Source organism: Virgibacillus senegalensis, assembly GCF_000821245.2.
Lineage (GTDB): Bacteria > Bacillota > Bacilli > Bacillales > Amphibacillaceae > Sediminibacillus > Sediminibacillus senegalensis.
In genome coordinates this window covers 1567234-1682576 of sequence record NZ_LN611425.1, presented here as the reverse complement: position 1 = coordinate 1682576, position 115343 = coordinate 1567234, and the positions used below count along the sequence as shown (strand labels likewise).

Genomic DNA, 115343 nt, shown 5'->3' with positions numbered 1-115343 from the left:
CTGAAACTGTTGGATCAAGGAAAACCCAAAGATGAAATACTTAAAGAAACTGGCAATACAGTTGGCGTAAACCGGGCATCCTTTGAGGTGGAAGCCGGAGAGATTTTTGTAATCATGGGCTTGTCGGGTAGTGGTAAGTCGACACTTGTCCGTCTAATCAATCGACTGATCGAACCGACTGAAGGCAGTGTTTATATCGACGGAGAAGATTTGGCGAAAATGGATAAAAAGAACCTTCGCCGTGTGCGCCGTGAAAAACTGAGCATGGTATTCCAGAAATTTGCGTTGTTTCCACACCGTACAATTTTGGAAAACGCTGAATACGGTTTGGAGATTCAAGGTGTAGAGAAAGAAGAACGCAGTAAAAGAGCAAAGGAAGCATTGGAAATGGTCGGCTTGGCTGGCTATATCCACCAGTATCCGGCTCAGCTTTCCGGCGGTATGCAGCAGCGTGTCGGACTGGCACGGGCGCTTGCGAACGATCCGGAAGTCCTGTTGATGGACGAAGCATTCTCTGCATTGGATCCTCTGATCCGAAAAGAGATGCAGGATGAATTGCTTGATTTACAGGAAACAATGAAAAAAACCATCTTATTCATTACTCATGATTTGGACGAAGCATTGCGGATAGGAGATAGAATTGCTTTGATGAAAGACGGATCGATTGTCCAAATCGGTACGCCGGAAGAAATTCTGGTCCATCCTGCCAATGACTATGTAGAGAAATTTGTAGAGGACGTTGACCGCTCGAAGGTGTTGACAGCACAACACATTATGAAACGACCGGAAACAATCAATATCGAAAAGCACGGTCCTAGGGTGGCGCTGGAACGTATGAGAGAAGAAGGACTTTCCAGTATATATGTAACCGATAGAAAGCGGAATATTAAAGGCTATGTAACAGCTGATGATGCTTCGGATGCAAGAAAGCGAGAAATCACTGATTTGAATGAAATTTTAAGGACGGATGTTCCACAAGTGGGAATGGAGACGTCCATGCACGATATCTTTGAGATCATTCATGATTCTCCTGTACCTGTTGCTGTTGTCGAAGACGGCAAACTAAAGGGCATTATCGTCAGAGGTGCAGTGATATCCGCTTTGGCCGGGGAAACAGAGGTGATCAGTGAAGATGCTTAATTTTATGGAGAATGTCAATCAAGTACCAGTTGCTGAATGGGTATCCAACTTTACTGATTGGCTGACAGATACTTTTTCCTTTTTATTCAACCCAATAAAGAATGACTTTGGCACATTCATGGAATGGCTGGCTGACTTACTGGCTGCGATTCCACCAGTTATCGTTATATTGGTCGTAGTGGTTCTGGCGTTTTTTGCCAGCGGCAAGCGCTTCGGACTGGCTGCCTTTTCCTTAATCGGTCTGCTGCTAATTTGGAATCAGGGATTATGGGAAGAATTAATGTTCACTTTTACACTCGTCTTAGTCGCCAGTATTCTATCGATCATTATCGGTGTCCCGTTTGGAATCCTGATGTCGAAAAGTAAAACGGCAGAGGCGATTATTACCCCAATTCTCGACTTTATGCAGACGATGCCGGCATTTGTTTATTTGATTCCGGCGGTAGCCTTCTTCAGTATCGGGATGGTCCCAGGTATTTTTGCTTCATTGATTTTTGCAACACCACCGACCGTTCGATTCACTAACCTTGGAATCAGGCAGGTTTCCAGTGAATTGGTGGAGGCATCGGAGGCTTTCGGAAGCACCGGTTCCCAAAAACTTTTCAAAGTTGAACTACCGATGGCGAAAAAGACGATTATGGCAGGTATCAACCAAACCGTTATGCTGGCCTTGTCAATGGTCGTTATCGCCTCAATGATTGGTGCGCCAGGGTTAGGCCGTGAAGTGCTGTCATCCTTGCAGCGTGCTCAGGTAGGAACAGGATTTGTAGCAGGCTTGGGAATAGTTATCCTGGCTATCATCATTGATCGTTTCACTCAAAGTTTGAATTCCCAAAAAGGGGATGCGTAAAACACGTGAACTGTTGGCAACTTTTCTTTTTGAAAAGTTAACCATATAAATAAAAATAAGGGGAGATTTATTAGTTATGTTTAAACTTAATCTAAAGCATCTCGGCCTTGCAGCCGGACTATCGTTTACACTTGTAGCTGCCGGCTGTGGATCTGATGACGGTTCTGATTCAGACAATGCGGGCAGCGACAATGGCGGCGAAGCAAATTATAGTGAAGAGGTGGATTACACAATCACTGGTATTGAACCAGGTGCAGGTGTTGTCCAAGCAGCCGAAAATGCAACAGAATCTTACGAAAGCCTAGCGGGATGGGAAGTGGAAACTTCTTCAAGTGGTGCGATGGCAACAGCATTGGGAGAAGCCTATGACAATGAAGAGCCAATTGTTGTTACTGGTTGGACACCACACTGGAAGTTCGCAAAATATGATCTTAAATATTTAGAAGATCCTGAGGGTGTCTTTGGGGAAGCAGAAGAAATCAAAACAATGGTTCGCCAAGGCTTGGAAAATGAAAAGCCAAACGCATACAAAATCCTTGACCAGTTCAACTGGGAACCTGCTGATATGGAAGAAGTAATGTTGGAAATCAGTAATGGAACCACTCCAGAAGACGCTGCTGCTACGTGGGTGGAAGACAACGCTGAAAAAGTAGCAGAGTGGACAGAAGGAACGGAAGAAGTTGACGGAGAGTCAATCGAACTTGCATACGTGGAATGGGATTCTGAAGTTGCTTCCACGAATGTGATGAAGAAAGTATTGGAAGACCAAGGATTCGATGTAACTATTACACCGCTTGATAATGCTGTCATGTGGCAAGCAGTAGCAAATGGCGATGCGGACGGAATGGTTGCTGCATGGCTGCCAGCTACTCATGGTGCACAGTTTGAAGAGTATGGCGACCAAGTAGAGGATCTGGGAGCTAACCTGGAAGGCGCCAAAATCGGCCTGGTTGTACCAGAATACATGGACGTTGACTCTATTGAAGATCTTCAGCCAGCTGAATAATAAATGCTAGGTAAACGGTCTGCCGACAACATATCGGCAGACCGTTTTTATTAACCTAAGAAAATGATTAAGACAAGTAGAAGCATGCTTGTTTTTCCTGATTAAAATAAAAAAGCTGCCCCCCAACATCATTGTTTGTGATGTTGGCGGCAGCCTCTTTTAAGCTTGGTTTGACTTTTGTTTTTGCGTTTTTTCTTCAAGCTCTTTTAAACTTTCTTCGATTTGAGCCAAATACGTCTGAATGTTTTTTTGGTGCGGTTCAATGGTATTTTTCCAGGATTCGATGGAAGTTTTCATATCGGCAGATAAGTCCTTGATCATCGTCGCTCCTTCTTTCGATGTCTGGGAAATCTGCTCCTTCAATTGGAAGCCTTCCTGTTTCAATTTTTTAAATGTGTCCATTAAATCGTCTCTTCGTGCATTCATTTGTCCACGGAGCTCCTTGCCTGAAGACGGTGTGCTAAGCAAGGCAGCAGCGGCGCTTATTGCCCCGCCAATTACAAAGCCTAATAAAACCGATTTGCTGTCAGCCATGACATACACCCCTTTCCTTCTTATTATACTTATTTTCTCGTAAAAATCCGAGTTGAAACTACCTATTTGTGATATTTGACTTTTCCTTATACCTAAAAGGTCTGTTTTTATAGATAATTGCCGATCGTACCTGCGATTTGCTGCAAATCATCCTGGGAATAGGCGTTGGCATTCGTTTTCCAAATGGCATCAAAGCCGTCCCCTTTTCCGTAACGGGGAATCAAATGGATATGTAGGTGAAAAACGGATTGTCCTGCAGGTTCCTCATTATTGTTAAGTAGATTAAGGCCGACCGGCTGAAAAGCTTCCTTGATGGCATTTGCCACCTTTGGAACTTTCTTGAACAGTTCCTGGGCAACCTCCGGCGGCGTTTCATAAATGTTCTTTGCGTGTGTTTTCGGAATGATCAAAGTATGTCCCTTTGTCACTTGGCTTAAGTCCAGAAAGGCATACACATGCTCATCTTCATACACTTTGGCAGAAGGAATTTCTCCTGCTGCTATTTTACAGAAAATACAATCCTCCGTGTGGCTCATACAATCGCTCCTTTTATGTACTTATTATATTTCATTGTATAAAGGATCAGAGGTGGATGTAAAGCAACTTTGTCTGTAAAGAAACAAACGGGCCGTCCTGGCAGGAAAAGTCATCCGGTTGGACTTACCTGCGCTGGAACGGCCCGCTGCCGAAGAAGAAGGATATTTTCAGCATCTGTAGAATAACTTGTAGTAATTAATGAGAATCATGTGATTCAGTTCATTACCGTTGAAAACCTTTTGTCAACACCCCATTTGACTGAAGTAGTTGTTTCCTGAAGGAAAAGGTTTAATAAGTTTTCACTAGATGGTCGATCACCAACACCTCATTCCGGGTAGTGGAGATGTATCCTGTCTTCTTCCTTTACAGTTTGTGTTACAGGTTGCCTTCGTATTCATTCTTTTTTTGGTAAATCCCGTCATGAAGTGATAAAATTTGATTGATTAAGGACGTACGATCAGTAAATAATGCTGATGGAAACGGAGGTAGGGAATTGGAACCTTTATTACATATTGAAAACATGTCCGGCGGATACACACATAAAAATGTTTTGCAAGATGTATCGTTCGATGTATTTCCTAATGAAATTGTAGGATTGATCGGCTTAAACGGTGCTGGTAAAAGTACCACAATCAAGCACATTATTGGGCTGATGCAGCCGAAGCAAGGGAAAGTTGCCATTGAAGGGAAAACTTTTCAAGAGGCACCTGAAGCATATCGCAGTAAATTCACCTATATACCCGAAATGCCTGTTTTGTACGATGAATTGACGCTGGAGGAGCATTTGCGTTTGACAGCTATGGCATACGGTATTGATGAGCAAACCTTTCAGCAGCGTTTGACACCCCTTCTAAAAGAGTTTCGGCTTGAGAAGAAAATGAAGTGGTTCCCTGTCCATTTTTCCAAGGGAATGCGGCAAAAGGTAATGATCATGTGCTCCTTTCTAGTAGACCCACCATTGTATGTCGTGGACGAGCCGTTTGTCGGCCTCGATCCTTTAGGAATCCAGTCTTACTTACAACTGATGAATGAAGTTAAGGAAAAGGGCGGCGGTGTGCTGATGTCTACTCATATCCTCGCCACGGCCGAACGTTACTGCGACCGGTTTGTCATTCTTCATGATGGGAAAATACGCGCCCAAGGGACTTTGCGGGATTTGAGGAATCAATTTGGCATGGAACAAGCCACGCTTGATGACTTGTATGTGGAATTGACAAAGGAAGATAGCCATGTTTGAGGCCAATCAATTTTTCAAGGACAGGTTCACTTCCCATATGAAAGAAATCAGTCGTTATTTAAGGTACATTTTCACAGGACACCTGGTGATCGCTATGCTGTTTATCGTTTCAGCGCTCGCCTATTATTATCAGCGCTGGCTTGCGAATATACCAGAGAACTTCCCGGCAGCTCTTGTGATCGGTATCGTGTTTGGTGCCATTGCTGCCTACAGCCCGGTACGGACGTTACTAAAGGAAGCAGACCTTGTGTTTTTGCTGCCTGCAGAGATGAAAATGAAGCCTTATTTCCGGAATGCGATTATTTATAGTTTTGTGATCCAGATATATTTGCTTGCCCTTACTGCAGCGGCATTGGCCCCTTTATATCATGCCGCATATGCGGGGATGGAAGGCCCTGCGTATTCCTTGATCCTGCTTTTATTTGTTTTGTTCAAGGCATGGAATCTAGCTGCTTCCTGGTGGATATTGAGAGTGCGTGATGCCAATATCCGGATGGTTGATTTCATCGTCAGGAGCATCCTTAATGTTACGGTCTTTTATTTATTTGTAAGCGGGGAAAATCTGCTTGCAGGAATTACGACTTTGCTATTGGCAGGCATTTTTGCTTACGACTATTTTTTGGCTCGAAAAAACGGAGGACTTGTTTGGGACGTACTTGTCGAGAAGGATCGTGCCAGAATGCGTTCTTTTTACCGGCTTGCCAATATGTTTACCGATGTACCGCACCTGAAAAACCAGGTGAAAAAGCGACATTGGCTTGTAGCACTTCTGGTGAAGCGCATCCCATTCCGCCAAGATCAAGCTTTCGCTTATCTGTACCGGATCACAGCTGCTAGAAGCAGTGATTACTTGGGGATGTACGTTCGATTACTCGTTATCGGCGGTCTGGCAGCGTTTTTTGTTCCGAACATATGGATGAAAATAATCTTTTGTCTGCTATTCCTTTATTTAAGCGGCTTTCAAATGACGAGCTTGTGGAAGCATCACCGCACAGTTGTCTGGCTGGATTTATATCCTGTGAAGAAGGAGTGGCGAAGCAGTGCCCTGCTCCGTTGGCTGCTGCAGTTGATGCTTATCCAGACTTTCCTTTTTGGCTTGTTGTTCCTGTTTATGCAGCTTTTCATGGGGCTTTTGATCGTATGGGCGGCCGGAGCTGTTTTCAGTTATTGGTTCGTTAACGGCTATGTAAGAAAACGACTTGTGTAAGGAGTGCTTCTCATGGCGGATGTAGGGAAATATGAACAAAAGGCGCTTTCTGAAGCGCGCCGGTTTGTTCAATCGGCCGGAAGAAAATCATCGATGATTCAACGCAGTTCCAAGCATATCCAAAATAAGATAAACCAAAAGATTCCCGATCAGGCTCATCAGCTGGTAACTGAAAGCATCCGGTCCATGATTGAGCTGACACTGACCTCTTCGCGTTATATACTTCCTGTAGAAGATGCGGGTATTGTTACGCTGGAGGCAAAAGAAAAAGCTGTCGAACGCCGGCTTAAACAGTATAAACGGACAGCAATGATTGAAGGAGCAGGAACGGGTGCCGGTGGGATCTTGCTCGGAATGGCTGATTTTCCGATGCTGCTCGGTATCAAAATGAAATTTTTGTTCGATGTTGGCCAACTGTATGGTTTTGATGTTAGGAAGCATGAGGAAAGAGTGTTTTTGCTCCACGTGTTCCTGCTTGCTTTTTCGAGTGAAAAGAAAAGACAGGAGGTCTTGGATATACTTGTGAATTGGCAGGAAGCGAAAGAATGGGTGCGTCAAGTCGATTGGCGAACCTTGCAGCAGGAGTATCGGGATACCATCGATCTAGCGAAAATGCTGCAATTGGTCCCCGGCTTTGGCGCACTGGTGGGAGCCGTCGCAAACGGCCGATTTTTGGATAAATTAGGGGAGACAGCCATGAATATGTACCGTCTCCGTTTGTTAACTTGATTTTATTTTTCTTGATAAGCCTTGTACGTTTGGGCCAGCGTTTTCGCTGCGATGGGAAGCGCACGTTCATCAATATCAAACATCGGATGATGGTGCGGATAATAATGGTCTTCTTTTTTTGCTCCAGTAAAAAAGAATGCGCCCGGTTTTTCCAAAATGTAATAAGAGAAATCTTCTCCTACCATCCCTGGAACAACCTCCTGGGAATGTTCCACGCCCGGTACTTGCTCTGCAGCCTTTAAAACGAGAGCTGCTTCTTCCGGATGGTTGATAACTGGCGGATACCCTTTTTCATAATGAAATTCATAATTGGCATCATTACCGGTGCAGACACCTTTAATTATTTTTTCCATCTCTTCGATGATCAAGTTTTGAATCTCCGGGTCAAATGTCCGGACAGTGCCGGTTATTTTCGCAGTATCAGCGATGATATTGAAGGTACTGCCCGATTGGAAGGTGCCAATTGTCAAGACGGCCGTGCCGAGCGGGTCGATCCTGCGGCTCACGATATTCTGTAACGTCGTGACCAATTGAGAACCGATCACAATCGCATCTTTTGTCTGATGTGGCTGGGCTCCATGTCCGCCTTTGCCTTTGATGTTGATTTCAAAGCGATCTGCTCCTGCCATAAACTCCTTCAATGATGTCTCCACCGTACCGACTGGAGTATTGGACCACAGATGGGTGCCGAATACGGCGTCCACGTCATCGAGTATTCCCGATTCAACAATCGGTTTTGCACCGCCTGGAGCCAGCTCCTCTGCATGCTGGTGGACAAATACTACGGTGCCCGGAAGTTCTTCCTTGAATTCATGCAGAACTTTGGCAAGGACAAGCAATGTTGCCGTGTGGCCATCATGACCACATGCATGCATGACACCATCCACTTTTGATTTATAAGGTACATCTTTTTCATCCTGAATCGGAAGCGCATCAAAATCAGCGCGCAATGCAACTTTTTTCCCCGGCTTGCCGCCTTCCAAGGTTGCGACTACTCCGTTACCGCCGACTTTTGTCTGATAAGGAATCCCTAGTTTTTCATATGTATCGGCAATATACTGGGACGTTTTTTCTTCTTGGAAAGACAACTCTGGATATTGGTGCAAATACCGGCGGATATCCACCATTTCCTGATAGTAATCATCCAACCGAGTCATGATTTCATTCCACAAAACAATTCCCCCTTTACCTTTCTCACCAGTATACCACAGCAATGATGGAAGAAAAGTGAAAGCAACCGGCGGACAGTCTGCCGAAAAATGGCTCTTACTAATGGGATGTCAGTGCAAGAAAAAGTGTTGACGGAAGTCTCTTCTGGAGGGGTAAGTATCAATAATACGGTGACGCATTTGGCAAATCCTGAACTGCCTTTTGGCGGGGTGGGTGACTCCGGATAGAAGCCTACCACGGTCATTATAGCTTTACTACTTTTTCACACGAAAAGAGCATTCTAAAGACAGGTACTAACATTAATGTGCGGCTTTTGTTTCCGCCTTACAATGAGAAAAATTTGAAACTGGTTCGTCGCTTTTTGAAATAAAATTATTTTAGGTAACCATGACACGAGATGGATAGTTCATCCTCCGTTTCATTGAGATCGATTCAGACACAACTAAAAAAGACTGCCTGCTTAACAAAGCGATGGAGGCAGTCTTCTATGTGTAAAAGTGTGGGATTGTGTATTGTTTTTAGGCTAGTCGCGAGTCGGACAGCAGGCGGTCGATTTCTTCCTTATGGCCGGTTTCATCTGCTATCATATCTTCCAGCTTGACGACTAACTCGGTAAAGCCTAATGCTTCTGCTTGTTTTTTGCGTTGTTCATAACGTTCGATTGTATCCTGTTCAGCCTGTCGTGCTTCTTCCAGCATCGCCTTCACTTCGGTCAGCTGCTTTACTTCAGCTGGTTTTGTCGTCGGTGTTCCACCCAAGATAGCTATTTTATCGGATAAATATAAGGCATGTCCGATTTCATCGTTGATTTCATCTTCGAAGAAAGGTTTTAGTGCGGAACGGTATAGTCCGGAAACGACAGCCGCATTGTATGTGTACATAATCGTTGCTGCATATTCATTAGCGAGATCCTCATTCAATCCATCGATTAGTTCTTGTAATTGAGCATTGTCAGCCATCTTAATCATCCTTTCACACAGTTAATTCGTTTGCTACAAGTACAATTCCCTGGCAGTTTTTTTATAAACATTTAGGGAATGTATTATCAGACAGATAATAACAATAGTAGTAGCATGTCTAAAAGGAGAAGCTTATGAAAAAACGAACTTATTTTTTTGTTTCTTTTTTATTGTTGGCGATTTTGTCTGGTGTTTTTATCACCTTGGAAGTTACATTCAACGAGGAACCGATTTTGGATCGATGGACGGGACCTGCTGTTCAAGGGCTTGACCAAACCTTTTTGTTCTTTGTATTCCGTTGGTTGACCGAATTAGGTTCAGGAACGTTTCTCACGCCTTTTACTATTGTTGCAGCCTTGTTTTTGCTGCTTTATACGCGTGATTGGCTAGCGGCACTTATGCTCGCATCAGGCACCCTGATAGGCTACAGGGTCAATCATTGGATCAAGCTAGCGGTGGAAAGAGACCGTCCGCGCTTGTTTTCAGCAGCTGAAGGAGTGGGCTACAGTTTTCCTTCGGGTCACGCGATGGTTTCTTTAATAGCCTACGGCTTGCTTATCTATTTTCTTTTAAAATATGTTAAATCGCAAAAGGCAGCGTTGTTTATCAATGTTTTTGGTATTTGTCTTATCTTGTTGATTGGTTTGAGCCGATATGTAATCCGTGTCCATTATTTAACCGATGTCCTTGGGGGATATGCGTTCGGTTTTATTTTTATCTCCATTTGGATTGGTTTTTATCACGCTTTACAGCACTTTGTCAAACCTAAATACCGACGTCTCCGTCTCTAGACGGAGACAATCCCCTTCCGCCGGTCGTTCAAGCCCGGCGGGATTTTTTTTATAATGTAGAAAAGGCAACAAGACGGCAGTAAGTTTTGTTTCGATTATAAAAGATGAAGCAGGGATTTGACTGTTCGGCCCGAATATAATGTGGATGAGGAGAGAATTGACATGAAAAACAACCAAATTATGCGAAGTGTTGCAGCGATTGGCATCATATTTTTCGGGACCGCACTCGTGTTAGCGAATATTGGCATCATCTCCTGGGATATAAAGGAAGCTTGGTTATATTTTTATCCTGCTTTTTTTGTCGTACTTGGAATAAAATGGACATGGGACGGTATCAAATATAAGAGCGGTATTACTTTAGGCTCCTTCCTGGTGATATTTGGCGGACTGCTTCTGCTTGACCGTTTTGGGGTACTATTTTTTTCCTTCACAGACGTTTATAAATTGTGGCCGCTGCTTCTTGTGTACTTAGGGTTCAGTATTTTTGGAAATTCGACCAAAAGAAAACGAAGGCGCAAATTTCAGTTTATCTTTGACACCGATGATCTTAGGGGAAATAGGAAATTTCCCAAAAAACAGCGGCTTGCCGTTGGAGAGCATAACTTCAGCGAACCGAACTGGCGGGTGGAACCGATGGATTTGTGGAATGCAGTCGGGGATTACCATATTGACTTTACGAAAGCGTTCATCCCGGACGAGGAAATTCCCATCAGTATCCAGGGATGGGCAGGCGACATCCGTGTGTTAATGCCGGAAAATGTCGAGTTGTCGATTGAAGCTCAGGTAAAAGCAGGTGAAATCAATGTGTTCGGCATGAATGCGGAAGGAATGAATCGGGAGATTTTCTATGAAACGCCTAATTATAAACAGGCAACGAGAAAGCTTGATATATTTTTGAGCATGAAGGCAGGATCTATCCGGGTTGACAGGGTTTAGGGGGGACAGGATATGTTAAAGCACTTGAATACCATCCGTTACACGTATATCCGTTCACTGTTATATGGTCTGTTTTTAACGACGATCACCCTGCTGGCCATCCTGTTATCGATATTGGTACTATTCCAGCCGGAATGGCTTCATGTCACCAGCATTTTCATTACTATTTTGCTATACATAACATTGGGTGTGTTCATCTCTATTTATGTCGGGTTTAGGTCAAGCGGCGATATGAAGGATCGGATGGATTATTTGTCGGTTTTGATCGCCCAATTATCACGCGGCAACTATACTTCTCGTGTCTATTTCAGTGAAGAGGACGAGATTGCACGCATCGGAGAGGAATTGAATGAACTCGGTGAAAAACTGCAAAATCAAGTGAAATCGCTGAAAAGGATGGCCGATGAACGGTCAGAGTATGCCAAATCCGCTCATAAGGCTGCCACTATTGAAGAACGTCAGCGCTTGGCACGTGATTTGCATGATGCCGTCAGCCAACAGCTGTTCGCTTTGACCATGATGTCCCAGGCTTCTTTACGGCTGTTCGACCGTGATCCGGCACAGGCGAAGGTACAATTGGAAGAAATATCGGAGACAGCGCTGAAAGCCCAAACAGAAATGCGGGCTTTATTGCTCCATTTAAGGCCGGTGGATTTGTCTGGTCAGCCATTGAAAAAAGGGGTTCAGGAGCTGGTAGCAGAATTAAGGCAAAAATGCCAAATCAACTTTCAGCTTAAAGTGGAGGAAGTCGAAGCCCTGTCGGCTACTGCTGAAGAGCATTTGTTCCGTATTGTACAGGAATCGTTGTCAAACACATTACGGCATGCCGATGCAACAGAAGTAACGCTCGAAATCGTCGAGAGACATAACGAGTTATTTTTACATATAGCTGACAATGGGAACGGGTTTGACGTCACAACGGATAAGCGTAAAAAAACTTCGTACGGATTGAAAACAATGAAAGAACGCTGTGAGGAAATTGGCGGAACGTTTTCGATCCGTTCGCAAGTCGGTACGGGAACACATATTGATATTAGAATACCGTTATGAGTGAAACAGAGGGAAAGGGAGCGGCAAGCATGATTAAAGTTGTTGTGGTAGATGACCATGAAATTGTCCGAAAAGGCGTAATCGCCTATTTAAAAACAGAGCCGGGACTTGAAATAGTCGGGGAAGCATCTAATGGCATGCAGGGTGCAAAAGTTGTGCGGGAAACGGATCCGGATGTGGTGCTTATGGACCTGATTATGGAGAACGGCACCGGAATCGAAGCAACCCGGGAAATCATGGGTTCCAATCCAAGTTGTAAAGTGATCATCCTTACAAGCTATTATGACGATGAACAAGTATTTCCGGCATTGGAGGCAGGGGCATACAGCTATATGCTCAAAACGTCCAGTGCAGATGAGATAGCAGCTGCCATCAAGAAAGCTGCAGATGGGGAACCTGTGATAGAGCCGAAGGTAGCCAGCAAAATGATGACCAGCTTCCGCCCTTCCGAAGCAAAGCCCCATGAGCAATTGACCGAGCGGGAACTGGAAGTTTTAATGTGTATTGGCGACGGTCTGACCAATCAGGAAATAAGCGAACAACTCTATATTGGAATTAAGACGGTGAAAACACATGTCAGCAATATTTTAAGTAAGCTTGAAGTCCACGATCGGACTCAGGCTGCTGTCTATGCACATAAAAACGGTCTTTTCCAAAAGTAATCGAAAAGTCCCTTCCATGTCGGAAAGGGACTTTTGGTTGGATGATAGTATCCAGATGAAATCAGAGAGGGGTAGGTCTCAGCGTTTTCTAAATGTTTCCCCTTTGTTTTTATGTATTTCGCTAGTATAATGTTTTTGTATGCGTTTGGAAGAGGTGTTTTTAATGGCAGTCAATCAACAAACAAAGGAAAACATTCTGTTGATCATATGGGGACAAGCTTTAGCTGCAATGCTTGGAAGTCTGTTTTTTTCCGAATTCATGGGATACGAACCCTGTGAGTTATGTTGGTATCAACGAATTTTAATGTATCCACTTGTCGTTATTTATGGCTATGCAGCTGTAAAAAAAGACATTCGACTTGGCTTGCCGGGCTTGATTTTGAGTGGAATCGGCATTTGTGTTTCGACTTACCATTACTTAATCCAAAAACTCCCGTCACTTCATGAAGCAGGAGAAGCTTGCGGATTAGTTCCATGTAATGGCCAGTATGTAAATTACTTTGGTTTTATTACCATTCCGTTTTTAGCCTTGACGGCCTTCATCGTCATTTTTGTTTTACATATTACTTTGCTTTTGCAACAAAGGAGAGGTAACGATTGAATAAAAAAATGTGGATTATCCTAGGGGTTATTGTAATACTCATCGGTGCATTGATTTTTATTGTCAGCTATCAAAACAACCAAAAAATGGCAGACAATCCTTATGGAAAAAAGGATCTTCGCCAGTCGACCATAGACCAGCTGGATGATGATTTATACCAGAATCAGATCCTTCCTGATGAACTGGAAGAAAAGCTGGATAACGAGGAAGACGTCACTGTTTATTTTTACAGTCCGGAATGTGTCCACTGTCAGAATACCACCCCGGTGATTGTTCCGATGACAAAGGAATATGGAATCGATTTGAAAAAGTTGAATATTTTAGAGTTTCAGCAACCATGGAAAACTTATAATATTGAAGGAACTCCGACGGTAATTCACTTTGAAAACGGAGAAGAAACAGCACGAATCAGCGGGGAGCAATCTGTGACAACATGGGATTCCTTTTTTCAGGATAACGTTTTAGATGGGGAAGAACAGGAACAATGAAAAACAGGCTGTCGATTCAATCGACAGCCTGTTTTTTTTATGTCATCAAAAAAGAAAAGGGGAATCCTCGAGCGATTTCCCTTTTGGCAAGTCTTCTATAACTCCCCGCTAATTATTCAGGTTCAATTATGTTTGCTTCTGTCGTATAGGAGGGACCGGCATGATAAGGCGGTCGCTTTTTCGTCTTGGAGGAGGAATGCGCAGCCTTGAAGGCATCAGAATCTTTCCAGTTTCGATAGCTTTGCATGGAATCCCATTGAACCAACACTACATATTTGTTTCCCTGTAGCGGCCGCAAGACACGTAACGCCTGAAATCCCGGAATTTCATTCATAGACCCTGCGCGTCTTTTAAACTGGTCTTCGAAGATCGGTTTTCCTTCATAAGTGACGGGAATATTGTTCATAACGACAAAACCGTGTTGCTGTAGTTCTCCATCAGCAACAAAACTTTCATAGTTTCTTGCTTGTTCGAACACATCAGTTTTTTTGCCTTCGTAATAAGCCAGGGTCGTATCGTCAGCCTGCATGAGGTATATGGAAATGTCAGGATGATCTGCTTGGATTTTTTTAAGAAAATCATAGGTTCCGTTCGTAATATACGCTTTCATTTTCCTCGCCTGCCTTTTGCAAATGATTGGTATTCTTTTATATACCCATTTAAGGTTTGTCACATGCCTATTATACACTTCCAGCTTAGCAAAGGAGCTTCAATCCGTGCAACTTTCTATCAATAATCCCGCCAAATGAAAGCCTTATGTTTTTAGAACGGTTGAATCGGATGATTCGCCCTTGAGAACAATTAAAGCTCTCACATGGCTTTTGGACACCTTGCCGGAGTCTATGAAACTGGCTGTACAAACATTCCTATTTATTGAGGCATCCTTCTGTCGTATAATGAGAGGAATGGCTTTTCTTAGAAATACCCAAAAGATACAGGGACAAAAGATAAAGGTGGCAAAGATGAATATAGATACTATTTTGCAATGGATTAAACGGTTGAAATGGCCGCTGCTTATTGTGGGGGCGGTCTTTTTACTGGGCCTGATCGGTTATTTGACCATTTTGTTCGGTGGCAGGTTTGTTGTCGATGATGAAGATTTGGTTCTGCCGGCAGCAACGATTGTGGAAACAAAAGAAGGAGAAAGAATCGGTGAAATTTATGAGGAGTATCGCCGTCCGGTCACGATTAAACAAATTCCCGACCATGTGGAGAACGCGTTTCTTGCTATAGAAGACAACCGGTTTTATGACCATGCCGGAGTAGATTTCAAGTCTGTGACCCGAGCGGTCTTTCGCGATATCATTACCATGGAAAAAGCAGAAGGCGGCAGTACCATTACACAGCAGCTGGCGAAGAACTTGTTCTTGCATAATGAGAAGACATGGATGCGAAAAACCAAAGAGGTCATGGCTGCCATTTATTTGGAACGCAATTTCAGCAAAAAGAAAATACTTGAATATTATTTGAATGAAATCTATTTTGCCCATGGAATATATGGGATAGAGACGGCAGCGGAATTTTATTTCAGTAAACAGGTGGGTGAACTGACGGTGACGGAAGGTGCGATGCTTGCGGCACTGTCGAAGGCACCTAATACCTATTCCCCCCTTGTAGATGAAGAAAAAGCAAAGGAACGCCGCGATTTGGTGTTACAGCAAATGAATCAGCTGGATATGCTGGAAACCGAAGAAATGCTTCAGTTGCAGGGAAAAACATTGGGGATAAACCAGAAGCAAGAGGAGGATACCCCTTGGAATGACTCCTACATGGATTTGGCAATCAAAGAGGCGGCAGAAAAGTACCAGCTTACACTGCCGGAATTGAAGCGTGGTGGATACCGTCTTGTCGTCAATATTGACGAGTATGCCCAGCGCACTGCTTACGAGCATTTTCAAGATGATCAGTATTTTTCCGGATCAGCATCCGGTGTAGACGGTTCCTTTGTATTATTAGATCATCAATCCGGGGAAATTGCTGCGGCAATCGGAGGACGTGATTATCAAATTGGCGGTCTGAATCGTGCGATGGTGAATAAACAACCAGGATCTACGATGAAACCTCTCGCTGTATATGGCCCAGCCATGATGCAGGACGACTATGATCCTTATTCCCTGCTGAATGACGAAGAACGGAGTTATGGGGAGTATACTGCCCGAAATTATGACGGGAATTATCAGGGTGAAGTAACCATGTATGAAGCATTACAGCAGTCGAAAAATGCGCCCGCAGTCTGGTTACTGAACGAGATCGGTGTATCCTATGCAAAAGAATATTTAAATAAGATGAAGATTTCTTTACCTGATAATGGCCTGGCCATTGCACTTGGAGGACTTGAGCAAGGCGTTACGCCATTGCAGCTAGCCCAAGCGTATGGCAGCTTTCCAAATGGCGGAAAAATGGCTACAGCGTCGGCAATCAGCCAGATATATGATCGCAATGGGAAGCAACTGGAACGACCGGAAGCGGAAAACATAGAAGTGTTTTCGCGTCAAACAGCATGGAGCATGGTGCGGATGCTAGAAGCTGTCGTAGAGGGTGGAACGGGAAAAGCCGGCGCTTATAAGGGCGCTTTGGCGGGAAAAACCGGTTCCACCCAGCATCCATCTGTTGAAGGAAAAAACAAGGATACTTGGTTTGCCGGCTTCACGCCTGAATATACCAGTGCACTATGGATTGGTTACGATCAAGCGGATAAAGATCATTATTTGACGACCGGAAGTGAAGTCCCGACAAGGTTAACAAAAGCTATTCTGACTGACCTCGATAAGCAGTATAAATTGGCAGAGGCGTTTGAAAAACCAGAGAATGTCAAAGATGTTGAGGAACCCGTCAAATTGCCGGAGGTTGCAGATTTATCGGCTAACTACAAGCTTGGCGGCTTGTCTTTGATACGCGGCAAACTGACTTGGACGGCTGCTGATGATAATCGAGTCATCTATTATATCTATCGAGTCAAAGAAGGCAAGGAACAAAAAATTGGGGAAGTGGAAGGAAATGGCTCCTATCAAATTAACCGTATTAGTTTATTTGATAGTGCTTCTTATTACGTCAGACCTGTTGACCCGTTAACGGGACAGAAAGGAAAACCGTCCAACAAGGCGCAATTTAAACTTGATTTTTAATGGAGAATCTGTTGGTATTTTGTTACTATTTTCCTTGGTTTGATGTAACAATTCCGCATCATTGGGGGGGAGACCTGGCGGAGGTGGAGCTCATTAGAAAACTCCCTAACTCCCCGCACAAAACGGAGGTATTCCAGTAACCTGTTAGCATCGCCAATTTGCATAGAAAGGGTAGGAAAGTGCACGAAAAGGATAGTCGTCTTTCCTATCTTTTGAGTAATAGAACCGAGCTCAATCGACCAATTGTGCAACAACGCACAAATTGGTGACAAATAAGGCCAATTGCTATACATCAATTTTATTAATCGGTATAGTGATTATGGAATGGATTAGAGATAAAGGGTGAAACGGATGGCAAGAAAAATCAACGATACAATACTGAAAGCATTCAGGGGGGAACCGACCAATTATACACCTGTATGGTACATGCGTCAGGCGGGTCGGTCTCAAAAAGAATACAGGAAGCTAAAGGAAAAATACTCCTTGTTCGAGATTACACACCAGCCGGAGCTCTGTGCTTATGTGACAAGGCTTCCTGTTGAGCATTATGGAGTCGACGCTGCGATTCTATACAAAGATATTATGTCGCCGCTGCCGGCTATTGGGGTGGATGTGGAAATCAAATCCGGAATCGGGCCGGTCATCGACAAGCCGATCCGATCTAAGAGTGATGTCGAAAAACTGGGTACGATTGACCCTGTTTCAGATGTTCCCTATGTACTGGAAACGATTCGTCTTCTTGCAGAAGAACAGCTGGACGTACCTTTGATCGGATTCAGCGGTGCACCATTTACGCTGGCAAGTTACATGATTGAAGGCGGACCATCCAAGAATTATCATAAAACGAAAGCAATGATGTACAGTGATCCGGCAGCCTGGTTTGCGTTGATGGATAAGCTGGCGGACATGACAATCACGTATGCTAAGGCGCAAATCCAGGCAGGAGCAAAAGCGTTTCAGATTTTTGACTCATGGGTGGGTGCCTTGCATGCGGCTGATTATCGGGAGTACATCAAGCCTGTGATGCAGCGGATTTTTTCCGAGTTGCGCGGAGAAGGTGTACCACTGATTCTGTTTGGAGTCGGCGCACGCCATTTGATTTTGGAATGGAATGACCTGCCTGTTGATGTTCTTGGTCTGGATTGGCGGACATCGATAACGGAAGCACGTGAAATGGGAATCACCAAAACGTTGCAAGGAAACCTTGATCCTGCCTTGCTTGTTTCGGGTTGGAAGGCTACGGAATTGAGAGCCCAGGCGATTTTGGATGAAGCAGAAGGACAGCCAGGCTTTGTGTTTAATCTAGGTCATGGTGTAACACCAGAAATCGAACCGGCTACTTTGAAAAGATTGACAGATTTCATCCACGACTATTCGCGCCGCAAGTGACGTCAGATAAGAGGAAGAAATAAGAGATAAAAGCAAAGAGGTGTTGGAAAGTGGCGAAGAAAAAAATCGGTTTACTCGTTATGGCATACGGTACGCCATACAAGGAAGAAGATATTGAACGCTATTACACGGATATCCGGCACGGCAGAAAGCCAACTCCGGAAATGCTTGAGGATTTAACAGAAAGATATCGTGCAATTGGGGGTATTTCTCCGCTAGCGGAAATTACCAAGCAGCAGGCACAGGGCATTGAGGATCGTCTTAATGAGATGCAGGATGAGGTAGAATTTGTCCATTATCTTGGATTGAAGCATATTGAACCGTTTATTGAGGATGCTGTTGCGCAAATGGCAGAAGACGGTATTGAAGAAGCGGTCTCGTTGGTGCTAGCTCCTCATTATTCCACCTTCAGTGTGAAGTCATATAATGACCGTGCCCAAAAAGAAGCAGATAAACATGGCAGACCGCAGATTACATCTGTCGAGAGTTGGTATGACGAGCCTGGTTTTATTGATTACTGGGTAAAAGCGATATCGAAAGTATACGGTCAAATGAGTGAACAGGAAAAAGAAAAAGCGGTTTTGGTTGTTTCCGCGCATAGTCTCCCAGAGAAGATTTTGGAACACGGCGATCCATATCCAGATCAACTGAAGCGTACAGCCGAATTGATTTCGGAAGCTACTGGTATTACGCAGTATGAACTTGGATGGCAAAGTGAAGGAAATACGCCTGACCCTTGGCTGGGACCCGACGTACAGGACTTGACCAGGGACCTTTACCATGAAAAAGGATATCGTTCTTTTGTGTATGCACCGGTTGGATTTGTCGTCAATCATTTAGAAGTGCTTTATGATAATGACTATGAATGTAAAGTTGTGTGTGACGAATTGGGTGCCAACTACTATCGCCCGGAAATGCCGAACGCTAAGCCGGAATTTCTCCATACTTTGGCAGAAGTAGTGCTCCGTAAGTATCGCCAAAGTAATGATTCCAATGAGTGATCAGAAAGAAATCGTAGTCATTGGCGGAGGAATTACTGGGTTGACAGCTGCTTATTACTTGCAGAAAAAAATAAAAGAAGAGCAGCTGCCCTATAAGGTGAAACTGTTGGAAGCAAGCAGTCGCCTGGGCGGGAAAATCATGTCGGTCAAACGCGATGGCTATACATTCGAACGCGGTCCTGATTCTTTTTTGATCAGAAAGCCTTCGGCAACACGTTTAGTCAAAGAAGTTGGATTAGAGGACGAATTGATAAAAAACGGTACAGGCCAATCGTATATTTTGGTAGACAAAAAGCTGCATAAAATGCCGAGCGGTTCATTTATGGGCATTCCTACTCAAGTGCGCCCGTTTCTGTTTTCCAGCATCTTTTCCGCAAAGGGAAAACTACGGGCAGGGCTTGATTTTATCAAGCCTAAAGGAAAGCAGGCGGCCGATCAGTCTCTCGGGTTGTTTTTTCGCCGACGCTTTGGCGATGAATTGGTCGAAAATCTTGTCGAGCCGTTGCTTTCCGGCATATATGCCGGGGATATTGATGAACTTAGCCTGATGGCAACGTTCCCTAATTTTTATGAGTTGGAGCAGGAACATCGCAGCCTTGTTAAAGGGCTGCGAAAAACCGTACCAAAGAAGAAGAACAACAAAGGTAAGAAACCGAGTATGTTTTATTCGCTCCAAAATGGTCTGGAATCCCTTGTAGAAGGGGTTGAAGCCAATCTTGATCCCGGGACAGTCCTAAAAGGAACGGGAGTCGATCATATTGAGCGGAAGAATGATCACTATCATCTGCTGCTCAGCGACGGGCAAGCAATCGAGGCAGACTCCGTTGTTCTGGCAGCCCCGCATTTTGCTGCAAGACGGATGCTCAGCCAATATGAGTTCATGGATGCATTCAAAGAGATGCCGGCGACTTCTGTGGCAAACGTAGTCCTGGCTTTTGATCAATCCGCCATCAAAAAGGATATAGACGGAACCGGATTTGTCGTGTCACGGAATAGTGACTATCGCATCACTGCGTGCACATGGACACACAAAAAATGGCCGCAATCGACTCCGGACGGAAAAGTGTTGCTCCGTTGCTACGTAGGACGTCCTGGTGATGAACAAGTGGTTGATTTAACCGATCAGGAAATTGTCGATATTGTCCTGCATGATTTAAAGAGAATCATGAAAATCGACAAGGAACCTGAATTTTCAATGGTTAGCCGTTGGAAAAACGCCATGCCGCAATATTCTGTCGGGCATAAAGAACGCTTGAAATTTGTCCGGGATAAGATGCAAGCAGAGCTTCCAGGTGTATTTTTGGCTGGAAGTTCCTATGAAGGAATCGGAATTCCTGATTGCATCGATCAGGGAGAAGCGGCAGTTGATCAGGTGCTGTCTTATTTAAATTCGCAAATATAGCAAAAAAACAAGCAAAGGATGTACATCCTTTGCTTGTTTTATAGGGTTGTTTTTTTAAGAACTAATATTACTTCGAGAAGAAAGAAAACGAATAGCGGCTTATAAAACAATGATAGTAGAGAATGATTTTATCTTGCAGGATGATCACATTGGTCACATAAATTACCATAACAATCAGCTTTTTCGAGTATTTCTTTCCCGCAACTGTGACATTTTTTTCGTGGCAGGTTTTTAAAAAACTCTACAATGCTTAGCAAAAGAAAATCCCCTCCAGATGTTAGTGTAATTTTATTGTATTACAACAGAGGTTAAAATTCAACCATCTGTTTCATAACAATTTTAAAGAGGTGAGTATTTTGAAATGGACAGTAGTTGGTTATTGGGGAGCCTACCCAGAGAAAGGAGAAGCGACCTCTGCTTACCTTCTTGAACAAGATGGGTTCCGGTGTTTGATTGATTGTGGAAGCGGTGTTCTTTCCCGCCTGCAGACGTTTATAGATGTAACCGAGCTGGATGCCGTTGTGTTATCCCATTACCATCAGGACCATATTGCTGATATTGGTGTGTTACAGTACAGCTGGCTCGTTCAGAATAGTTTGCACAACAGAAATCGCAAGCTGCCGGTTTACGGACATGTCGAAGACAAAACAGGTTTTCTGGCTCTCACGCATCAATTCACAGAGGGAATTGCCTATCACCCGGATGAAGCATTGCAGGTTGGTCCTTTCCAGTTCACCTTTATACAGACAAACCATCCTGTTCCTTGCTATGCGATGCGGATTACGAATGGTGACCAGGTTATCGTTTATACGGCGGACACCAGTTTCAAGCAGGACCTGATTCCTTTCAGCAGAGAAGCAGACTTATTGGTGAGTGAATGCAGCTTCTATCATGGACAGGAAGCTGCTAAAGCGGGACATCTGACAAGCAGCCAATGCGGTGAGCTTGCGGCAAAAGCAGGGGTGAAACAGCTGCTGCTCACTCACTTACCGCACTTTGGAAATCGAGCGGTTCTGCAAGAGGAGGCTGGCAGAAAATTTTCCGGAATCATTCAGCTGGCCCATGAAGGATGGACTTGGCAAGGGTAGAAAAGTCCCATGAATTGCCCTAAACTGAGACTTTAGGTAAAATGAAAATACAAGCTCTAAGGAGGGGTATCCATGTTATTTATCGATAATGAGGGAATCACAGATCCCCATATTAACCTGGCAATCGAAGAATATATTCTGAAAAACTTCGGTGCGGATGATACATATTTGCTATTCTACATCAATGAGCCTTCGATCATAATTGGAAAAAACCAAAATACTATCGAAGAAATCAATACCAATTATGTGGATTCCAACGGTATTCATGTTGTCCGCAGGCTTTCTGGCGGGGGAGCGGTCTACCATGATGAAGGGAACCTGAACTTCAGTTTCATTACCAAAGATGATGGCAACAGTTTTCATGACTTCGCAAAATTTACTGAGCCGGTAACCGATGCACTGAAAAAATTAGGGGTCAATGCCGAACTTCAGGGACGAAATGATATACTGGTTGACGGAAGAAAAATTTCGGGTAATGCCCAGTTTTCCACGAGAGGCCGGATGTTTAGTCACGGTACCCTTATGTTTGACTCCGAAATTGAAAACGTGGTCTCCGCTTTAAATGTTAAGATGGAGAAAATCAAATCCAAGGGTATCAAATCCATCCGCAGTCGCGTAGCCAATATTTCTGAATTTCTCGACGAGAAAATTACGATGGAAGAATTTAAAGCATTGATCCTCCGCTACATTTTCGATGTGGAGGATGTAAAAGACGTACCGCAATACAAGTTGACAGAGGAAGATTGGAAGAACATCCATCAGCTTTCAGAAGAACGTTATCAGCGTTGGGACTGGAATTATGGTCGCTCTCCGGCTTTTAATATTCAACAGTCACACAAATTCCCGGCAGGTTCTGTCGATGCCCGGCTTGATGTCAAAAAAGGCACGATTGAAAATATAAAAATTTATGGCGATTTCTTTGGCGTTGGGGATATAGAAGATGTAGAGAATAGACTCACGGGAATTCGTTATAACAGGCAGGCAATCGAAGAAGCCTTGAGTGACCTTGATATCAGCCACTATCTCGGTAAAATTTCTAGGGAAGAGTTTGTTGATTTAATCTATTAAGGATAAGAGGAAATCCCATTTATTACAATTGAATGGGATTTCTTTCTTTTCAATGGGCTAAACAAGTATCCTTTGGTCTGGCGTACCAGAAGAACGCCACTCCGAGTCTTTTCTTAAGCTTGTCGGAGGCCCGCACGATGCGGGTCATGCAGTCGTTGCCACAGGACGTGGCGGATTTAGCCTGTACTCCTTTAAACACGGACGCCTGCGCTTTTCTATGTCCAGCTCCGGCGCCTACCCCCTCGAGGTCTTAAGTCAATCCTCGGTGTGGCAGAAGAACGCCACTCCGAGTCTTTTCTTAAGCTTGTCGGGGGTAAGCAAGGCGCCTGCGCTTTTCTATGTGCCTCCAGTTTTTTCTAATACTATCTTGCTAGGGGATAAGCTTTGGCTTATAATGAAAGATAAGGGCATAATGAATGACTATTCATTCAGGGAGGGATACGATGAATATAAGTGAGCAGATATCTATCACTGCCAAACAACATCCCGAGAAACCGGCATACATATTTGATGGCAAAGAAACGACTTATTTGGAATTGGAAGGCATTATCAACAAATTTGCCGACAGCCTGGTGAGTCTCGGTTACCAAAAGGGTGACCATCTCGCTCTGGTAGTTGGAAACAGTCCGCATTTTATTATTGGTTTGTATGGGGCCTTGCGTGCAGGAGTCATTGTCATCCCGATCAATCCGATTTATACGTCGGATGAAATCTCTTATATTTTGCAAAATGGAGATGTGAAAGGAATTGTGACACTGGATATGCTATCCGGAAAGTTCGTGCAAATCGCGGATGTCCTGGAGGAGGTAGAGCATATCATCATCGCTGAGACCGGGGCGGGTACCGAGATCGCCGATACCGTTCTGTCAGCAAAAATGAAATCGTTTTCAAAAATGGTGGGGGAAGGAAATGCCCGTTTTGACCGTCCGGAACTGCAGGAAGAAGACGTTGCCCTTGTACTCTATACTTCCGGTACAACGGGGAAACCGAAGGGCGCGATGTTGACGCATCGCAATCTTTATTCCAATGCCAAGGATACGGCAGATTACCTCCAGATGGATGGAAGGGAAAAAGTAATCGCAGCACTTCCAATGTTCCACGTTTTTTGTTTGACAGTTGCGCTAAATGCCCCGTTAATGAACGGTGGAACCGTACTGATTGTACCCAAGTTTTCTCCTGAAGCGGTTTTTAAGCTTGCCAAAGAGCAGCAGGCGACCGTCTTTGCAGGGGTGCCGACCATGTATAATTATTTACTGCAAACAGCTGGCGGTCATGAGGAGGATTTTCAGAGCATCCGTCTTTGTATTTCCGGAGGGGCTGCGATGCCAGTCGCCTTGTTGAAAAATTTTGAACGGAAATTCGGTGTGATGGTGTCTGAAGGTTATGGGTTGTCGGAAGCATCACCGGTTACTTGCTTTAATCCGCTCGATCGGGAACGGAAACCTGGATCTATTGGCACCAATATCAAAAACGTCGAAAATAAGATAGTCGACGAAATGGGGAACGAGCTTCCTCCAGGCGAAGTAGGAGAGTTGGTTGTCCGCGGTCCTAATGTCATGGCTGGATACTATAAGCTGCCTGAAGAGACAGAGGCAGTATTACGGGATGGCTGGCTGTACACTGGAGATATGGCAAGGATGGATGAAGAAGGGTATTTCTATATTGTCGACAGGCGCAAAGATATGATACTTGTCGGTGGCTATAATGTATATCCACGGGAAGTCGAAGAGGTATTATATGAGCATCCCGATATCGAGGAAGTAGCAGTTGTCGGCATGCCCGATCCTGAGCAAGGAGAGGCTGTTGTCTGCTTTGTCGTCACGGAAAATGAGGGATTACGTACATCCGATGTCATCGGTTTCTGCAGGGAGCAGCTTGCCAAATATAAGGTGCCTTCGGTTGTAGAGTTTTTGGACGAACTGCCGAAAAATACGACCGGAAAAATTCTGCGCAAGCAGCTGCGTGAGAAAGTAGCACAGTTTTGAGCTTTTAGTATGGATAAAAGAATATGGTAAAATTTAAGAATCTCCTGTCGGGCGGCGGGGGATTTGTTTTCTGAAATTGCTACTTTCGGGCAGGAGGAAATCAAAATGAAAAAGTTACTGGCAGCTTATTTGGGTTTTCTTATCATGATTTGGGGATATTTCCTATTCTTTTATCCATTGGAAACGTATGGTGATTCTCGTTATGCAGCTATGGCACATGCCATGTACTTCTCCAAATTACCGCTGGAATGGCTGCTGTTGTATACCATTTTCAAAAAAGGCTGGTCCATCGTCTGGGTCGATTGGATGGAGCGATTTACTGGCAAGCTTTGGCTGAAAACGCTGCTCTTTTCCTTGTTGTTGACCATCGCTTATCAGGTTATCCGTCTCCCGTTTAACCTCCTTTGGCTAGTTATAAGCCGGAAGGAAGGGACGAGCAATCAAACGGTCGGTAACTGGTTTTATGAGCTTGGGCTGGACAGTCTGTTTTTCTGGTTCGTTTTAGCAGCTGGTATTTATCTGTCCCTGGTGCTGATGGCCAGATTTAAAAACTGGTGGTTTGGTTTATGGCTGATCGCTCTTCCAGCAGCGCTGTTTGTGGTATATATTCAGCCAGTCTGGATTGATCCGCTGTATGAGGATTTCGCTGTCATGGAGCCGGGATCGCTCCGTACAGCTATCGAGGATTTGACGGAAAAATCAGGCTTAGAAGATGCGACCATTCTTCAGGTCTATATGAGTGAGAAGACGACTACCTTCAATGCTTATGTTACCGGGATTATGGGTAATGCCCGGATTGTCCTTTGGGATACTGCGTTGAACGGCATGCCGCAGGATGAAGTGCTGTTTATTCTCAGCCATGAAATTGGTCATTATGTGAAGCACCATGTGTTTTTCGGAGTGGCTGGTTACCTGTTGTTGAGTTTGTTCCTGCTTGTTGCCGGCGCTTTACTTTACCGCATTGTTTGCAGAAATGTTTTAGATAACCAGTCCTATCTAAAAAAGAATGACTTGCGTGCAGTGCCGTTATTGTTGTTGATTTTTTCTTTGCTGTTAACTGCTGCCCAACCGGTATCTTTGGTAGTTTCGCGCCAGATTGAGTCCTCTGCAGATCGCTATGCAGTCGAACAAAGTGATAATGATCAGCTTCGGGCAGGTATGTCCAGTTTTCGGCGGATGGCTGAGCAGTCGAAGAGTGATGTGTCCCCTGTTTTTTGGGTCAAGTGGCTGCGGTTCGGCCATCCTCCAATCCAGGAGCGGATCGACCGAATTGAAAAAGAGCTGTCCGAACGTGAAACTAATCCCGGTACTTCTTCGTAACAATAAGAGAAGGGATGGGATGAAAGCCAATGGAGAATTTTCAAAATCAACTGATGATAGAAAAGGAAAAATTCCGGGAGAAGCAAAACTTGAATAACCAGCTTTCCGCTATGACTGCCGAATTGGAAAAGTTACAGGAAATAGAGACAAGGATGAAGCAAAGGCTGGAAAAGGAAAAGGTCGATGTGGAAAAACTGGAGGGTGTCAGCCTGAAAGGGATATTCATGTCCCTAGCAGGAAAAAAAGAAGAGGTGCTGGATAAGGAGCGACAGGAGGTACTTGAAGCTCAGCTGAAATGGAAGGAAGCAAGTTCCGCCAGGGAAGAGCTGGAAAAGGAACACAGCATCCTCGCAGATAGAATCCAGTCGCTAGGCTATCCGGAAGAACAATACCAACAGCTGTTGGAGCGGAAAGAGCAGTATTTGCTAAATCAAAACCATCAAGCTGGAGGGCAACTGCTTGATTTGTCAGAAGCTATCGGCGAGTTGCGGGCAGATGCCCGGGAAATTAAGGAAGCGCTCGCTGCCGGCCGAGAGGCTTCCGATGCTCTTGCTGATGCAAAAAAATCGCTTCACAGTGCCGAAAATTGGGGAACGCTCGATATGTTCGGCGGAGGAATGATTACGACAGCGATCAAACATGGTCGTATCGATGATGCAAGCAAAGAAGTACACGAAGCACAGCGTCTGTTGCGCAAATTTTCACGCGAACTGGATGATATCGGAAATTCGTTTTCATTCGGCGTGTCCATATCCGGCGGCTGGACCGTAGCTGACTATTTTTTTGATGGCCTGATAACAGACTGGTTTGTCCAGGGACAAATTAAGGATTCACTTGAACAGGTGGAAACCGTTAAAAGGGAGACAGACCGGACGCTAGCCAGGCTTGAGGAACTATTTTTTGACGTGGAACGGAAAATAAACGAACTGGAGACGGATAAGCAACGGCTGCTTGAAACCCCGCTTTAAGACTGGCGGTGGGTGATCATATCTTCATCGTCGGTGATGAAGAAAGGACGTTCCGGACGCCGGGATAATAATCCGAGCTTTTCTAATTTTAAGTAACTGACCTTCCTGTAAGGATCTCCTTCTATGATCGGAAGGTTACCTGTTTGGTCACGGTAATGGTCAACAGCTTGCTGAACCTTATCCAGGTCTTCGGCGAGCTGTTTATCTTTTTCTTCAAAAATTTCATAGGTTTCACGGGACATGTAGTAAGTCTGTTCCGGTTCTGCTTCTAAATAGGGAGCGAGTAGCTGGTAATCAATTGTCCGGTCTTCCTTTATAATGACTTGGAGCGGTATTTCCGATGCGAGCTCGGCGCTGTATCGCCGGATGGCATCTTTTACCTCTGAAATGCTCACCGGCCTAACGGGGAGTTGTTTCTGCTGAGAATCAATTTTTGGTTTTTTGTTCTTTTTCCACATCGCGTTTCCTCCTTTATAGAAAGGAATGGTATCTTATTGATATAAAGATTATAGCAAACCTGCACTCCTGTGTTAAAGCGTTTTCGTTTTGAAGAAGTGGGCGTGACAAATTTCAGTATTATTTTGCTAAGCAGATTTCCGTGATTCCGAAAAGTCTTTTTAATACCTGGTTAGAAATGTTATTTTATCACCCAATTTCCTTGAGAATATTTCTTTAAAGAAACTGACAATAAAGATGTATAAAGGTTTTCTACATGGCAATTGCTCCTTTTTTACACGTAGTAAAAAACCTGGCAGGGTGTTCTGTGCCCGCCATTACTTCTTGCTTCTAGGTAGAGTATAGCAAACCTGACGGCTTGATTGGAAACGCTTTAATTTACAGATGACATGCATGACAAATAGCAGGAATTTTTTACAAAAAATTCAATTATTTCTACCAATTTATGCAATTTTCTGGTAAATTAGGAGTAGGCCTTTCACCTGCCTAACTATTCAATGAAGGGATGGACTCTATGATATATCAAACGGATTATGAAGTTACCCCACTTACACTAGCTGTCATTGGAGGGGACACAGGCAACAGGTTTTCTTCGAGAGTTTTAGAAGAAGAGGAAATTATCCATGTGAAACAGCCGGCAAGCAAAATCATCGATCTTGCCTGTAAGTTCTTTGGGAGCAGCCTGCGAGGCAGGCAGGAAGGGACCAAGGATATCTGCAATATTACACACAAAGTTCCTGTTTCCATTGACCCTTCGAGCGGTATGTATTTTTTCCCCACAGCTTCCCCAAATAGCCCTCATTGCTCATGGATTGCCCACTCACATGTCGACAGAATCAGCAAGGCTGCCAATCATTCCACTGAAATTGCCTTCAAGAATGGCGCTTCCATTACACTCCAAGTTTCCCACGGTATTATATTGAATCAAATCCAACGGACTGCACAATTTCGCTACTTACTGGATCACCGGATTAAGTATTTGTGGAAGAATAGTGCTGATATTGTTGCTGAGCCTTTTGTATAAGCTCCCGCAGAATGTTTTCCACCTTTTTTCGAATGGCTGGATTAAAATAGTTTCTTTTCTCTTCTCGCCCTTGGCAGATAAATAAAAAGGAGGAAAAGGAATCGTTTTTGTTTAAAGAAACGACCTGTAGCTTTTCCTTCGCCATACGGCTTCGAAGCTGTCTGCGTTCTGCTACAGCTTCCTGCTCCATTTTTTCGAGCAGGTCGGTGAAGGGTTCTTTGATTTTGAAGCTGCCTGTTTGAATGTTTTGCAGGTCTTTTTGAATGACTACAATGGCCATTGAAAGAAATAGAAAACGGGAAGCAACAGAAAGTTGTTCTTCGCTGAGATAACGCACAATTACTCCTCCTTACGAACGTATGTTCTATTATACCCTAAACCGATCGATTCTAAAACCGAACTTGTGAAAGTAAATACTGGTAGCAAAAATGAGGCGGTGAAAGGCCGGAAAAAATCCACAGGTGAACGTTTGTAGGCATGGGCTGTTATTTTCCGGTATTTCGGATACCCTATGACTGGGTGATGAAAATGAAAGCAACCGAATTGGAAAGCAAGCGTTTTGACAAAGCGCTTGATGAAATTCTCGACCTATTCAACAACCTGGAAAGTGATGCACCGATCATCGATTTTGGGCAGGATGTCCTCGATAATATTGCACGAGCCAAAAAGAAGTATGGAGATAAAATGGTAGACGAAAAAATAAATACAGTGGTAAGAGAAATGTTGTCCTGGCTCGACCTGGATGATGTGCAGCTTGATCCGGAGGAAGAGGAGAGTGATCAGGAGGGATCCTGATAGACGAAATGCTCCTGATTTGCTTCTTTCCTCCGACTGGGTTCATTCGATCAATTCCACATCGGTGATGGCTTCAAAAGGAAGAAATTCAATCCCATCACGGTTTTCAACCTCAAGTTTTCCCATTCCTGCTCCTTTTATGAAACCTTCCATCCTCTCTATCCGTTGTGCTTCATAGAAGAAGAGCGAGACCTTTTGTTTGTATTCAATTGCTTGCGTGATCGTCCGCTGCATTTCCTCTAATTTGTCACTACTGAGAAGCGGCTTTTCTACATCTTTTTCTGCTTCATACCACTGGTTGAGCATTTCCACATGCTCGGGCAGCATGAGGGAAGTCCATTTGATGGTTCCCCGATCTTGATGTTTGTCATGCACGGTTAAGCCCCCTTGCGTTGAAATTTTTTAACCGGGTGAATGGCTAAAATATTTTCCAGGCGAAAAGTCCTGACTTGCCTGCGGGAATAGCAATAAGCAACGATTTGTTCTTCCTTGATCTGAAGAATTCGGACTATGCGCTGTGATAGCCGTCCGTTTTTTGCCATATAAATCATTTCCACCATTTTTTTGTTCTCCATTGCTCGTTGAAGGGTTGTTTCCATTGGTTTCACTCCTCGAAAGGGAACGTTTGTTCTTATTATATGCAAAACGCGGAAATTTTACAACCAAATAAAGTCTGGTAATTAATACCTAGTCTCTTGCCAATGACAACAGTTCATTCATTCATGCTGCTTAGATTCCATCATGAACGGCTCATTCAAAAGGTGAAGATCAAAAAAACCGAACGAGTTCGAAGGTTAGGATTTCGAATCATCGTCCGGTTTTTGGATTTGATTAAAACGGAAAATAGATAAATATTAGAAACAAGGCAATAGCGATGAGAAAGGTTGCTCCATAAATAACAATCAGCAAAGGCACATTTTCCTTCATCGAGCTTTTTTCATAGTCAATGGAACGATGGAGCTCTTGCTCATGCCGATTTTCGGCTTTTTCGTAGGCCTTGGCTTTGTCTGATTCCGATTTTCCTAATAGCAATGTTATAATCAAGGCAACAATACATACGATAAAGGCTGAAATTATTAAAAAGACATACATTGTTTTTCCTCCAGGTAAAATGTCTGTTTCTATTATCTGATTATTTTATAAGAAAAACAACAAGAAAGTGAACAACAGAACAACGGAGGAGAAAAAAAGACAGCGCACTGGGCAATTTTCCTTGTTTACATTACAATTAAAATAGGGAAACTGGTTAATAAGCAGTAGATATACTGCAAGTGTGGGTGCGAGGAGAATGGGACTTGTACATATTTAACATAGATCTCAATGAATTAAGAGAACTGATAGAAAGTAATAGATTCGATGACTTACTGCTGCAGCTATTGAAAAGCTATGAGGCCCTCGGACCGCTTCCTGGCATTTTACTGCCTTTCATTGAGGCATTTTTGCCGTTTTTGCCGTTGGTTGTCTTCGTGCTTGCCAATGCTGCGGCATACGGGTTGCTCGAAGGCTTTTTGTTTTCGTGGATTGGTGCCAGCGCGGGGGCAATATGTGTATTTATGCTAGTCCGCAAGCTTGGGAATAAGCGCTTATTTATTTGGCTGCGTAAAAACAAGCAAGTTGAAAGGGTAACGGGATGGCTGGAGCGGCACGGGTTCGGCCCATTGTTTTTGCTGATGTGCTTTCCGTTTTCTCCGTCTTCTGTCATCAATATTGTCGCAGGGCTGTCCAAAATAAGCTTGCAGCAATTTGTCCTTGCTGTGCTGCTCGGGAAGACAGTGATGATATTTACAATTGCCTATGTGGGAGACAGTATCGTTTCTTTCGCTCAAAATCCGATAAAGACAATCGTGGTTGGAATTTGTATCCTGTTGTTTTGGATATTCGGCAAATTCATGGAGCAGCGTCTGCATAGAAAGACCCGAGAACGGGGGTAGCCTCCAAATAGGGGATTAATATTTTTTCTGAAGGGTAAAATATGGATAGAACAGCACCTGGAGGAAAAGTCAATGAAAAAAATAAATTATTGGAAAGTATTACGGACGGTAGTGATTGCAGGAATCCTGGCAGTACTTTTCCGTTCGTATTTATTTGCTAGTTATGTTGTGGATGGAAAATCGATGGAGCCCACGTTATTTGATGAAAATCTGATCATGGTGAACAAAATGGCCTATGACTTGCATGGTATCAATCGATTCGATGTCATCGTGTTCCATGCGAATGAGAAAGAAGATTACGTGAAACGTGTTATCGGCACTCCGGGAGACACGATTGAATATAAGAACGATCGTCTATATCTGAATGGAGAGCCGGTTGAGGAAGAGTATTTAGAGCCGTTTAAAACGGATGACGGGAAACCATTGACAGAAGACTTTTCATTGAATGAAGTAACCGGCCGGACGGTAGTGCCGGAGGGGAAACTGTTTGTCATGGGAGATAACCGACGCGAAAGCCTGGACAGCAGGTATTTCGGATTTGTTTCCCAAGAAGAAGTCGTCGGGAAAGTTGATGTGCGATACTGGCCGCTTTCCCAATTAGGTGTAAGCTTTTAAAAAGAACTTCTCGCTTCCTTTGCCTCTGATTAGATTGGAAACGACTGCTTGGTTCTTCTCATCAGAGGATATGAAAATGCAGGCCATCGTATAAATCGATAAAAAGTAACAAAAAACAGGGACAGTCCTTTCAGCAGAGGATTTGTCCCTGTTTGTATGAGATCAAATGATTAGCAGCAGCAGCGTGTAGCCGGCAACGCCGACCAGAAAAGCGCCAAAGCTGCTTTGCCTTTCTTCCGGAAGTTCTTCCTTCAAGATATTCAAAATCACTCCGCCAGCAAGAAAAGCCGTTAAAAAGGAAACGATGAACGGCTTGACTTCATATAAACTTCCTATGGCCCAGCCGATAAGAACCGCCACGCTCAACAGCCAACGGCCGTATTTGTCATAAATCGTTTCGTGCCGTTCACGAAGACTGAAATCGTTAATGATAAAATGGACGGCCAGCGCCAAAAAGTAAAAAATCATTCCCGTAACATTGGCAAACTCCTCTGTAATCAATAGATAGCCAATAATCGCATTATAAAAAAAGAAGGAACCGATATGAATCCAAAATATCCCCGCAGTGGCCTTCCTTGTATTGTTTTTCCGTTTTGACACTTTCACCATTCGTTCCAGACCATAAAACAGTGTCAGTCCCGCCAAGGCAATCAGGTAAATATGAGATTCAAGAAAAGAGAGACTCTCCTTGGACAATGCTTCTTCGACCGCCTCCTGGTGTTCATTTAAATCAGGCAATAAATGAATGAATACATATGCAACAGCAATGCCGCCTGCAATAGACAGAAACCGGCTCCTCGGCACATTATTTAAAAATAGCAATTTTTTAGAGAACAGGTGGATCAGAACAAAGCACACAGCAAACAAAAAACTTAGCCAAAACATGTAAAAACTGCCTCCTTTCCAGACTCCCTTCGTTATACCCTGATTGAGAGGGAACTATTCAGTTAGCAAGGCTTGTCTGGCTGTCAGGCAATAGGATTGAAAGAAGAGAACACATGTTCTATAATAATTGTATAATTAGGAAGGGAGCTGCATTTAATCAGGCAGCACCCTTGCGAACAGTGTAAGTGCGACGAAGAGCAGCGGGATTAACATCAATACGAACGAGAACTCGACGGATGGGGCTAAAGCCGATCCGGTTGTGGCACCTGAAAGAAGCGTAAACGAATAAATTGCAATAGCGCTTGTTCCGGCGGACGCATGTCTTCCCACCAGGAGAACGACCATCGGAATGGTCAACGATGTCGAGACGATGAGAAAAAAAGAAGCCATAGCAATGGTCGCCACATTCAAATGAATGGCTGCTGGAAGAAACCCAGCTGCCATTACTGCCAAATGCAACCGTAATACACGTTTTGCTCCGAATTTTTCCAACACCACGCTTGTGAAAAAGGAAGGGATGATCCCAATCAAGCTGATGGCACGAAACAGCTGCAGCGGAATCGGAAATTCGGGCCAGCTGGTATAAAGATAGATTTCAAAGGCTCCATAGAACAGCATGATCGGAAATAGAAGGAAAAAGGCAATTAGGTAAAGGCTGCGTACGATTCGGTTGCGCAGACATGATAAAATAGAACCAGTGAGTTTTTTTAATGCAATACCGTTTGCTTTTGCTGACGGCTGTAAGGTAAACAATAAAAATATAAAACAGGAAAAATAAAACACACTGAATGAGATGAACACACTGGAAATAGAGAAAGCATTCGCGAATGCCGCGGATATTATTTGACCGAAAACACCGGCAAAAAGGAATCCGGTATTGATGAGAGCGATGGCCAATCCTTGCAGACGAGGCCCGAAGCTGCGAAAACAATATCCGAACGCCAATGGTGCGAAACTGGCAGCAAGCAGCCCCTGTATCACACGCAAAAACAAAATAGACTTGATGGAATCAATCAGCGCAAGAACCACGGTTACGATTGTTAATAGAGCCATACCGGTCAACATGATCCGGCTTAAAGGAAGTTGATCGGCTAAAAAACCAAAAAATAAAAGTCCGATGGCGTAGGCCAGGATAAAGAAAGAGCTGGTTAGAGAGGCGTTGCCGATCGATACATGGTAGGTTTCCGACAGCAGCGTATGCAAAGGAATCATTACATATAAGCTGCTTGCGACAAAAACAGCACAATAAATCAGGGCGGCCGCGCTGATGTTTTGCTTGGCCATTCTGCCGCCTCCTTTTCATTAGACTAGTGTACTATATGTTGCAGGGGAAATTTTGTGATAAAGGGAGAGAGTGACGATGGGTGTCCGGTTTTTATTAGGGAAAGCGGGTTCTGGAAAAAGCAATCAGTGCCTGCAGGAAATAGAAGAAAAACTGAATGAGGAACCAAAAGGGCCGCCGCTTTTATATATTGTGCCGGACCAGATGACATTTCAACAGGAGTATGCCCTGCTGAAGAGAGAGTCGATCGATGGCAGTATCCGTGGACAGGTTTTCAGCTTTTCCCGGTTAGCCTGGCGGGTTTTTCAGGAGACCGGAGGAGGTACCAGAAAGTTTATTAGTTCTACGGGTGTCCAAATGATGCTTCGAAAAATAACCGAGGAAAGGAAATCGGACTGGAACGTATTCCAAAAGGCAATCGAAAAGCAAGGCTTTATGGAACAATTGGAACAAATGATTACCGAGTTCAAACGTTACCGGATTTCCCCGGAAGCCCTCGCCGAGCAAATCATCAATATGGACCGCTTCACCCATAAATATCCCGGGGAAACAGCGTTACGCAATAAGCTGGAAGACCTGAGTTATATTTATGACAGGCTGGTCGATGCGTTGAAAGATCAATATATTGATAGCGAAGACCAGCTGCAGCTGCTGGCGGAAAAAATAGAGGAAGCGTCCTTCCTCGAGGGCGCGGAAGTATATATCGACGGGTTTCATCATTTCACCCCACAGGAACTTCAGGTAGTCGAAGCATTGATGAAAAAGACGGAACAGGTAACCATCACCCTGGCCACTGAGGGCCCGGCAGGTAACGAGGCATCTGAGCTTGATTTGTTCTGTCTGCCTACCGAAACCTATCATGCTGTCCAAGCTGTAGCACAGGAGAACGGTGTGTCGATTGATGAAACCAAGCGTCTTAATCAGAAAGAAGGACGGTTTGCCAACCGGCCGTATTTTTCCCATTTGGAGAAATATTTTGATCAGCGACCTGCGCCTGCATATCCGGGATATGTGCCGATCCAGGTTGCCCAGGCAGTCCATCCACGCGCGGAAGTGGAGGGAGCTGCCCAGGAAATTCTGCGTCTCGTTCGTGAAGAGGGCTACCGTTATAAAGATGTCGCCGTTTTAATCCGGCAGACCGATGTCTATCATGATTTGATTGATACCGTTTTTGAAGATTACGGGATTCCGGTATTCATTGATGAAAAGCGCACCATGATGAATCATCCGCTGCTCGAGCTGATTCGTTCGGCGTTGGACGTCGTAGAAGGGAACTGGCGCTATGATGCAGTGTTCCGTCTGCTGAAAACGGGATTTATCCCTGTCTCCGACAGCGAGTATCCGTTAACCGAAGATGCAATCGATGAATTGGAGAATTACGTTTTGGAATATGGAATCCGCGGCAGAGATCGCTGGTACGGTGATCAGGAATGGAAGTTTCAGCGTTTCAGAGGCTTTGATCAGGCGTCGCAAACGGATAAAGAACGGGCAATCCAGACGAGAATCAACCGCTATCGTCACCAGGTCGTCCGGGCTCTTCAGCCATTTGATGAGCAAATCCGAAAAGAGGCAACTGTCATGGACAGGGCCCGTATCATTTTTGAATGGCTGGAAAAGCTCCAGGTGCCACGTCGGCTGGAAGCCTTCCGTACCGAGTTGGACGAACAGGGGAGAAATGAGCAGGGACGCGAACAGGAACAGGTGTGGGATGGAGTAATACAGCTTCTGGATGAGATGGTGGAAATAATCGGTGACGAACGCATGTCTTTACAGCTATTCCGTACGACCCTGGATTCCGGCTTGGAATCCCTTAAGTTTGCCCATGTGCCTCCAAGTATGGACCATGTCGTCACCGGGACAATCGACCGGTCGAGAATCAGCGGTATCAAGTGTGCCTTTTTGCTTGGGGTCAATGAAGGCGTTTGGCCAATGAAGCCTGCACCAGACGGGATGATATCGGAAGAGGAACGGGAATTGCTTGCTGAACAAGGCATTAGGCTGGCTGATGGAAGCAAGCGCCAGCTGCTTGACGATTGGTTTTATGTGTACCTTGCCTTTACCTGTGCCAAGGATAAACTTTGGATAAGCTATCCACTCAGCGACGAGGAAGGGAAATCCAAGGTGCCGTCCCAATTGATTAATCGTATCGAGGATTTGTTCCCGTCCTGCTGTGATCAACTGCTGCTTCAGGACCCGGAAGAACTAATGGAAGCAGACAGATTCATCTCGACCCCCATAAAGACGAGATCGGCATTGACAGCACAGCTGGCCCGGAATTTACGCGGTTATCCGATTCATGATATCTGGTGGAATGTACTAAACTGGTACATCGAGCATGAGCCGAAGGATGGCACGGCTTATACCATTTTGCAAAGTCTGTTTTATAAAAATACACCGGCAAACATAAAAGAGGAAACGGCTAAACAGTTGTATCCGCGAGAAGTGAAAGCAAGTGTTTCCCGGCTTGAAATGTACTATCGCTGTTCTTATCAGCATTTCGCTAAGTACAGTCTTGGCTTGGAAGAACGTCGTACTTATAAATTGGATGCTCCGGATATCGGACAGCTGTTTCATGAAGCTTTGAAGCAGATTACCGAGTGGATTCAACAGGAAGGGCGGGATTTTTCCGACATACAACGGGAAGAAACCAGCCATTATGCCAGCAGGGCAGTAAAAAGTCTGGCGCCTGTCCTGCAGCATCAAATCCTGCACAGTTCGAACAGGTATCAGTACATCCAGCAAAAGCTTCAGGAGATTATAGCAAGAGCAGCTTTCGTATTAAGTGAACAAGCAAGGCAGAGTCAGTTTTCTCCGGTTGGACTAGAACTTGGTTTCGGCCCTAATCAAGAGCTGCCGCCTATAACAATCGACCTGCCAAACGGTTTTGAGTTGATGTTAAGAGGACGGATCGACAGAGTCGACAAAGCGCTGGGACAGGACAATTTGCTTTTGCGAATTATCGATTATAAATCGAGCTCCAAAGGGCTGAATCTTGTCGAAGTTTATTACGGTCTTGCCTTGCAAATGCTGTCTTATCTCGATGTGATTTTGTCCCATTCAGAACAGTGGCTCGGCGAGAAAGCGAGCCCTGCCGGAGTACTGTACTTTCATGTTCACAACCCGATGATTTCAGGAAATAAACAGCTCGACGACCTGGATATTGAACAGGAAATTTTCAAGAAGTTTAAAATGCAAGGTCTGCTGCTGGAAGATGAGCATATCGTGAAAATGATGGATACCGGACTGGACAGCGGGATGAGTCGAATTGTCCCGGCTGGGTTGAAGAAAAGCGGCGGATTCCGCAAAGGTTCCTACACTGCCGGACAGGAAGCTTTTGACCAGTTGCGCCATTATATCCGGGAGTTGATGGTACAGGCTGGCACGGACATTACCAACGGTGGCGTCCACCTCAACCCGTATCAGCAAAAGCAGCAGGTGGCTTGTACTTATTGTCCGTTTAAATCAGTCTGCCAATTTGACCCGACGCTTCATGAAAATAATTACCGGCGGCTTAAGGATATGAAGGACGAGGAAGTACTTGATTTGATTGCCCGGAAGGAGGAAGACTGATGCCGCAATGGACAAAAGAACAGGAAGAAGCAATTTACGCAGCGGGAAGCGATATTCTGGTCGCAGCTGCAGCCGGCTCTGGTAAAACGGCAGTGCTTGTGGAAAGAATCATTCAAAAGCTTTTAAATAAGGAAAACCCGGTAGATATCGATTCCCTTCTGGTCGTAACCTTTACCAATGCAGCTGCCCAGGAGATGCGAAACCGGGTTGGAGCTGCGCTGGAAGCCGCTTTACAGGAAAATCCGGGGTCCCTCCATTTGAAAAAGCAGCTGTCCTTGCTGCAACGGGCATCCATATCCACCCTTCATTCTTTCTGTATGGAAGTAGTCAGGCAGCACGCCTATATGCTGGATATCGATCCCGGCTTTCGTATCGCCGATGATATTGAAGGAGATATGATCAGACAGGAAGTACTGGAGGAAATGTTTGAGGAATGGTACGGAAAACAAGGAGAGGAACAGGCAGCGTTTTTTGATGTCGTCGACCGCTTTTCCAATGACCGCAGTGATTTGGAAGTGGAAGAACTGATCCTTAAACTATATGATTTTGCAACGCAAAATCCGTGGCCTGATACGTGGCTGGATCAAATGGCAGCAATGTACGATGTGGAGGAGGCTGAGGAAGAATCTTTGCCCTGGCTTTCTATCCTGAAACGTGAAGTCAACAGCCAGCTTGACGCGATGCTGCATGAGGCTCAGTCCGCGCTTGAGGTGACGAGAGAGAATGATGGGCCCTATCATTATGCAGAAGCAATAGAGGCTGATTTGGAAATGTTCCAAAAAGCAAAGGCATTATTACAGCTATCATGGGAGAAGGCACAGCAGTTTTTCCAACAAAGCAAATTCCAGACGTTATCCAGGAAGAAAGCAGATTGTTCAGAGGATAAAAAGGATAAGGTTAAGGATCTGCGCACCAGCTATAAAAAACGTTGGAATGATCTTGCAGAAGATTGGTTTTCCCGCAGTATGGAAGCTTATTTGGCAGACATGAAAAGTCTTCATCCGACTATTGTCCAGCTGACTTTGCTCGTAAAGGAATTCAAACAGCGTTACACGCAGTTGAAAAAGGAAAAGGCAATTGTCGATTTTTCCGACTTGGAACATTACTGCCTGCAGATATTACTCGATGAAAGCTCGACTCCGGAACAACCTGTCCCTTCCAGCGTCGCCGGCAATCTCCGTAATCATTTCACGGAGATAATGGTCGATGAATACCAAGATACTAACCTGGTGCAGGAGACGTTGCTTTCCCTGATAACCGATCAAGAAGGTGCGGGGAATATGTTCATGGTTGGGGACGTCAAGCAAAGCATCTATCGTTTCCGGCATGCTGAACCTTCTTTGTTTCTGAATAAATACAAGCGATATGCCCAAGAAGCAAACCCGGGGAAACGAATTGATTTGGCTCGAAATTTCCGCAGCCGGGAACAGGTATTATCCGCTGCAAACTATATATTCCGGCAGCTTCTAAGCGAGGATGTCGGCGAGATGGAGTACGAACAAGAAGCAGAGCTGATTTATGCCAATCGTATTTATGACGAGTTGCAGCTGGGTGACACGGACACCGAATTGCATATTATTGACCGGGAAAACCAGGAAGAGCGCCAGCAGGACGATACAGGGGAAGAAGATTTTCAGGATTTAGAAAAAGCGCAGCTGGAAGCACGCGCTTATGCAGGAATGATTAAAAAATGGATCGGTGATGAGCAAAATCCTCCGATGCAGGTAGTCGATAAAGCAACGGGCAGCCAGCGTGACATTCAATACCGGGACATCGTAATTCTGATGCGTTCGATGACATGGGCGCCGACTATTACCGAGGAGTTAAAACAGCAGGGTATCCCTGTCTATGCCGAACTATCAACAGGTTACCTGGAAGCGATCGAAATTAAAATCATGATTAGCTTGCTGAAAGTCATTGATAACCCAAGGCAGGATATTCCGCTTGCTTCAGTACTCCGTTCCCCGATTGTCGGGCTGGATGAGGAAGATTTGGCGGAAATCCGATTGGCTCAAAAACAGGCTGCCTATTATGATGCTTTGCAGTCATTTATCGTTTCTTCATCTGATAACCGGAAAACGGCGAAAGTCCAATCGTTTATCAATAAATTGAAGGACTGGAGACTTCGGGCCAGGCAAGGGGCGCTGTCTGAATTGATTTGGCAGATTTATCGGGAATCAGGGTATTACGATTTTGTCGGCGGGATACCAGGTGGCAGACAGCGCCAGGCTAATTTGCGCGCATTATATGACCGGGCCCGTACTTATGAAAATACGTCATTCCGGGGATTGTTCCGCTTTTTACGGTTTATTGAGAGAATGGAAGAACGCGGTGACGATCTAGGTGCAGCGAGAGCGCTCGGTGAGCAGGAAGATGTTGTCCGCCTAATGACCATCCATAAAAGTAAGGGATTGGAGTTTCCGGTTGTTATCCTCGGTGCTATGGATAAACAGTTCAACCAGCAGGATTTAAGACAAAAATACTTGCTTCACAAGGACTTGGGCTTCGGCAGTAAATATATCGATCCGGAAAAACGGATCATGTATCCGACACTTGCTTATCATGCCTTGAAAAAAGAGAAGCAGCGGGAAATGCTGGCGGAAGAAATGCGCGTGTTGTATGTGGCTTTGACACGGGCTAAAGAGAAGCTGGTCATGGTCGGCAATGTTGCTTCCTTTGAAAAGAAGCAGGAGAAGTGGCAGCAAATTATTGAGCATAAAGACTGGGTACTCCCATCTCATTTCCGGCTGGAAACACAAAGCTATCTTGATTGGGTCGGTCCTGCTCTGATGAGACATGAATCCAATCAACCGCTCCGCAATGTAGAAGTGAGCCTTGAAGTTCCGGAGGCTATCCGACGTGACGCCTCTGCTTGGCAGGTTCAACTGCTCCATGGCAGTGAACTCGCCAATTTGGCCGTTATGGAAGCAGAAGAACAGGAAAAAATAAAAACAGCTGTTCAAGAATGGAAGCTGCTGCAAGGTACAAGGCCGGAACTGGATAATAAGGTAGCCAGCCGTTTATCCTATGTTTACCCTTACAAGAATGCTTCCTTCTACCGTGCAAAGCAAACCGTAACGGAATTGAAGCGGCAGCGGGAAATAAAAGATGAATACAGCAGTGATCAGCTTGTCCAGCGTTATCGAGCTCCTATTATCCGACGTCCACGTTTCATGCAGCAGGAAAAACAGTTGACTGCCGCCGAAAGAGGAAGTGCCATGCATGCAGTAATGCAGCACCTCCCATTCAATCGAACGTGGCAAAAAAACGCACTGGCTGAATTTGTCCAGGGCTTGGTAACCAAAGAGATACTGACCCAGGAAGAAGCAGATGTGATAGACATTGATGCGATAGAACGGTTCTTTACCACAGAAATTGGCAGACGGGCGATCGAAGCAAGTGAAGTAACTCGGGAAGTTCCGTTTAGCATCTCGATCAATGCGAAAGAAGTATATGCTGATTGGCAGGAAGAGACAGATGAGCAAGTACTTGTCCAAGGGGTGATTGATTGTATCATCCCGGATGGAGATGGATGGATCATCCTGGATTATAAAACAGATAGTATCGACGGAGAGGTTACGGCAGAGATGCAGCAAAGATTGAAGTCACGCTATCAGGTACAGCTCGATTTATATGCCCGGGCGCTTGAGCAAATTTGGAAGCAACCGATCTCGAATAAATACTTGTATTTCTTTGATGGTCCATTATTGATAGAAGTTTAGCAAAACCGGTGCGCCCAAAATAGGCGCACCGGTTTCTTTGCGGCATTACTTCATTTTAGCTGTAACGAACCAATATCTCCAAAATGTCCGCTGCCCGTTGTAATAGAGGCGTCTCTCCTTATGTGTTGGCGGTAACGTTTTGATCTGCAACATCAGGGTCAGCCGTATTTGTGGCACTCAGGCCGCTGTTCGTATTGATGAAGTCGCCGGTATTAAAAGAGCCAGAGCCTGAACTTACCTTGGAGGTGCTTTTTGGGGAGAGATAAAAGCTGTCGCCAAAGTTGATAACTCCGCCATCTATAGAGTTGATTTTTATTGGTCCGACTATCGACGGCATTAAAGGACACCTTCTTTATTTGCATTTATTACATTGTATTGGAGGAACTGTCATTCTGTTCCTCTCTGATAATCCGGATATGCTTTAATCGTGCCTCAGAATCCAAAACGTTTAAGCTTCCAACCTGAACAGTTGAAGAAGCTGCTACCCCAAGGACACGGATATTTCCGACACCAATTCCCGGGCAGTGATGAATCGTTGTTTGGCTCACCGGCGGAGCGGAAGGCAATGAGGCAGGCGGTTTGCTGAACACAGGAAAATCAGAAAATTCTACCTGCACTTCTCCCGTTTCGGCGATGCCTTCTTGTTGTACGGCGAGTACCATTGATTCTGGACGAAGGCTGTTAACATCGCCAACTTCCAATATCGAACTTCGGGATACTGCATTGACGTAAACAGTATCGACATAGGAAGTGCGTTTCATCATTAAGGACCTTCCTCTGCTTGACGCCCCAATGGAACGAGCGATCCGACTATATAAGACTCTGGTGGCGTATCAAAAAACGAACGCAAATTAATCTGTTCACAATCCCCGACCAATAAGGTGGATGAGCTAGAGACAGCTGTCATTTCTATATCGCCTACATTTAAATCCCAATTATGCACGGTGAAATTCATTCCGGGAATTCTCCTTTTTGAAAAAATTCATGGAGGGAATGGTTGATTTCCTGCCAAATGCGATCATGTATGTGCTCAGCATCCGGAGAATCTCCATCCCTGTTCTCTAAATAGTATGCAGCCCGCTCTGGCAACTGCTGTTTAATATCCTTTATGAGCATATCCTTCTGCTTGGGGGACAGTGGGCGCTGGTACTGTCTGGACAGCTCATTCAAAAGCTTTGGTGCTTCCGAGGTAATGAAACGATCCAGACCCGAAATGATTTGCTGTCCTGGTGCACTTGAATAGGGCTGCAGTCCATTTTTTTGCTGTTGATTGACTGCAAAATCTTCGATGGAATCCAAGCCTTCCGGACTGACACCGATATGCAAGGTTCCATCGAGACGTTCGATTTTCAACTGGTCAAAATGGTAATCAATTCTTTCGACATTCGTATGGTTGGTCTTTTGGCTTTTTTCCAGGTCAGCCACCCTTGCTTCCAGGTCCTGCAGCCGTTGATCCTGGTTTTGAATGTATTGCTGCAGCTGTTGAAAATATGTTTGCCAGTATGGTGGTGGATGCATCGCCGGATAAACTCCTTTCTGGGCTAAGACCTATAAAATAAGGTATGCCGGAAAAAGAGAATTGGTGCAAATCACTGCGGTGACAGCGGGACGAGTGTTTGCTGTACAGAAATCGACTCGGCTTCTTCTGCAGGCTGGGTAAATCCCCCGGTATTGTAAAGTTCCGCATTGGAACGTATCGCACCAGCGCTGCCTATTTGTAAAATAGACGCGTTGGAAACACTGTTTACTTTCAACATATGAATGCATATCGATTGATGAACGGTCAAATGCACAACCATCCCCCCTTAGCTTCCGATATTCGGCTGGTCGATTACGTCATCATCCTGAAAGTTCGTAACAGGATTCTGGAGTTGAATGTGAATGCCATTCCCCGTATTGAATGAGCCTCCGCCGGCAAAGGTTTTCGAATTCGTATAAGGGTTGATTGCGTAGACATCTCCGATATTGAATATGCTGGATTCAGAGATCGAATTGACTTTTACCGCTCCGACTACAGCAGGCATAGCACGATTCCTCCTTTGTATCACTTTATGATGCCATGACAAAACTGTTCAACTGCCCGGAAAAATTTCTTGGTATGTGACAAAGGAATTAGATAAAATGGCAGTAGACAGAAAACTATCTGGAAGAAACAGGGGGACTAGAATGAATCAATCAGGATTTCCACTCCATGATAAAGACCGACTTGCGTGGATAGATGCTGCGAGGGGCTTCGCTATTCTCGGCATTTTCATGGTCAATGTGCCGGCTTTCAATGCGCCGTTTTTTCTGTATGGCGGTGCGGAAGAATACTGGGACAATGAAGTGGATCACATCGTGCAAACCGGAATCGAGATCCTTTTCCAAGCTAGCTTCTATACGCTATTTTCATTCCTGTTCGGATTCGGTATGCAAACAATGTACGAACGCTTGCAGGCAAAAAAATTTAATCCCGTCCATGTATTGGTTCGCCGGTTGGTGGTACTGATCTGTTTCGGCTTGGTTCATGCCTTCCTAATTTGGCATGGCGATATTCTATTGTCGTACGGAATTATTGGATTTTTGCTGTTTGCTTTTTACCGACGAAAGAACCAAACGTTGTTGAGGTGGAGCTTGGGTCTTCTTTTCATTCCGACTGGGTTCCTAACGATGATTTCATTTATGGCGAGAAAATTTTTATCTGAGGTTTCGACGGGGGATGGCCAGCGTATTACAGCGGCCATGGCCAATTACGGGGAAGGCTCTCTCATGGACATTTGGCGGCAAAATGCAGTGGACTGGCTGTATACAAATGGAGGGATAGCCTATTTGTTTTTGACATGCAGCTTGCTGCCAATGTTTTTACTAGGCATGTATATTGCCCGTAAACGATGGCTTCATGACATCGAACGATATCGACCGGTGCTGGTACGGCTTTGGATACTCACCGGTGTTGTTTTTGTCCTCCTGAAAGCAGGTCCCTATGTGTTCGGCAATCCACTATGGCTTAGCGAGGCGAAACGAACAATCGGCGGGAGTGCCTCCGCATTGTTTTATGTATTGTCGGTCACACTGGCATTCCGCTATAAATCTGGCCGAAAGTTGTTTTCCCCGCTTACCTTGGTAGGGAGGATGTCGCTCACGAATTATTTGACACAGTCGCTGATTTGTTTCTTTCTGTTTTACAATACGGGGATAGGATTGTATGGATCAGTGCGCCCAATCTATTCGGTTGTATTCGTTCTCGTGATCTTCATTCTCCAGATATTGTTCAGCAACTGGTGGTTCAAGCGGTTTCGTTTTGGACCTGCCGAGTGGGTATGGCGCAGTTTAACGTATGAGGAAAAACAGCCGTTAAAGAAACGTTCCAAGTCTGTTGGTTAGCGTTGAATTATCTTTTAGGGCAATGGGACAGGAAAAATCCGAACAGTAGTCTGCGTACACATACCGCGTTTCAGCAGCTTTTCATTGCACGAATCAGACTGTTCGGATTCTTGTTCTTCCTATTTGGTTATGTCCTGTATCTATTATTCGTTAATTATGATTCTAGTACTTGCTTGATTTGGTCGATTGCCCACTCCAAATCTGATTTCTTGACGGTTAGCGGAGGAGCAAAGCGAATGACATTTTCGTGTGTTTCTTTGCAAAGCAATCCTTTTTCTTTCAGTTTTTCACAATAAGGCCGGGCGGATTCCGTTAGTTCGACGCCGATAAACAGTCCTTTTCCGCGGACCTCTTTTATGACGGGGTTTTTGATTTTAACCAGTTCTCCCATCATGTAATTTCCGAGTTCTAGCGAGCGATCTGCCAGCTTTTCCTCTTCGATGACGTCAAGTGCGGCGAGCGATACAGCACAAGCAAGTGGATTTCCTCCAAATGTCGAACCGTGTGAACCAGGGTTGAATACACCCAGTATATCTTTATTGGCCACCACACAGGAAATCGGGAATACGCCCCCACCAAGCGCTTTACCCAGTATCAATACGTCTGGGGATACTTGTTCCCAGTCAGAGGCGAACATTTTTCCGCTTCTTCCTAGACCAGCCTGGATTTCATCGGCGACGAACAGTACATCGTTTTGCTTGCACAAGTCGTAAGCTTGTTTTAAATACCCCTCCGGCGGGATGATAATGCCTGCTTCGCCTTGTATTGGTTCGACCAGGAAGCCCGCTGTGTTTTCGTTGACAGCCTCTTTAAGCGCTTCGATATCACCGTATGGAATCAACTTAATTCCCGGAAGCATAGGACCGAATCCGCGCTTGTATTCATCCTCTGAGGACAAGGAAACGGCCGTCATCGTTCTGCCGTGGAAGTTCCCGGTGCAGGCGATGATTTCTGCCTGGCCATCGTTGATGCCTTTTACGTCATAGCCCCAGCGCCGGACTGCTTTTATCGCCGTTTCCACTGCCTCGGCTCCGGTATTCATCGGCAGTGCCATCTCTTTATTGGTAAGTTTGCAAACTTTTTCGTACCATGGACCTAATTGGTCGTTATGAAACGCTCGTGATGTCAGGGTTACACGGTCTGCCTGCTGCTTTAACGCATCAATGATGCGGGGATGCCGGTGTCCTTGATTGACTGCAGAATATGCACTAAGCATATCCATATAGCGGTTACCTTCGGGATCCTCTACCCAAACCCCTTCAGCCTTGGCAACCACTATGGGCAGCGGATGATAGTTCTTAGCTCCATATTCCTGTGTTTGATCAATGATTTCCTGACTAGATCGTACCATGGTATCCCTCCGTTTCAAAGTTAAGCATACGCTTTCAATTATAACAGTTTTTTCTTATATAGGAAGTTCAAAAAATTCGGTAAAATGATTTCGATATTCCTCGTTAGCTTGCCAGTGCGTTATAGAAAGGCAGAAAGAAGTCACAATTTTTTCAAATGAAAAGTTCAGGAAAAAATGATATGATAGCCTTGATTGAATAAAAAGGAGGTACGTCATGACGACGCATCTACATATTACGTCTTGGGTATTAGCGTTTATTTTGTTTGGACTTGCTATGATGTTTTATAAGCAAGGGAAAAACAAGCCGGCAAAAATCCTACAAATGATTTTGAGACTCGATTATCTGTTGATTTTGTATTCTGGCGGAGATTTGATTATGTACTATTTCCAGCAAAGCTATATGCTCGGAGAGGTCATCGTCAAAGGATTGGCAGGAATTTGGGTGATTGCAGCGATGGAAATGATTGCTGTAAAATACAGTAAAGGAAAGCCGGTAATGGGGTTATGGGTTCAGTTTGCTATTGCCGTACTGATTGTTTTGGTTTTAGGTTTCGGCAGACTTCCATTCGGCCTTCACTTCATGTCTTAAGTCCGTAAAACACCGTCTCCTCGGATATTCCGGGGGGCGGTGTTTTTTGGTGGATTTGTTTCCATAGTAATTTCCAACTGAAAAAATAGGGAATGGCTGACTGAATAGTAGAGCCATACCTTTAGACACACTCTGGGCGTTTTTATCATAAGCATGTAGGAGGGCTAAAAGAAAGGGTGTGTTTTTGTATATGTGTGGAATCACAGGCTGGGTAGATTTTAAGCGTGACCTATCTGGAGAAATCACCACCATTCGCAAAATGGCTGGTTCCATCCAGCACCGGGGACCCGATGAGTACAATGAATGGTTTTCCAAGCATGCTGCGTTTGGCCACCAACGATTGATCGTTGTCGACCCTGAAGGGGGAAAGCAGCCGATGGAGTGCCGGCTTGGAGAAACAAACTTCATCATGGTTTACAATGGGGAACTTTATAATACGGAAGATTTGCGTTTGGAACTGCTTGAAAAAGGCTGGAGCTTTGCTTCTCATTCTGATACAGAGGTGTTATTGAAGAGTTACATGCAGTGGAGAGAAGCTTGCGTCGAAAAATTAAACGGGATTTTTGCTTTTGCCATTTGGGATTCGGAAAAGCAGCAGTTGTTTATGGCAAGAGACCGCCTTGGAGTAAAGCCTTTATTTTTTAAACAGCACGGAGAAGGGCTTTTGTTCGCTTCCGAGATTAAAGCATTACTTGCCCATCAGGAAGTAGAACCGGTGCTGGATCAGGAAGGATTGAGCGAAGTGCTTGCCCTTGGTCCTTCCCGGACTCCTGGACACGGGGTGTTCAAGGGAATCAACGAAATCCCCGCTGCCCATATCGGTGTTTTTAACCAGGATGGTTTTCAAACACATCGTTATTGGAACGTTGTCAGCAGGCAGCATGAAGACGATGTGGAAACAACGGCAGAGAAAATCAGATCCTTGTTGATTGATGCGGTCGAACGACAGCTGGTATCGGATGTATCGCTTGGTACGTTTTTGTCAGGCGGAGTAGATTCGAGTGCGATAACAGCTATTGCTGCCAACTATTTGAAGTCTAATGGGAAAGGGCCTCTCTCGACCTTTTCGATTGATTATCAGGACAATGATAAATATTTTAAACAAAGCTCTTTCCAGCCGAATAGCGATAAGAACTTTATCGGAAAGATGAGCACGTTTAGTTCTACGAATCATCATACATTTGTGATGGATAACGAGATATTGGCTGCTATGCTAAAGGAAGCGGTGGAACTGCGTGATTTACCCGGCATGGCTGATGTCGATTCATCGCTTTTGTGGTTTTGCCGGCAGACAAAGCAGGAAGTGACGGTTGCATTGTCCGGAGAATGTGCGGACGAAATTTTCGGTGGGTATCCATGGTTTTACCGTGAAGATGATTTAGCGCGTGAAGGGTTTCCGTGGATTCGTTCATCTGAAGTGCGCCGCTCTTTACTTACAACGGAATGGAAACAAAAACTGGACTTACAGGATTACATGTTGAAACGGTACCAGGAAACGATAGATGGCACTCCGCAGTTTGATGGGGACAGTCCCCTGGAAAAACAGCGCAGGCAAATGTTTTATCTGAACATGCATTGGTTCATGCCGACGCTGCTGGATAGAAAAGATCGGATGAGTATGGGGGCAAGCTTCGAAGCAAGAGTACCGTTCAGTGATCATCGTTTAGTAGAATATGTTTGGAATATCCCATGGGATATCAAGACATATAACGGAAGGGAGAAAGGGATTTTAAGAAAAGCATTAGAGGGATTGTTGCCGGAGGAAATCCTCTATCGGAAAAAGAGTCCTTATCCTAAAACCCATCATCCCGTCTACACGAAAGCAGTGGTTTCCTGGCTTGAGGAAATAAGCAGGGATTCGGATGCAAGGTTGTTCGAACTGTTTGATCGCAAAGCAATTGAAAAATTGATTCAAACAGAAGGAAAGCAAATAGAGGCGCCGTGGTTTGGTCAGCTAATGACCGGTCCGCAGCTACTGGCTCATCTTGGACAAATCGATCACTGGCTGCGTACTTATCAAATAACAATAGAATCCTAAACACAAAGAGCGCCTAAAGGGGGCGCTTTTTTGATGCAAATCGCGATGTAACTGCTTGAGCTGCGATGGCAAATGCGGAGAAGTCATGTAAGAGGGTTAACGCAGTTACCATCACCTTTTATATCGCTCTCTTCATTGAAAAATATTCCTCAATATGTTTTTAATATTAGAAGAGATCCTTAAGCTTACTTTACTTCATCGAAGGAGAAGACCATTATAGATTTTCAAGGATTACGTTTGTTTTGGCAAAATATATGGCCGCTTTATTGATTTTATTTGTCATACTAATGATACGTTGGGCGCACCATCATGAGAACGATCGAGAACGAACATATAATCATGCCCAACTCCTTATAAACCGCTCCTTTACCGATCCCCGTCTTCGTTTGTCGATTCCATTGGGTGGTCTATGGGACGGATGTTCATTTAGTAAAGAGAATCCTGGAAGAAGTGGCAAAAGAAGTGGAAATTGATTCGGAGTTTGTTTTAAACGAACCAGAGCCGTTCGTTAATTTTATCGGTTTCAGTGATTCTTCCCTTGATTTCGAATTATATGTTTGGATATCGAACCCTGAAACGAAAAGTGACTTGAACTTTCGCATTTATGATCAATTGAAAGAACAGGAGATTGAAATACCCTTTCCACAAAGAGATTTGCTTGTTCGCAGTATAGACGCTGATGTGGTAAGCAGAATCCGGGAATAGTCACAAAAATGTCGGTTGTCTCTATAAGCTGTCACGTTTACACTAAACAGTACTGGCGCCAATGAATTTGTTTTCTAAGACAGTTTGCGCCAGGCAGCTTTATTATCATCGAAATTAGCAGGGGCATCCAGGAAGAGCCCGTTAAAACAATAAGATATTGGAGGAACGGAACCGTGAAGAAGTTAATGGCAGCTGTAGCTGTATTGCCGTTTCTTCTTTTCTACTCACAATCAGTAACCGCTGTAGAACAAGAAGATGCACTGGCAGAAGAATCGATTTATTACATTATGGTAGACCGCTTTGTGAATGTGGATTTTGATAATGATGATAACATCAACATTGACGACCCGAACGCCCTACATGGAGGCGATGTGCAAGGAATTATTTCCAAGCTGGATGATTTAAAAGAGAAAGGATTTACTGCCATTAATATCAGTCCGCTGATGGAGAACCAAGATGAGGGGTATCATGGTTATTGGGTAACAGATTTTCAAGCGATGGAACAGCACGCGGGTAACTTGGAAACTGCTGTTGAACTGGTGGAGGAAGCACATCGGCGTGAAATGAAAGTGTTTATGGATTTCCCGGTAAATCATACCGCTTCCTCCCATCCTTGGCTTGATCAGAAGGAAAAGCAAGAGTGGTACATAGAGAGAGTGGATGGGCAGACGGAACAAGCAGAGGAGCTTCAAACCCCCTGGATTGATGGTTTGCCACAGCTGAATTTGCAGAATGAAGCAGTTATCCAGGCTTTGACGGAGGCAGGAAGATTTTGGTTGAATGAAACAGGGATGGACGGGTTTCGAATTGGGATTGAACCGGATACTCCTGCTGCATTTGTCGCAGAATTTTCGGAAGCGATGCGGGCGGAACGAGAGGGATTTTCGCTTTTGGCAGATTGGAAGAATGCCGATGATGAAGGGATAGAGCAATATCGGCAAGCAGGAGTGGATTTATTAATCGATTATCAGCAAGCTCAGAAACTTGGTCAAATTTTCCAAGCCCCGGGGAATGACCTGACAGCCCTGTCGGACGTGGAAGACACTGCAGCAAATGGCATGGTGCTTGACAGTCAACTGACGGCCCGCTTTACCAGAATGGCAGTGAATCAAGATCAAAATCCGGTAACCAGGTGGAAATTGGGATTGACTTATCTATACTTGGGACCGGGAACTCCTATTGTGTATCAAGGGTCAGAAGTAGCCATGGACAACGGAGTGAATAGACCTGACCACCGAACGGCCCAATTAAACAGCGGTGATGAGGAATTGAGCCAATATATTGAGCGTTTGTCAGCACTTCGTCAACAGTTTGTTCCATTTACCAAAGGGGACATGGAATTGGTCGGAAGCAACGGGGCAATGAGTTTGTTTAAACGCAGTTACGAAGGAGAAACGGTCTACTTTGCCATAAACAATGATACGAGCACAAAAGCAGTGACAATAGATGAGGTGGAACAAGGTAAACAACTGCGTGGCCTGCTTCATGATGAGACAGTGCGTGCAGATGCTGATAGCAAGTACAAAATCGGACTCGACCGAGAAACAGCTGAAGTTTATATCATCGAGGATGACAAGGGGATCAATTGGTTGTTTGTTTCCTTTATCTTGGTAGTGCTTGGCGGATTTGTATTAATGGTTATTTTGCTTAAAAAGAAACAAAAGACAAAGGCAGAATAGTTGAAATAAGGAAGCTGCTACGGTCTTATGACGGAGCAGCTTCCTTCCTATTAACCGCGAAGTTCTTGGAGGGGACTGACCCCGCTTTAAAAAAAGGTATCCAAAAAACGACACGCTTCGAGAAGGAAGCGTGCCGCCCTTTGATAGAACAATTATTGATAGTCATCGTTTAGGAAAAACAAGGCAAGGGTTCCCGGACCGGAATGGGCTCCGATTGCCGAACCGACCATTTCAATATGGATTTCTTCTGTATGGAAACGATCTTTTATCATTTCAGCCAGCTGCTCGGCACTTGCGAGGTCATCACCATGGCTAATGCCAATTGGTTGGTTTTGCAAATTCGTGCCGCGTTCTTCCATTACGTCGACCATTCGTTTCAATACCCGTTTAGAACCACGGATTTTCTCCAATGGTATTAGTTTGCCGTCTTCGACATGCAAAAGTGGTTTGATTTTTAATAGTGAACCGACAAATGCTGCCGTTTTACTAACCCGGCCGCCACGATATAAATACTCCAGATCATCTACTGTAAAGATGTGCTCCATGTGATTGGCGTGATACGTGGCTACTTCTATAACCTCAGAAAGGTTTGCCCCCTCCTGTGCGAGCTGTGCGGCACGCAGGACAACCAATCCGTGGCCGAGCGACGCACAATGGGTATCGATTGCCTCTACTTCCCAATCAGGATAATCTTCTTTGACTTCCTGCATAGCCATTCTTCCTGCATTATATGTACCGGAAAGTTCTGAGGAAAAAGCAAGATAAAGGCATGGTTGGTTTTGTTTTGCGTAGTTTTCGAATGCTTCGCGGAACTTATGGGGACTAACCTGGGATGTTTTAGGTGCTTTCCCGCCGCGCATCGCATCATACACAGCTTTTGCAGAAATTGTCCTAGCGTCTTCAAAGTTTTTATTGTCGAGTTCGACAGTCAGTGATACCATATCAATGTTGTATTTTTCATAATGGCTTTGCGAAAGGTCGCACGCAGAGTCGGTGATAATTTTTACATTCATGTTTTCCACCCTCGATTCAGATCAATTTTATTGCGGATAAAAAGGTTTCAGCGAAGAAACCATCGGTTGAATGTGCCTGTGAAGCAGCATCCATTTTGCAATGAAATAAATAAGTGCAGTTTACATATAGTGTAAGCTTCCCAATATGGATAGTCAAAACTTTTTTGTGCTTCAACAGGATTTCGCGGTGGTAAATACCATACTGCCGATTATCCGCACGTTTAGCTGGGTATGGAAAAGAGAAGCTTATTTTTGCTACATATGGAAACGATAAGAACACTTGTAGGAAAAAAGAGCCGGATTATGGTGATAAGGAGAAACAATAAAAAAGTTGATTTATTATGGGAGCTGCCACTCCTGCAGGAAGGCAGGGAGGCATTGACCGGGATACAAGAAGGAGGCAGTTATGTTTTTCATTGAAGCGAGAAGAATTTTTATTGTAATGGTGGGGGCATTGTTGAATGCGATAGCACTAAATTTTTTCCTGATTGCTGCGAATGTGTACGCCAGCGGCTTTACAGGAATCGCCCAGCTTATATCAAGTATTTTTCACGATTTTTTCAATATAACAGGAGTTAGTACTGGTATCATATTATTTATTTTAAATATACCGGTTGCCATTTTAGGATGGTACAAAGTTGGGAAAGGTTTTACGATTTACAGTGTAATCTCGGTCATATTCACCACGGTTTTTCTTGAACTGCTACCAATCCGTTCGTTATCCGAAGACATTATTTTAAATGCTGTTTTTGGAGGTGTCATCGGAGGTATCGGGGTTGGAATGACGTTGAAATGGGGTGCTTCCACTGGGGGCCTCGATATCGTGGCAATGGTTTTGTCACGGATGAAAGACAAACCAATCGGCAACTTCTTTATGATTATCAACAGTGGCATCATTATTATTGCGGGCCTATTATATGAAGCGGAGAATGCTTTATATACGCTGCTGACATTATATGTTACGACAAGGGTAATCGATGCTCTCCATACCCGTCACGAAAAAGTGACAGCGATGATCGTCACTCGAAAAGCTGAAGAGCTGCAAAAGGCGATACATGACAAAATGATTCGCGGGATTACGATTTTGCCTGCTCGAGGGGCCTATACACGGGAAGACAAAGATATGATGGTGCTTGTCATCACCAGGTATGAGCTGTACGATTTGGAGCGAATTATTTCAGAAGTAGATCCACAAGCATTCACGAATGTTGTGCAGACGACTGGAATATTCGGTTTCTTTCGGCGGAACGATTAATACAAAGCAGTTGTCACTAATATAGCGGTGACTCGCATAAAGAGGGAGGAGGGTTCGAGAGGCAAGGTGTGTTCCCGGAAAAGCTTTACTTGCCTTGCTTCCCAGAGGACCTGGAACCTTTCATTTACAAAAGAGAGCTGCCAAGTAAGTTTATACCTACTTGGACAGCTCTTTTTTTAATTAGATAGTGCTGGTGAAAAACTTAATAGCCGTATTCGTTTAAAATGGCTTCTACTTGCTCGGTGAGCTGTTCCCACTCGGCGTCAAATTTCTTGTTGACGGTGATGAAGTTCTGGAACCCGAAAACATTGTCGACTCCATCCAATTCCATCAGATCGTTCAGTACCTGATGCTCACTTGTCTGGCCAGCCATCACGGACACACTGTTATTCCCTTCAAAGATCATGGAATCCGTAGTGAATTTCATTGCATTCGGATTAGGCGTAGCTTCCGCTCGTACACTCATGCTTAGTCCTCCTATGTAACACAGATTTATGTCCATAATAGCAGAATTTTGTTATTTGCAAAAGGGAGGAAAGGGAAGTGTAACCTCTCTTCAATATTTCCTGGGTAATAATAATCGATTTTTGTCGGCTCTAACGTTCTTCTGCAAAATGGTTAAAAAGGCGGCACCCGGTTGGGGCCGCCTTTTCAGGTTATTGCATTTGGTTATGACGATTAAGCTGCTCTTCTAATTGTTGAAGTTGTTCTTGTTCTTCAGGAGAAGCGCTTGTATAGGCAGATTGGATCGCATTACGAGCTGCTTGTTTATCCTGTTCGCTAATATTCTGGCCGCCATTTGTCATGTTGGTTAAACGGTTCATAGCATTTCTAGCTTGCTCCATGAAATTGTTTGCCATCGTTAAAAACCTCCCAGAGTATGTTGGTCTGCTTGTTCCTCTTTACGCTCCACATCGGTAAAGCGCTCCCGATAGGGGAAACGTTCATCGTGTCTTTTTACCGAATCGGCCCCTTGTTGCGTAAATCGCTTTGACTTGCTTTTTTTGCTCATTTCCATTCCCCCTGATAGAAATGTCTGCGGAAAACCTGTGATCCAGGCAACAAACTCTTTATTGCAACATTGGCGCCGGAATACCAATAAAAAAGCCTGAACGCTGCTGCGTTCAAGCTTAGTATCGACTTATGCGGGAAAAGAATGACTTGAAAATGATGCCATACGAAAAAAGGATTATCTGGCACTCGTGCTTTTCGTCCCAAGCTGAAGGTATTCTTCCAAGAAACTACCGATTCCATCTGCTTCATTAGTATCCGCTACATAGTTTGCCAATTCTTTTAATTCATCGATGCCGTTTCCCATTGCAACTCCGACGCCGGCATATTCAATCATTTCCAGATCGTTGTCTTCGTCTCCAAAAGCAATGATTCGCGACTGCGGAATATCATAATAATGGGCGATTTTGTCCAGGCCAACGGCTTTATTTAAGCCTTTGCGCACAATTTCAATCACATGCCAAGGCGCGCCCCATTTACGGTGCTCGATTACGGCAGCGTGTTTGTCATCCAAATGGGATCGAAGCGCTTGGATATGGTCCTCCTGGGGGTGGATCAACAGAGAAGTCGGGTCCTCATCCAAGGTGTTTTTCAAACTGCCGACGGTGACAGGATTGGCCTGATCGGTATGGAAAATTTCCATTAATTCTTCATCATACTGATCAAGGAATACATCGTCCCCCACTTCGGCCATGATATTGTTAACCTCCAAGTCGTAACACGTTTGGATGATTGCCTTTGCTGTCCTGTTCGGAAGTGGAGAATGGACAGCATCCCATTTATCATCTAACGGATGGTGAATCAGAGCGCCGTTAAAATTGACCATAGGAGTGTCCAGTTGGAGTTCATGGTAATAATCAATACTGGCACGGTGTGGTCTGCCTGTGGAGATTACTACAATATGTCCTGCTTGCTTTGCCTGCATGATGACATTTTTGTTTTTTTCACTAATTACCTTGTTGTCGGTTAGTAAGGTTCCATCCAGGTCCAATGCTATCAAGTGCTGGTTGGTTTTCATTTATAATATCACCTCTTATGTAAGTATAGTTTATCGGTGAACAGGTTATCTGTAAAGAATGGGTTAAATTTACTGTTTGTTTTGCATGTTTAGGACGTAACGATTATCATGGAATTATAAACATACCATTCATGAGAGGATAAGAAGACATGATCACCGTAAGCAGAGAAAAATGGAATGAAATACCGCTTCTAGTTGTTGTCGATGCAGAAAAAAGCGGCGAACCGCTGCCAGTACTTACATATTTCCACGGTTATACCAGTGCGAAAGAACATAATCTGCCACTTGCATATTTGCTCGCGGAAAAAGGTTACCGGGTCATTCTTCCGGACAGCATGCTCCATGGAGACAGGGCAGAGGATCTGTCAACTAATGAAATGAATGTCCGCTTCTTTGATATTGTTGGGCAGAACATCAAGGACTTACAGATGATCAAGGACACCCTCGAAGAAAAGAATATGCTACTTAATGGTCGGTTTGGCCTTGCCGGTACCAGCATGGGTGGGATTACCACTGCAGCTGCTTTGACGCAGTATCCATGGATTAAAGCATCTGCTATATTGATGGGATCACCAAAAATAACCGACTATGCCCAAGCTTTGGTTGACCAAATGAAAAGCAGCTCTGACTTTATGATGACAGACGAAGAAGTTAATGCTGTTTATCGCCAGCTTGAGCCAATAGATTTGTCGAAGCAACAGGATAAATTATATGAACGGCCTTTGTTTTTTTGGCATGGCGAAGCAGATCCCGTCGTCCCATTTGATCATGCTTACAGTTTTTACAAGGAAGTCGTTCCTTATTATAAAAATCCGGAAAGCATCCGATTTTTACGTGAGGTCGGCCGTGGGCATAAAGTAAGCAGGTTTGCTATACTGGAGACGGTCAAATGGTTTGAAATGCAATTGTAGTGGATCAGCAAGGATTATCATTTAAAAAATGTCGGATATGTGTTTATAATAAGAAGAACCAATATCAAGGAGGTTTGTATCATGGAGGAAGCGTTGCAGGAAAACTTGATGGGTGCCCTTGAGAACGTTATTGACCCGGAACTCGGGATAGATATTGTGAATTTAGGCTTAGTATATGGTGTCGATTTAGACGAAAACGGAGTGGCGACAGTGACTATGACATTGACTGCAATGGGCTGCCCGCTGGCTGGCCATATTGAACAAGATGTTAAATTTGTGATGAGCGACATTCCAGAAGTTAAGGAAACCAATGTTAACATCGTTTGGAATCCGCCTTGGTCGAAAGACCGGATGTCCAGATATGCCAAAATCGCTCTCGGCATTCCAGATTAATAATGGTTAAAACCCCTTGCACGTCGCAAGGCCACTGAAAAACTGAAGTTTAATGATAGGTAGAATTTTAAAAAAGCGGTCAGGGCGGAAATTAATTTCCACACTGACCGCTTTTCGTCTAATTTTTAAAGGTTTGTGCCCTCTATTCCCTCATTAGTTCAACAATTCGTTTTACGTTTGCCGTGAAAATCGCCATCGCACCTTGAATGCGCATGACTTCGAGACTCGAAGACCCCAAACGGGAATCAGGATCTGGTGATTCTTGTAGTTCCAGTTGGTCAACGGCAATCGTCTCTTTAAGTAAGTTCACCGGTTCTTTGATTTTGGGGATAAAGACGAGCTTTGGTTCTTTTTCAATGACTTCGACAAGGCGTTCTGGATAGTCTAACTCAGCTTCAAGCGTATCTACAGTTGGTTTCTCTGGAAACTTTTGCTTCATCGATTCATCGACGGAATAAATCATTTTTCGGACGTTTCGGAACGATTGCGCAATACTTATTGAGGAGATGTCTGATTGTATCGAGCTTAGGTGTACGTCGCATCAAGAATAAGAGACTTCGATTGAATCATGCCTTTTTCAAGAGCGACCTCCACCGTTTTCCAATCAGGAGATCTAAAAGGTTTGTGTCTTTAAGACGTTTGCGACGGAAGTGTGCTAATAAGCTGGGGTCAATGACGTCATTTTCTGGAGCCATTGCAAGGAAATACTTGAAGGACATGTCGACCTGAGCTCGTTCCACGAGACCCACATCAGACAACGTATAAATGTTTTTCAGGAGAAGGTATTTGAACATACGAATGGGATGAACAACGTTCCGTCCTTTGTCATGACAGTATTTGTCCTTCCGTTCGTCATAAACGAAGGAAAAATCGATAAGCTCATTCATTTCCCGAGGAAGTTGATCCTTAGTGACCACTATATCGTAGAGGCCTTCATACTGAGTTAAACTCATGGATAATTGACGGTCTAACATCGAATCTCTCCCTTTTATGTATTCCTTGTACAAGAAAAAAGATTGTGATTTTCTTTTTTTAAACAAAGAAAATCAACTCTTTTTAGATTGGCTCTTGGAAATTCCACGATGAGCGAGCGGCGGTGACGCCTGCGGGAACAGCGCGAGCCTCAGCTAACTTGGTCAAGTGATCTTCTTGACCAAGTTAGCTGAGGCCGTGCCCGCGGCAAGCATCCACCGACAAGCGATTCGCGGAATCAACAACGAGCGTTGACAGCCACTTTAGATAAAAAGGACTTTTTCAGTGGCCTCGCAAAATCGCGAAGGGTTTTTTAACGGGATCGCACCATGGCCATTCCTCCCGCCGGACAAGGAAGACTGCGGCAGCGATACATCGTACAATGGTAATCGGTTTGTATTTTCGAGGCGTCTTCGGTATTTCCTTCGCAAGGAACAGCTTCTATTTCTCAGAGAATACTGCCAAGGAAAGCTTTGACTTATAAAAAAAGCTGTCCGCATGGTAACATGCTGGACAGCCTATTTTTATCTGAGAAACAAAAATGCCAGGATTCCGACGATAAAACAATAAAAGGAAAAGTATTTTAAATTTCCTTTTGCCATGATATTCATAAACCATCGTAAAGAATAATAAGTGGCCACAATGGAAGCCATAAACGCAAGCAAATAAGGGATGAATAGGGTGCTGAACTGCTCGTCGCTTATTATATCCTCTACACCGAGTAAAAGCGTTCCGAGACTTACCGGGATATAAAGCAAAAACGAATACCGAAGCGCGGTTTCTTTATGCATGCCAAGCAGCATGGCCGCCACGATTGTGGCACCGGACCGGCTTATTCCCGGTATAAGCGCGACCGCCTGAGCAAAACCGACGATAATCGCATCTTTGAACGAAATCTCACCATCGTTTTTATAACCTTTTATATTTCGAATGATCCACAAGGCAATTCCTGTTACGATCAAGGTAATGCCAACCATCTGTGGTATGCTGAAGACCCGTTCAATTTGATCCTCGAACAAAATTCCAATGACGCCTGCCGGAACAGTGCCGACAATCAAGTACAAAATAAAATTAAAATCATCCCGTGTGTCCGGTTGTTTGGTGAACAAATAACGAAAACCGTTTTGAATTAAACGGAGAATGTCATTTTTGTAGATAAGCAATACGGCAATCAACGAACCGGCATTGACCAAAATTTCGAAAGACAGGCCGTGTATATCCAATTGAAATAAGTTTCTCAGCAGGACGAGATGTCCGCTTGAGGAAATCGGTATTGGTTCTGTAAATCCTTGAAACAATCCTAAAACGATATATTTGACTAAAATCCAGAAATCATTGGCAAACTCCATGTTTTTCCTCCCAATTTTCTATAGCGATACTTTTAACTAAGATATTTTCGTTGTTGTTTTTAATCGAGAATACTCCTGTCACACACCCAATCTTTTCTGAATAGGCTAAAGTGTGAAGGAGGTAGTAAGAATGAACAGGCCGCACAGCCACCACCATATATATGAGCTATGCAAATCACATATGAATTCCTATGTCCTTGCTGAATTGAACGATGGGACAAAAGTGGACGGAATCGTCGTCGATTTGGATGAAGATTTTGTCTATCTGGCGGTTCCGGTACAGACAGCTATCCAAGAGCATTACACAGGCTATGGAAACGATCGGCAGTTTGGGTATTACCCAGGCTATGGTTATCCTGGTTACGGTTACCCCGGATACGGTTACGGATATGGGCCAGGCCGTTTTCAACGCTTAATCCTGCCATTGACAGCACTAGTCGCTCTAAGTGCATTACCTTGGTTTTAAAAATTTTCGAATAATAAACCCTTGCCGACGACTCCTTGTGGGCAAGGGTTTCCAAATTGGCAGCAGAAGCAGCCTATTCTGTTTCTTCCTTCAAGGCACCGCCTAAAAGAAAAATTGCTACAGAAAAAATCACTGTTAACACAAGCACCTGATCGAATGGGAGAGATTCAGCTCCACCCATGCTTGATAATACATACGAAATCAAAAAGCTAAGTAAAAATGACCAGATAACTGTCCAAAGATAACGCAATCATTTCACCTCATTTTTAACACATTCTAATCTTAAGTTTAGCACGAGCCTGTTTAAAAATAAATATAAAAAATTTTAATTTTAAGTTCAAATCTGTGGTTTTATGGAATCAAGGATCCATCAACATGCATGGGGGCATCGCTATATAAATAAAATGATCATAAAATAATCCATCTATTCTGAGTAATAGTTGAAAAAAAGGAAAAGAGGTGGGCGGCATATGTATTTGATTTTGCCATGTTTTGACTGGATTGGCTTTCATCTATGTCAGAAGCTATTGCAACGAGGGGATGAGGTGATCGGCATCGGGGAACCGGTAACTGCCAAACAAGATAACTTTTGGGCATTTCTTGCCCGGAACAGCTCTTTTCATTTATATGGAACAATCGAGGAGTTTAAAGACAGTCAGAGAAGAAAGTCTTTGGCCGCTGTAATTGAATTGGATGGCGGGACAAAAACAGCCGGACTGAACGCCAATCATTTCATTTTAAGCAGGAAAAAGCAGGACCGCTTGAACTCGGATGAATGCTTTCATATTGAACTACCGATGCTATATGGTGAATGGATGCCGAGATCGCAGAACAGTTTTCCCGGACAGGATGGCGGGACGGTCCTTTTCAATTCAGAAGAATTCCGTACGGAAGCTGTCTATATCGAAGATTTTTGTGAGGAGTTGCTGCCACTGTTGGAGGAAGAGCAGAATCAGCCCCTTATCATTTGTCCAGCCGGTAAAGAACAAGAGCTTGGAAAAGCTGCCGCTAAGATTATTCCCGTCATCCCAAGAAAGGAGCAGGAGCAAAGGATGAAAAGGCTGGATGAGCATTATGAAAAATATCAGCCTTTTTATTAATGTAATCAGAATGTAATAATTTGAAGCGTTTACGGGCTCGCGGTTAAACGGTAGAATAGTACTAGAGATTACTGACCGATTGGGAGTGCACACGGTGAATAATAGATACGGTTTTGTTCCGCTTGTCATCCTGACTGGTCTCTGTTTCCTTTTGGTTTCCGGCTGTTCTACCCTCGGTGGAGGAGAAATAAACAGGGTTGGCATGCTGGTAGAAAACACCATTCATGATCAGGCGTGGGGGAATAAAGGATATCAGGGACTTTTAAAAATCAAAGAAGAATATGATGTGGACGTTTATTTTAAAGAGGGCATTCAAACACAGCAGGATGTCAATCGTGCTGTCGAGGAATTCTCGAATCAGGGAATTAATTTGATCTTTGGCCACAGCAGTAGTTATGGGAAAATGTTCGATGAAATCAATGAAGCATACCCAGATATTCATTTCGTCTACTTTAATGGGGGATATACTGGCGATAATTTGACTTCAGTCAATTTTAATTCCCATGCCATGGGGTTCTTCAGCGGGATGGTCGCCGGGAAAATGACTTCCACCAACAATGTCGGTTTGATCGGTGCTTTTGAATGGCAGCCGGAAATCGAGGGCTTTTATGAAGGAGTCAATTACGAAAATCCTGACGCCTATGTACATATGAATTTTGTCAACAGCTGGGACGATAGTGAAAGTGCGTTGGGAATGCTGGATCAAATGGCCGATAAAGATGTCGATGTTTTTTATCCGACAGGAGATCAATTCAGTGTACAGGTGATTAATGAAGTTAGGGAAAGAGGGCTATATGCGATCGGTTATGTTACAGATCAATCCGACCTGGGCGAACGAACGGTTTTGACTAGCACCGTTCAGCATGTAGATGATGTTTACTTACAAACGGCAAAGAAATTTAATGAAGGCGATCTGACAGGGGATGTGGAAACGTACGACTATCAGGAAGGCGGGATCACCATGGGCGAATTCAGCTCCGAAGTCCCGGAAAGCTTTGTCGAGGAGATAAATGAAGCGATTGACCGCTATAAAGAAACCGGTCTTTTGCCAAATGAGAAATAGGAACCATGGAGATCATAGGTAGAGGCTGCCGAATTGCTGGACAAGCAGGCAGTCTTTTTATTTTGGTCAACGTTCGCGAGCTGTTCCAAATACGAACAAAGAGCGTCCGTTAAGGACGGACGCAGCCTTTCGGCGGATGGCTGTTATTTTTTGAATTGTTTAATCAATCCGGATATCTCTTTCACATAAGGGGATAATTGCTGATAAGTTTCCATCATGGTCTGCGCTGTACCAAACAAATCAAAGGATTCTGCTTCTGCAGCTTTGTTCACGGGGGTTCCAGGCTCTTTTCTTGCTTGGGAAGACCTACGTGGGCCGAACATCATTTCATCAAAGCGGCTGAATCCAGGACCGCTGCTGTTTTGGTTTCTTTCAGCCATATTTCTCACCTCCACTTTTAGTTTATGGAAAAGGGGGCTGTAACGAGAAGGCTTCCATCCCGGATAGACCGGAATAGTCAGTGAAAAACTTGAATAAAATATACAAATCAATTAAAATTAGTACCAAGTCTTAATAATTGATAGTAAACTCTGATGGATGAGGAGAGGAAATATATGAGGGCAGGTATTACAGGTACCGGGCACTATGTACCGGAAAAAGTTCTGACCAATTTTGATCTGGAAAAAATGGTCGATACTACGGACGAATGGATCCGGACAAGAACCGGCATTGAAGAGAGAAGAATTGCTGAAGATGATATGGATACTTCTGAAATGGCTTATAGAGCTGCTGTCAATGCGATGGAAGATGCCGGCATCACTGCGAAAGATCTTGATATGATTATGGTGGCGACAGTAACGCCTGACACGCCGTTTCCTTCCGTAGCCTGCATGCTGCAGGATAGACTGGGTGCTAATAAGGTGGCAGCGATGGATTTGAGTGCCGCATGCTCAGGTTTTATGTACGGCATGGTAACAGCTAAGCAGTTTATCGATACCGGCGTTTATAAAAACATTCTTATTGTCGGAGTGGAAAAACTGTCGAAAATCACTGACTGGACGGACCGTAACACTAGCGTCTTGTTTGGCGACGGTGCCGGAGCAGCTGTTATCGGGGAAGTCAGCGATGACCGTGGCATTTTATCATTTGAATTGGGTGCTGACGGTTCAGGCGGTAAATATTTGTACCAGGATAAGGATTACTTGAGCATGAACGGCCGTGAGGTGTTTAAGTTCGCGGTACGTCAGATGCCGGAGTCATCTGTGAATGTAGTTGAAAAGGCCGGGTACCAACGAGAAGACGTAGATTATTTAATTCCTCATCAGGCAAACATCCGAATCATGGAAGCAGCACGCGAAAAACTCGGTATCCCAGAAGAAAAAATGGCGACATCTGTAAAAAAATACGGAAATACCTCGGCAGCATCGATTCCGATTGCTTTGTCTGAAGGCGTAAAAAACGGTAAAATAAAGGAAGATGATTTGGTCGTACTCGTCGGTTTCGGCGGAGGACTCACATGGGGTGCGGTTGCATTTAAATATGGAAGATAATTATAGTCACGGGATAGTGAAGGAGGAGCAAAAAAATGGAAAATAGACGTGTAGTTATCACTGGACTGGGAGCTGTCAGCCCTGTCGGTAATGATGTCGATACGATGTGGGGGAACATTATAGAAGGAAAATCCGGAATCGATTTAGTGACAAAAGTGGATAAAGACGATTTTCCAGCAAAAGTTGCCGGTGAGGTGAAGGATTGGGATCCGGTCAATTATATGGAGAAAAAAGAAGCTAAGCGGATGGACTTGTTTACGCAATACGCTGTCGGTGCAGCGAAAATGGCGGTCAAGGATGCCAACTTGGATATTACAGAAGAACTTGCACCACGTGTCGGTGTCTGGGTCGGATCCGGTATTGGCGGCATGAAGACATACGAAGAACAATTTGAAAAATTTCAGGAAAAAGGATATCGCAGGGTCAGTCCGTTCTTTGTGCCAATGCTTATTCCGGACATGGCCGCAGGTCAGATCTCGATTCAGTTAGGTGCAAAAGGCATCAATTCTTGTACGGTAACGGCTTGTGCATCTGGAACCAATTCTATTGGAGACGCCTACAAAGTAATTCAACGCGGAGATGCTGATGTCATGATCACTGGCGGGGCAGAAGCACCGCTTACGAAAATGGCTTTCGCTGGTTTCTCGACTGCAAAAGCTTTAACATTCAATGAGGATCCGAAAACAGCGAGCCGTCCGTTCGACAAAAACCGTGACGGATTTGTCATGGGTGAAGGAGCGGGAGTACTTGTTATTGAAACATTGGAATCTGCTAAACAGCGCGGGGCGAAAATCTATGGCGAGATAGTTGGTTACGGCTCGGCTGGAGATGCTTATCATATTACTTCCCCTGCTCCGGAAGGGGAAGGTGCTGTCCGTTCAATGAATCAGGCAATAAGCGATGCAGGCATTGAGGCTTCTGATATTGCCTATATCAATGCTCATGGAACGAGTACAGAACTAAACGATCCATTTGAAACGAAAGCAATCAAACAAGTCTTCGGTGAACACTCCAAGGAATTAGCTGTTTCATCAACCAAGTCAATGACTGGTCACCTGTTAGGAGCTGCTGGCGCAATAGAAGCAATTATTTCTGTTAAGTCCATCAATGAGAGCATTCTGCCACCAACGATCAATTTGGAAACACCAGACCCAGAATGTGATCTTGATTATGTTCCTAATCAAGCGAGACAGAAGGAATATGAATATGCTTTGAGTAACTCGCTTGGCTTCGGCGGACATAATGCGACACTTATTTTCAAAAAATACCAGGATGCATAAAACTTTTTAAAAACCTTATTCCCTCAATGGGGAATAAGGTTTTTTTATGCGAAAAAAATATCAGCTGTTTTTGCATGACGAACCGAAAGTCTTACCAAAACTTACGGGTATTAGAACTGCCTGTCCTACATACATATGAATTAATGAACAAGGTGGACAGGCAGGAGGGAGTTTCTTGGTTTTTCTTACATTGTTTCTGGTGGGTTTCGGATTGGCTGTTTCGGGCGGGGTTACGTTGATCCTCTACTTGAATTTTATTCCTGCAGGTCTTTCCTGGATTGATTACTTTTTATTTGCCGTGGGCAGGCTGGAATGTTACTTTCTCCCGCTCGGGCTGCTGCTGATCATCATTGCGATCTATAAGTATCCTGGATAATTACCTGTTAATTATTAGGTTAGTTAGAATAAATATTCCTTTATTGGCCATAATGTATCTTAAACAATTCAGAAATATATTGTACGGTTCACACTTTCCGGCCATGCCGACTAGCGGTACAGGATAAGATAACAAACAGCATGAAGGAATGCCGGCAGGCTTGAGATGGCCGCAATTTTCTAACGATCCAATTAATAAAGCGGGGGTTCGACATGTTGTATTTACACGACGTATGGGTGAATTGGTTTGAAGGCGAAGAAAACGGCTATAACGTTTGTGCATTCCATGAATGGAGAAAAGAAGACGGCATTGAACTGCTTGACCAAGTTCCTGTTCTTTATATTGATGACATGCTGTATCATTATATTGAAAATGATTTGCAGGATTTGCCGAAAAGCATGCTTGAAGCAGTATATCAACGCGCCTATTTGCGAAAAAACCAGGAACGGATTCCGCTGGAATATGCATGTGTTATTACAAACGGACAATCCATTCTGGCAATCGACACGATGGGCTACCACTTACCAGTAAGAAAGAGCAGGTTGATTCCTAGACAAGAACGGCTTGTTTACGACTTGATTGATGGAACGAGCAGACTCGAATTTTCGTTCTCACCAGAGCAAAAGGAAAAGGAGTACCATATTTTATCCCTGCCTCCTGATTCGGTGCTCGGTTTAACACGGAAGGAAAGGCAACTCAAGCAGTTGCTGATGATGGCTCTTGATCAGTTGGAGGGTACCAAAAACCTGTCAGAAGTCCGGTATTGGCTGACAGAATGGAATCCCGAACGATATTCACAAATCAGGCAAATGGATTTCGAGGAAGCGTGGAAGGCCTTATATGAAGGAGTTAGCGCTGGGTGGAGCAGTTCCCATGAGGAACTTTGCGCAAAGCTGATAAAAGGACAACCTTTTTTTGAAAAAATGTATGAGCTGGAACAGAATCAGGAACAGCAAAATACGTATAAACGGATGCTTTAAATAAAAGAGAGACCGGAAGAATCTGCCGGTCTCTCTTTTGATTTGTAACAAGCCCAGTTGGCGGAACCCTGCAGAGGATGACAACCTTTTCTTCGGGGTTCCGTTACACCAATAGTTTACTGCATTATTTATTAGGTTTCTTTTTGACTCTGCCAAGGCCCATTGCTTTTTTAGCTTTTGCAAGCATCTTATTTGCTGTTCGTCCTGCTTTGTCTGCTCCATTGTCTAGAATATCGTCAAGCTCTTGTGACTCAATCAGCTGGTAATAACGTTCCTGAATCGGCTTGAGAACAGAAATGACTGCTTCAGCTGTATCCTGTTTGAATTCGCCGTATCCCTTGCCATCATACTTGGCTTCCAGTTCAGCGATGGAAATACCGGTACAGCTTGCGTGGATTGCCAGCAGATTGGAAATGCCTGGCTTGTTCTCCTTGTCAAAAGTCACAATTCCTTCTGAATCGGTAACGGCACTTTTGATCTTTTTCTCGATTTTTTTCTCATCGTCCAGCATGAAAATGGAAGCTTTTTGATTCGTATCCGATTTGCTCATTTTTTTGGTCGGCTCTTGTAAGGACATGATTCTGGCACCTGTTTTTGGGATGCTTATTTCCGGTACGGTGAAAATGTCGTTGAATTTATTATTGAATCGTTGAGCTAAATTACGGGTCAGCTCCAAATGCTGTTTTTGGTCATCGCCCACTGGGACGATATCTGTTTTGTAAAGCAGGATATCGGCAGCCATCAGCGGCGGATACGTCAGTAAGGATGAAGATACTGCTTCTTTCCCGGACGATTTGTCCTTGAATTGTGTCATCCGTTCCAGTTCACCGATATAACTGATAGACTGCAGCATCCATCCCAGCTGAGTATGGGCTGCCACTTCCGATTGAATGAACAATGTCGATTTCTCCGGATCAATTCCCGATGCCAAATAAAGAGCCGCCAGGGAACGGATATTTTCCCGCAGCTTTAATCGGTCTTGCGGAACGGTAATCGCATGTTCATCGACAATGCAAAAATAACAACTGTTTTCGTCCTGCAAATCGACAAAATGCTTCATTGCTCCAAGATAGTTGCCAAGTGTTAATGTTCCACTCGGCTGGATTCCCGAAAATATAGTTTTCAATTAACTCACCTCTTCATAGTGTTACGGCGTGATAAGGGAAGGTATCAAGCAGGAATTGAGCACAAAAAAAGCTCATTCTGCCTTCTTTCGAAGGGACGAATGAACCGCGGTGCCACCCTAATTATCTCCATAAAGAGATCGCTCAATTGCTAAAGCTCCCTGTAACGCCGGAGACGCGGTGATTAACAAATAACGATGCCAATCACAGCTCAAAAGCCCAATTCCATTGTTCCTTGGTATCTGTTTGCACCAACCACAGATTCTCTGAAAACCAGCGGGAAAATGTACCTCATCTTTTTCATCGCCTGCTATCTAATTTGTACTTGAAGTATATAAAAAATCCCATTGTATTGCAAGTTTTACAGGGCAGCATAGAACCAAGCGAGGAAAATCAGCATCAAAACAAGTAAACAGATCCCCTGGAAACAGACCGCTTTAACAAAAGCAATGCTGACTTTCTCGGAAGGCATTGCTTTCGTTTCTGATAAGTAATCTCTTTGTTTCGATTTACGCTCTAAGGCTTTGATGAATCCATAGGTAACTCCGTCAAAAAATCCTCCGTGCAGTACCCATAAAAATAAGCCGACAAACAGCCAGCATCCGCCAAAGTAAAACAAGATATTGATCAGGTACTCCAAGTGCAATCCAGGAGCAGTGAGAAGGAAAACAAGCAGGCAGACAGAAAGGTTTATTCCTAGCAGGGCCCATTTATTTTGAAGAATCTTCATACATACACCAACTTTTCCATAGATATGAAGTATTATAGCATGATTGGACAAACGGTAAAATAATTCATATGAAAGGAAATCAACCGCAGGAAACAAAACATTACCATTTATCGACTTGATGTGGTTTCGTACCAACATGAAAACAATGACAAATAGCTAGTCCAAAAGTACTATTTATGTAATATGAATGCAACGTTTATGCGGTTTAATAAAATTTTTGTAAAAAAAATGATGCAAAATTGTATGAAAACTTGTATAATTCAAAATGTGGATGTAACATCTGCAAAAATATTTAGAAAATTTAATCTAAGGGGAGGTCATTTACTTCATGAGAAAGGCAAATTGGCTATTGCTTGCAATGGCACTACTACTAAGTGTTTTCCTTGCAGCATGTTCCGGCGGATCAAGTTCCGAGGAGAGCAGCAGCGGTGATGACACATCATCGGAAGAAGGTACTGAAACAGAAGAAGGTACTTCAGAAGAAGGCGGAGAAGCTAGCGGCGAACAGGTATTGAACTTGCTTGATAGCTCGCAGATTCCTACAATGGATTCTTCTCACGCAACTGACGCAGTTGCATTCCAATACTTAGGGGAAACAATGGAAGGTCTATACCGTCTAGGTGAGAATGCTGAACCCGTCCCAGGTATTGCTGAAGGTGAACCGGAAGTAAGCGAAGACGGTTTGACTTGGAACATTAAACTACGTGAAGATGCAGTTTGGTCGAATGGTGACCCAGTGACTGCCCACGATTTCGTTTTTGCTTGGAGACGGGCAATTGATCCAGAAACTGGATCCGAATATGGTCCGTTCATGATGAATGACGTATTGTTAAACGCTACTGCTATCAACAATGGTGAAAAAGATGTTGAAGAGCTAGGCGTAGAAGCAGTAAGCGACTATGAATTGGAAATTACTTTGGAAAAGGCAGTACCATATTTCCACAGTTTGCTTACATTTGGTACTTACTTACCTCAAAATGAAGCGTTCGTTACAGAACAAGGCGACGACTATGCGCTTACTTCTGATAACTTACTTTATAACGGTCCTTTCGTGCTGGAAGATTGGGATCCGAAAGCAAATGAGCAATGGACGCTTAAAAAGAACCCAGACTACTGGGATGCTGATACAGTTCAACTGGAAGAAATCAATGTGAGTGTCGTAAAAGAAACTAGTACCGCAGTTAACTTGTATGACACTGGTGAGGTAGACCGTGCTGGATTAACTGCCGAATTTGTTGAACAGTATGCTGGTACGGAAGATTATCGTACACTTCCTGAACCTACATTGTTCTATCTAAAGATGAACCAGGCAAATGAATATCTTGCTAACCAAAACATCCGTAAGGCGATTGCCATGGCAATCAATAAACAAGATTTGGTTGACGTAATCCTTGCCAATGGGTCGATTGTATCTAATGCAGCTGTACCGGTAGATTTCACGACTCATCCTGATTCTGGGGAAGATTTCCGTGATATCAATGGTGACTTGCTTACTACTGATAAAGAACAAGCCAAAGAGCTTTGGCAAAAAGGTCTTGATGAGCTGGAAGTTGACTCTATCGAGCTTGGCTACCTAGGCGGCGATACTGAAACTGCTACAGAAATGGATGCTTATATCAAGAACCAGCTTGAAGAAACACTTGAAGGTTTGACTGTCAAAATTTCTTCTGTACCATTTGAAGAGCGTATTGCAAGAGATGAAGCTTCTGATTACGACATCCAAAATTCAGGTTGGGGTCCTGACTATCTTGACCCAAGCACTTGGTTGAACATGTGGACTTCAGACAGCCCATATATGACAATGAACTATGATAATAAAGAATATGATTCATTGATCAAAGAAGCTAATAACGAGTTGTTAACAGATCTGTCTGCACGTTATGACAACTTCCTTGAAGCTGAAAAAGTGCTGATGGATGATGCGGCAATTGCTCCATTGTACCAGCGTTCCCGCGCTTACTTGTGGAGACCATCTGTTAAAGGCGTAATTTTCAATCCAATGGGGGCAGACTTCTCATATAAGTGGGCTTATATCGAAGAATAAACTTGATAGTTATGAGATGATGTTATACCTCTTTGGTAGAGGAGAGGAGAGTGTACTGCCAGCTGCTTGCCGGCGTATACTCTCTTTTTCAGTTTAACAAGATTGTTAGAATTATTAGAAGATTAAATATAATTCTGCTAGATTAGGAGGGGATAGGGATGTCGAAATATATACTGCAGCGGCTTGGCTATATGCTAATTACCATGTTTTTAATTGCTACATTTTCATTCTTTCTCATGAAAATGCTGCCAGGCTCACCGATGAAAGCGGAGGAGAAGCTTTCAGAAGCACAGTTGGAAATCCTTTATGAAAAATATGACTTAAATGACCCGGTACCCGTACAATATATCAATTATTTAGGCAACCTTGTTCAAGGAGATTTAGGTGTATCATTCCAGTTAAATAACCAGCCGGTAACCGCATTGCTTGCTAACAGGATTCCTGTTTCGGCACACTTAGGTTTCCAGGCGATGGTTCTTGGTACCATTGTCGGTATGCTGCTAGGATTAGTGGCGGCAGTCAGAAATAATTCCTGGATTGATTATACGTCGAACGTCATTTCGGTAATCGGTATATCGATTCCGTCGTTCATATTTGCCGGCTTACTCCAATACTTTGTCGGTGTTAAACTAGGGCTTTTGCCAATAGCTTTCTGGGATGGCTTCAAGCACACCATAATGCCGACCATAGCATTGGCGATTTTCCCGCTTGCGATTGCAGCGCGTTTTCTGCGTACAGAGATGATCGAAGTACTTGGTTCGGATTACATTGTAACCGCACGGGCGAAAGGTGTTACGAACGGTGGCATTATGTTCAAGCATGGCCTGCGTAATGCTTTGATACCTTTAATTACGGTAATGGGACCCATGGCAGTTAGTCTTATGACCGGTACACTGGTTATCGAACAAATTTTCTCGATTCCTGGCATTGGGGAGCAATTTGTCACTTCAGTAACGACTGATGACTTCCCGGTTATTATGGGTACAACCCTTTTCTTCGCCTTCTTCTTCATCTTGATAATACTTGTGATCGATATACTATACGGAATCATTGACCCGCGTATTCGATTAGCAGGAGGTAAAGACTGATGGATAAAGAAAAGTTAAATAAAGATTTGTTTGTACCTGCTAAAACCGATGAACATGAAAGTGAACAAATTCAACGACCCAACTTGACTTATTGGCAGGATGCCTGGAGACGTTTGAAATCAAACAAAGGTGCTATATTCGGATTGGTAGTAATCTTGCTTATTGGGATTATGTCCATAATTGGTCCACACTTTAATGATGACGGTGTTGATGATCAGGACTTAGGGTTGTCCAAATTACCACCCCGGGTGCAGGGATTGGAGTCCATACAATGGCTGCGCCTTGACGGTACAAAATCGGAAACCTATGAAGCAGCCAATGTCGATGCAGCTAAAGAACGTATTCGTCAGCGTTTTACTCAAAGAGATGATGAATTCATCACTTATGATGTAAAGCGTGAAGGTGATGGAAGTGAAGATTCTGCAAAAGTGACTGGATTCTACCATGTTTATGAAGCAAAAGATTTGCAGGATGAGTACTTTTGGTTTGGAACGGATACGCTCGGGCGTGACTTGTTTACACGTACGTGGTATGGAACGAGGATCTCTTTGTTGATTGCATTTGTGGCTGCTGCAATCGACATGCTGATTGGTGTAGCTTATGGTGGTATTTCCGGCTACTTCGGTGGCAGGACAGATAATGTTATGCAACGTATTATCGAGATACTTGTCGGAATTCCGAACCTTGTTGTGGTTATTCTGATGATTATGATACTTGATCCGGGTATCATAGCAATTATCATTGCATTAACGATAACGGGCTGGACGGGAATGGCCAGGATTGTCAGGGGGCAAGTACTCAAGCTGAAGGGTCAGGAGTTTGTGCTGGCATCTCGGACTTTGGGATCCTCCCATTCTAGAATACTATCGAAGCATTTAATTCCAAATACACTAGGTATGATCATTGTTAATACAATGTTCACTATCCCAAATGCCATTTTCTTTGAAGCGTTCTTGAGTTTCATCGGTTTGGGACTGCAACCGCCGGATGCATCGCTTGGTACATTGATCAACGATGGTTTCAAGGCGTTGCAAATCAATCCGCATATTATGATTTTCCCTGCGATTGTCATTTCATTGATTATGATCGGATTTAACATTTTGGCTGACGGACTTCGTGATGCGTTAGATCCGAAGATGCGTGAATAGGAGGCATGTGCTGACATGGAGAAGGTTTTAGAAGTAAATGACTTACACATCTCCTTTGATACGTACGGTGGAGAAGTGAAAGCAGTACGCGGTGTTACCTTTGATCTTAAAAAAGGAGAAACATTAGCGATTGTAGGGGAATCGGGTTCCGGTAAGTCTGTAACCACTAGAGCACTCGCAAGATTGATTCCCTCTCCTCCAGGCCGGATTAAACAAGGAGAAATATTGTTTGATGGAAAAGATTTAGCAAAACTGAAAGAAAAAGAAATGCAACAGATTCGCGGAAAAGATATTTCAACGATTTTCCAGGATCCAATGACATCATTGAACCCGACCATGAAAATCGGAAATCAGATTATGGAAGGGCTCATCAAGCACCAAAAAATGAGCAAGGCACAAGCAAAAAGCCGTGCAATTGAGTTGCTGGAACTGGTAGGACTTCCAAATCCAGTCGAGCGGATCAACCAGTATCCGCATCAATTCTCAGGCGGGCAGCGGCAGCGGATTGTCATTGCTATTGCACTGGCTTGTAATCCGAAGATTTTGATTGCAGACGAACCGACAACAGCATTGGATGTAACCATCCAAGCCCAAATCTTAGAATTAATGAAAGATATCCAAAAGAAAACAGAAAGCTCGATCCTTTTCATCACCCACGATTTAGGAGTCGTTGCCAATGTCGCTGATCGTGTAGCGGTCATGTATGCCGGCAAAATTGTGGAAATCGGCACGGTAGACGAAATATTCTATAATCCGAAGCATCCATATACTTGGGGATTGTTGGGTTCGATGCCGACGCTTGATAATAAGGAAGATAACCTTATTGCTATACCGGGATCACCGCCGGATATGCTCAAGCCGCCAAAAGGTGATGCTTTTGCTCCACGGAACGAGTATGCGTTGGAAATTGACAAAGAAATGGAGCCGCCGATGTTCAAAGTATCGGATACACATTATGCGGCGACATGGCTCTTGCACGAATATGCACCGGACATCGAGCCACCTGAGGCTGTTAAGCGCCGGATGAAGGGCTTCGCCCAGACAGGAGCCGGCAATTCAAAGGAAGGTGAACGGCCGTGACCCAGGAAAAGTTATTGGAAGTAAGTAACTTAAAGCAATACTTCAAAACTGGCAGGCACAGTGTAGTAAAGGCAATAGATGGAGTATCATTTGATATTTATAAGGGAGAAACTTTCGGGCTGGTGGGCGAATCAGGTTGTGGCAAATCGACAACCGGTCGTACGATCATTCGCTTATATGACGCTACTGACGGAAATATCAAGTTCAAGGGTGAAGACGTTCATGGAAAGAAAAACAGCCAGGATTTGAAAAAGTTCAACCAAAAAATGCAAATGATTTTCCAGGATCCCTATGCTTCTTTAAATCCGCGTATGACTGTCATGGACATTATCGCAGAAGGATTAGATGTCCATGGGCTAGTAAAAAGCACACAGGAACGGAAACAGAGAGTAGAGGAATTACTGGAAAAAGTCGGACTGAATAAAGAACATGCCAACCGTTATCCACACGAGTTCAGTGGTGGACAGCGTCAGCGTATCGGGATTGCCCGGGCATTGGCTGTGGATCCGGAATTTATCATTGCCGATGAGCCTATTTCCGCATTGGACGTTTCCATTCAGGCACAGGTTGTAAACTTGTTGAAAGAGTTACAGAAGGATCACGGATTGACCTATCTATTTATCGCGCACGATTTGTCCATGGTAAAATATATTAGTGATCGTATTGGCGTAATGTATTTTGGAAAGCTGGTGGAATTGGCAGATAGTGATGAGCTGTACAAAAATCCACTACATCCATATACAAAGTCGTTACTTTCGGCGATTCCGCTGCCAGACCCTGATTATGAACGGAACCGCCAGCGGGTTCCATACGACCCTAGCCAGCATGATTCAAGTGAAGAGCCCGAATTTCGGGAAATCTCTCCTGGTCATTGGGTATCCTGTACAACCAAAGAGTTTGAAGCATATAAGCAAGAGTTAAATAAAAATGGAAAATAGCTGGTTGACATAAATGGATAATAAAGAAGGCCGTTCGAAGGAACGGCTTTTTTCTTTTACTCCATGAATACCGCTTCTTTCGAAGAGTTCGATAACCTGGAAATCTTAATAAGGAAGTTTTTATCCTAAATAAGGATAACTCAAACTGTTTCATTTTTATTGAGGAGGGTATGGGACCAACAGACAGAAATTGTGAAAAGACCTTAAAATTATCCAAAACTACTTCCACGAACAACCGTATTTCTTTTATAATGGAAGAATAAAAACAATGTACATATTAGGGGTTTGATTTGGATGGGACATAACCAATTAACGACAGTGATGATAGCCCTGTTCCTGCTACTTTCCACACCGATGCTAAGAGTGGATGCTGAAGAGGGAACGAAGACAATGAAGCCGCATCAGCAGAGCATGAGTAGTCTTGAGGCATACGAAATTCCCGATCGGTTTTCACGGTTTGTTTATAATTCCGGCCTGAAATTTAACTATCCAGATGCGGTAAGAGGAATCTATGTAACTGGCAATACTGCTGGCGGAGAACGCTTTGACCAGATGATCAAACTTGTAAAGGAAACAGAGCTGAACAGTATGGTAATTGACGTAAAAGAAGACCACGGGTATGTTACATTTTCCTTTGATGGAGACTCTCCTTATTCTGATGTTGGTACTAATTATATCAGTGATCCGGAAAAGATGCTGAAACGTCTGGAAAAAGAAGGGATTTATCCGATTGCGAGAATCGTTGTATTCAAGGACTCAGAGTTGGCAAATAAACGTCCAGATTTATCTTTTACAAAGAACGGAAAAGTATGGACAAACGGCAAAGGGGAAGCATTTGTAAACCCATTCCAGAAGGAGGTTTGGGATTACAACATTGAATTAGCAAAACAGGTGGCGGAAATGGGATTCCAGGAAATCCAGTTTGACTATGTACGCTTTCCCGAAGGATTTGAAAAGCGGGACAAGGAGTTGGATTATAGCCTAGGCGATTATTCGGATTTGGAAATGAACGGTGTAAAAAAACGAGTGAAAGCAGTAACAGATTTTGTTTCCCATGCAAGAGAAGAGCTGTCGAATTATGATGTCGATGTATCTGTCGATATCTTTGGTTATTCAGCCACTATTGAAGAAGCTCCAGGAATCGGACAAAATTTCGCTAAAATTGCTGAAAATGTGGATGTGATTTCTTCCATGATTTATCCAAGCCATTGGACATCCTTTTTCGGGATTGACAATCCGGATGAGGAACCTTATCAATTAGTTAATGAATATGCAAAGGTGGAAAATGAGGTATTGGGTAGTTTGGAAGAACCGCCTCTATCCAGGCCGTGGATTCAAGACTTTGAAGCACCTTGGTTATATAGCGGCGAACCGAAACAATATGGAAAAGACGAAGTAGAGGCTCAAATAAAAGCGCTAAATGAGAATGGCATCCAGGAATTTCTCATTTGGAATTCAGGAAGCAGTTACACAGAGAATGTTGATTATACACCTTTGGATGAATAAATAATCCCTGCCGGAAATACCGGCAGGACTTTTACTTTATGAAGCAGACTTGATAATTCTCGTGATTAAAAATGGATTTTTCGGGAAACCCTAACTGGAGCCTTTGTGAGGATTTAACAATTGAAGGATATTTCGTTATAATAAGAAAGACTACGAAAACAAGGAGTAGATCAATGAACTGGTACGAAAAGCTAAACAAGTATTTTCCGGTAGAAGAGATGAAGTCTCAAAAGCATATGGAAATGCTGTTAAAGGAGAAAGGCGACGTCTATTATAAGGACGAAGGACCCCATCATGTGCTTATGTTCGCAGAATTCAAATCGTTCATCTTTATCGATTATGTCTATGTTTCTGCAGCCTCCCGCGGGCAAGGGTTGGGGCATCAATTAATCGAAAAGCTGAAGGCAAAGAACAAGCCGATTATCCTGGAAGTGGAGCCTGTAGATTATGAAGACAGCGACTCGGAAAAAAGGCTGAAGTTTTATCAAAGAGAGGGCTTTGTTCATGCACAGTCGATCGGCTACAATCGCCGCAGTCTGGCGACAAACGAGGAAAACCCAATGGAAATTTTATATTGGAGCCCGGATAATCAGGACGAAGAAGAAATATATAAACAAATGAAAAAGATGTATGAAGATATTCACACTTATAAAGATGAAGAAATTTATGGAAAATCCTATCAACCTGTAGATGAAGTGTTGACCTACGATAATGATCGTGAAGCAGAAGACATATTTGATGCATTAAAACAGTCTGAAGGTGTTTAAACGCTGGATTTCCAAAAGCTGCCCCCCACATTTCAGGGCGGCTTTCTTCTATTCCTTAAAAATGACGACCGGGATCGACTTAGCGATAATCGGGTGTTCGTTTGGGAGTCTGGAAAAATTAAAAAAATTTTTTAAAAAAAGGTTTAATAAAAATGAACCCGGGGTATTTTAAATATAACTTTACCTCATTTTGTGACACCTTTTAGAAGATGGCAAATTAATTCACCGATTTGCATAAAAACCTACCTTCATATTGACAAGTATAGTATACTATACATAGAAGAATTATTTAAAGTAATTTTAATTTAATATCTTCTTCAAAATCATGAAATGACGATAAATAATCTGCGCTATGAGGAGTGAAGTTTCTATGGTAACACTTTATACCTCACCAAGTTGTACATCTTGCCGTAAAGCAAAAGCATGGTTAGAAGAGCATGATATACCATTCAGTGAGCGGAATATCTTCTCGGAAACCTTGACACTTGATGAAATTAAGGAAATTTTGAGAATGACAGAAGATGGAACCGATGAAATAATTTCGACAAGATCTAAAGTTTTTCAAAAACTGGATATGAATCTTGATCAACTTCCAATGAAAGACCTCTTTAACTTAATTCAAGAAAACCCTGGTCTTCTTCGCCGTCCAATCATTCTCGATGAGAAAAGATTGCAAGTAGGCTACAATGAAGATGAAATTCGCAGATTCTTACCTAGAACTGTCCGTACTTTCCAATTGCGGGAAGCACAAAGAATGGTTAACTAATATAGCATAAGAGGCGCGGGTCTTTTAAACAGGACCTGCGCTTTTTCTATCTTCGGGAATAAAATACCTGACACCTGGGCCAGCAAATCGGCAGTTTCCTCTAAAAAAGGACTGCCATTTTTTACAGTCCATTCTTTAGCAGTGAAGGGATGACATCTCGAATAAAATAAGCTAAAATAATAAGTTATAAGCATGTATTCGCTTATGTGCTTGATAAGGAAATACTCGTAGTTTTTTTGAAATTATAGGCTTTTATATTTTCAAAAACAATTTTTTTATCATAAAATAAAGATAAGAAGCTGTTGCTTATATTTGAGGGTTGATGGATACTCGTAACGGGTATGGAATTGTAGGATAACAAATAGGTGAAGTTTTTCTCTTCCACCTAATAATAAGTAGAAGGGAGAGAGAAGAAAATGGAAATAGAACGGATTAATGAAAATACAGTCAAATTTTATATTTCTTATATGGATATTGAAGATAGAGGGTTCGACCGTGAAGAGATTTGGTATAACCGAGAGCGGAGCGAACAACTTTTTTGGCAGGTAATGGATGAAGTCAACTATAAGGAAGATGACTTCAATGTTGATGGTCCATTATGGATTCAAGTCCAGGCATTGGATAAGGGTTTGGAGATTGTGGTGACAAAAGCTCAATTATCCAAAGACGGGCAGAATCTCGAACTGCCAACGGAAAATGGCAAGACCATCGATATGCCGGTTGATGAAAAGATCGAATCAATGCTGGATGAAAAGTTCGGCAGTTCCGAGAATGCAGGCCATGACACCAATCATCATTCTGAAGATGATGAGGAGGGTAATTTGTCGTTCGTGGTAAGCTTTAAAGATTTTGAAGATGTCATTCAATTGAGCCACTATTTTACGGACACAGAAGGGCTGACCGATCGTCTGTATCATTTTGAGGATCAGTACTTGTTGTATCTGGAGTTTGAGGAAGACTTCATGACGGATGATGAGCAAGAAGACATTTTGAGTCAGCTGCTTGAGTTCGGGAATGAATCCACGATTACCATCCATCGACTGGAAGAGTATGGAAAGATCATATTTGCAGAGCGCGCTCTTTCCCAAATTAAGCAATATTTTTCTGCGAAGTAAGCAAAGCATTCGACAAAGTCGAATGCTTTTATTTTCTTTATTTTTTGTAAAAAGATGTTTTCCCTCAGCAGGAATCATTCCTTAAACAACGAATCCTTCTTATAGGAATGGTTGTTATCCTTTTTCCTGCTTCGTCGTATGCTACGCGTCCCTCACGCCCACCACTGCACTCTCCTTAAAAATTCGTTCGATATTTGCTTCCATATTTTCACTACTCCAGAGACAGTCAAACGTTCGAGAGAGTCCTTACAAAGAAAGGAGGTGTAAAGTAAGTATGCTGCAAGCTTACAATCAGGCTGGCGAACCTGTTATCCTTGCTTATTTGGATCGATCTACTGTCGAAACCATGCGAACGCAGCAGAGCTTTTATTGTCCTGTTTGTGGAGAGAGAGTCGCAGTGAAAGCAGGAAGGAGTAAGATTGCACACTTTTCCCACAAACCCCACAGTAACTGTTCTGTTTCTAAAGGGGAAGGAGAATATCATGAAAAGGGGAAGCTGCAATTGTTTGAATGGCTTGTTGATCAAGGACTGGAGGCAAATTTGGAAAAGCATCTGCCGGAAATCAACAGAAGGGCGGATATTCTGGTTCGTATCGGCAAAAAAGCGGTAGCTCTCGAATTCCAGTGTGCAGCACTGAACAGGAAGGAGCTCAGCGAGCGGACAGATGATTACCGCAAACTAGGTATCGAACCGTTGTGGATATTAGGTGGAAATCGATTAAAAAGAACAGGAGCAGCTCAAATCAGGATGACATCGGTTGACCAGTCCTTTTTAAGCTGTTATCAAGAAAATGATCAGCCGTTAATCAACTTTTTTTGCCCGAATAGCCGTCAATTTTGCCTATTTCGTCATGTTCAATCGAGTGGAAACGGCCGCTTTCATGGAGACCTGCATTTTCTTTCCTTAAACAAATGCCGTATTCTATATCTATTTCACCCATCCTCCAAGCAGGACACGGCCAGCTTTTGGTACAACTGGCTGAAGGATAAGCAGATGTTCCGCACAAAACCACCTCCAAACCGACAAAGCCGTCAACAGTTATCATGGAGTAAATGGCTTTATCAAAAAAAATACCATCAAAGTCTATTGCCTAGTTTAATCCATCTTCCCGTTACTGGACAATACAGGATGAAAACGCCGCCATGGAATTGGCAAAGCAGGCTGTGCCTGGATTTTTTAGTACCATTGCCCGTACAACGGGTTGTCCCCATCAAGCCGATTTATCGTTTATTACATGATGTCATGATGCCCCCATCCGATTTTCCTCTTATCAAGTGTTCAGCGGATCCTGTCCGAGAATATCTAGAACTTCTGGAAAAACTCGAAATCATCTCCTTCGTGAATGAACAAGAAATACAAAAACAAATTCCGATTAAATTTCCTGAAAACGTGGAACAAGCCTTACATGATGACAGGATGATTATCCAATTCCTAAAACTAAAAAACAATCTGACTTCTCAAGCATCAACTCGCATGATTGAATAGAAAAAGCGATATAATAAAAAAGGATCTTCCTGTATTAGGGAAGGAGTTTGTGAGATTTATCGAGAATTGGGAATGGATAACAGAAAAACAATCAAGGAGGAATAGGTTTTGGCACAAGCGAATAAAGAACTGCAAAGCCGTGAACAAGTACCATTAGAAAAAACTTGGAGACTGGAAGATATCTTTGTCATAGATGAAGAATGGGAAAAAGAATTAGAGGCAGTCAAAAACAAGCTGCCAGAATTCAAGAACTATCAGGGAAAGGTAAGTGATTCGGCGGATACATTGTATAGCCTGCTCAAATTACAAGACGAAGTTTCCGAACGTTTAGGCAAGCTTTATACATACGCTCATATGAGGTATGACCAGGATACCACTAATTCCTTATACCAGGCATTGAATGCGAAGGCGGAGAACCTGCTTACCCAGGCATCAAGTGCCATGAGTTTTATCGTTCCGGAAATTTTGTCTCTGGACGAGGAAAAGCTCAAAGCTTTCATCAAGGAGCATCAGGAGTTAAAACAGTATGAGCACACTTTGAATGAAATAAACAGGCAGCGACCGCATGTTTTATCGGAAAAAGAAGAGGAACTGCTTGCAGAGGTTTCGGAAGTAACTGATAATCCGTCCCAGACGTTTGGAATGCTTAATAACGCGGATTTAACCTTTCCTTCCATCAAGGATGAGGAAGGCAATGAAGTCGATCTTACGCATGGTCGTTATATCAACTTCCTGGAATCTGATGATCCAAGGGTGCGAAGAGATGCCTTCAAAGCGATGTATGAAACATTCGGCAACTTCAAAAATACGTTTGCTTCCACATTGAGTGGTGCGGTCAAAAAGAATAATTTCTACGCCAAAGTAAGAAAATATGATTCTGCACGCCAAGCAGCTCTGGATAACAACAACATCCCGGAAGAGGTTTACGATAACCTGATCAGTGCAGTGAATGAAAGGCTGCCGCTATTGCATCGCTATGTTGAATTGCGAAAACGCGTGCTTAAGCTGGAAGAATTGCATATGTATGATTTATACACACCGCTGGTTAAAAACGTCAACATGAAAATTCCATATGAAAAAGCACAGGAAATGGTGTTAAAAGGATTGGCGCCACTTGGGGAAGAATACACCAACACCATTAAAGAAGGTTATAAAGACCGCTGGATCGATGTCGAAGAAAACAAAGGCAAGCGGAGCGGTGCGTATTCCTCCGGTGCCTATGGAACAAATCCTTACATTCTATTGAATTGGCAGGATAATTTAAACAACCTATTTACACTTGCACATGAACTGGGTCATTCCATGCATAGTTACTATTCTAGAAACAATCAGCCATTCCGTTATGGGAACTATTCCATTTTTGTCGCAGAAGTGGCATCCACTTGTAATGAAGCCTTGTTAAATGAGTACCTTATCCAAAACACCGAGGATGAGAAAGAGAAGTTGTTCTTGTTGAACCACTTCCTTGAAGGGTTCCGCGGCACGGTGTTCCGTCAAACCATGTTCGCCGAATTTGAACATGACATCCACGAGCACATGCAAAATGGAGAAGCGTTAACCGCTGACAAATTGACGGAAATGTATTATGAGTTAAACAAAAAGTATTTCGGAGATCAATTGGTGATTGATGAAGAAATAGGACTGGAGTGGGCAAGAATCCCACACTTCTATTACAATTACTATGTTTATCAGTATGCAACCGGCTATTCCGCGGCTACTTCGTTAGCTTCTCAAATCTTAAAAGAAAAACAACCTGCTGTCGACCGGTATTTGGAATTCCTGAAGGCTGGAAGCAGTGATTATCCGATTGAAGTATTGAAAAAGGCGGGTGTCGACATGACATCAAAGAAACCGATATTGGATGCGCTGCGCGTATTTGAAGAAAAGCTTTCCGAAATGGAATCACTACTTGATCAGGTAGAATAATCTAAAAAGAGCAGACACCTTGGTGTCTGCTCTCTTTACCATCGGCGGCTCTTGAAACGGGAATAACCTTTAAAGGCATTACGGTAGGCTAAGGAAAAAATGGTTAAATAAATGGTAATAAATAAGAGGGGGAGCGTAAGGAATATCGGCAAAAGCCTCATAAAACCTAGCAGGTTGAGAAAGAATGCAGCAACTGCACCGAGGAAGAAGATGAAAGGGAGAAAGTTTGGCATGCAGACACCTCCTTTATGATGCGTACAGAAAAGTGTATGCAATCTGGGTTGCAGATAGAAGTATGACAGTTTTGTGAATACATGAGCAAAACTGTTGCTTACCAGTATGATTCTTGATATATTTTATTTGTGAGATAATTAACAAACAATACCCCTTTGTTTGACTTAACTTTCTCCCATCCCCCTTTGTCTATAGAACATAGACTTTTGGAAGGATATACATCGTATATCCTTCCTTTTTGTTTATCTGCTTCCTTTTTCACAAAAGTAGAAACGATTCTTTACATAACATCGGGAAGAATTCTCATCATGGTACAAACTTCAGAAAAGCCGAGTGCCTACTAGCTTGGCATGGAAAACGAAAAAACAACCTGACGAATTGCCAGGTTGTTCATGCTTATTTGTCCAAATATAAGAAAAGGGAATCAGCCTTTAACGTGACGGTAAAAGGTTCCATATTTGACGGGAACTTTTTCTACCATTTGTTTCAATTGAAGTTTTTTCATTTCTTTTTCCGTTTTCTCCTTTGACCAGTCATAGACAACGGATATTTCCTTGTTGCCGACAAAACCGTAATAAGAAATAAATTCCTCCAACTCTGGTTTCTTAGCCGGAGGCGGGTCCATCTGCAACATTTGCTTCAATACCTTGACATAAATTTCATAAGGGTAAAGTCCAGAGACTTTCAAGCCGCCTTCTTCTTCGGATTCATTAAAGAATACCATTGTTGGTATATACTCGACTTCCATTTCTTGCGTTAACTTCAAATCACACTGCAGAGCTTTTTTAGCAGAATTGGAATACAAATCCTGCATAAACTCTTGAACATCCAGGTTTACTTCTTTTGCGCATTCAATCAACGTTACTTCCTCGGATACATCACGTTTATTCAAAAATAGCTTTTCCTGGACTTTACGTAAAAAGTTCCTACCGGCTTTTTTTCCTTGCAACTCTGCCGCTTTAATGGCGATCGAGGCCAGCCAAGGCAGATTAATCGGGTTCTCCAGCCATAAATCGCCGTCACAGCTCATACCGGTACGGGAGGCGGTCCGTTCCCAAATTTCCTTTAACTTTTTTGGCTTATCGAATTTATCTTTATTCAGAACGGTTAATTGGCCGCTTAGAATAGGACGAATGGTGAAAAACCTGCCATATTCGATGGAGAGCTTTTTTAAGCTTGGTTCCAAAGACCAGCATTCTGGACACAAAGGATCTACGAAAACATAGATTTCAACCGGTTTTTTCAGTAAATCGAAAAAACCATACTGCGCCGCGTTTTTTGTATCCGAATTTCTAGTTGGCCCAGTCGGTTTCCAGCTCACAACGATTCTCCTTTCTCATCCTCAGGTGTATTCATCATATGCGTTGCTGTCATTGCCAATCGTTCAAAAATGGCACTACGATAGGGCTCTTCCACTTCGGCTTCTGTCAAGGCTTGATCCATGCACTCCAGCCAGGCGTCGCGCCGCGTAGGAGTAATCGGAAACGGTAAATGCCGTCTCCTCAGCATCGGATGCCCGTGTTCTTCCGTATATAAAGCAGGACCGCCGAACAGCTGTGTAAGAAACTGTTGTTGTTTCCTGGCGGTTTCGGTTAAATCATCTGGAAAAATCGGTGTTAATGCCGGATGTTTTGCCACCCGTTTATAAAAGGCTTGAACCAATTGTTCTATCTTTTCCCTGCCGCCAATCGCTTCATACAGGGTACCTGAATCAGTCATGTTTCATTTCCTCTCCAACTTTACAAGAAAATCACTTCGTAAGTGTTCCCATAGCCTGCTCTTGTTTTCAGCAACAGTAGAAACAAGCTCAACAAGATTTTTCCTTATTGTAACAATTGCCGGTTATGTTGGGCAACTTATCTGTTTCCCATCGAGTCGTAGAACCTTTTTATCTTGTTTGGAGTAGGTTTTTTCCTTATTTCCAAACGGTCTAGCAGCTGATCGAATACATGCTGGCCATGCTGCCGGTCTTGTGCTTCTATTTCCAATTCATAATCAGAATAGCCGTTATAAGTGCTATGGTCCAAGACCACCAAGGTTTCCTCGTATTCGGTTTCGATTCTTCTGGTGGTTAATTTACCGCCATACGTCAACGCGGCAAAGTCTACGCCAAGATGATTAAGCTGAGCAGCAACCTTTGGTTTCGGAATGATATTCCCGCTGATCCAGGATTCTGCCTCTTGTTCGGTCAAAGTGTCGTGTGTTTCCAACAGGCCTTCTGGATGTGGTTCCTTCATGGTTAACTGCCAGTGACCATTTTTTTCTCGAATGCGCAAGGCAGCTCCATGTTGCTTTAAATCAAAATGAGGTGTTTCAAAATAGTGATTGGTTTGGCTTACCGCGTTTGATTCATCTACTTGTAAAAATTCGGCAAGACGAAGGTATTCAGATTTTGTCAGCAAATTTTTAAATTCGATTTCTATTTCCTGAGCCATGATTATTCCTCCTGTTTTAAAGAGTTCTTGCACTCCATTATGGGCGATAAAAACAGTTAATTGCAAAAGAAGCCGCTTTGGGATTTCCGTAAAGCCGCGTGTTCGATATGCTAATCTGTCAGGTGTTTTATGATACAATTAATAAAGATGTTGTGTTAAACAGAAGGTACCAGTAAGCAAGCTGATCGAAGGTGGTGCGTAACACGTGAATTGGGAAGCTTTTCTTGCGCCTTATGTGCAAGTAGTAGAAGAACTAAAGGTAAAGTTAAAAGGTATGCAGGACCAATTTGAGTTTGAATCCCGGCATTCTCCGATTGAATTTATCACTGGAAGGGTAAAACCAGTACCAAGCATCCTGGAAAAAGCCAACCGGAAAAAAGCGGATTTACCAGGTTTGGAGGATGAAATCCAGGACATCGCCGGTGTCAGGGTTGTATGCCAATTCGTTGATGACATCTACACCGTCATCGATATGCTGCGAAACCGCAAGGATTTTACCATCATCGAGGAGAAGGATTATATTTCTTCCAAAAAGGATAGTGGTTACCGTTCTTACCATATGATTATTAGCTATCCAGTGGAAACGATCCATGGTGAAAAAAAGGTGATTGCCGAAATCCAAATACGTACACTGGCAATGAATTTCTGGGCGATCAACGAGCATTCTTTAAATTATAAATATGATGGCCAAATCCCTTCAAACATTAAGGCAAGGCTGAAGGGAGCTGCTGAGGCAGCTTTTAAGCTGGACGAGGAAATGGCGAAAATCAAGGACGAAGTTCAGGAAGCACAACGAATTTTCCATAAAAACAAAAGCAGTCGCTAGAAGGAGGGCGAGACCAGTCATGAAGTTTGCAATTACGTCAAAGGGCGATACAAAGTCAGAGGAACTGAAAGCAATCATCAAACAATATTTGATTGATTTTGAATTGGATTATGATCAAGAAGAGCCTGATCTGGTCATCTCCGTCGGAGGAGACGGAACTTTCCTGGAAGCATTTCATACATATATCTACCGTTTGGATAAAACAGCATTTATCGGAATTCATACTGGTCATTTAGGCTTTTATGCTGACTGGGTTCCGGATGAAGTAGAAAAACTGGTTATCGAAATTGCCAAGAACCCGTTCCAGGTGGTGGAGTATCCATTATTGGAAGTGACGATTTGCCCGAAGGATGGTGGAGAGAACGACCGCTTTTTGGCTTTGAATGAATGTTCGATAAAAACAGCGGAAGGATCCGTTGTATTGGATGTGGAGATTAAAGGGGAGCATTTCGAAACATTTCGCGGGGACGGCCTTTGTATTTCCACTCCGTCTGGGAGTACGGCATACAACAAAGCATTGGGAGGCGGTATTATCCATCCCTCATTGGAATCGATACAAATAACCGAAATGGCCTCCATCAATAACCGGGTGTTTCGGACAATCGGTTCGCCGCTGATCCTGCCGAAACATCATGCTTGTGATTTCCGGCCGATTTATGACAAAAGTTTTTTGATTACAATTGATCATATTACAAAAAACTATGCTAACGTTGAACGGATTATATGCAAGGTTGCGGAAGAGAAAATCCGTTTTGCAAGGTTCCGTCCGTTCCCGTTCTGGAAACGGGTGCACGATTCGTTTGTAGCAGATGAAAGATAATTTAATGGTGAAAAGGTGAGAAACTTGAATTGGAAAATAACATCGGAGCATGAAGGCATGCCAATCAAAGAATATCTTCAGCAAATTCAAGGCTTTTCACGGCGGATATTGCGATCTGTGAAGTTCGGCGGGGGAGCAATTTTGAAAAACGGACAGCCTGTGACAGTCCGGCAGGTGCTCAGTGAAGGTGATGAGCTGGCGGTAGTATTTCCGCCAGAAAAACGCGGCAGCCATTTGATAGGAGAGAACCTTCCGCTGGACATTGTTTACGAGGATGATGACATCCTAGTTTTAAACAAACCTGCCGGCATCGTGACCATTCCTTCAATGCTGCATCCGACTGGAACCATTGCCAACGCACTGATCGGCTATTACGAACAGCAGGGTCTTGATTATACGGTTCATGTTGTAACCAGGCTTGATCGGGATACATCGGGGTTACTTTTGGTGGCGAAACACCGGTTCAGCCATTCCTTATTGTTTGAGAAGCAAAAAACAGGAAGCGTGAAACGCAGCTATTATGCGTTGGTAGAAGGGGAGCTTGAAACAGCCAACGCAACCATCAATGCTCCGATTTCCAAAAAGGAGACTTCCATGATTGAACGGGAAGTAACGGAAAACGGGAAGCATGCCATCACCCATTACCAATTAATTCGGCATACAGCAGGCGGAAGTCTCGTAGACGTCCGGTTGGAAACAGGAAGGACGCATCAAATCAGAGTCCATTTTGCCCATATCGGACATCCGTTAATGGGAGATGATTTGTACGGCGGGCATAAGGATAAAATGGCAAGGCAGGCACTGCACTGCAAGACGCTAGCTTTTCATCATCCTGCTACCGGAGAACTGCTTGAGTTCTTTGCACCGATGCCAGAAGATATGAAAAAAATATTAAACAACTAGAAGCGCACCAGGTGTACTCCTGCGTGCGCTTTATTTAATGATACGGGAGTAGATATGAAAAATTACTGTTTGTTTCATGTGCAAAATCCTCTAGTTGCAAACATTGATTAGGAAAACTAATCAAAAGAGCGGAATTTTTCTTCGACAAATGGCTGCCTGGATGGCACGGAGACCGTCTTTTCCTCTGGGAGGCGAAAAGCGGTTAATTTGTTTCCGAATACACATCCGGTATCGATGTTGATCGTTTTGTTGACGATTCTCGGTTCACGCACGGGCGTATGTCCGTATACTATCCAATCCTCCCCTTGATAATGCTGTGCCCAGTCACGCCGCACCGGCCGTCCATCTTCATGCGTTTCTCCTGTAATATCACCATATAACACGAACGTCTTTACTTTTTTTCCTGTTTTTCCGATTAAATCCTGACGAATACCGGCATGGGCGATAACGGCATTTGCTTCAGGAATTTGCAAATAAAGCGGAGCACCTTCATATAAATCCATGAAATGATGGCGGAGCATTTTTTGCTGCTTGCTGTCCAGGGCTTTGTATTCAGCCACGGTTGTTTCCAGGCCGTGTTGCTGCTTTACGTTATTCCCTAAAAAGTAACGATACAGCTTGTTGCAATGATTTCCTGGTACATATTTTGCTGAATGATGAACTTGTACCATTTGATAAACCAACTTGACGACAGAAACAGAATCCGGGCCGCGATCGGTCAAATCTCCAATAAATACAGGCAATCTTCCCTTAGGATGAACAGGCAGGCCATCTTCCATCTTGTAGCCGAGCTCCGAAAATAATTGCAGCAATTCTTCGAAACAGCCATGGATATCACCGATGATGTCCAGTTTCATCATAATCTCTCCTATACAAGGTTGTTTTTTCAAAAATAAAAAGGTGAAAAGCTATATCCTAGCATTCCACCCTGATGATTAATCAAACATGTATTGTTTTGTACGCGATCGGATATTCAATGCAAGCCCGATTGCAAGCATATAAGTCAATGTCGAACTCCCTCCATAGCTTAAGAAGGGAAGTGGCAGTCCGGTAATCGGCAGCAGTTGAACCGACATCCCGATGTTTTGGAATATTTGAAAAGCAAACATCCCGATAAAACCGGTGATGATAAAACTACCGAACTCATCATTACTTTGCAACGCTATAAAAATGAGTCGGTAAATCAACAAAAACAACAAGGTGATGACGATACTCGCGCCAACAAATCCAAATTGTTCAGCGATCGCAGTGAAAATCATATCGGTTTGCCTTTCTGGAACATCCACTTCAAAGTCCCGCATTCCTTTTCCAGTCAGTTGGCCGGATCCGATAGCGAGCATGGCCTTTTTTAACTGATATCCTGATTCGGTATATTTTTCCGGATCAAGCCATCCATAAAAACGACTTTCTACGTGCTTGAATACCCCTTCTTCCAAAGCTGTTCCGACCGTGTCGGGAAATATGAACGACAGACCGATCGCTGCTCCGATAAGGAAAAGTCCAAGAACACAAACTGCCAGCAGGACACGCCAACGGATACCAGAAACAAGTACCATACTTGCCACAATGGCAGCCAGGACAAGGAAGCCGCCTAAGTCCGGTTGAATGGCAATCAGTCCCATGGGAGGCAGGCTGATTAATGCTATTTTTGCTATCAACCATATGTCACTTTTATTTGTCCGGATTTTATACTTTTCATTATGGCTGACCATGATATGCGCTAACATAATCACCAAAAACACTTTGAAAAATTCAGCTGGTTGTATTGTGCCTATTCCTGGAATGAAGAACCAGCTTGTAGCGTTATTAGCTGTATGGATAATCTGGGGAGGGAAATGGAAGAACAGCATGAACAGTGTTACCATTCCTACCCCGTATAAATACCAGGAGATATGCCGGAAGCGATCATAATCAATCCACATAACTCCGCCAATAACCACCCCGCCCGCAATATACCAGGCGATTTGTTTCGCAAAGTAGTTGTCCTGCGCTTCGCTTCCTAAATAAGGCTGAACAGAAAAAAGCGTAAAGCAGCTGACGATTCCCAGTAAAATGACGATAAATATCAATGTATAATCTATAGTTGAATTATTGTTTGAATTCATAAGGTTCCCTTTCTTTTCTGACTGTCCTTTAGCTATTAACGGGCAGGCATTTAAAATCCGGTGTAAAGATTTCGTTTATGAGTTGAAACGAAACGGTCTTTCTTGTACATTAAGATGAGGTTTTCACACCTTATCAAGCAAGAAAGACAACAGTGAAATGCAAAAAAGTATCTGTTCATGATAAATTCCGATAGAATATAGAATAAATTACTTTTTGAATCAATGAAAGTAAAAAGAAGTCAAGCCCATACAAAGTTCAGTTTACATCAATTCGGCTATTTTTTTAAGCGTTGTTTTTATTCTCTTTACAAAAAATATAAAAGCAGAGCCTTTTGTTCACGTTTCTGTCGTTGACAAAAATCAAACGGGCACTTACGATAATACTTTCTAGACGGTAAGGGGGTTGTATGGATGGAGCACTTAGATGAACAAGAAAGAGAACAGTATTGGGAGAAAATCCAAGACGCTTTATTTAACCAGCAAATCGACCAGTTTCGGGCAGAGTTTCTCGAGCTGCATCCTTACGATCAGGCGAAAATCTTCGAAACGCAATCGGGGGAGATACGCCAGCAGATTTATTCTTATTTGTCTTCGGAAGAAATTGCAGAAGTAATGGAAAATATAGCTATAGAAGATATCGAACCGTTCTTTATCGAAATGACAACTGCTTTCGCAGCAAACGTGTTAGCAGAAATGTCCACCGACGATGCGGTAGATATATTGAATCAGTTTGATAAAAACAAGGTAGCCAGCTACCTGACGATCATGGATAAAGAAGCTGCAAATGAAATCAAGCAGCTCTTGCACTATGAGGAAAAGACGGCAGGAAGTATCATGACGACGGAATTTGTCGTGCTGAATGCAAACCAGACCATTAAAGAAGCAATGAAGCACTTACGTAGGGAAGCGCCGGATGCGGAAACGATTTACTACACCTACGTGATCGACAATGAAAAACGATTGGTCGGCGTATTGTCGCTTCGTGATTTGATCATTGCGGAAGGGGACTGGATGGTTTCAGAGGTCATGAGTGAGCGAGTTGTCTCGGTACCTGTCGGGGAAGACCAGGAGGACATTGCCCAAATGATGCGGGACTATGACTTTCTGGCATTGCCAGTGGTCGATTTCCAAGACCATTTGCTTGGCATTATCACGGTCGATGATATCATGGATGTTATGCAAGAAGAAGCCAGCGATGATTATTCAAAACTGGCGGGTATTTCGGATGTAGATAGTCCGGATGACAGCGCGATTGCCTCTGCCAAAAAACGTCTTCCCTGGCTGATTATCCTGTTATTTTTGGGAATGCTGACAGCAAGTCTGATTGGTCGGTTTGAAGAAACACTCGACCAAGTCGCCATCTTGGCTATTTTCATTCCATTGATTGGCGGAATGGCAGGAAATACCGGGACACAGGCATTGGCAGTAGCTGTAAGAGGTATTGCCACAGGTGAATTTGAAAAGCAAGGAAAATGGAAAATGATTGTCCGCGAGGCAGGAACCGGACTTATTACTGGTTTGTGCTGCGGAACGGTTATAACATTGGTCGTCTATATTTGGCAAGGCGACATTTATCTTGGCTTATTAGTTGGAATTTCTATCATGGCCACCCTTATCGTGGCCACCATTGCCGGTTCCTTGATTCCAATCATGATGCACCGGTTGAATATTGATCCCGCAGTAGCTTCCGGGCCATTTATCACGACAATCAACGATATTATTTCGGTCTTGATATATTTTGGAATGGCTACAGCATTTATGAATTTACTAATACATGGATAGGAGGTTGAAAACATGGAGCATGGAGAATCCGTAACCTCCCTGGTAATTGTCATTTTGGCTGCATTCTTTACACCAATTTTAATGCATCGGCTGCGTCTGAAAGCCATACCTGTAGTGGTGGCGGAAATCATCGTCGGATTAATCATTGGGCACAGCGGCTTTAATATTGTAGATGACAGTACCTGGCTGGAGACACTTTCAACATTGGGATTCATTTTCCTCATGTTTTTAAGCGGGCTGGAAATCGATTTCTCGATATTCGCCAAAAAAGGCAGAAATAAACGCAACAGTAATCAAATAAACAATCAGCCGAGTGCTGTGTGGGTTGCTACTATGGTATTTCTGGCAATTTTAGTTTTATCATTGCTGTTGTCCTATTTATTTGTCCTGGGCGGGTTCATCGATAATATGTTCTTGATGACCTTGATTATTTCCACCATTTCCCTTGGGGTTGTGGTGCCTACCTTAAAAGAAGCCCAGGCAATGAAAACGACGGTAGGACAGACAATTCTGTTGATTGCTGTCATTGCCGACTTGGTAACAATGATTCTGCTTGCGGTATTCGTTTCATTTTATGGAGAAGAATCAGGCAACATGTGGTTACTCCTGATTTTATTTGGTGCCGGGGTATTGTTGTACTTTGTCGGCAAACGATTCCGAAACCAAACCTTCTTGGAAACCATGTCGAAAGGGACAATCCAAATCGGTACGCGTGCTGTTTTCACTTTGATCATTTTCCTGGTTGCCCTGTCGGAAACAGTAGGCGCCGAAAATATTCTAGGAGCGTTCTTGGCAGGTTCTCTGGTTTCCTTGCTTTCGCCAAATCAGGATTTAGTACAAAAACTGGATAGCTTCGGCTACGGTTTTTTGATTCCGATCTTTTTTGTCATGGTTGGTGTCGAAATGGACCTCTGGTCATTGTTCAGCAATCCAAAAGTACTGGCATTGATTCCATTGCTTTTTGTTGCACTACTGGTATCTAAGCTTGTACCGGTGCTGATCATGAAAAAATGGTATGACTGGCGGACGGTCATTAGTTCTGGGATGATCCTAACAACGACGTTATCCCTGGTGATAGCCGCAGCCACCATTGGAGAAAGAATGGGAATCATCGACGATCAGATGGAAGGAGCATTGATACTGGTAGCTGTGCTGACCTGTTTGGTGACTCCGCCGCTTTTTAAAAAGTTGTATGTCAATCAGACAGAACCAGATCATAAGCAAGTCGTTTCCTTTATCGGTTCTAACCAGGCGACATTGCCTGTTGTCCGGGAATTGGATAACAATTCATTCGAAATTTATATGTATCATACCAAAATGGAAAAAATCGATGATAAAATCACCAGATCGATTTTCGATATTACCCAGATGGAAAATTATGATATTGATTTAATGGAAGAAATGAATGTCTTCGATGTCGACATTTTGGTTGTATCCACAGGGGACGAAGAAAAAAATGCGGAAATTGCTTCCTATGCGAAGGAAAAAGGTGTAGAGCGTGTCATTGCCCGTATAGAAAAACCAGGGATCGATAAAGAGTTGAAGGAAAAGGGAATCGATGTGTTCTCTGTTTTGCTTTCCAGCAAAGCGCTGCTCAAAGCGCTGATTGTGGCGCCAAGCGTCGTGGATATTCTGACAGAGCAGGAGAGCGCCCTCTATGAGATCAATATGAATAACCCAATGTATCATGAATCGCTAATAAGGGAGTTTCCGTTTACTGGCGATGTTATCATGGTCCGGATTTTCCGCGGTAAGGATTCCATCGTACCGCACGGGGATACCGAATTGCGGTTGGGGGACCATCTTATTGTAACAGGGTCTTCTGAGTATGTAGAAGAACTTCAGGAATTGTTGGAATACGGTGTATAAAAAAATCCTGTCCGGGTCCCACTCCGGGCAGGATTTTTTTAACTGTAGCAAGAATGATTAGTTTAGCTCAAAAAATAAAAAAGGAGTCGATTTGCATGCAGGCGATTATACCGCATATTACGATCCCGAATTGTGGCGAGGCATTAACGTTTTATCAGGAGGTTTTCGGAGGAGAAATTAAAAATACCCAACTCGCGGACGGAATAGAAATGTTCAAGGGACATGAAGGAAAATACATACACGCAGAACTCCATGTCGATGATAGGAATGTATTTTATTTCGTCGATGTTTTCGGTGATGCCCCTGAAAAAGGCAGCCAAATTGAAATCAGCCTCGCCCTGGAAAGTGAGGAAGAAATTCAGCATGTTTATCAAGCATTATCAAAGGATGGGAAAATCACCATGGAGCTTCAGGATACATTTTGGAATGCTCGTTATGCAAAGGTAGTAGACAAGTATGGTATCCCTTGGGAACTGAATGTGCAGAAAGCATAGTAGACAGGAAAGCTTATCGTTTTTCCAAAAATGATTGTGTTTGCTTGTAATATTCGATAATATAGTTATAGCATCAGGTACTAATAACTAGTAATAATAATTTTTGAGAAGCAACCCTCAAGGAGGAAGAAATGATGAAGTTTTCACTGGAAGGCCGCACTTATGTGGTAATGGGAGTGGCCAATAAAAGGAGTATCGCTTGGGGAATAGCCAGATCCCTTCATGAAGCTGGGGCAAGGCTTATTTTCACTTATGCCAATGAACGGTTTGAAAAGCCGGTAAAAGATTTAGTATCCACTTTGGAGGGACAGGAAGCACTTTTTTACGAGTGTGATGTTACCAACGATGAAGCAGTCAATGCTACATTCAAGCAAATCGGCGAGGACGTAGGAACCATTCATGGACTAGCTCACTGTATCGCATTTGCAGACAAAGAGGATTTGAAGGGTGAGTTTGTCGAAACAAGCCGGGACGGCTTTTTATTATCTCAAAACATCAGTGCTTTCTCCCTTGTGGCTGTCACAAGAGCGGCGGAAAAGCTAATGATTGATGGAGGTAGTATTGTAACCATGACTTATCTGGGCGGAGAGCGCGTCGTACAGAACTATAATGTCATGGGAGTCGCGAAAGCAAGCCTTGAAGCAAGCATGAAATACTTAGCCAACGACTTAGGGAAGCGTAACATTCGCGTTAATGCCATATCGGCTGGTCCGATCCGTACACTGTCTGCAAAAGGAATCGGCGATTTTAACAGCGTATTGAAGCAAATCGAAGAGAAAGCTCCGTTGCGCCGGACAGTAACCCAGGAAGAAGTAGGCGATACTGCTTATTATTTGATGAGCGATCTTTCACGGGGAGTAACAGGGGAAACGATCCATGTCGATTCCGGTTTTAACATACTCGGCGTTTAATCAAAGGAAAATCAACGGTATGAATAGAGAAGAACGCATGCCAAGGGGAGGCCACTGAAAAACTGAAGGTTTTTGAAAAGTGGAATTTTAAAAAAGCGGTCTGTATGGAATTTGGTTTCCATACAGACCGCTTTTTATCTAATTTCAATGATCTGTGCCCTCTATTCCTTCATGGATTCATCGATAGAATAAATCATTTTACGGACGTTCTTGGAACGGCTACGCAATACTTCTTGACGGGATGTTTGATTGTATCGAGCCTTGGTGTGTGTCGCATCAAGGATGAGAGACTTCGATTGAATCATGCCTTTCTCAAGAGCGACCTCTACGGTTTTTCCAATCAGGAGATCTAAAAGGTTTTTGTCCTTCAGACGTTTACGACGGAAGTGAGCTAATAAGCTGGGGTCAATGACGTCATTTTCTGGAGCCATTGCAAGGAAATACTAGAAGGACATGTCGACCTGAGCTCGTTCCACGAGATCCCCATCAGACAATGTATAGATGGTTTTCAGTGTACAAGAAAAGAGTGGCTTTCTTTTAGAAATCAAAGAAAATCACTTCTTTTTCGTTTACCCTCTGTTGATTCCACGATGAGCGTTCGGTGGTGACGCCTGCGGGAACAGCACGAGCCGAAGATCCACTTGGTTAAGTGATCTTCTTGACCAAGTTAGCTGAGGCCTTGCTCGCGGCAAGCATCCACCGATAAGCGATTCGTGAGAATCAACAACAAACTTTAAAATCTCTTCTGAATTAGAAAGGACTTTTTCAGTGGCCTCTGCCAAGGGTGTGCGGTTTTTTCATATGTTTCTCTCCACCTGCCCTGTCCCCTTTTACCCCTTCTGGATAAAAGACTGTTTTCTTAAAGATTGTGTCATTCGTGAAAGATACAAATAGCAATGAAAATACTATCCTTCTGTTTGGAATAAAGGGCAATACGACAGCCGGGTTTAGAAATATAGGCACATCCCCAGCACACTGTCATATAATGTGAGGAATAGTTATGAAGAAGGGGAGGAATCCGTTTTAATGAGTGGTAAGAAAAATAATGCCCGAGAACCGATGCTTTATATTACACAGCCCAAAATGGAAAAGCCAGCCGCCTCCATGCAAACAAACTACCGAACGCCGAGAAGAAAGAAACGGAAGCCGGATCGCGGAAGTACTGCAAAGGAAAAGGAACTTATAAAGCAAAGCGATGAACAAAAAGCAGAAGAAAAAGACAAACAAGCTAGTAAGCATTCCGTCGAAGGGACAGAGGTAGAAGCAGAAAAAACGGAAGATCAGGTAAAGCCGGTGACAGCGTCTGGAAAAGAAACCGAAGAAAAGGAAACGAGCGTCAGTCCGAGAACAAGCCGAAAACGGTTTAGGGACATGACCAATAAAGAAAAAGTCCTATACTTTGTCGGATTGCCGAGGACCGTTCCACGAATGAAATGCGAAGTTGTCACGGAAACAGAAACACACCGTGGAGTTATTTATGATTATCAGGAAGGCACCGTCTTCATGAAGACGATGAAACGCCCTTTCAAAGCCCAATTCGACCTGGAAACCATCCAGAATATTAAATTGCTTGGATTTTAGAAAAAATAATCCGGCCGCTGAACGGCCGGATTTCTTTCAAAATTTGAAATGCTGTGAAATTACAAAGCGCTGATGGCAGGTAGACAAGTAACGTGACAGAAGCACTTCAAGTCAACTGTAATGCAAATGCCGGTTACTTCTAAATCGCTGGTATCCTGGTCAACTGGAGACTTTGGATCATCGTCATTATCGTGTGGGTCACGCAACAATTCCAAAACAGCACAGCAGTCTTTATCCACATTTTTCACTCGGAAATAGAAGCTTGCTGTTGCATCTCCCAAGTCATCTGCTGGAACACCAAATCCTTTAAATGGCTTACAGTTTCCCTTACAGTATAGAATTACCGGTACTGTGTCCAAACCGTTATTGCTAGGATCGTTACCGCCTAACAGATCGCTGATGGATTGCTCGCAGCTGGTGGTACAATCAGAAAGGACATCGGACTGTGCATCAGCTATCTCCTTCAGGATGTCGCATACACAGCTGCCAGTATGAAAATCACTTCCACAACTCATTCTATCTAACCCCTTTCCCATGATAATTGACTTTTGTCCCTAATAGAATATGTTTGAAAGGCATTCGTGTGTGGGCAAATACCATGCTAATTATTGAGCCTTCCTGAAAAACTTTTTTCTTTCCGTCTTTGGGAACAGGGCGGATGTCTATACCCAAAAATAGACATTCACATAGGATAATAGCGATCAATACTTTACTAATAAGGGCGCTCATTTGAGAACACCAAGCTTCATCTCCTACACCTGTCGGACCGAAAGACAGTGCGGGGACCCGGGCAGAGTGAAGTTAGGTTGCGAAAGTGGGGCTGTTATCAGCCTTTACGTTTCCGGAGTGAGCAGCAAGAATAAGGGAGTGAAAGAGGAAATGTCAGAGAAGAAAAAAGTCATTTATGTTAAGGATTTGGTGATCAAAGCAGATAATGTCACATTCGAGCCGCCGCGTCAGCAACGCCGACAAGTCGATCCATTTTTTGGTCCGAGAAGGATGGAAGAAGAAGTGGAAGAAAAAGAACATGTAGGAGCAGATGAAGAAGAGCACGAAAAACATCATGAAGAGGATGAAAGAAGAGGTTTTTCCTGGATCTAGAATCAGGGGGACAGCTCGATTGCTGTCTCTTTTTTTGTACTATAAAAGGATAGTCGTTAGGATAAACTGCTCTTTCTTTCCCCTCGAAGGATCGCTTCTTATGCTTCGATTCCGAGGTGTATTTCCTTGGGAAAGGAGGTGGTTATCGCATGACAGACGATCCAAATGCCTTTCCGATGAAAAAGATTTTACAAGTATTCGACAAACATTTGTACAAAAACGAAAAGTGGCTGCGTGTTCCGGAAAAGCACATAGCCAAATTGGAAAGCGAAGCAACCGTCTGGAATAAGCAATTCTTAAAAGAAATGAATCAGCTGGAAGCCGTCATGCAGGAATTGGAAAGTTTTATAGATAAGGAATAAGACCTAGAATAATGAAGAAGAAAAGCGGGTATAGATGTATAATCAAATGAGCAAAAGGGGGAGTAATGATGGGATATATGCTTCCTGTCCCGCTTTATCAGTACCAGGACTATCAGGAACGGGTTACAAGAAGTGCGCAAAGCCCGTTTTATATCGAAGGCGTTTATAAAGCCGATTTAAACACCAGGCATAAACAAATTGAGAAGGAAGAAAGCAGGAATTTACAAGTGGAGGATAAGGTTCAGGAATCAAAAAAAATGCTGTATGCCCCACAGACAGTCCACAAATCATATTTGTCCGAAAAAATTTATGCCGATGTAACAGGAAAAGGGCGTCATTTTAGCGAAACCATATAATCAAAGCAGGGCCCGCTATGAAGGCAGGTAAACACATCTGTTGAATAGGCGGGCTGTTTATTTTGAAAAAAGGGAGCAGGTTATATGGAGTTTCAAACAATTAAGGAAGGTAGAATTTTTTATTTTCACGGTCCTGTTAATATTGGCTATCTTCGTAATCATAATGAAGGAATGTTAATCGATGCAGGCATTGATTCCTCAACGATGAAAAAAGTACTGAAGCGGCTAAGGGAGGAAGAACTACCAATCACTCATCTGTTTATTACCCATGCCCATTCCGATCATTACGGGGGAGCTGCATTTTTACAGTCCAAAAAAGATGTACAAACCGTAGCACCTGTGTTGGAATCGGCAATTTTACAGTATCCCGTCATAGAACCACTCTATCTTTTCGGAGGAAATGATCCTCTTCCCGAGCTTCGAAACAAGTTTCTGGAAGGTACTCCGGTTCGAATCGATCAAGAGCTTGAGGATGGTTCCTGGCAAATAGGCAATTTTGCTATCGAAACAATCCTTTTACCTGGTCATAGTTATCACCAGCTTGGTCTTCTTTACGACGGGATCTTGTTTGCAGGTGACAGCTATTTCGGGAAAGAACAATTGGACAAACACGGGATACCTTATCTTACCGATACACAGCTGGCCATGGAAAGTTTACATAAGCTAAAGGGAATTACATGCGAAGGAGCCGTACCAGGACACGGAGTTTTTGAACAGGAATTCAGGCATACCGTTCAAGCTAATCTAGATTATCATGATGGGTTGCTTGATTGGGTAGAAGAAGAACTTCAAAAAAAACCAAACGGTACTACTCATGAGGAAATCACCGCCCTCATGTGTGCGCATTACCAAGTGCGGGCTGACCAATTATCCCAATGGCTGTTGTTTCGTACGGCGGTCACTGCCTATTTGACCGCTCTGCTCAAACAAAATAGGATTACGACAGAAATAAAGGATTATCGGTGGGTTTTCAAGCCTTTAAAAGGTGTGTGACTTTAATAAGACCTTAAGTCAGCAGAAGATGTCTGACTTAAGTTATTTTGATGTACTAAGCTCGTTCCCATGCCGCCATCAATCCTGTTGGGCAGTGGTTATAAACTACTATCTTCTGATGCAAGAAATAGTACAAGCTTCGCAATATCACAGGTTTTCCCGTAACGGCCCAACGGGATCTTTACCGTATTAGCGTCATTTGGATTAGCACAGGCTTCTAAGGAACGCATCATTCGGGTACCTACTGAATGGTTTATTAGTTAGTATGGTTGGATATGCAAGGGATGGTTTTCCTTCCATTCTGCGAAAAACACATCTTTCGGCGAGTGGACCTCTTGTTTGGCAAGCTCTGTATATAACCATTTTTCATTCAGTCCGGCCTCGTCGAGATTGTCATATAATATTTCTCCATCTGAAATAAGGGTGAACGCCAGTAAGGGTTCTTCTGGCTGCAGATTCATATCCTGCCGGGTTGGGGTCTGATCCAGAGACTTTTTCATTACGGAAATTGAGCCATCTGTTTCCAGGATAGCGTAAGCGACTTCGTTCACCGAGAAAGCTCCTTTTGAACGCAGGAGATGTTGCAGTTGATTAATGTCCAGCTTGCTTTTTTTCATTTGTTCTTTTTGCAGCTGTCCTTTATTGATAATTATGGCTGGCATCCCTTCCAACAATCTGCGGGACTTTTTGTATTTTTGCGTAACGATTTCGGTCACATAAAGCAAAACTCCCCAAAGTATTACCGCGTAACCAATTTCAAACAGCCCCGCTTGATCATCAAATAAGGCATTCCCGACCAGCTCACCGAGAATGAGTGCAGAGATAAAGTCAAAAGCTGTCAGTTGGGTGATCTGGGTTTTTCCTAAGAATTTCGTGATTAAAAATAGCGCCAAGAATCCAAAAATAGTCTCTATGAATATAGAACCGGCATTATCCATTTGACACACCCCCATTATTCTTCTTTATCGTTGCCCATTCTCGATTTCGCTATACAAACATTATCCAACGATTCAAAACTTAAAGAATGGAAGACGAACAGACAGACTATGTCAAAATAAAAAACCTTGTCAATAGACAAGGTTTCGTGCATTATTATAATTCTTTTACCATTGTTACATGAGGGATGCCAGCATCCATAAATTCACCGGATACGGTCTGATAGCCGAGTGACTTGTAAAAATCCTCTGCATGCGTCTGGGCATTCAATTTGGATTTTTGAAAACCGTGCTTACGAATTGCCGTCTCCATTTCTTTGATAATCTGAGAACCGAAAGAGCGGCCGCGGTATTCTTTTAGAACACAAATCCGTTCCAGTTTTCCATACGGATCGACGAATCGCAGCCGGCTGGCCGCAACGGGTTTATCGTCTTCATAGCCGACGAAATGGACGGCTTCCTTCTCAAGGTCATCAATTTCTAATTCCGGGGGAACATTTTGTTCTTCCACAAAGACCGTATTTCTTACCCCATATGCTTCTTTTATTTCTGTTTCTGTTTCTACTTGTTTAACTTGCATGTTTTAGTTCTTCTCCTCGCCGAATGTGAAGGTTTCATAAACAGTCCATGCACCATTTTCCAACTGGTACATCAGCTGGAAACGATCGACTGTCTGTTCCAGGTTGAAGCTTTGCATTTTCAAGCTGCCGAACACGTCTGAGTATTCATCGTGGGAAAGCTTCTGGGCAATTGTTATGTGTGGAACGAAAGAATACGTTTTTTCTTGTGGTAATTCACCAGTATGCAATCTTTCATTCAATTTAAGCAATTCATCGACAGGTTCGACTTTTAAGTATATCGTATTGGTAACTGGAGAAAAGGAGCTGACTTTGTGAATCTGCAACGGAAAAGGGGTTGTTTCAGCTGCAACTTTTCGAAGTTCTCTAACGATCGGTTTTAAATCGTCTTCGTTTGCCTCGAACGGCTCTTTTAACGTAATGTGCGGCGGAATCAGCGCATAATGCGGGTCATACCGCTTCCTGTATGAATTAGCCGTATCTTGGATTTTCTTTTCCGGAAAAATAGCAATACCATATCTCATGAATATTCCTCCTGTATGATTGGTTTACGTTAGGCAATATTGAATAGCTTGGTATTTAGGTTATTCATATAGCTAATTCGAGTTCGGTTACCAATCATTATATCAAAATTGGCAAAACGAGCGTGGCCTAAATTAATGAAAAACGCACAAATTTTAAAAAATTCGAGTGGAGAATCAGGCATCCGGAGCGGTTGGGCAGCAGCATGACATCCTTTTGAAATGGATTAAGCTGGGAACATTGTCACAAGTGCCCGTTTCAAATCCTTCTGCCAATATTTCCAAGTATGGTTCCCGTCTAGTTCATGGTAAACGTACTGGATATCCTGCTGCTCGAGCAGCTTGTGCAGCTTTCTATTCGGTCCGAGAAAATCTTTTCGATCTCCTGCTGTTGTCGGGACATCCGTTTCTTCGTTTCCGATTGTATGATAGATGTCGAGTGTGTCTATCGATTGGGCAGATTGAATGACATTCAGTACTTTGTCGTCTACGTACGGTGACTGCATAATTACTTTCCCAAAAGTATTCGGATATTTGGCAGCTGTCATCAATGCCAATGTTCCTGCCAGTGAGTCACCAATCAATGCACGGCTTCCTCCCATATGATATGTAGGAAGTTCTTTGTCCAAGAGCGGGACCACTTCATGCAAAAGAAATTGCATGTATGCAGCCTGTTTACTGCCGTTCGGGTGATATTTTTCCTGACGGTCGTATTTATCGTTATAGTGAATCCCCACAAAAACAGTATTTTCAATCTCCCCGTCACTATGCAGACGATCACTCAAAGTAGCAATCCGCCCTAACTGAAAGTAATCATCACCATCCTGCATAATACAGACATGATACTTATACAAAGGAGAAAAAGATTCCGGCAAATACCATTTAACAGTAATCGTTTCATTCAAAAACTTGCTATCTACCTGCCGATCAAGCATCTTCCCTTTTCGTCCCATCCAACTCACTCCTTCACAAACAAGCAGCCAAAGAAGTATCCTTTATAATTCCCTTTGCCGCCCACAACTAAACTAATTCTAAGCCCAGTTTAACATAAAACACCCAAAAAAGAACATTGCCCGGACGATGGAAGAGCACCGAGGAGCATCGGGGACAGGATCGGGGACAGTCCCTCCGTGAATAGATTCACAATCAATTAGCCGGTTTGGGGTCTTTTTTGGGGACAGACTCCCGACTGAGAAATAAGTCTTTATACCCTCTTGGGGTCAGTCCCTAATTTTTTGGACGATTTATGCCTGATAGTGCCGGGTATAGGTTTATAAAACCTTTAAAGGAGGCTGATTTCATGGAAAGCAAAGTAATTGGCGGTGTTTTTACAAACCAGGATGATGCAATAAAAGCGATTAAAGAATTGCAGGAAAAAGGCTACAAAAAAGATGATATATCTGTATTCGCAAAGGATAGTGACGATGCCGAAGCAATTGGGGATGAAACAAACACACCTATTAGCAAAGACAAGAGCGGGCGAGGAAAAAATGCAGGAAAAGGACTTGGTATCGGAGTAGGAACGGGCGGCGTACTCGGAGGCATCACCGGTTTGATTGCAGAAATCGGGTTACTGGCAATTCCCGGTGTAGGAGCAATTGCAGCTGCTGGCCCGATAGCGGCAGCTTTAACGGGTGCAGGTATCGGAGCCGGCGGTGGAGGCATTGTCGGTGCGCTGGTTGGTGCAGGGATTCCAGAAGAACATGCAAAGGAATATGAGCGCCATCTGAAAAACGGAAATATCGTTGTTTTGGTCGAGACAGGGGAGAATGACCGAGAAGTATATCGCACCTGCCTTGCTAATAAAACGGAAAATCATACCATTTATCCAGACGAAGTGGTTGTAAGAGAACCTAGAAGTCATCAGTAATGAAAAAAATGTGGGGACAGTCCCTCTGTGAATTGATTCACAGAGGGACTGTCCCCATTTTTAATGTTCCATTTTAACGATTGGTTTTACAGTGGTACCTTGTTTTGAATCATCGAACGCTTGGTTGATGTCTTTCAGTTCATAGAAATTGATCAATTTATCAAACGGAAACTGACCTTTTTTGTAGTACTCAATCAATTTTGGAATGAACAGTTGGGGAATGGCATTTCCTTCAATGGCTCCGACAAGCCCTTTGCCCAATGCCATGATGTCTTCAAAAATATTCAACTCTGTTTCTTGGGTAACTCCTACCACAGCTGAAATTCCCAGCGGTTTTAAAGCTTGCAGCGACTGGCGGGCCAAAGCAGGTACACTTGTTGTTTCAACGGCATAGTTCGTACCGCCTCCTGTCAGTTTGCGGATTTCTTCTACTGTGTCCACTTTTTTGCCATGAAGCACATGGGTTGCCCCTAACTCTTTTGCCAATTCGAGACGGCTTTCATGAACATCAATAGCAATAATCTTGGAACAGCCGACAATTTTAGCTGCCATTACGGCACTGAGCCCAACAGCTCCACAACCAAATATGGCAATGGTCTCTCCAAAGTTAGGTTGTAACTTGTTCAATACAGTGCCGCTCCCGGTCTGAATGCCACAGCCTAGCGGTCCGAGTAATGCTAGGTCTACATCTTTATCTACTTTGACTACATTGCGTTCGTTAGCAATTGCAAACGTTCCGAAAGAGGACTGTCCGAAGAAACTGGAAACGGATTTGCCGTCTTGTTTGATCCGATTGGTGTTGTCATTCATCTTTCCACCGAAATTCAACTCATTAAAGTACAGACAATAAGCCGGGTGTCCCGACAAGCAGTTCTCACAATGACCACAGGATGAAAAAGACAGTACTACATGATCGCCTTTTTCGACAGTATGGACATTGGAGCCAACTTTCTCCACAATGCCGGAGCCTTCGTGACCAAGAACTGCAGGAAGCGGGACAGGAACTTCCTGATCCCTGGCTACAGCATCCGTATGACACACACCAGTAGCAACTACTTTTACCAGGACTTCATTATCGGTTGGTTCGGCCAGTTCTACTTCTTCTATTTTAAAACTTTCTGCCTTATCATGAATGACAGCAGCTTTCACTTTCATTTCCATTCTCCTTTATACTGTCTTTTCTTGTAGCTTTCCCAGAAACAAGAAGATAACACGTATGTCGGGGACAGTCCCTCTGTGAATTATTCACAGAGGGACTGTCCCCCCTTATCCTCCGTACTTACATTTTAATCTTTTTACATGATGTTAACGGTTTTCATCCATACTAAATAGCGGAGGTATGCATCTATGAAAACGTTACTGATTACATTTTTATTAGCGTCGACTATTCCTGCACAACAGCATCCCCCAGAGCCGCCGCCCATGCATCCCATAAAATCGGAACAGTCTCCAGTAAAGACTTTTACGGTTACCCATGAAGGAAAAACCATTCATCAAATTACCGCTGATGATGTAGCACTTCCTTATTTAGACGGAATGTGGCTGGAGATGGACAAGTACAACAAGTTTCAGGAAGAAGTCGCTTCGCAGGTATTCCGTAAACCGGTCGATGCAAAAATTGGAACTGGTGGTCGGATTGAGCCGGCAAAACCTGGCCGTGAGCTTGACAGGGAGCAGTTTAATCACCAATTTGCCAGTTACTTTTATGCTGGGGAGATTTCCAAAGCGGAGACACCGTTGCGCGTTGTTCACCCCCGTGTGGATGAAGAGTTACTTGCTTCCATCCGAGAGCGTAAAATTGGCCAATACGTTACCTATTATAATCAAAGCAATAAAGAACGATCGAAAAACATCGCCCTGGCGGCAGAGGCAATCGACAACCATGTCGTGTTTCCGAGTGAGACGTTTTCCTTTAACGGGGTAGTCGGAAAACGAACAAAGGAAAAAGGCTACCTGCCAGCACCTGTTATTGTAAAAGGGGAATTGGCGGAGGACATAGGAGGGGGAATCTGCCAAATCTCCTCCACGCTTTATAATGCCGCCGACCAAGCTGGTGTGAAGATAATTGAAAGGTATTCCCATAGCCGACGTGTCCCTTATGTACCGCCAGGCAGAGATGCCACTGTAAGCTGGTATGGCCCGGATTTCTCTTTTGAAAATGATTATAATCAGCCTATCCTTATCCGAGCCAGAGCAGTGAATGGCAGGGTATTGATCAACATTTTTTCATCTGAAACAATCGAAAACCAGGAGCGGAAAGTGCCAGAAGCGGATACTGAACCGCCAAAGGAGGTTCCGGCCGAGTGAAAATCGATCAGTCGATTTGTTGTACGCCAAGATCATCAAGCAAAATCTTTAACTCTTCAGCCGCACGGTCTGTACCTTTGTAATATTCCTCCATACTACAGTTTTGTAGATAACGGTAACGGTCGATCATATCATCGAGCGTTACCCGTTCTTCATCGGTAGCATGTAAATAATAGGGGGCAAGGGCTGAGCAAAGCACTGTGAATGCACCCTGGTCATTTTCTATATAATCAACGGTAATAATCCCTGCCATCGAGTTCTTCTTTTTGATATTCAACGCACGTTTTGCAGCAATTTCCAATTTGATCGCAATTTGTTGACTGAACACATGAAACAATCCCTTCTCCGGATTCATTTCCATCATCTTACCAGAAAAGAAAACGCTTTAAAAAGATGCTGTTTGTTCTAACAAAAGCAACGTGATTCCCTGTGTTATAATAAGTGCAAAAACGTCATCGGGGGAAATGGAATTGAACTTTGTTTTTGACTTAGACGGAACAATTTGTTTCAAAGGAAAACCCGTATCGGAAAATATCCTGCAAGCATTGGAAAAAGTGCAGGAATACGGCCATCGGATTATCTTTGCTTCTGCACGTCCGATTCGAGATATGTTGCCTGTGCTTCCTACGCGATTCCATTCTTATACCATGATAGGAGGGAATGGATCCTTAATTGCTGAACAGGGGAAGCTTACCCACAAAACAGCGTTTTCGGAACATCACCGAAACGTGATCAAACAATTAATCGGAATTCAAAACGCTTCCTATCTAATCGATGGACAGTGGGACTATTCCTATACAGGACCAGTCGACCATCCGATACTAAATAAGGTGGATCCAGGTAAATTGGCAAAAAATATACCGGTTGAACTGCATCCAGCTGTAGTAAAAGCACTTATTTTATCTGCTGATGATATGACTATGTTTGCTCAAGAGTTGGAAAAGCTGGATGTTGTCATCCATCGCCATGCAAAAGAAAATGTATTGGATATTAGCCCGAAGAGTATAAATAAACATACTGCATTAAGGACGCTAGAGATTGAAGAATACATAGCTTTCGGAAACGATGCGAATGATATACAGCTGTTCGAGAATGCCATGCACAGTGTGATGATCGGTCATCATACAGAATTAGCTGCTTACGCAAAAGAAGAAATTCCTTTAACAGGCGACTATGAAATGATTATTGCTGAACGTATTGTTGAACTGGGAAGAGAGCACGAACAAGGTGTGAAACCACCAGCAATATTAGAACGTACATTAAAATAGGGAATACAGGGAGGGATACGATGGTCGAAAAAAAGTCAAAGGCCGATATCGGCCTTAAGGTAGGGATCCTTATTATTTTTAGTGTCGTTTTCGGTATGTTGTTTAATGACATAGGGGTTGGCATAGCACTGGGCGTAGTTTTTAGTATATTCTTTGGCAACAATCATAAGAGAGAGGAATAAATGGGAAAAGAGTCTCGTTCACCGTTCCACTAGAAAAATTTGAATAGATATTGACAAACGAGAGAGACCCTATTATAGTAATAGTTGTCGATAAAATATTATATTGTGATTCCGTAGCTCAGCTGGGAGAGCGCCACCTTGACAGGGTGGAGGTCGTTGGTTCGAGCCCAATCGGAATCATACCTTAAGAACCCTTGGTGTACAAGGGTTCTTTTTTTGTTCTTATATCTAAAGAACACCCTTAAACCATGAATGGGACGAATTGGGGACAGAATACGGAAACTTGCTACAAATAGTAACAAATACATGGTAGGTTTTTTTATACCTTCCTTTTTCCAAAATATACTATTTTGAAGGGGGATATCCTGTGTTATCGGATAGTAGAAAAAAGGAGGGCTTAAATGAAGATTGCAGTTAGGTTTTCCAATGGTGAAAGGATTGAAGTGATAGAATCTCGAGTTAGAAAAGATTTTATTAAACTTATTGAGCGGAGCAAGAATAACGGTAAAACCATTTCTTTTGAGAATCCTACTGATGGATCAAGTATACAAAGGGATGCGAAAGATATTGTTATGCTTGAAGTAATTTTCGATTAATAGGGGGAGTTCTTTAGCGCTCCTGGCCACCCAGGGTCTAAGGGTGGCTTTTAGTAATTATAAGAGAATGGGGCGTGCTTGTTCAGTATGCCTACCCAACTCCTTACTGTTCAAAACTTGAATGAATAGAGTTAATCCTTCAGATTCAGGGATTGACCTTTCGAACTCTTGACATTCCTTATAGTCAATTCATCTTGAAAAGGTGGAGGTCGCTGGTTCGAGCCTAATCGGCACTATATCAAATTGCAAGGCTAAAACCTCTAATAAATAGGGGATTTAGCCTTTTTTATTTTGCTATCCGCTTGCATAAAAATGAGACGCAAAAATTAAAGAACTTTGATTTTCCTACTATTTACATTTAATTTATGTTACAATTGTAAAGTATTTGTAATAAAACTAAATGCAATGAGGGTGAGGATATATAAACGGCATATATTCATTAAGTTAGCATAATAAGTAAACAGAACTATTTCCCGGAAGATATGCTCTGCTTGAAAAGATGATTGAGAGAGTTTTGTAGAATGAGATGTTCTTTACTAGGAAAGAAGATACAAGACGTAATCAAAAACTAATATATTATTGCAGACGGTAAAACTAAGCATCAATTTACAAAATTAAGGAGTTTTCGAATTGAAAAAAGTTATTATCATGATGTTTTTTGCACTAATTCTGCTTGCTGCTTGTTCCTCAGAGGGTGAAAGTGAGGAAAAAAGTGAGAAAACATCAGCTACTATAGAAGAAACGGAAGAAGAAAATAGTGAAGGCGTTAATGTGGATAAAGGATTGCTGAACGTGGAAATCACCTTACCTGCGTCAATGGTAGAAGGGGAAAGCATCGAGGATTTAAAAATAGAAGCGGAAGAAGATGGGATTAAAGAAGTAACAAAAAATGACGATGGGTCACTTACCTATAAGATGTCTAAATCTACACACAAAGATATGATGAACGAAATGGAAGAGAGCATGAAGGAAAGTATCGAAGAAACAAAAAACAGCGAAGATTTTGTTTCCATTAAAAATATTACGCATAATAATGATTTTACTTCGTTCACTATGATCGTTAACAGATCTGATTATGAAAACAGCATGGATGGATTTGCAACGATGTCCCTTGGAATGGCAGGGATGATGTATCAGTTGTTTGATGGAGCTGATCCAGACGAATATTCCGTTACCATTGCCGTAGAAGATGAGGAAACCGGAGAGAAATTTGACGAAGTGGTTTATCCTGATGCCATAGAAGATATGGAGACGGAGTAACAAACAACATTCAATAAATGTACTTCCTTCTTATAATCTAGTAGATTGTCTAAATTATAGGAGGATATTAAAAAGGATGGACTCCTAAAAGATTGAGTTCATCTTTTTCTTTTTCCAGCCTGTTATGCAGAAATGTTAATGTGTTAACAATTGGTATCATAAATATGGCTCTTCAATATGTTGGGGTTAGAAGAAATCACCTTATAAAGTACCTATCCTTTCAATCAACATCTTTGGTTGTTTCTATTCTCTGCTTTTTTAAAAAGAGCTATAGGTTCCTAAAATATGACTGGAAAATAAAATAAATATTCATGTAAAGGCTTACAAAAAGTTATTGCCATTCTAGTCAGGCTGTTGTATGATGGATAATAATCAGAAAATTAAATACACGAGACTCATTATTGTCTTGGGGTAGAGAAGAGGAGAACCCTGTGATCAATAAAATGTATTACAGCTATTTTGTAGTGCGTTTTATTGTTCATGGGGTTATTTTTATATATCAATCTATTTAAAAGGGAGGAATAAGAATGAAGGGGAAGTTTTTAGCATTAATTAGTGTCTTACTTATGATTCTTTCGGCCTGTAGCAGCAGTGGAGGAGCGAAGGAGGAAACAACAGAGATTGATTTTTATTTCCCTGTTGCGGTTGGTGGAGATGTAGCGAACATGGTGGATGATCTAGTTGCTGATTTTGAAGAGGAGAACCCGGATATCAAGGTTAATGCCATGTATGGTGGTAGTTATGCAGAAACAATGACACAGGTCATGGCAGCAGTTCAAGGAGGAAACCCTCCAGAGCTAGCGGTGTTGTTTTCAATCGATTTGTTTGCCTTATTAGAAAATGATGTTATCGAAGAAATGACACCTTTATTTGATGAAGCGTATCTCAATGATTTTTATGATGCGTTTATGGCTAACTCACAGATTGGGGACAAGGTTTGGAGCATTCCTTTCCAAAGAAGTACGATCGTTCTTTATTATAATAAAGATGCTTTTGCTGAGGTCGGACTTGACCCGGATGCACCGCCTGAAACATGGGAAGAGCTAGTGGATTATGGTAAAAAGCTGACTGTCGATGATGGCCAGGACCAATGGGGATTAGAGATTCCGAGCACTGGATATCAATATTGGATGTTCCAAGCCCTGGCACTGCAAACAGAAGACAATATCATGTCAGAAGATGGCAAGGAAACTTATTTTGATGCTCCATATGCTAAAAAATCCATGGAGTATTGGCTTGATTTAAGTCGAAAGCATAATATCATGCCAGAGGGCACAATTGAATGGGCAACCGTTCCATCAGACTTTCTAAGCGAGAGGACAGCTATGATGTTTCATACGACTGGCAACTTAACAAACGTTAAAGACAATGCCGACTTTGATTTCGGGGTGTCTTTCCTTCCTGCAAATAACCAGTACGGATCACCGACTGGTGGGGGAAATATCTACTTGTTTAAAGGTGTTCCAGAGGAAAATAAGGAAGCTGCTATAAAGTTTATGGAATTTTTGACGGAGCCTGAACGGGTTGCACAATGGTCTATCGACACAGGGTATGTTGCTACAAGGGAATCTGCCTATGAAACGGAAAAACTGAAGAAATATGTAGAAGAGTTTCCGGAGGCGCTTGTAGCACGTGAGCAGCTTGAATATGCACATAGTGAATTAGCTACTTATCAAAATGGAGAAGTACAAAAAATCTTTAATGATGCAATTCAGTCCATTTTAACTGGAAAAGCTACGGTTGATGAAGGACTGGAAAAAGCGCAGAAAGAAGCGGAAGAAGTCCTCGAGCCTTTTCAAGATTAATTCGAACTGATAAAAAGAGATGCTCATGAGATACTTTCATTTGAGCATCTCCTTTCATCCGATATAGGTGGATTGGAGGTTTTAATGAACTAATGGATAAATTAAAGAGTAAGTCAAAATACAAATTTAGTACTAGTTTTAAGCAGAATATGTTTGCCTATGCACTTTTACTGCCATCGTTTATATTTCTGGCATTGTTTACTTTTTATCCAACGCTAAAATCGATTCATTTAAGTTTTTACAGTGGCCCTATGACCAGGCTTGAATTTTCGGGCTTTGCCCAATATAAAGAGGTTTTTACGGATGAAGTGTTTAAACAGGTCATAATAAATAACTTGATATTTGTTATAGGTACAGTTCCTACGAGTCTATTTTTAGCTATGTATTTAGCTATTTGGCTCAATAAAAAAATGAAGGGCAGTGCATTGCTCAGGACTTCATTCTTTTATCCAACGGTTATTCCGTTGATAGCAGTAGCCAACATCTGGTTGTTTGTTTATACACCTAAATACGGTTTGTTGGAAAAGTTCTTGAACATGGTTGGTCTTAATGGTCCCAATTGGCTAGGTAATCCACAAACAGTCATGATTGCGCTCATTATCATGATTATATGGAAAGATGCAGGTTTTTTTATGATATTTTACCTGGCTGGTCTGCAGAACTTGCCGAAGGACGTTTATGAGGCAGCAATGATTGAAGGGGCTAAGCCGTTTCATATGTTTCGGCATATCACCTTTCCGCTACTTATGCCCACAACCTTATTTGTCATGATCGTTGCAATAACAAATGCTTTTAAGAATGTTGATCATTTGTACATCATGACAAAAGGCGGTCCGGATAATGCCAGCAATTTACTGCTCTATTATATTTATGAAGTTGCATTTACAAATTGGGACCTGGGAAAAGCAGCAGTTTTAACTGTTATCCTGATAACGGTATTATTGGCAATTACAGCATTTAATTATTTGTACTTGGATAAGAAAATTCATTACTAGGAGAGGGGGAGTTCTATGAAAATAGTGAATTATACAATTATCATCATTCTGGGAGCCATATTTATCATTCCGTTAGTTTGGGTAATCATTACATCCTTCTCACAAGGGAGTGAAGTAATTGATGGTTCTTTTCCACTATGGATCTCGAATCCAACATTTCAAAATTACATAGATGCATGGAACACGGCTCCATTTCTCTCGTATTATTGGAACACATTTATTATTGTATTTGGTGTTCTAATTGTCCAGTTATTTACAATTACCCTTGGGGCTTATGCATTTGCTAGATTAGATTTCAAAGGAAAAAACGTACTTTTTATCTTATTTTTGCTACAGTTAATGATCCAGCCGGAAATCTTATTATTCCCTAACTATCAGATTATGGGTCAGCTTGGATTGGTGGACACAAAGCTTGCAGTAATGCTCCCCTACTGGGCTTCTGCTTTTGGGGTGTTTTTGTTAAGACAGACATTTAAACAAGTTCCCTATGACTTGGATGAAGCCTCTAAAATGGATGGTAGTAAGTGGTGGCAGACGCTTTGGCATGTCTATATCCCTGCAGCCAAGCCGACGTACATTGCGTTTGCTTTGGTTTCCATCAGCCACCATTGGAGCAATTTCATGTGGCCGTTGATCATTACGAATTCAGAGGCTAATCGACCATTAACAGTGGGATTGGCAATGTTTGCACAGTCTTACGAAACAGGTGCACAATGGGGAATGGTTACAGCTGGTACGGTGATGGTGATATTTCCGTTACTTATTGCTTTTTTCATCTTTCAAAAACAATTTGTTTCAAGTTTTATGCATTCTGGAATTAAATAGGCGGTGATAAAGTGGAGATTCATTTTCTCGGAACCGGAAGTGCCTATCCTGGTGCTAAACGGGATAACACTTCCTTATGTTTAACTGGAGTCAGTTCTCAAATTTTAATTGATGTGAGTGGGAATCCATGTTTGAAACTTAAACAAATCAACATTGATTTAGGGAATCTGGATGCAGTCATTCTTACGCACTTTCATATTGATCATATCTATGGCTTACCTTCGTTACTATGGGGAATGTGGCTAGAGAATAGAAAAAAGCCTTTAACCATCTATTGTGATTACCGTAATGAAACAAAGCTGAACCACTGGCTTGATACAATGGAAGCAGATCAGTGGGCTATAAAGTTCCCTATTATAATCAAGACATTCAATGGGAACATCAAAGAAAATCTGTTTACTAAGGGCGATTTCAAAATTTCTTGTTTTCCAGCGCTTCATTCCGTGCCGACTATCGGGCTGGAATTCATGTATCACAACAAACGAATAATTTACTCTGGCGACAGCGAAATCAACTCACATATCCAAGCGTATAGTCATATAGATATTTTAATTCATGAAGCAACGTTTGCTAGGAAGAATGTACCAAATCATGCAAGCTTAAGGCAAATAACGGATTTTTACGATCTTGATACAATAAAGAATGTATACCTTGTTCATTTGAGTGACAATGAACCATATGAAGAAGAGTTAAATCGCTTAGGAATGCGACACAAAATTAAAATTGCAGAAGATATGGAGCATATTTCCGTTAAAAATAATATTTTACAAGGATAGAGACGAAGAGATATCCCTTGGGCAGTACCATCCAGTTCTATTTGTAGTGGATGAAATATGCCCAGGGGATTCTTTTTTCTCATCCATTGGAGGAGAAAATGAAGGGAATAAAAGGGTTTATATTTGACTTGGATGGAACCATTTATCTTGGAAATCAGTTAATAAAAGATGCTGATATTGTGATTGATCGTCTCAAAAAAGAAGGAAAGCAAATTTTATTTCTAACGAATAAAACGATTGAGTCCCGACGAAAATATGTTGAAAAATTAAAGGGCTTCAATATTGATGTGACAATTAATCATATTCTAAATCCCACAGTAACATTATTAAAATACTTGAGGTCGCATCATTCTGGTGCAACACTATACGTGATCGGCGAGCAGATTATAAAAGAGGAAATCCTTTATGCTGGTTTTAAAATAGCGGATTGTCCGGAAGAGACGGATATCGTTATCTTATCGTGGGATCGAAACTTTCATTATGATCATTTAAACTTTGCCTACCAAGCTGTAAAAAGGGGAGCGAAAACGATAGCAACCAATCCTGATAAGACTTGTCCAGTCGAAATAGGAGATGTGCCGGACTGTGCTGGAATGATTGGTGCATTAGAGGCAGTGACCGGTAAAAAAATAGACGTGCAAATCGGTAAACCCTCTGTACTAACGATAGAAGCGGCTATCAATATATTAAATCTTCTCCCTGAGGAATGCGTAATGATTGGGGATAGGCTGGAAACAGATATTCGTATGGGGTTAGAAGCTGGTATGAAAACAGCCCTCGTTCTGACAGGCATAACTTCGCTGGATGATCTAAACAAAACGTCATGGCAGCCTGATTACGTGCTCTCATCTGTAAAAGGAATTTTAACAGAGAAGGTGACTTAAAAAAAGGGGATCGATGCTTATGCATCGATCCCCTTTTTTAAAAATTTAATAGTTCGTTTTATCCTCTTTCATCAATGTCCTGAAGTCTATCTTTAGCATACGGTCCATTGGGTAAGTAGTGGTATAACGATATTTATTCGCTCCTGATTCAAACAGAACATATAAGTCATTTTTTACTTCCACTATTCCCTCAGGCATTGGAATGGCTTCAATACTTTGCCTCGGTTTTGCCGTTTTCCCATCAAGGAACCATAGGGGCACTTCTTTTTCTCCAATGGTTACATAATCGTGAGGGTCCTCTTTTAGTGGGTTTTCATATCTGTAAAGCAGGCTGTCATTTCCTCGACCGTATGAAGTGCTTAGCGTAATGCCGGTAATGTTCTTGTGTTGCACAATCGCTCCTTGCACCTTTCCAGTAGTCGATAAAATATAGTCAGGAGTGGCAGGTTGCTCTAAATCTCCATCCCAATGATCGCGAGATAGCATATCATGATTTCGTTCAAGATCATAGCCGATCATCCAGGCATACTGCATTTCTCCTAACCGGTTCTTTTTATGGTGGGATGGGTCTGTAGGATAGCTATTAGGTTCATAAAACTCACCAACCCACAGGATTCCATCATCATAAACATTATACGCCGCTTCTACTGGTACAGGGATTTGATTGATGAATCGTATTTCCTCATTATTTTCAGCAGTAACTAAATCACTAATTTTTAACGGATAGAGGTATTGTTCTGAGGCAATCCAGACATGTTTCTTGCTGATGGTAATTCCTCCGGCGTGTCCTGTATAAGGGGTGCCGTCCTGATTATATAGTAATACTGACTTGACTAAATTGCCGCTACTTGCTTCTGTAACTGTCAATGTTCCTGGGCGCCCATCATCCAAATAGTTTACGGCAAGCAGCCAATCTTTTTTTATATAATATGTTAATCCCTGAGGTACAATGTCTTGAACCAAACCAGGTATCACCGGACCATCTTCACTAATATCCCACAGCCCTTGGTAGTTAGGATCTCTCGGGTTTTCCGTTCTTTCTTCTTGGGTGATTATTTGATGGGTTGGTGTCGCAACAACGGCGTTAGAAACAGCCGATACGTTTCCGGAAGTATCTTCCGCAGTCAATTCTAATCGGTAATCTTTGTTACCCATCAGTAATGATAGGGTGAACGAATTTTGCGTGGAAGGAACAGAGAATTCAAGCGAACCATTCTTGTAGATATGGTAACGATAGATGTCCTTTTCTGGATTTGGATCCCATGTTAATGACACCTTTCCATTTCCTGCATTTGCCTGTAAATTGGCAGGAGGCTGTGGAGCTTCCTCATCCTGGACAGTTTTTGGTGGAACCTGATCGTCTGTTACCCAGCCTGGCGTCGTTGGTTGGTGTCCGACCAATTTTTCCATTGCTAAACCACCATCCTCTGGATACGAAAATGTAATCGATTTTTCGACAGAAACATCATCACCACTATAGTTTGCGGAAACAACCTCTATTCCCTGAGAATCAATAACAGTAACCGTTTGACCTCCATTGACTAATCCGCCGATTCCTTCTATGATTTTCAGGTGTTTTTCATCAAGATATTTGCTTTCATAGGAGGAAAAATAATTATGGTTGAATGCTTCTCTCGTTATTGGGCTAATTTCATCTACTCGCGTCCAAAACAACTGAGTATCCCAAGGATCAATCGTCAATGACTCGGTTATTTCTACATTCCAATTTCCGGAACTAATCCGGTAGTTTTTTATATCGATTGGTTCAGCACTGTTGTTATAGATTTCCAGGTACTCAAATGCATCATAGCCGGCAAAATTATCACTGTTTGGCACCAACTCGGTTATCAGTAAGTTGGGGATTGGATTATTTCCCCTTGGACCGGAAACTAATTCTGTTTTAGTAGATTCATTCCCAGCGTTGTCAAAAGTTGTTACTTCAAAGGTATAATCTCTTCCCAATTCTAAAGGATACACACGAATGCTTTCAGTTGTGGTTGTCGAATAAAGAGTACCATTGATATAAACTCGATAACCAATGAAATCTGAAGCAGCACTTTTATCCCATTTAAGTATCACATGATCGGTACCAGGACTTGATTGTAAACCGGTTGGAGCGGCGGGGG

121 protein-coding genes, 1 tRNA gene, 1 pseudogene and 1 other annotated feature (1 of these 124 running past the window's edge) are annotated in these 115343 nt (G+C 43.1%); of the genes and pseudogenes, 77 read left to right on the top strand and 46 right to left on the bottom strand.

All coding sequences use genetic code 11. The features are described 5' to 3' along the window. The 3 genes from BN1067_RS19340 to BN1067_RS19330 all read left to right on the top strand — a co-directional run. Positions 1-1140, top strand: the 3' portion of a protein-coding gene (locus tag BN1067_RS19340; RefSeq protein ID WP_053220436.1) for a quaternary amine ABC transporter ATP-binding protein. Its footprint begins 60 nt before the window's first position; the window shows 1140 of its 1200 coding nt (coding positions 61-1200); the start codon falls outside the window, past its left edge; its stop codon occupies positions 1138-1140. After that, entirely contained in the window at positions 1133-1990 is an 858-nt protein-coding gene (locus tag BN1067_RS19335; RefSeq protein ID WP_053220435.1) for an ABC transporter permease, read from the top strand. Before BN1067_RS19340 ends, BN1067_RS19335 begins: the two co-directional genes overlap by 8 nt. Positions 1991-2066: 76 nt before the next feature. Continuing rightward, on the top strand, positions 2067-2996 hold the full coding sequence (locus BN1067_RS19330) for a glycine betaine ABC transporter substrate-binding protein (protein WP_053220433.1): 930 nt from the start codon (positions 2067-2069) through the stop codon (positions 2994-2996). Between the two features lie 159 nt (positions 2997-3155). Here the strand turns inward: BN1067_RS19330 and BN1067_RS19325 are convergent, their stop codons facing one another. After that, a complete protein-coding gene (locus BN1067_RS19325; RefSeq protein ID WP_053220432.1) occupies positions 3156-3530 on the bottom strand; it encodes a YtxH domain-containing protein in 375 nt (124 codons plus the stop codon). Positions 3531-3637: 107 nt separating this feature from the next. After that, positions 3638-4066: an HIT family protein gene (locus BN1067_RS19320; protein ID WP_053220430.1), complete on the bottom strand. Its 429-nt coding sequence runs from the start codon at positions 4064-4066 to the stop codon at positions 3638-3640. Positions 4067-4560: 494 nt separating this feature from the next. Between BN1067_RS19320 and BN1067_RS19315 the strand changes: the two genes are divergently transcribed. The 3 genes from BN1067_RS19315 to BN1067_RS19305 are packed head-to-tail and all read left to right on the top strand — an operon-like array spanning position 4561 to position 7240. Next, complete coding sequence (locus tag BN1067_RS19315) at positions 4561-5304, top strand: ABC transporter ATP-binding protein (protein ID WP_110943591.1); 744 nt, start codon at positions 4561-4563, stop codon at positions 5302-5304. After that, positions 5297-6511 (top strand): ABC transporter permease, encoded by a 1215-nt coding sequence (locus BN1067_RS19310; protein WP_053220429.1) that lies wholly within the window; start codon positions 5297-5299, stop codon positions 6509-6511. The genes BN1067_RS19315 and BN1067_RS19310 overlap by 8 nt, the downstream gene beginning before the upstream one ends. 12 nt (positions 6512-6523) lie before the next feature. Continuing rightward, the gene (locus BN1067_RS19305) at positions 6524-7240 is read left to right on the top strand and encodes an EcsC family protein (RefSeq protein ID WP_053220427.1); all 717 of its coding nucleotides are present in this window, start codon (positions 6524-6526) and stop codon (positions 7238-7240) included. A gap of 2 nt (positions 7241-7242) precedes the next feature. On the opposite strand, the gene BN1067_RS19300 is transcribed toward BN1067_RS19305, so the two are convergent. Both BN1067_RS19300 and BN1067_RS19295 read right to left on the bottom strand, forming a co-directional pair. Beyond that, a complete protein-coding gene (locus tag BN1067_RS19300; protein ID WP_110943590.1) occupies positions 7243-8412 on the bottom strand; it encodes a M20 family metallopeptidase in 1170 nt (389 codons plus the stop codon). Between the two features lie 516 nt (positions 8413-8928). Beyond that, complete coding sequence (locus BN1067_RS19295) at positions 8929-9369, bottom strand: ferritin-like domain-containing protein (RefSeq protein ID WP_053220425.1); 441 nt, start codon at positions 9367-9369, stop codon at positions 8929-8931. Between the two features lie 134 nt (positions 9370-9503). Between BN1067_RS19295 and BN1067_RS19290 the strand changes: the two genes are divergently transcribed. The 6 genes from BN1067_RS19290 (at position 9504) to BN1067_RS19265 (ending at position 13897) form a co-directional block, all read left to right on the top strand. Then, the gene (locus tag BN1067_RS19290) at positions 9504-10160 is read left to right on the top strand and encodes a phosphatase PAP2 family protein (RefSeq protein ID WP_053220424.1); all 657 of its coding nucleotides are present in this window, start codon (positions 9504-9506) and stop codon (positions 10158-10160) included. A 162-nt stretch (positions 10161-10322) separates the two neighbouring features. Continuing rightward, the gene (gene liaF, locus BN1067_RS19285) at positions 10323-11096 is read left to right on the top strand and encodes a cell wall-active antibiotics response protein LiaF (protein WP_053220422.1); all 774 of its coding nucleotides are present in this window, start codon (positions 10323-10325) and stop codon (positions 11094-11096) included. A gap of 12 nt (positions 11097-11108) precedes the next feature. Continuing rightward, positions 11109-12146, top strand: coding sequence for a sensor histidine kinase (locus tag BN1067_RS19280; protein WP_053220421.1), 1038 nt, complete (start codon positions 11109-11111; stop codon positions 12144-12146). A gap of 29 nt (positions 12147-12175) precedes the next feature. Next, positions 12176-12808: a response regulator transcription factor gene (locus tag BN1067_RS19275; protein WP_053220419.1), complete on the top strand. Its 633-nt coding sequence runs from the start codon at positions 12176-12178 to the stop codon at positions 12806-12808. Between the two features lie 163 nt (positions 12809-12971). Further along, positions 12972-13409 carry a disulfide oxidoreductase gene (locus tag BN1067_RS19270; RefSeq protein WP_053220418.1) on the top strand — a complete coding sequence of 146 codons (438 nt, stop codon included), beginning with the start codon at positions 12972-12974 and terminating at the stop codon, positions 13407-13409. After that, positions 13406-13897, top strand: coding sequence for a thioredoxin family protein (locus tag BN1067_RS19265; protein WP_053220417.1), 492 nt, complete (start codon positions 13406-13408; stop codon positions 13895-13897). Before BN1067_RS19270 ends, BN1067_RS19265 begins: the two co-directional genes overlap by 4 nt. Positions 13898-14009: 112 nt before the next feature. Here the strand turns inward: BN1067_RS19265 and BN1067_RS19260 are convergent, their stop codons facing one another. Further along, on the bottom strand, positions 14010-14507 hold the full coding sequence (locus tag BN1067_RS19260; protein ID WP_053220416.1) for an antibiotic biosynthesis monooxygenase family protein: 498 nt from the start codon (positions 14505-14507) through the stop codon (positions 14010-14012). Positions 14508-14859: 352 nt separating this feature from the next. Between BN1067_RS19260 and BN1067_RS19255 the strand changes: the two genes are divergently transcribed. The 4 genes from BN1067_RS19255 (at position 14860) to hemY (ending at position 20814) form a co-directional block, all read left to right on the top strand. Beyond that, positions 14860-17022: a transglycosylase domain-containing protein gene (locus BN1067_RS19255; RefSeq protein WP_053220415.1), complete on the top strand. Its 2163-nt coding sequence runs from the start codon at positions 14860-14862 to the stop codon at positions 17020-17022. Between the two features lie 351 nt (positions 17023-17373). Continuing rightward, positions 17374-18411: a uroporphyrinogen decarboxylase gene (gene hemE / locus BN1067_RS19250; RefSeq protein WP_053220414.1), complete on the top strand. Its 1038-nt coding sequence runs from the start codon at positions 17374-17376 to the stop codon at positions 18409-18411. 50 nt (positions 18412-18461) lie between these two features. Then, on the top strand, positions 18462-19412 hold the full coding sequence (hemH, locus tag BN1067_RS19245; protein ID WP_053220413.1) for a ferrochelatase: 951 nt from the start codon (positions 18462-18464) through the stop codon (positions 19410-19412). Continuing rightward, a complete protein-coding gene (gene hemY / locus BN1067_RS19240; protein ID WP_053220412.1) occupies positions 19405-20814 on the top strand; it encodes a protoporphyrinogen oxidase in 1410 nt (469 codons plus the stop codon). Before hemH ends, hemY begins: the two co-directional genes overlap by 8 nt. Before the next feature lie 128 nt (positions 20815-20942). On the opposite strand, the gene yhfH is transcribed toward hemY, so the two are convergent. Continuing rightward, entirely contained in the window at positions 20943-21071 is a 129-nt protein-coding gene (gene yhfH / locus BN1067_RS19235) for a protein YhfH (protein WP_110943589.1), read from the bottom strand. 99 nt (positions 21072-21170) lie between these two features. Here yhfH and BN1067_RS19230 point away from each other — a divergent pair, with 99 nt between their 5' ends. The 5 genes from BN1067_RS19230 to BN1067_RS19210 all read left to right on the top strand — a co-directional run bounded on the left by BN1067_RS19230 (position 21171) and on the right by BN1067_RS19210 (position 27243). Next, the gene (locus BN1067_RS19230; RefSeq protein WP_053220411.1) at positions 21171-21902 is read left to right on the top strand and encodes an MBL fold metallo-hydrolase; all 732 of its coding nucleotides are present in this window, start codon (positions 21171-21173) and stop codon (positions 21900-21902) included. Between the two features lie 72 nt (positions 21903-21974). After that, positions 21975-22970, top strand: coding sequence for a lipoate--protein ligase (locus tag BN1067_RS19225; RefSeq protein ID WP_053220410.1), 996 nt, complete (start codon positions 21975-21977; stop codon positions 22968-22970). Between the two features lie 443 nt (positions 22971-23413). Then, positions 23414-24955, top strand: a complete 1542-nt coding sequence (locus tag BN1067_RS19220) for a fatty acid--CoA ligase family protein (RefSeq protein ID WP_053220409.1) — start codon at positions 23414-23416, stop codon at positions 24953-24955. Between the two features lie 105 nt (positions 24956-25060). Further along, the gene (locus BN1067_RS19215; RefSeq protein WP_053220408.1) at positions 25061-26275 is read left to right on the top strand and encodes a M48 family metalloprotease; all 1215 of its coding nucleotides are present in this window, start codon (positions 25061-25063) and stop codon (positions 26273-26275) included. A gap of 29 nt (positions 26276-26304) precedes the next feature. After that, positions 26305-27243, top strand: coding sequence for a hypothetical protein (locus BN1067_RS19210; RefSeq protein ID WP_053220407.1), 939 nt, complete (start codon positions 26305-26307; stop codon positions 27241-27243). Here the strand turns inward: BN1067_RS19210 and BN1067_RS19205 are convergent. After that, entirely contained in the window at positions 27240-27701 is a 462-nt protein-coding gene (locus BN1067_RS19205) for a DUF3939 domain-containing protein (RefSeq protein WP_053220406.1), read from the bottom strand. The genes BN1067_RS19210 and BN1067_RS19205 overlap by 4 nt on opposite strands. Positions 27702-28213: 512 nt before the next feature. On the opposite strand from BN1067_RS19205, the gene BN1067_RS19200 reads away from it, so the two are divergent. After that, positions 28214-28723, top strand: coding sequence for a competence protein ComK (locus tag BN1067_RS19200; RefSeq protein WP_110943588.1), 510 nt, complete (start codon positions 28214-28216; stop codon positions 28721-28723). Here the strand turns inward: BN1067_RS19200 and BN1067_RS19195 are convergent. After that, positions 28671-29060: a hypothetical protein gene (locus BN1067_RS19195; RefSeq protein ID WP_053220404.1), complete on the bottom strand. Its 390-nt coding sequence runs from the start codon at positions 29058-29060 to the stop codon at positions 28671-28673. The two genes, BN1067_RS19200 and BN1067_RS19195, sit on opposite strands and share 53 nt — an antisense overlap. Positions 29061-29251: 191 nt before the next feature. Here BN1067_RS19195 and BN1067_RS19190 point away from each other — a divergent pair, with 191 nt between their 5' ends. Beyond that, the gene (locus BN1067_RS19190) at positions 29252-29518 is read left to right on the top strand and encodes a hypothetical protein (protein WP_199868573.1); all 267 of its coding nucleotides are present in this window, start codon (positions 29252-29254) and stop codon (positions 29516-29518) included. Between the two features lie 42 nt (positions 29519-29560). Here the strand turns inward: BN1067_RS19190 and BN1067_RS19185 are convergent, their stop codons facing one another. From BN1067_RS19185 to BN1067_RS19175, 3 genes are all read right to left on the bottom strand, one after another. Next, positions 29561-29893, bottom strand: coding sequence for a YolD-like family protein (locus BN1067_RS19185; protein WP_053220402.1), 333 nt, complete (start codon positions 29891-29893; stop codon positions 29561-29563). A 2-nt stretch (positions 29894-29895) separates the two neighbouring features. After that, positions 29896-30117, bottom strand: a complete 222-nt coding sequence (locus BN1067_RS19180; RefSeq protein ID WP_053220401.1) for a WYL domain-containing protein — start codon at positions 30115-30117, stop codon at positions 29896-29898. A gap of 232 nt (positions 30118-30349) precedes the next feature. Further along, on the bottom strand, positions 30350-30610 hold the full coding sequence (locus BN1067_RS19175) for a hypothetical protein (protein WP_053220400.1): 261 nt from the start codon (positions 30608-30610) through the stop codon (positions 30350-30352). A gap of 242 nt (positions 30611-30852) precedes the next feature. On the opposite strand from BN1067_RS19175, the gene BN1067_RS19170 reads away from it, so the two are divergent. Beyond that, entirely contained in the window at positions 30853-31449 is a 597-nt protein-coding gene (locus BN1067_RS19170) for a TVP38/TMEM64 family protein (RefSeq protein WP_407701383.1), read from the top strand. A 72-nt stretch (positions 31450-31521) separates the two neighbouring features. Then, a complete protein-coding gene (lepB, locus tag BN1067_RS19165) occupies positions 31522-32064 on the top strand; it encodes a signal peptidase I (RefSeq protein ID WP_053220398.1) in 543 nt (180 codons plus the stop codon). 162 nt (positions 32065-32226) lie between these two features. On the opposite strand, the gene BN1067_RS19160 is transcribed toward lepB, so the two are convergent. Together BN1067_RS19160 and BN1067_RS19155 are read right to left on the bottom strand one after the other, a co-directional pair. Further along, positions 32227-32949, bottom strand: a complete 723-nt coding sequence (locus BN1067_RS19160; RefSeq protein ID WP_053220397.1) for a hypothetical protein — start codon at positions 32947-32949, stop codon at positions 32227-32229. A gap of 153 nt (positions 32950-33102) precedes the next feature. Beyond that, on the bottom strand, positions 33103-34233 hold the full coding sequence (locus BN1067_RS19155) for an MFS transporter (RefSeq protein ID WP_053220396.1): 1131 nt from the start codon (positions 34231-34233) through the stop codon (positions 33103-33105). A 76-nt stretch (positions 34234-34309) separates the two neighbouring features. On the opposite strand from BN1067_RS19155, the gene addB reads away from it, so the two are divergent. After that, on the top strand, positions 34310-37801 hold the full coding sequence (gene addB, locus BN1067_RS19150; RefSeq protein ID WP_053220395.1) for a helicase-exonuclease AddAB subunit AddB: 3492 nt from the start codon (positions 34310-34312) through the stop codon (positions 37799-37801). Continuing rightward, entirely contained in the window at positions 37801-41523 is a 3723-nt protein-coding gene (addA, locus tag BN1067_RS19145) for a helicase-exonuclease AddAB subunit AddA (RefSeq protein WP_053220394.1), read from the top strand. Before addB ends, addA begins: the two co-directional genes overlap by 1 nt. A 118-nt stretch (positions 41524-41641) precedes the next feature. Here the strand turns inward: addA and BN1067_RS19140 are convergent, their stop codons facing one another. The 6 genes from BN1067_RS19140 to BN1067_RS19115 form a co-directional block, all read right to left on the bottom strand. Further along, positions 41642-41860, bottom strand: coding sequence for a spore germination protein (locus BN1067_RS19140; RefSeq protein ID WP_053220393.1), 219 nt, complete (start codon positions 41858-41860; stop codon positions 41642-41644). Between the two features lie 28 nt (positions 41861-41888). After that, entirely contained in the window at positions 41889-42287 is a 399-nt protein-coding gene (locus BN1067_RS19135) for a spore germination protein GerPE (RefSeq protein ID WP_053220392.1), read from the bottom strand. Next, on the bottom strand, positions 42287-42478 hold the full coding sequence (locus BN1067_RS19130; RefSeq protein ID WP_053220391.1) for a hypothetical protein: 192 nt from the start codon (positions 42476-42478) through the stop codon (positions 42287-42289). Before BN1067_RS19130 ends, BN1067_RS19135 begins: the two co-directional genes overlap by 1 nt. Next, positions 42475-43041, bottom strand: a complete 567-nt coding sequence (gene gerPC, locus BN1067_RS19125) for a spore germination protein GerPC (RefSeq protein ID WP_053220390.1) — start codon at positions 43039-43041, stop codon at positions 42475-42477. The genes BN1067_RS19130 and gerPC overlap by 4 nt, the downstream gene beginning before the upstream one ends. A 71-nt stretch (positions 43042-43112) precedes the next feature. After that, entirely contained in the window at positions 43113-43316 is a 204-nt protein-coding gene (locus BN1067_RS19120) for a spore germination protein GerPB (protein ID WP_053220389.1), read from the bottom strand. Between the two features lie 12 nt (positions 43317-43328). Further along, positions 43329-43547: a spore germination protein gene (locus BN1067_RS19115; protein ID WP_053220388.1), complete on the bottom strand. Its 219-nt coding sequence runs from the start codon at positions 43545-43547 to the stop codon at positions 43329-43331. Positions 43548-43689: 142 nt separating this feature from the next. On the opposite strand from BN1067_RS19115, the gene BN1067_RS19110 reads away from it, so the two are divergent. Continuing rightward, a complete protein-coding gene (locus BN1067_RS19110) occupies positions 43690-44886 on the top strand; it encodes a DUF418 domain-containing protein (protein WP_053220387.1) in 1197 nt (398 codons plus the stop codon). 154 nt (positions 44887-45040) lie between these two features. Here BN1067_RS19110 and BN1067_RS19105 read toward each other — a convergent pair whose 3' ends face one another. Beyond that, positions 45041-46237 carry an ornithine--oxo-acid transaminase gene (locus BN1067_RS19105; protein WP_053220386.1) on the bottom strand — a complete coding sequence of 399 codons (1197 nt, stop codon included), beginning with the start codon at positions 46235-46237 and terminating at the stop codon, positions 45041-45043. A 214-nt stretch (positions 46238-46451) separates the two neighbouring features. On the opposite strand from BN1067_RS19105, the gene BN1067_RS19100 reads away from it, so the two are divergent. From BN1067_RS19100 to BN1067_RS19085, 4 genes are all read left to right on the top strand, one after another. Then, entirely contained in the window at positions 46452-46826 is a 375-nt protein-coding gene (locus BN1067_RS19100) for a YisL family protein (RefSeq protein WP_053220385.1), read from the top strand. Between the two features lie 190 nt (positions 46827-47016). Continuing rightward, complete coding sequence (gene asnB / locus BN1067_RS19095; protein WP_053220384.1) at positions 47017-48864, top strand: asparagine synthase (glutamine-hydrolyzing); 1848 nt, start codon at positions 47017-47019, stop codon at positions 48862-48864. A gap of 402 nt (positions 48865-49266) precedes the next feature. Further along, complete coding sequence (locus BN1067_RS19090; protein ID WP_199868572.1) at positions 49267-49569, top strand: mechanosensitive ion channel domain-containing protein; 303 nt, start codon at positions 49267-49269, stop codon at positions 49567-49569. 173 nt (positions 49570-49742) lie between these two features. After that, a complete protein-coding gene (locus tag BN1067_RS19085) occupies positions 49743-51248 on the top strand; it encodes an alpha-amylase family glycosyl hydrolase (RefSeq protein WP_053220382.1) in 1506 nt (501 codons plus the stop codon). 152 nt (positions 51249-51400) lie between these two features. Here BN1067_RS19085 and BN1067_RS19080 read toward each other — a convergent pair whose 3' ends face one another. After that, a complete protein-coding gene (locus BN1067_RS19080) occupies positions 51401-52261 on the bottom strand; it encodes a DegV family protein (RefSeq protein WP_053220381.1) in 861 nt (286 codons plus the stop codon). A 406-nt stretch (positions 52262-52667) separates the two neighbouring features. Here BN1067_RS19080 and BN1067_RS19075 point away from each other — a divergent pair, with 406 nt between their 5' ends. Beyond that, positions 52668-53516 (top strand): YitT family protein, encoded by an 849-nt coding sequence (locus BN1067_RS19075; RefSeq protein WP_053220380.1) that lies wholly within the window; start codon positions 52668-52670, stop codon positions 53514-53516. 202 nt (positions 53517-53718) lie between these two features. Here the strand turns inward: BN1067_RS19075 and BN1067_RS19070 are convergent, their stop codons facing one another. The 4 genes from BN1067_RS19070 to BN1067_RS19060 form a co-directional block, all read right to left on the bottom strand. Beyond that, on the bottom strand, positions 53719-53982 hold the full coding sequence (locus BN1067_RS19070; protein WP_053220379.1) for a NifU N-terminal domain-containing protein: 264 nt from the start codon (positions 53980-53982) through the stop codon (positions 53719-53721). A 190-nt stretch (positions 53983-54172) separates the two neighbouring features. Next, complete coding sequence (locus BN1067_RS19065; RefSeq protein ID WP_053220378.1) at positions 54173-54376, bottom strand: DUF3813 family protein; 204 nt, start codon at positions 54374-54376, stop codon at positions 54173-54175. A gap of 2 nt (positions 54377-54378) precedes the next feature. Then, positions 54379-54528, bottom strand: a complete 150-nt coding sequence (locus BN1067_RS20020; protein ID WP_199868571.1) for a hypothetical protein — start codon at positions 54526-54528, stop codon at positions 54379-54381. Between the two features lie 177 nt (positions 54529-54705). After that, positions 54706-55545, bottom strand: a complete 840-nt coding sequence (locus BN1067_RS19060; RefSeq protein WP_053220377.1) for a Cof-type HAD-IIB family hydrolase — start codon at positions 55543-55545, stop codon at positions 54706-54708. A 149-nt stretch (positions 55546-55694) separates the two neighbouring features. On the opposite strand from BN1067_RS19060, the gene BN1067_RS19055 reads away from it, so the two are divergent. After that, positions 55695-56456, top strand: coding sequence for an alpha/beta fold hydrolase (locus tag BN1067_RS19055; RefSeq protein WP_053220376.1), 762 nt, complete (start codon positions 55695-55697; stop codon positions 56454-56456). Between the two features lie 81 nt (positions 56457-56537). Then, positions 56538-56849 carry a metal-sulfur cluster assembly factor gene (locus BN1067_RS19050; protein WP_053220375.1) on the top strand — a complete coding sequence of 104 codons (312 nt, stop codon included), beginning with the start codon at positions 56538-56540 and terminating at the stop codon, positions 56847-56849. A 142-nt stretch (positions 56850-56991) separates the two neighbouring features. On the opposite strand, the gene BN1067_RS19045 is transcribed toward BN1067_RS19050, so the two are convergent. The 3 genes from BN1067_RS19045 to BN1067_RS19035 all read right to left on the bottom strand — a co-directional run bounded on the left by BN1067_RS19045 (position 56992) and on the right by BN1067_RS19035 (position 59170). Continuing rightward, complete coding sequence (locus BN1067_RS19045; RefSeq protein ID WP_053220374.1) at positions 56992-57312, bottom strand: hypothetical protein; 321 nt, start codon at positions 57310-57312, stop codon at positions 56992-56994. 103 nt (positions 57313-57415) lie between these two features. Further along, positions 57416-57823, bottom strand: coding sequence for a transposase (locus BN1067_RS19040; protein WP_110943586.1), 408 nt, complete (start codon positions 57821-57823; stop codon positions 57416-57418). Between the two features lie 522 nt (positions 57824-58345). After that, positions 58346-59170: an undecaprenyl-diphosphate phosphatase gene (locus BN1067_RS19035; RefSeq protein ID WP_053220373.1), complete on the bottom strand. Its 825-nt coding sequence runs from the start codon at positions 59168-59170 to the stop codon at positions 58346-58348. Between the two features lie 130 nt (positions 59171-59300). Here BN1067_RS19035 and BN1067_RS19030 point away from each other — a divergent pair, with 130 nt between their 5' ends. After that, a complete protein-coding gene (locus BN1067_RS19030; RefSeq protein WP_053220372.1) occupies positions 59301-59636 on the top strand; it encodes a hypothetical protein in 336 nt (111 codons plus the stop codon). Positions 59637-59709: 73 nt separating this feature from the next. On the opposite strand, the gene BN1067_RS19025 is transcribed toward BN1067_RS19030, so the two are convergent. Then, positions 59710-59886, bottom strand: a complete 177-nt coding sequence (locus BN1067_RS19025) for a DUF2929 family protein (protein ID WP_110943585.1) — start codon at positions 59884-59886, stop codon at positions 59710-59712. Positions 59887-60106: 220 nt separating this feature from the next. Between BN1067_RS19025 and BN1067_RS19020 the strand changes: the two genes are divergently transcribed. Both BN1067_RS19020 and BN1067_RS19015 read left to right on the top strand, forming a co-directional pair. Then, positions 60107-60736 (top strand): hypothetical protein, encoded by a 630-nt coding sequence (locus BN1067_RS19020; RefSeq protein WP_053220371.1) that lies wholly within the window; start codon positions 60107-60109, stop codon positions 60734-60736. Positions 60737-60830: 94 nt separating this feature from the next. Next, positions 60831-61799, top strand: a complete 969-nt coding sequence (locus BN1067_RS19015) for a BMP family ABC transporter substrate-binding protein (RefSeq protein WP_234400735.1) — start codon at positions 60831-60833, stop codon at positions 61797-61799. Between the two features lie 143 nt (positions 61800-61942). Here BN1067_RS19015 and BN1067_RS19010 read toward each other — a convergent pair whose 3' ends face one another. After that, positions 61943-62179, bottom strand: coding sequence for a hypothetical protein (locus BN1067_RS19010; RefSeq protein ID WP_053220370.1), 237 nt, complete (start codon positions 62177-62179; stop codon positions 61943-61945). Between the two features lie 174 nt (positions 62180-62353). Here BN1067_RS19010 and BN1067_RS19005 point away from each other — a divergent pair, with 174 nt between their 5' ends. From BN1067_RS19005 to BN1067_RS18990, 4 genes are all read left to right on the top strand, one after another. Continuing rightward, positions 62354-63289: a beta-ketoacyl-ACP synthase III gene (locus BN1067_RS19005; protein WP_053220369.1), complete on the top strand. Its 936-nt coding sequence runs from the start codon at positions 62354-62356 to the stop codon at positions 63287-63289. Positions 63290-63324: 35 nt separating this feature from the next. Continuing rightward, a complete protein-coding gene (gene fabF, locus BN1067_RS19000; RefSeq protein ID WP_053220368.1) occupies positions 63325-64569 on the top strand; it encodes a beta-ketoacyl-ACP synthase II in 1245 nt (414 codons plus the stop codon). Positions 64570-64744: 175 nt separating this feature from the next. Next, entirely contained in the window at positions 64745-64945 is a 201-nt protein-coding gene (locus tag BN1067_RS18995; protein ID WP_053220367.1) for a hypothetical protein, read from the top strand. A 212-nt stretch (positions 64946-65157) separates the two neighbouring features. Next, the gene (locus BN1067_RS18990; RefSeq protein WP_053220366.1) at positions 65158-65925 is read left to right on the top strand and encodes a YjbA family protein; all 768 of its coding nucleotides are present in this window, start codon (positions 65158-65160) and stop codon (positions 65923-65925) included. A gap of 124 nt (positions 65926-66049) precedes the next feature. On the opposite strand, the gene trpS is transcribed toward BN1067_RS18990, so the two are convergent. Together trpS and BN1067_RS18980 are read right to left on the bottom strand one after the other, a co-directional pair. Beyond that, the gene (gene trpS, locus BN1067_RS18985) at positions 66050-67051 is read right to left on the bottom strand and encodes a tryptophan--tRNA ligase (RefSeq protein WP_053220365.1); all 1002 of its coding nucleotides are present in this window, start codon (positions 67049-67051) and stop codon (positions 66050-66052) included. Positions 67052-67139: 88 nt separating this feature from the next. After that, positions 67140-67362: a binding site (T-box leader), on the bottom strand. Positions 67363-67410: 48 nt separating this feature from the next. Then, positions 67411-67779, bottom strand: coding sequence for a DUF3899 domain-containing protein (locus BN1067_RS18980; protein WP_199868570.1), 369 nt, complete (start codon positions 67777-67779; stop codon positions 67411-67413). 328 nt (positions 67780-68107) lie between these two features. On the opposite strand from BN1067_RS18980, the gene BN1067_RS18975 reads away from it, so the two are divergent. The 11 genes from BN1067_RS18975 to pepF all read left to right on the top strand — a co-directional run bounded on the left by BN1067_RS18975 (position 68108) and on the right by pepF (position 81643). Continuing rightward, the gene (locus tag BN1067_RS18975) at positions 68108-69823 is read left to right on the top strand and encodes a peptide ABC transporter substrate-binding protein (protein ID WP_053220363.1); all 1716 of its coding nucleotides are present in this window, start codon (positions 68108-68110) and stop codon (positions 69821-69823) included. Between the two features lie 158 nt (positions 69824-69981). Then, positions 69982-70911, top strand: a complete 930-nt coding sequence (gene opp3b / locus BN1067_RS18970; protein WP_053220362.1) for an oligopeptide ABC transporter permease — start codon at positions 69982-69984, stop codon at positions 70909-70911. After that, positions 70911-72059 carry an oligopeptide ABC transporter permease gene (opp3C, locus tag BN1067_RS18965; RefSeq protein ID WP_053220361.1) on the top strand — a complete coding sequence of 383 codons (1149 nt, stop codon included), beginning with the start codon at positions 70911-70913 and terminating at the stop codon, positions 72057-72059. The genes opp3b and opp3C overlap by 1 nt, the downstream gene beginning before the upstream one ends. A gap of 15 nt (positions 72060-72074) precedes the next feature. Beyond that, a complete protein-coding gene (locus BN1067_RS18960; RefSeq protein ID WP_053220360.1) occupies positions 72075-73139 on the top strand; it encodes an ABC transporter ATP-binding protein in 1065 nt (354 codons plus the stop codon). Next, complete coding sequence (locus BN1067_RS18955) at positions 73136-74077, top strand: ABC transporter ATP-binding protein (RefSeq protein ID WP_053220359.1); 942 nt, start codon at positions 73136-73138, stop codon at positions 74075-74077. Before BN1067_RS18960 ends, BN1067_RS18955 begins: the two co-directional genes overlap by 4 nt. A gap of 294 nt (positions 74078-74371) precedes the next feature. Next, positions 74372-75583, top strand: coding sequence for a putative glycoside hydrolase (locus tag BN1067_RS18950; RefSeq protein WP_053220358.1), 1212 nt, complete (start codon positions 74372-74374; stop codon positions 75581-75583). Positions 75584-75756: 173 nt separating this feature from the next. Beyond that, positions 75757-76350: a GNAT family N-acetyltransferase gene (locus BN1067_RS18945; protein ID WP_053220357.1), complete on the top strand. Its 594-nt coding sequence runs from the start codon at positions 75757-75759 to the stop codon at positions 76348-76350. 370 nt (positions 76351-76720) lie between these two features. Then, positions 76721-77116 (top strand): transcriptional regulator SpxA, encoded by a 396-nt coding sequence (spxA, locus tag BN1067_RS18940; RefSeq protein WP_026571105.1) that lies wholly within the window; start codon positions 76721-76723, stop codon positions 77114-77116. 416 nt (positions 77117-77532) lie between these two features. After that, positions 77533-78231: an adaptor protein MecA gene (gene mecA, locus BN1067_RS18935; RefSeq protein ID WP_053220356.1), complete on the top strand. Its 699-nt coding sequence runs from the start codon at positions 77533-77535 to the stop codon at positions 78229-78231. 274 nt (positions 78232-78505) lie between these two features. Beyond that, positions 78506-79717: a competence protein CoiA gene (locus BN1067_RS18930; protein ID WP_053220355.1), complete on the top strand. Its 1212-nt coding sequence runs from the start codon at positions 78506-78508 to the stop codon at positions 79715-79717. Positions 79718-79825: 108 nt separating this feature from the next. Further along, on the top strand, positions 79826-81643 hold the full coding sequence (pepF, locus tag BN1067_RS18925) for an oligoendopeptidase F (protein ID WP_053220354.1): 1818 nt from the start codon (positions 79826-79828) through the stop codon (positions 81641-81643). A gap of 658 nt (positions 81644-82301) precedes the next feature. Here pepF and BN1067_RS18915 read toward each other — a convergent pair. The 3 genes from BN1067_RS18915 to BN1067_RS18905 all read right to left on the bottom strand — a co-directional run bounded on the left by BN1067_RS18915 (position 82302) and on the right by BN1067_RS18905 (position 84312). Beyond that, on the bottom strand, positions 82302-83198 hold the full coding sequence (locus BN1067_RS18915; protein ID WP_053220352.1) for a ClpXP adapter SpxH family protein: 897 nt from the start codon (positions 83196-83198) through the stop codon (positions 82302-82304). After that, entirely contained in the window at positions 83195-83596 is a 402-nt protein-coding gene (locus BN1067_RS18910; protein WP_053220351.1) for a globin domain-containing protein, read from the bottom strand. Before BN1067_RS18910 ends, BN1067_RS18915 begins: the two co-directional genes overlap by 4 nt. 137 nt (positions 83597-83733) lie before the next feature. Beyond that, positions 83734-84312 (bottom strand): CYTH domain-containing protein, encoded by a 579-nt coding sequence (locus tag BN1067_RS18905; protein WP_053220350.1) that lies wholly within the window; start codon positions 84310-84312, stop codon positions 83734-83736. A gap of 205 nt (positions 84313-84517) precedes the next feature. Here BN1067_RS18905 and BN1067_RS18900 point away from each other — a divergent pair, with 205 nt between their 5' ends. The 3 genes from BN1067_RS18900 to BN1067_RS18890 are packed head-to-tail and all read left to right on the top strand — an operon-like array spanning position 84518 to position 86861. Then, a complete protein-coding gene (locus BN1067_RS18900; RefSeq protein ID WP_053220349.1) occupies positions 84518-85138 on the top strand; it encodes a GTP pyrophosphokinase in 621 nt (206 codons plus the stop codon). 19 nt (positions 85139-85157) lie between these two features. Beyond that, on the top strand, positions 85158-85958 hold the full coding sequence (locus BN1067_RS18895; RefSeq protein ID WP_053220348.1) for an NAD kinase: 801 nt from the start codon (positions 85158-85160) through the stop codon (positions 85956-85958). A gap of 15 nt (positions 85959-85973) precedes the next feature. After that, positions 85974-86861 carry an RluA family pseudouridine synthase gene (locus tag BN1067_RS18890; protein ID WP_324777964.1) on the top strand — a complete coding sequence of 296 codons (888 nt, stop codon included), beginning with the start codon at positions 85974-85976 and terminating at the stop codon, positions 86859-86861. Positions 86862-86977: 116 nt separating this feature from the next. On the opposite strand, the gene prpE is transcribed toward BN1067_RS18890, so the two are convergent. Both prpE and BN1067_RS18880 read right to left on the bottom strand, forming a co-directional pair. After that, complete coding sequence (gene prpE, locus BN1067_RS18885) at positions 86978-87718, bottom strand: bis(5'-nucleosyl)-tetraphosphatase PrpE (RefSeq protein ID WP_053220347.1); 741 nt, start codon at positions 87716-87718, stop codon at positions 86978-86980. A gap of 78 nt (positions 87719-87796) precedes the next feature. Beyond that, positions 87797-88966 carry an FtsW/RodA/SpoVE family cell cycle protein gene (locus tag BN1067_RS18880; RefSeq protein ID WP_053220346.1) on the bottom strand — a complete coding sequence of 390 codons (1170 nt, stop codon included), beginning with the start codon at positions 88964-88966 and terminating at the stop codon, positions 87797-87799. A 411-nt stretch (positions 88967-89377) separates the two neighbouring features. Here BN1067_RS18880 and mgtE point away from each other — a divergent pair, with 411 nt between their 5' ends. The 4 genes from mgtE (at position 89378) to fabI (ending at position 94022) form a co-directional block, all read left to right on the top strand. Beyond that, complete coding sequence (gene mgtE / locus BN1067_RS18875; RefSeq protein WP_053220345.1) at positions 89378-90748, top strand: magnesium transporter; 1371 nt, start codon at positions 89378-89380, stop codon at positions 90746-90748. Positions 90749-90760: 12 nt separating this feature from the next. After that, positions 90761-92617 (top strand): monovalent cation:proton antiporter family protein, encoded by a 1857-nt coding sequence (locus BN1067_RS18870; protein WP_053220344.1) that lies wholly within the window; start codon positions 90761-90763, stop codon positions 92615-92617. A gap of 95 nt (positions 92618-92712) precedes the next feature. After that, positions 92713-93111, top strand: coding sequence for a VOC family protein (locus BN1067_RS18865; RefSeq protein ID WP_053220343.1), 399 nt, complete (start codon positions 92713-92715; stop codon positions 93109-93111). A gap of 134 nt (positions 93112-93245) precedes the next feature. Beyond that, positions 93246-94022 (top strand): enoyl-ACP reductase FabI, encoded by a 777-nt coding sequence (fabI, locus tag BN1067_RS18860; RefSeq protein ID WP_053220342.1) that lies wholly within the window; start codon positions 93246-93248, stop codon positions 94020-94022. 164 nt (positions 94023-94186) lie between these two features. Here fabI and BN1067_RS18855 read toward each other — a convergent pair. After that, positions 94187-94534: pseudogene (locus BN1067_RS18855) on the bottom strand (transposase); the annotation flags it as partial. 514 nt (positions 94535-95048) lie between these two features. Between BN1067_RS18855 and BN1067_RS18850 the strand changes: the two are divergent. Further along, positions 95049-95603: a CotO family spore coat protein gene (locus BN1067_RS18850; RefSeq protein WP_053220340.1), complete on the top strand. Its 555-nt coding sequence runs from the start codon at positions 95049-95051 to the stop codon at positions 95601-95603. Between the two features lie 59 nt (positions 95604-95662). On the opposite strand, the gene BN1067_RS18845 is transcribed toward BN1067_RS18850, so the two are convergent. Then, positions 95663-96118 carry a CotY/CotZ family spore coat protein gene (locus BN1067_RS18845; protein WP_053220339.1) on the bottom strand — a complete coding sequence of 152 codons (456 nt, stop codon included), beginning with the start codon at positions 96116-96118 and terminating at the stop codon, positions 95663-95665. A gap of 364 nt (positions 96119-96482) precedes the next feature. On the opposite strand from BN1067_RS18845, the gene BN1067_RS18835 reads away from it, so the two are divergent. The 4 genes from BN1067_RS18835 (at position 96483) to BN1067_RS18820 (ending at position 98415) form a co-directional block, all read left to right on the top strand. Further along, the gene (locus tag BN1067_RS18835) at positions 96483-96704 is read left to right on the top strand and encodes a hypothetical protein (protein ID WP_053220472.1); all 222 of its coding nucleotides are present in this window, start codon (positions 96483-96485) and stop codon (positions 96702-96704) included. 149 nt (positions 96705-96853) lie between these two features. Continuing rightward, positions 96854-97066 carry a hypothetical protein gene (locus tag BN1067_RS18830; protein WP_053220337.1) on the top strand — a complete coding sequence of 71 codons (213 nt, stop codon included), beginning with the start codon at positions 96854-96856 and terminating at the stop codon, positions 97064-97066. Between the two features lie 68 nt (positions 97067-97134). Beyond that, a complete protein-coding gene (locus BN1067_RS18825; RefSeq protein WP_053220336.1) occupies positions 97135-97422 on the top strand; it encodes a hypothetical protein in 288 nt (95 codons plus the stop codon). Between the two features lie 84 nt (positions 97423-97506). Continuing rightward, on the top strand, positions 97507-98415 hold the full coding sequence (locus BN1067_RS18820) for an MBL fold metallo-hydrolase (RefSeq protein WP_053220335.1): 909 nt from the start codon (positions 97507-97509) through the stop codon (positions 98413-98415). A 260-nt stretch (positions 98416-98675) separates the two neighbouring features. On the opposite strand, the gene BN1067_RS18815 is transcribed toward BN1067_RS18820, so the two are convergent. The 4 genes from BN1067_RS18815 to BN1067_RS18800 form a co-directional block, all read right to left on the bottom strand. Then, positions 98676-99353: a DUF421 domain-containing protein gene (locus tag BN1067_RS18815; protein ID WP_053220334.1), complete on the bottom strand. Its 678-nt coding sequence runs from the start codon at positions 99351-99353 to the stop codon at positions 98676-98678. Positions 99354-99507: 154 nt separating this feature from the next. Next, positions 99508-99930 carry a GNAT family N-acetyltransferase gene (locus BN1067_RS18810; RefSeq protein WP_053220333.1) on the bottom strand — a complete coding sequence of 141 codons (423 nt, stop codon included), beginning with the start codon at positions 99928-99930 and terminating at the stop codon, positions 99508-99510. A gap of 3 nt (positions 99931-99933) precedes the next feature. Continuing rightward, entirely contained in the window at positions 99934-100452 is a 519-nt protein-coding gene (locus tag BN1067_RS18805; protein ID WP_053220332.1) for a YjcG family protein, read from the bottom strand. Between the two features lie 224 nt (positions 100453-100676). Then, positions 100677-101402 (bottom strand): alpha/beta hydrolase, encoded by a 726-nt coding sequence (locus tag BN1067_RS18800; RefSeq protein ID WP_053220331.1) that lies wholly within the window; start codon positions 101400-101402, stop codon positions 100677-100679. Between the two features lie 347 nt (positions 101403-101749). Here BN1067_RS18800 and BN1067_RS18795 point away from each other — a divergent pair, with 347 nt between their 5' ends. Continuing rightward, entirely contained in the window at positions 101750-102319 is a 570-nt protein-coding gene (locus BN1067_RS18795) for a general stress protein (protein WP_053220330.1), read from the top strand. Between the two features lie 60 nt (positions 102320-102379). Here the strand turns inward: BN1067_RS18795 and BN1067_RS18790 are convergent, their stop codons facing one another. After that, the gene (locus BN1067_RS18790; protein ID WP_053220329.1) at positions 102380-103474 is read right to left on the bottom strand and encodes an NAD(P)-dependent alcohol dehydrogenase; all 1095 of its coding nucleotides are present in this window, start codon (positions 103472-103474) and stop codon (positions 102380-102382) included. A 267-nt stretch (positions 103475-103741) separates the two neighbouring features. Here BN1067_RS18790 and BN1067_RS18785 point away from each other — a divergent pair, with 267 nt between their 5' ends. After that, positions 103742-104626 carry a VanW family protein gene (locus BN1067_RS18785; protein WP_053220471.1) on the top strand — a complete coding sequence of 295 codons (885 nt, stop codon included), beginning with the start codon at positions 103742-103744 and terminating at the stop codon, positions 104624-104626. Positions 104627-104633: 7 nt separating this feature from the next. Here the strand turns inward: BN1067_RS18785 and BN1067_RS18780 are convergent, their stop codons facing one another. Next, on the bottom strand, positions 104634-104981 hold the full coding sequence (locus tag BN1067_RS18780) for a hypothetical protein (protein ID WP_053220328.1): 348 nt from the start codon (positions 104979-104981) through the stop codon (positions 104634-104636). 115 nt (positions 104982-105096) lie between these two features. Between BN1067_RS18780 and BN1067_RS18775 the strand changes: the two genes are divergently transcribed. From BN1067_RS18775 to BN1067_RS18735, 10 genes are all read left to right on the top strand, one after another. Further along, entirely contained in the window at positions 105097-105894 is a 798-nt protein-coding gene (locus BN1067_RS18775; RefSeq protein ID WP_053220327.1) for an HAD-IIB family hydrolase, read from the top strand. A gap of 20 nt (positions 105895-105914) precedes the next feature. Next, positions 105915-106076: a hypothetical protein gene (locus BN1067_RS20015; protein WP_199868595.1), complete on the top strand. Its 162-nt coding sequence runs from the start codon at positions 105915-105917 to the stop codon at positions 106074-106076. A 107-nt stretch (positions 106077-106183) separates the two neighbouring features. Next, positions 106184-106256 (top strand) — tRNA-Val (locus BN1067_RS18770). Positions 106257-106477: 221 nt separating this feature from the next. Beyond that, positions 106478-106672, top strand: a complete 195-nt coding sequence (locus tag BN1067_RS18765) for a hypothetical protein (protein WP_053220326.1) — start codon at positions 106478-106480, stop codon at positions 106670-106672. Between the two features lie 630 nt (positions 106673-107302). Then, positions 107303-107932, top strand: coding sequence for a hypothetical protein (locus tag BN1067_RS18760; RefSeq protein WP_234400733.1), 630 nt, complete (start codon positions 107303-107305; stop codon positions 107930-107932). 521 nt (positions 107933-108453) lie between these two features. Continuing rightward, a complete protein-coding gene (locus tag BN1067_RS18755) occupies positions 108454-109737 on the top strand; it encodes an ABC transporter substrate-binding protein (RefSeq protein ID WP_053220325.1) in 1284 nt (427 codons plus the stop codon). A 92-nt stretch (positions 109738-109829) separates the two neighbouring features. Continuing rightward, positions 109830-110732, top strand: a complete 903-nt coding sequence (locus tag BN1067_RS18750) for a carbohydrate ABC transporter permease (RefSeq protein ID WP_053220324.1) — start codon at positions 109830-109832, stop codon at positions 110730-110732. Positions 110733-110747: 15 nt separating this feature from the next. Beyond that, positions 110748-111557 (top strand): carbohydrate ABC transporter permease, encoded by an 810-nt coding sequence (locus BN1067_RS18745; protein WP_053220323.1) that lies wholly within the window; start codon positions 110748-110750, stop codon positions 111555-111557. A gap of 11 nt (positions 111558-111568) precedes the next feature. Next, positions 111569-112333 carry an MBL fold metallo-hydrolase gene (locus BN1067_RS18740; protein ID WP_053220322.1) on the top strand — a complete coding sequence of 255 codons (765 nt, stop codon included), beginning with the start codon at positions 111569-111571 and terminating at the stop codon, positions 112331-112333. 98 nt (positions 112334-112431) lie between these two features. Continuing rightward, the gene (locus BN1067_RS18735; RefSeq protein WP_053220321.1) at positions 112432-113217 is read left to right on the top strand and encodes an HAD-IIA family hydrolase; all 786 of its coding nucleotides are present in this window, start codon (positions 112432-112434) and stop codon (positions 113215-113217) included. A gap of 45 nt (positions 113218-113262) precedes the next feature. On the opposite strand, the gene BN1067_RS18730 is transcribed toward BN1067_RS18735, so the two are convergent. After that, positions 113263-115343, bottom strand: a 2081-nt coding sequence (locus BN1067_RS18730; RefSeq protein ID WP_053220320.1) for a fibronectin type III domain-containing protein, incomplete at its 5' end; no start/stop codon positions are given.

Excerpts from the sequence above, each read along its gene's own strand:
- BN1067_RS19335 (WP_053220435.1), top strand. The coding sequence starts at position 1,133 with ATGCTTAATTTTATGGAGAATGTCAATCAAGTACCAGTTGCTGAATGG.
- BN1067_RS19330 (WP_053220433.1), top strand. The coding sequence starts at position 2,067 with ATGTTTAAACTTAATCTAAAGCATCTCGGCCTTGCAGCCGGACTATCG.
- BN1067_RS19325 (WP_053220432.1), bottom strand. The coding sequence starts at position 3,530 with ATGGCTGACAGCAAATCGGTTTTATTAGGCTTTGTAATTGGCGGGGCA.
- BN1067_RS19320 (WP_053220430.1), bottom strand. The coding sequence starts at position 4,066 with ATGAGCCACACGGAGGATTGTATTTTCTGTAAAATAGCAGCAGGAGAA.
- BN1067_RS19310 (WP_053220429.1), top strand. The coding sequence starts at position 5,297 with ATGTTTGAGGCCAATCAATTTTTCAAGGACAGGTTCACTTCCCATATG.
- BN1067_RS19305 (WP_053220427.1), top strand. The coding sequence starts at position 6,524 with ATGGCGGATGTAGGGAAATATGAACAAAAGGCGCTTTCTGAAGCGCGC.
- BN1067_RS19295 (WP_053220425.1), bottom strand. The coding sequence starts at position 9,369 with ATGGCTGACAATGCTCAATTACAAGAACTAATCGATGGATTGAATGAG.
- BN1067_RS19290 (WP_053220424.1), top strand. The coding sequence starts at position 9,504 with ATGAAAAAACGAACTTATTTTTTTGTTTCTTTTTTATTGTTGGCGATT.
- liaF (WP_053220422.1), top strand. The coding sequence starts at position 10,323 with ATGAAAAACAACCAAATTATGCGAAGTGTTGCAGCGATTGGCATCATA.
- BN1067_RS19280 (WP_053220421.1), top strand. The coding sequence starts at position 11,109 with ATGTTAAAGCACTTGAATACCATCCGTTACACGTATATCCGTTCACTG.
- BN1067_RS19275 (WP_053220419.1), top strand. The coding sequence starts at position 12,176 with ATGATTAAAGTTGTTGTGGTAGATGACCATGAAATTGTCCGAAAAGGC.
- BN1067_RS19270 (WP_053220418.1), top strand. The coding sequence starts at position 12,972 with ATGGCAGTCAATCAACAAACAAAGGAAAACATTCTGTTGATCATATGG.
- BN1067_RS19260 (WP_053220416.1), bottom strand. The coding sequence starts at position 14,507 with ATGAAAGCGTATATTACGAACGGAACCTATGATTTTCTTAAAAAAATC.
- BN1067_RS19255 (WP_053220415.1), top strand. The coding sequence starts at position 14,860 with ATGAATATAGATACTATTTTGCAATGGATTAAACGGTTGAAATGGCCG.
- hemE (WP_053220414.1), top strand. The coding sequence starts at position 17,374 with ATGGCAAGAAAAATCAACGATACAATACTGAAAGCATTCAGGGGGGAA.
- hemY (WP_053220412.1), top strand. The coding sequence starts at position 19,405 with ATGAGTGATCAGAAAGAAATCGTAGTCATTGGCGGAGGAATTACTGGG.
- BN1067_RS19225 (WP_053220410.1), top strand. The coding sequence starts at position 21,975 with ATGTTATTTATCGATAATGAGGGAATCACAGATCCCCATATTAACCTG.
- BN1067_RS19220 (WP_053220409.1), top strand. The coding sequence starts at position 23,414 with ATGAATATAAGTGAGCAGATATCTATCACTGCCAAACAACATCCCGAG.
- BN1067_RS19215 (WP_053220408.1), top strand. The coding sequence starts at position 25,061 with ATGAAAAAGTTACTGGCAGCTTATTTGGGTTTTCTTATCATGATTTGG.
- BN1067_RS19210 (WP_053220407.1), top strand. The coding sequence starts at position 26,305 with ATGGAGAATTTTCAAAATCAACTGATGATAGAAAAGGAAAAATTCCGG.
- BN1067_RS19205 (WP_053220406.1), bottom strand. The coding sequence starts at position 27,701 with ATGTGGAAAAAGAACAAAAAACCAAAAATTGATTCTCAGCAGAAACAA.
- BN1067_RS19200 (WP_110943588.1), top strand. The coding sequence starts at position 28,214 with ATGATATATCAAACGGATTATGAAGTTACCCCACTTACACTAGCTGTC.
- BN1067_RS19190 (WP_199868573.1), top strand. The coding sequence starts at position 29,252 with ATGAAAGCAACCGAATTGGAAAGCAAGCGTTTTGACAAAGCGCTTGAT.
- BN1067_RS19180 (WP_053220401.1), bottom strand. The coding sequence starts at position 30,117 with ATGGAAACAACCCTTCAACGAGCAATGGAGAACAAAAAAATGGTGGAA.
- BN1067_RS19175 (WP_053220400.1), bottom strand. The coding sequence starts at position 30,610 with ATGTATGTCTTTTTAATAATTTCAGCCTTTATCGTATGTATTGTTGCC.
- lepB (WP_053220398.1), top strand. The coding sequence starts at position 31,522 with ATGAAAAAAATAAATTATTGGAAAGTATTACGGACGGTAGTGATTGCA.
- BN1067_RS19160 (WP_053220397.1), bottom strand. The coding sequence starts at position 32,949 with ATGTTTTGGCTAAGTTTTTTGTTTGCTGTGTGCTTTGTTCTGATCCAC.
- BN1067_RS19155 (WP_053220396.1), bottom strand. The coding sequence starts at position 34,233 with ATGGCCAAGCAAAACATCAGCGCGGCCGCCCTGATTTATTGTGCTGTT.
- addB (WP_053220395.1), top strand. The coding sequence starts at position 34,310 with ATGGGTGTCCGGTTTTTATTAGGGAAAGCGGGTTCTGGAAAAAGCAAT.
- addA (WP_053220394.1), top strand. The coding sequence starts at position 37,801 with ATGCCGCAATGGACAAAAGAACAGGAAGAAGCAATTTACGCAGCGGGA.
- BN1067_RS19140 (WP_053220393.1), bottom strand. The coding sequence starts at position 41,860 with ATGCCGTCGATAGTCGGACCAATAAAAATCAACTCTATAGATGGCGGA.
- BN1067_RS19135 (WP_053220392.1), bottom strand. The coding sequence starts at position 42,287 with ATGATGAAACGCACTTCCTATGTCGATACTGTTTACGTCAATGCAGTA.
- BN1067_RS19130 (WP_053220391.1), bottom strand. The coding sequence starts at position 42,478 with ATGAATTTCACCGTGCATAATTGGGATTTAAATGTAGGCGATATAGAA.
- gerPC (WP_053220390.1), bottom strand. The coding sequence starts at position 43,041 with ATGCATCCACCACCATACTGGCAAACATATTTTCAACAGCTGCAGCAA.
- BN1067_RS19115 (WP_053220388.1), bottom strand. The coding sequence starts at position 43,547 with ATGCCTGCTGTAGTCGGAGCGGTAAAAGTCAATTCGATCTCTGAATCC.
- BN1067_RS19110 (WP_053220387.1), top strand. The coding sequence starts at position 43,690 with ATGAATCAATCAGGATTTCCACTCCATGATAAAGACCGACTTGCGTGG.
- BN1067_RS19105 (WP_053220386.1), bottom strand. The coding sequence starts at position 46,237 with ATGGTACGATCTAGTCAGGAAATCATTGATCAAACACAGGAATATGGA.
- BN1067_RS19100 (WP_053220385.1), top strand. The coding sequence starts at position 46,452 with ATGACGACGCATCTACATATTACGTCTTGGGTATTAGCGTTTATTTTG.
- asnB (WP_053220384.1), top strand. The coding sequence starts at position 47,017 with ATGTGTGGAATCACAGGCTGGGTAGATTTTAAGCGTGACCTATCTGGA.
- BN1067_RS19080 (WP_053220381.1), bottom strand. The coding sequence starts at position 52,261 with ATGAATGTAAAAATTATCACCGACTCTGCGTGCGACCTTTCGCAAAGC.
- BN1067_RS19075 (WP_053220380.1), top strand. The coding sequence starts at position 52,668 with ATGTTTTTCATTGAAGCGAGAAGAATTTTTATTGTAATGGTGGGGGCA.
- BN1067_RS19070 (WP_053220379.1), bottom strand. The coding sequence starts at position 53,982 with ATGAGTGTACGAGCGGAAGCTACGCCTAATCCGAATGCAATGAAATTC.
- BN1067_RS19065 (WP_053220378.1), bottom strand. The coding sequence starts at position 54,376 with ATGGCAAACAATTTCATGGAGCAAGCTAGAAATGCTATGAACCGTTTA.
- BN1067_RS20020 (WP_199868571.1), bottom strand. The coding sequence starts at position 54,528 with ATGAGCAAAAAAAGCAAGTCAAAGCGATTTACGCAACAAGGGGCCGAT.
- BN1067_RS19060 (WP_053220377.1), bottom strand. The coding sequence starts at position 55,545 with ATGAAAACCAACCAGCACTTGATAGCATTGGACCTGGATGGAACCTTA.
- BN1067_RS19055 (WP_053220376.1), top strand. The coding sequence starts at position 55,695 with ATGATCACCGTAAGCAGAGAAAAATGGAATGAAATACCGCTTCTAGTT.
- BN1067_RS19050 (WP_053220375.1), top strand. The coding sequence starts at position 56,538 with ATGGAGGAAGCGTTGCAGGAAAACTTGATGGGTGCCCTTGAGAACGTT.
- BN1067_RS19045 (WP_053220374.1), bottom strand. The coding sequence starts at position 57,312 with ATGATTTATTCCGTCGATGAATCGATGAAGCAAAAGTTTCCAGAGAAA.
- BN1067_RS19040 (WP_110943586.1), bottom strand. The coding sequence starts at position 57,823 with ATGTTAGACCGTCAATTATCCATGAGTTTAACTCAGTATGAAGGCCTC.
- BN1067_RS19035 (WP_053220373.1), bottom strand. The coding sequence starts at position 59,170 with ATGGAGTTTGCCAATGATTTCTGGATTTTAGTCAAATATATCGTTTTA.
- BN1067_RS19030 (WP_053220372.1), top strand. The coding sequence starts at position 59,301 with ATGAACAGGCCGCACAGCCACCACCATATATATGAGCTATGCAAATCA.
- BN1067_RS19020 (WP_053220371.1), top strand. The coding sequence starts at position 60,107 with ATGTATTTGATTTTGCCATGTTTTGACTGGATTGGCTTTCATCTATGT.
- BN1067_RS19010 (WP_053220370.1), bottom strand. The coding sequence starts at position 62,179 with ATGGCTGAAAGAAACCAAAACAGCAGCGGTCCTGGATTCAGCCGCTTT.
- BN1067_RS19005 (WP_053220369.1), top strand. The coding sequence starts at position 62,354 with ATGAGGGCAGGTATTACAGGTACCGGGCACTATGTACCGGAAAAAGTT.
- fabF (WP_053220368.1), top strand. The coding sequence starts at position 63,325 with ATGGAAAATAGACGTGTAGTTATCACTGGACTGGGAGCTGTCAGCCCT.
- BN1067_RS18990 (WP_053220366.1), top strand. The coding sequence starts at position 65,158 with ATGTTGTATTTACACGACGTATGGGTGAATTGGTTTGAAGGCGAAGAA.
- BN1067_RS18980 (WP_199868570.1), bottom strand. The coding sequence starts at position 67,779 with ATGAAGATTCTTCAAAATAAATGGGCCCTGCTAGGAATAAACCTTTCT.
- BN1067_RS18975 (WP_053220363.1), top strand. The coding sequence starts at position 68,108 with ATGAGAAAGGCAAATTGGCTATTGCTTGCAATGGCACTACTACTAAGT.
- opp3b (WP_053220362.1), top strand. The coding sequence starts at position 69,982 with ATGTCGAAATATATACTGCAGCGGCTTGGCTATATGCTAATTACCATG.
- opp3C (WP_053220361.1), top strand. The coding sequence starts at position 70,911 with ATGGATAAAGAAAAGTTAAATAAAGATTTGTTTGTACCTGCTAAAACC.
- BN1067_RS18960 (WP_053220360.1), top strand. The coding sequence starts at position 72,075 with ATGGAGAAGGTTTTAGAAGTAAATGACTTACACATCTCCTTTGATACG.
- BN1067_RS18950 (WP_053220358.1), top strand. The coding sequence starts at position 74,372 with ATGGGACATAACCAATTAACGACAGTGATGATAGCCCTGTTCCTGCTA.
- BN1067_RS18945 (WP_053220357.1), top strand. The coding sequence starts at position 75,757 with ATGAACTGGTACGAAAAGCTAAACAAGTATTTTCCGGTAGAAGAGATG.
- spxA (WP_026571105.1), top strand. The coding sequence starts at position 76,721 with ATGGTAACACTTTATACCTCACCAAGTTGTACATCTTGCCGTAAAGCA.
- mecA (WP_053220356.1), top strand. The coding sequence starts at position 77,533 with ATGGAAATAGAACGGATTAATGAAAATACAGTCAAATTTTATATTTCT.
- BN1067_RS18930 (WP_053220355.1), top strand. The coding sequence starts at position 78,506 with ATGCTGCAAGCTTACAATCAGGCTGGCGAACCTGTTATCCTTGCTTAT.
- BN1067_RS18910 (WP_053220351.1), bottom strand. The coding sequence starts at position 83,596 with ATGACTGATTCAGGTACCCTGTATGAAGCGATTGGCGGCAGGGAAAAG.
- BN1067_RS18905 (WP_053220350.1), bottom strand. The coding sequence starts at position 84,312 with ATGGCTCAGGAAATAGAAATCGAATTTAAAAATTTGCTGACAAAATCT.
- BN1067_RS18895 (WP_053220348.1), top strand. The coding sequence starts at position 85,158 with ATGAAGTTTGCAATTACGTCAAAGGGCGATACAAAGTCAGAGGAACTG.
- prpE (WP_053220347.1), bottom strand. The coding sequence starts at position 87,718 with ATGAAACTGGACATCATCGGTGATATCCATGGCTGTTTCGAAGAATTG.
- BN1067_RS18880 (WP_053220346.1), bottom strand. The coding sequence starts at position 88,966 with ATGAATTCAAACAATAATTCAACTATAGATTATACATTGATATTTATC.
- mgtE (WP_053220345.1), top strand. The coding sequence starts at position 89,378 with ATGGAGCACTTAGATGAACAAGAAAGAGAACAGTATTGGGAGAAAATC.
- BN1067_RS18870 (WP_053220344.1), top strand. The coding sequence starts at position 90,761 with ATGGAGCATGGAGAATCCGTAACCTCCCTGGTAATTGTCATTTTGGCT.
- BN1067_RS18865 (WP_053220343.1), top strand. The coding sequence starts at position 92,713 with ATGCAGGCGATTATACCGCATATTACGATCCCGAATTGTGGCGAGGCA.
- fabI (WP_053220342.1), top strand. The coding sequence starts at position 93,246 with ATGAAGTTTTCACTGGAAGGCCGCACTTATGTGGTAATGGGAGTGGCC.
- BN1067_RS18850 (WP_053220340.1), top strand. The coding sequence starts at position 95,049 with ATGAGTGGTAAGAAAAATAATGCCCGAGAACCGATGCTTTATATTACA.
- BN1067_RS18845 (WP_053220339.1), bottom strand. The coding sequence starts at position 96,118 with ATGAGTTGTGGAAGTGATTTTCATACTGGCAGCTGTGTATGCGACATC.
- BN1067_RS18835 (WP_053220472.1), top strand. The coding sequence starts at position 96,483 with ATGTCAGAGAAGAAAAAAGTCATTTATGTTAAGGATTTGGTGATCAAA.
- BN1067_RS18830 (WP_053220337.1), top strand. The coding sequence starts at position 96,854 with ATGACAGACGATCCAAATGCCTTTCCGATGAAAAAGATTTTACAAGTA.
- BN1067_RS18825 (WP_053220336.1), top strand. The coding sequence starts at position 97,135 with ATGGGATATATGCTTCCTGTCCCGCTTTATCAGTACCAGGACTATCAG.
- BN1067_RS18820 (WP_053220335.1), top strand. The coding sequence starts at position 97,507 with ATGGAGTTTCAAACAATTAAGGAAGGTAGAATTTTTTATTTTCACGGT.
- BN1067_RS18815 (WP_053220334.1), bottom strand. The coding sequence starts at position 99,353 with ATGGATAATGCCGGTTCTATATTCATAGAGACTATTTTTGGATTCTTG.
- BN1067_RS18810 (WP_053220333.1), bottom strand. The coding sequence starts at position 99,930 with ATGCAAGTTAAACAAGTAGAAACAGAAACAGAAATAAAAGAAGCATAT.
- BN1067_RS18805 (WP_053220332.1), bottom strand. The coding sequence starts at position 100,452 with ATGAGATATGGTATTGCTATTTTTCCGGAAAAGAAAATCCAAGATACG.
- BN1067_RS18800 (WP_053220331.1), bottom strand. The coding sequence starts at position 101,402 with ATGGGACGAAAAGGGAAGATGCTTGATCGGCAGGTAGATAGCAAGTTT.
- BN1067_RS18795 (WP_053220330.1), top strand. The coding sequence starts at position 101,750 with ATGGAAAGCAAAGTAATTGGCGGTGTTTTTACAAACCAGGATGATGCA.
- BN1067_RS18790 (WP_053220329.1), bottom strand. The coding sequence starts at position 103,474 with ATGAAAGTGAAAGCTGCTGTCATTCATGATAAGGCAGAAAGTTTTAAA.
- BN1067_RS18785 (WP_053220471.1), top strand. The coding sequence starts at position 103,742 with ATGCATCCCATAAAATCGGAACAGTCTCCAGTAAAGACTTTTACGGTT.
- BN1067_RS18780 (WP_053220328.1), bottom strand. The coding sequence starts at position 104,981 with ATGAATCCGGAGAAGGGATTGTTTCATGTGTTCAGTCAACAAATTGCG.
- BN1067_RS20015 (WP_199868595.1), top strand. The coding sequence starts at position 105,915 with ATGGTCGAAAAAAAGTCAAAGGCCGATATCGGCCTTAAGGTAGGGATC.
- BN1067_RS18765 (WP_053220326.1), top strand. The coding sequence starts at position 106,478 with ATGAAGATTGCAGTTAGGTTTTCCAATGGTGAAAGGATTGAAGTGATA.
- BN1067_RS18750 (WP_053220324.1), top strand. The coding sequence starts at position 109,830 with ATGGATAAATTAAAGAGTAAGTCAAAATACAAATTTAGTACTAGTTTT.
- BN1067_RS18745 (WP_053220323.1), top strand. The coding sequence starts at position 110,748 with ATGAAAATAGTGAATTATACAATTATCATCATTCTGGGAGCCATATTT.
- BN1067_RS18735 (WP_053220321.1), top strand. The coding sequence starts at position 112,432 with ATGAAGGGAATAAAAGGGTTTATATTTGACTTGGATGGAACCATTTAT.